General features: G+C 35.1%; 87 protein-coding genes (1 of these 87 running past the window's edge). 50 read left to right on the plus strand and 37 right to left on the minus strand.

All coding sequences use genetic code 11. The annotated features are described in order from the left end of the window. Positions 1 to 653 precede the first annotated feature (653 nt). A complete protein-coding gene (locus OH814_RS07130) occupies positions 654 to 947 on the minus strand; it encodes a helix-turn-helix domain-containing protein (protein WP_201135463.1) in 294 nt (97 codons plus the stop codon). 185 nt (positions 948 to 1,132) lie between these two features. On the opposite strand from OH814_RS07130, the gene ccoN reads away from it, so the two are divergent. The 5 genes from ccoN to OH814_RS07155 all read left to right on the plus strand — a co-directional run bounded on the left by ccoN (position 1,133) and on the right by OH814_RS07155 (position 13,369). Beyond that, positions 1,133 to 3,412, plus strand: coding sequence for a cytochrome-c oxidase, cbb3-type subunit I (gene ccoN / locus OH814_RS07135; RefSeq protein WP_308827698.1), 2,280 nt, complete (start codon positions 1,133 to 1,135; stop codon positions 3,410 to 3,412). 17 nt (positions 3,413 to 3,429) lie between these two features. Then, positions 3,430 to 4,308, plus strand: a complete 879-nt coding sequence (locus OH814_RS07140) for a cbb3-type cytochrome c oxidase N-terminal domain-containing protein (protein ID WP_308827699.1) — start codon at positions 3,430 to 3,432, stop codon at positions 4,306 to 4,308. 408 nt (positions 4,309 to 4,716) lie between these two features. Further along, positions 4,717 to 9,765 carry a translocation/assembly module TamB domain-containing protein gene (locus OH814_RS07145; protein ID WP_308827700.1) on the plus strand — a complete coding sequence of 1,683 codons (5,049 nt, stop codon included), beginning with the start codon at positions 4,717 to 4,719 and terminating at the stop codon, positions 9,763 to 9,765. Beyond that, positions 9,765 to 12,113 (plus strand): BamA/TamA family outer membrane protein, encoded by a 2,349-nt coding sequence (locus tag OH814_RS07150; RefSeq protein ID WP_308827701.1) that lies wholly within the window; start codon positions 9,765 to 9,767, stop codon positions 12,111 to 12,113. The genes OH814_RS07145 and OH814_RS07150 overlap by 1 nt, the downstream gene beginning before the upstream one ends. 323 nt (positions 12,114 to 12,436) lie before the next feature. Then, positions 12,437 to 13,369 (plus strand): YihY/virulence factor BrkB family protein, encoded by a 933-nt coding sequence (locus OH814_RS07155; protein WP_076558017.1) that lies wholly within the window; start codon positions 12,437 to 12,439, stop codon positions 13,367 to 13,369. Positions 13,370 to 13,407: 38 nt separating this feature from the next. On the opposite strand, the gene argS is transcribed toward OH814_RS07155, so the two are convergent. The 3 genes from argS to OH814_RS07170 form a co-directional block, all read right to left on the minus strand. Continuing rightward, positions 13,408 to 15,168 (minus strand): arginine--tRNA ligase, encoded by a 1,761-nt coding sequence (argS, locus tag OH814_RS07160; protein WP_308827702.1) that lies wholly within the window; start codon positions 15,166 to 15,168, stop codon positions 13,408 to 13,410. 356 nt (positions 15,169 to 15,524) lie between these two features. Then, positions 15,525 to 17,081 carry a SusD/RagB family nutrient-binding outer membrane lipoprotein gene (locus OH814_RS07165; protein ID WP_308827703.1) on the minus strand — a complete coding sequence of 519 codons (1,557 nt, stop codon included), beginning with the start codon at positions 17,079 to 17,081 and terminating at the stop codon, positions 15,525 to 15,527. Positions 17,082 to 17,086: 5 nt separating this feature from the next. Next, positions 17,087 to 20,014 carry a SusC/RagA family TonB-linked outer membrane protein gene (locus OH814_RS07170; protein ID WP_308827704.1) on the minus strand — a complete coding sequence of 976 codons (2,928 nt, stop codon included), beginning with the start codon at positions 20,012 to 20,014 and terminating at the stop codon, positions 17,087 to 17,089. Between the two features lie 134 nt (positions 20,015 to 20,148). On the opposite strand from OH814_RS07170, the gene OH814_RS07175 reads away from it, so the two are divergent. Next, entirely contained in the window at positions 20,149 to 20,733 is a 585-nt protein-coding gene (locus OH814_RS07175) for a ribonuclease HII (RefSeq protein WP_076558047.1), read from the plus strand. Between the two features lie 330 nt (positions 20,734 to 21,063). Here the strand turns inward: OH814_RS07175 and yidC are convergent, their stop codons facing one another. The 3 genes from yidC to OH814_RS07190 form a co-directional block, all read right to left on the minus strand. Continuing rightward, positions 21,064 to 22,887, minus strand: a complete 1,824-nt coding sequence (gene yidC, locus OH814_RS07180) for a membrane protein insertase YidC (RefSeq protein ID WP_308827705.1) — start codon at positions 22,885 to 22,887, stop codon at positions 21,064 to 21,066. A gap of 178 nt (positions 22,888 to 23,065) precedes the next feature. Next, complete coding sequence (locus tag OH814_RS07185) at positions 23,066 to 24,673, minus strand: CTP synthase (protein WP_308827706.1); 1,608 nt, start codon at positions 24,671 to 24,673, stop codon at positions 23,066 to 23,068. 206 nt (positions 24,674 to 24,879) lie between these two features. Continuing rightward, positions 24,880 to 25,446 (minus strand): YceI family protein, encoded by a 567-nt coding sequence (locus OH814_RS07190; protein WP_308827707.1) that lies wholly within the window; start codon positions 25,444 to 25,446, stop codon positions 24,880 to 24,882. A gap of 508 nt (positions 25,447 to 25,954) precedes the next feature. Here OH814_RS07190 and radA point away from each other — a divergent pair. Both radA and OH814_RS07200 read left to right on the plus strand, forming a co-directional pair. Continuing rightward, complete coding sequence (gene radA / locus OH814_RS07195; RefSeq protein ID WP_076557997.1) at positions 25,955 to 27,307, plus strand: DNA repair protein RadA; 1,353 nt, start codon at positions 25,955 to 25,957, stop codon at positions 27,305 to 27,307. A 33-nt stretch (positions 27,308 to 27,340) separates the two neighbouring features. After that, entirely contained in the window at positions 27,341 to 27,934 is a 594-nt protein-coding gene (locus tag OH814_RS07200; protein ID WP_308827708.1) for an ACP phosphodiesterase, read from the plus strand. Positions 27,935 to 27,940: 6 nt separating this feature from the next. Here OH814_RS07200 and OH814_RS07205 read toward each other — a convergent pair whose 3' ends face one another. Next, a complete protein-coding gene (locus OH814_RS07205) occupies positions 27,941 to 28,462 on the minus strand; it encodes a DUF6702 family protein (protein WP_308827709.1) in 522 nt (173 codons plus the stop codon). Between the two features lie 81 nt (positions 28,463 to 28,543). After that, positions 28,544 to 31,762: a S8 family peptidase gene (locus tag OH814_RS07210; RefSeq protein WP_308827710.1), complete on the minus strand. Its 3,219-nt coding sequence runs from the start codon at positions 31,760 to 31,762 to the stop codon at positions 28,544 to 28,546. 148 nt (positions 31,763 to 31,910) lie between these two features. Between OH814_RS07210 and OH814_RS07215 the strand changes: the two genes are divergently transcribed. After that, on the plus strand, positions 31,911 to 32,489 hold the full coding sequence (locus OH814_RS07215; RefSeq protein ID WP_308827711.1) for a HupE/UreJ family protein: 579 nt from the start codon (positions 31,911 to 31,913) through the stop codon (positions 32,487 to 32,489). Here OH814_RS07215 and OH814_RS07220 read toward each other — a convergent pair. Beyond that, entirely contained in the window at positions 32,469 to 33,854 is a 1,386-nt protein-coding gene (locus OH814_RS07220; protein WP_308827712.1) for an MFS transporter, read from the minus strand. The two genes, OH814_RS07215 and OH814_RS07220, sit on opposite strands and share 21 nt — an antisense overlap. Before the next feature lie 86 nt (positions 33,855 to 33,940). On the opposite strand from OH814_RS07220, the gene OH814_RS07225 reads away from it, so the two are divergent. Together OH814_RS07225 and OH814_RS07230 are read left to right on the plus strand one after the other, a co-directional pair. Further along, positions 33,941 to 34,312 carry a helix-turn-helix domain-containing protein gene (locus OH814_RS07225; RefSeq protein WP_308827713.1) on the plus strand — a complete coding sequence of 124 codons (372 nt, stop codon included), beginning with the start codon at positions 33,941 to 33,943 and terminating at the stop codon, positions 34,310 to 34,312. An 11-nt stretch (positions 34,313 to 34,323) separates the two neighbouring features. Next, positions 34,324 to 36,702 (plus strand): M1 family metallopeptidase, encoded by a 2,379-nt coding sequence (locus OH814_RS07230; RefSeq protein ID WP_308827714.1) that lies wholly within the window; start codon positions 34,324 to 34,326, stop codon positions 36,700 to 36,702. 57 nt (positions 36,703 to 36,759) lie between these two features. On the opposite strand, the gene OH814_RS07235 is transcribed toward OH814_RS07230, so the two are convergent. Continuing rightward, on the minus strand, positions 36,760 to 37,320 hold the full coding sequence (locus tag OH814_RS07235; RefSeq protein ID WP_279196951.1) for a hypothetical protein: 561 nt from the start codon (positions 37,318 to 37,320) through the stop codon (positions 36,760 to 36,762). A gap of 173 nt (positions 37,321 to 37,493) precedes the next feature. Between OH814_RS07235 and groES the strand changes: the two genes are divergently transcribed. The 9 genes from groES to OH814_RS07280 all read left to right on the plus strand — a co-directional run bounded on the left by groES (position 37,494) and on the right by OH814_RS07280 (position 45,251). Then, a complete protein-coding gene (gene groES / locus OH814_RS07240; RefSeq protein WP_076557986.1) occupies positions 37,494 to 37,772 on the plus strand; it encodes a co-chaperone GroES in 279 nt (92 codons plus the stop codon). 52 nt (positions 37,773 to 37,824) lie between these two features. Next, on the plus strand, positions 37,825 to 38,181 hold the full coding sequence (locus OH814_RS07245; RefSeq protein WP_308827715.1) for a four helix bundle protein: 357 nt from the start codon (positions 37,825 to 37,827) through the stop codon (positions 38,179 to 38,181). Positions 38,182 to 38,252: 71 nt separating this feature from the next. Continuing rightward, positions 38,253 to 39,878, plus strand: a complete 1,626-nt coding sequence (gene groL / locus OH814_RS07250; protein WP_115620220.1) for a chaperonin GroEL — start codon at positions 38,253 to 38,255, stop codon at positions 39,876 to 39,878. A gap of 193 nt (positions 39,879 to 40,071) precedes the next feature. Next, on the plus strand, positions 40,072 to 41,334 hold the full coding sequence (locus OH814_RS07255; RefSeq protein WP_308827716.1) for a toll/interleukin-1 receptor domain-containing protein: 1,263 nt from the start codon (positions 40,072 to 40,074) through the stop codon (positions 41,332 to 41,334). A 230-nt stretch (positions 41,335 to 41,564) separates the two neighbouring features. Further along, positions 41,565 to 42,155: a DUF6624 domain-containing protein gene (locus tag OH814_RS07260; RefSeq protein ID WP_308827717.1), complete on the plus strand. Its 591-nt coding sequence runs from the start codon at positions 41,565 to 41,567 to the stop codon at positions 42,153 to 42,155. A 525-nt stretch (positions 42,156 to 42,680) separates the two neighbouring features. Then, entirely contained in the window at positions 42,681 to 43,607 is a 927-nt protein-coding gene (locus OH814_RS07265) for a kelch repeat-containing protein (RefSeq protein ID WP_308827718.1), read from the plus strand. 149 nt (positions 43,608 to 43,756) lie between these two features. Then, positions 43,757 to 44,347, plus strand: a complete 591-nt coding sequence (locus OH814_RS07270) for a hypothetical protein (RefSeq protein WP_308827719.1) — start codon at positions 43,757 to 43,759, stop codon at positions 44,345 to 44,347. 91 nt (positions 44,348 to 44,438) lie between these two features. Beyond that, on the plus strand, positions 44,439 to 44,897 hold the full coding sequence (locus OH814_RS07275; RefSeq protein ID WP_308827720.1) for a hypothetical protein: 459 nt from the start codon (positions 44,439 to 44,441) through the stop codon (positions 44,895 to 44,897). Positions 44,898 to 45,083: 186 nt separating this feature from the next. After that, positions 45,084 to 45,251, plus strand: coding sequence for a hypothetical protein (locus OH814_RS07280; protein ID WP_308827721.1), 168 nt, complete (start codon positions 45,084 to 45,086; stop codon positions 45,249 to 45,251). Positions 45,252 to 45,349: 98 nt separating this feature from the next. Here the strand turns inward: OH814_RS07280 and OH814_RS07285 are convergent, their stop codons facing one another. After that, positions 45,350 to 46,246 (minus strand): winged helix-turn-helix domain-containing protein, encoded by an 897-nt coding sequence (locus OH814_RS07285; RefSeq protein WP_308827722.1) that lies wholly within the window; start codon positions 46,244 to 46,246, stop codon positions 45,350 to 45,352. A gap of 177 nt (positions 46,247 to 46,423) precedes the next feature. Here OH814_RS07285 and OH814_RS07290 point away from each other — a divergent pair, with 177 nt between their 5' ends. The 7 genes from OH814_RS07290 (at position 46,424) to OH814_RS07320 (ending at position 51,047) form a co-directional block, all read left to right on the plus strand. After that, positions 46,424 to 46,993 carry a hypothetical protein gene (locus OH814_RS07290; protein ID WP_308827723.1) on the plus strand — a complete coding sequence of 190 codons (570 nt, stop codon included), beginning with the start codon at positions 46,424 to 46,426 and terminating at the stop codon, positions 46,991 to 46,993. A gap of 222 nt (positions 46,994 to 47,215) precedes the next feature. Next, entirely contained in the window at positions 47,216 to 47,653 is a 438-nt protein-coding gene (locus tag OH814_RS07295; RefSeq protein WP_308827724.1) for a hypothetical protein, read from the plus strand. Between the two features lie 55 nt (positions 47,654 to 47,708). Next, a complete protein-coding gene (locus tag OH814_RS07300; protein WP_308827725.1) occupies positions 47,709 to 48,569 on the plus strand; it encodes a GLPGLI family protein in 861 nt (286 codons plus the stop codon). A 146-nt stretch (positions 48,570 to 48,715) separates the two neighbouring features. Next, positions 48,716 to 49,078: a DUF2200 domain-containing protein gene (locus tag OH814_RS07305; protein WP_308827726.1), complete on the plus strand. Its 363-nt coding sequence runs from the start codon at positions 48,716 to 48,718 to the stop codon at positions 49,076 to 49,078. A gap of 13 nt (positions 49,079 to 49,091) precedes the next feature. Next, complete coding sequence (locus OH814_RS07310; RefSeq protein WP_308827727.1) at positions 49,092 to 49,529, plus strand: DUF1801 domain-containing protein; 438 nt, start codon at positions 49,092 to 49,094, stop codon at positions 49,527 to 49,529. 85 nt (positions 49,530 to 49,614) lie between these two features. Continuing rightward, positions 49,615 to 50,010, plus strand: a complete 396-nt coding sequence (gene arr / locus OH814_RS07315) for an NAD(+)--rifampin ADP-ribosyltransferase (RefSeq protein WP_308827728.1) — start codon at positions 49,615 to 49,617, stop codon at positions 50,008 to 50,010. 272 nt (positions 50,011 to 50,282) lie between these two features. Then, positions 50,283 to 51,047: a DUF3575 domain-containing protein gene (locus tag OH814_RS07320; protein WP_123886028.1), complete on the plus strand. Its 765-nt coding sequence runs from the start codon at positions 50,283 to 50,285 to the stop codon at positions 51,045 to 51,047. A gap of 54 nt (positions 51,048 to 51,101) precedes the next feature. Here OH814_RS07320 and OH814_RS07325 read toward each other — a convergent pair whose 3' ends face one another. Continuing rightward, positions 51,102 to 51,314, minus strand: coding sequence for a hypothetical protein (locus OH814_RS07325; RefSeq protein ID WP_076557956.1), 213 nt, complete (start codon positions 51,312 to 51,314; stop codon positions 51,102 to 51,104). 377 nt (positions 51,315 to 51,691) lie between these two features. On the opposite strand from OH814_RS07325, the gene OH814_RS07330 reads away from it, so the two are divergent. Next, complete coding sequence (locus OH814_RS07330) at positions 51,692 to 52,042, plus strand: hypothetical protein (protein WP_308827729.1); 351 nt, start codon at positions 51,692 to 51,694, stop codon at positions 52,040 to 52,042. Here OH814_RS07330 and OH814_RS07335 read toward each other — a convergent pair. The 4 genes from OH814_RS07335 to truA all read right to left on the minus strand — a co-directional run bounded on the left by OH814_RS07335 (position 52,037) and on the right by truA (position 55,383). After that, positions 52,037 to 53,794, minus strand: coding sequence for an ABC transporter ATP-binding protein (locus OH814_RS07335; RefSeq protein ID WP_076557952.1), 1,758 nt, complete (start codon positions 53,792 to 53,794; stop codon positions 52,037 to 52,039). The genes OH814_RS07330 and OH814_RS07335 overlap by 6 nt on opposite strands. A 123-nt stretch (positions 53,795 to 53,917) precedes the next feature. Continuing rightward, a complete protein-coding gene (locus tag OH814_RS07340; protein ID WP_076557950.1) occupies positions 53,918 to 54,271 on the minus strand; it encodes a hypothetical protein in 354 nt (117 codons plus the stop codon). A 25-nt stretch (positions 54,272 to 54,296) separates the two neighbouring features. Beyond that, entirely contained in the window at positions 54,297 to 54,638 is a 342-nt protein-coding gene (locus OH814_RS07345; protein ID WP_308827730.1) for a hypothetical protein, read from the minus strand. 13 nt (positions 54,639 to 54,651) lie between these two features. Continuing rightward, the gene (truA, locus tag OH814_RS07350) at positions 54,652 to 55,383 is read right to left on the minus strand and encodes a tRNA pseudouridine(38-40) synthase TruA (RefSeq protein WP_308827731.1); all 732 of its coding nucleotides are present in this window, start codon (positions 55,381 to 55,383) and stop codon (positions 54,652 to 54,654) included. Positions 55,384 to 55,577: 194 nt separating this feature from the next. Here truA and lpxK point away from each other — a divergent pair, with 194 nt between their 5' ends. The 4 genes from lpxK (at position 55,578) to OH814_RS07370 (ending at position 59,943) form a co-directional block, all read left to right on the plus strand. Then, positions 55,578 to 56,603, plus strand: coding sequence for a tetraacyldisaccharide 4'-kinase (gene lpxK / locus OH814_RS07355; RefSeq protein WP_308827732.1), 1,026 nt, complete (start codon positions 55,578 to 55,580; stop codon positions 56,601 to 56,603). A 135-nt stretch (positions 56,604 to 56,738) separates the two neighbouring features. Further along, positions 56,739 to 57,251 carry a thioredoxin family protein gene (locus OH814_RS07360; protein WP_308827733.1) on the plus strand — a complete coding sequence of 171 codons (513 nt, stop codon included), beginning with the start codon at positions 56,739 to 56,741 and terminating at the stop codon, positions 57,249 to 57,251. An 82-nt stretch (positions 57,252 to 57,333) separates the two neighbouring features. Further along, complete coding sequence (gene dinB, locus OH814_RS07365) at positions 57,334 to 58,428, plus strand: DNA polymerase IV (RefSeq protein ID WP_076557940.1); 1,095 nt, start codon at positions 57,334 to 57,336, stop codon at positions 58,426 to 58,428. Positions 58,429 to 58,470: 42 nt separating this feature from the next. Further along, positions 58,471 to 59,943 (plus strand): alpha-amylase, encoded by a 1,473-nt coding sequence (locus OH814_RS07370; RefSeq protein ID WP_308827734.1) that lies wholly within the window; start codon positions 58,471 to 58,473, stop codon positions 59,941 to 59,943. 78 nt (positions 59,944 to 60,021) lie between these two features. Here the strand turns inward: OH814_RS07370 and OH814_RS07375 are convergent, their stop codons facing one another. Further along, on the minus strand, positions 60,022 to 62,163 hold the full coding sequence (locus OH814_RS07375; RefSeq protein WP_308827735.1) for a DPP IV N-terminal domain-containing protein: 2,142 nt from the start codon (positions 62,161 to 62,163) through the stop codon (positions 60,022 to 60,024). A gap of 195 nt (positions 62,164 to 62,358) precedes the next feature. On the opposite strand from OH814_RS07375, the gene deoD reads away from it, so the two are divergent. After that, on the plus strand, positions 62,359 to 63,069 hold the full coding sequence (gene deoD / locus OH814_RS07380) for a purine-nucleoside phosphorylase (RefSeq protein WP_308827736.1): 711 nt from the start codon (positions 62,359 to 62,361) through the stop codon (positions 63,067 to 63,069). A 65-nt stretch (positions 63,070 to 63,134) separates the two neighbouring features. Here the strand turns inward: deoD and OH814_RS07385 are convergent, their stop codons facing one another. Continuing rightward, entirely contained in the window at positions 63,135 to 64,184 is a 1,050-nt protein-coding gene (locus tag OH814_RS07385) for a hypothetical protein (RefSeq protein ID WP_308827737.1), read from the minus strand. 310 nt (positions 64,185 to 64,494) lie between these two features. Here OH814_RS07385 and OH814_RS07390 point away from each other — a divergent pair, with 310 nt between their 5' ends. From OH814_RS07390 to xylE, 3 genes are all read left to right on the plus strand, one after another. Continuing rightward, positions 64,495 to 65,985 carry an FGGY family carbohydrate kinase gene (locus OH814_RS07390; RefSeq protein WP_308827738.1) on the plus strand — a complete coding sequence of 497 codons (1,491 nt, stop codon included), beginning with the start codon at positions 64,495 to 64,497 and terminating at the stop codon, positions 65,983 to 65,985. A gap of 201 nt (positions 65,986 to 66,186) precedes the next feature. Continuing rightward, the gene (xylA, locus tag OH814_RS07395; RefSeq protein ID WP_308827739.1) at positions 66,187 to 67,515 is read left to right on the plus strand and encodes a xylose isomerase; all 1,329 of its coding nucleotides are present in this window, start codon (positions 66,187 to 66,189) and stop codon (positions 67,513 to 67,515) included. Between the two features lie 198 nt (positions 67,516 to 67,713). Further along, positions 67,714 to 69,135, plus strand: a complete 1,422-nt coding sequence (xylE, locus tag OH814_RS07400; protein ID WP_115620247.1) for a D-xylose transporter XylE — start codon at positions 67,714 to 67,716, stop codon at positions 69,133 to 69,135. A gap of 394 nt (positions 69,136 to 69,529) precedes the next feature. Here xylE and OH814_RS07405 read toward each other — a convergent pair whose 3' ends face one another. The 10 genes from OH814_RS07405 to tssD form a co-directional block, all read right to left on the minus strand. Then, on the minus strand, positions 69,530 to 71,113 hold the full coding sequence (locus OH814_RS07405; RefSeq protein ID WP_308827740.1) for a Na+/H+ antiporter: 1,584 nt from the start codon (positions 71,111 to 71,113) through the stop codon (positions 69,530 to 69,532). Positions 71,114 to 71,252: 139 nt separating this feature from the next. Next, the gene (locus OH814_RS07410) at positions 71,253 to 72,182 is read right to left on the minus strand and encodes a hypothetical protein (protein ID WP_308827741.1); all 930 of its coding nucleotides are present in this window, start codon (positions 72,180 to 72,182) and stop codon (positions 71,253 to 71,255) included. Between the two features lie 80 nt (positions 72,183 to 72,262). After that, complete coding sequence (locus tag OH814_RS07415; protein ID WP_308827742.1) at positions 72,263 to 75,349, minus strand: hypothetical protein; 3,087 nt, start codon at positions 75,347 to 75,349, stop codon at positions 72,263 to 72,265. Between the two features lie 10 nt (positions 75,350 to 75,359). Then, positions 75,360 to 75,827, minus strand: coding sequence for a DUF4280 domain-containing protein (locus tag OH814_RS07420; protein WP_123886045.1), 468 nt, complete (start codon positions 75,825 to 75,827; stop codon positions 75,360 to 75,362). A gap of 24 nt (positions 75,828 to 75,851) precedes the next feature. Further along, positions 75,852 to 76,832 carry a hypothetical protein gene (locus OH814_RS07425; RefSeq protein ID WP_308827743.1) on the minus strand — a complete coding sequence of 327 codons (981 nt, stop codon included), beginning with the start codon at positions 76,830 to 76,832 and terminating at the stop codon, positions 75,852 to 75,854. Between the two features lie 37 nt (positions 76,833 to 76,869). Next, complete coding sequence (locus OH814_RS07430) at positions 76,870 to 77,898, minus strand: DUF2931 family protein (protein WP_308827744.1); 1,029 nt, start codon at positions 77,896 to 77,898, stop codon at positions 76,870 to 76,872. Between the two features lie 148 nt (positions 77,899 to 78,046). Then, positions 78,047 to 79,054: a DUF2931 family protein gene (locus OH814_RS07435; protein ID WP_308827745.1), complete on the minus strand. Its 1,008-nt coding sequence runs from the start codon at positions 79,052 to 79,054 to the stop codon at positions 78,047 to 78,049. Positions 79,055 to 79,115: 61 nt separating this feature from the next. Next, complete coding sequence (locus tag OH814_RS07440) at positions 79,116 to 80,798, minus strand: DUF2235 domain-containing protein (RefSeq protein ID WP_308827746.1); 1,683 nt, start codon at positions 80,796 to 80,798, stop codon at positions 79,116 to 79,118. Between the two features lie 2 nt (positions 80,799 to 80,800). Continuing rightward, positions 80,801 to 82,759: a phage baseplate assembly protein V gene (locus OH814_RS07445; protein WP_308827747.1), complete on the minus strand. Its 1,959-nt coding sequence runs from the start codon at positions 82,757 to 82,759 to the stop codon at positions 80,801 to 80,803. Positions 82,760 to 82,968: 209 nt separating this feature from the next. Next, a complete protein-coding gene (tssD, locus tag OH814_RS07450; RefSeq protein ID WP_076557900.1) occupies positions 82,969 to 83,373 on the minus strand; it encodes a type VI secretion system tube protein TssD in 405 nt (134 codons plus the stop codon). A gap of 299 nt (positions 83,374 to 83,672) precedes the next feature. Between tssD and OH814_RS07455 the strand changes: the two genes are divergently transcribed. The 4 genes from OH814_RS07455 (at position 83,673) to OH814_RS07470 (ending at position 88,063) form a co-directional block, all read left to right on the plus strand. Next, positions 83,673 to 84,701, plus strand: coding sequence for a LacI family DNA-binding transcriptional regulator (locus OH814_RS07455; RefSeq protein ID WP_115620256.1), 1,029 nt, complete (start codon positions 83,673 to 83,675; stop codon positions 84,699 to 84,701). A 951-nt stretch (positions 84,702 to 85,652) separates the two neighbouring features. Beyond that, positions 85,653 to 86,138 carry a hypothetical protein gene (locus tag OH814_RS07460; RefSeq protein WP_076558037.1) on the plus strand — a complete coding sequence of 162 codons (486 nt, stop codon included), beginning with the start codon at positions 85,653 to 85,655 and terminating at the stop codon, positions 86,136 to 86,138. A gap of 657 nt (positions 86,139 to 86,795) precedes the next feature. Further along, positions 86,796 to 87,401 (plus strand): hypothetical protein, encoded by a 606-nt coding sequence (locus tag OH814_RS07465; RefSeq protein WP_123886051.1) that lies wholly within the window; start codon positions 86,796 to 86,798, stop codon positions 87,399 to 87,401. 107 nt (positions 87,402 to 87,508) lie between these two features. Beyond that, positions 87,509 to 88,063 carry a transposase gene (locus OH814_RS07470; RefSeq protein ID WP_123886052.1) on the plus strand — a complete coding sequence of 185 codons (555 nt, stop codon included), beginning with the start codon at positions 87,509 to 87,511 and terminating at the stop codon, positions 88,061 to 88,063. A 423-nt stretch (positions 88,064 to 88,486) separates the two neighbouring features. Here the strand turns inward: OH814_RS07470 and OH814_RS07475 are convergent, their stop codons facing one another. The 8 genes from OH814_RS07475 to kduI form a co-directional block, all read right to left on the minus strand. Continuing rightward, a complete protein-coding gene (locus OH814_RS07475; RefSeq protein ID WP_308827748.1) occupies positions 88,487 to 90,100 on the minus strand; it encodes an altronate dehydratase family protein in 1,614 nt (537 codons plus the stop codon). A 5-nt stretch (positions 90,101 to 90,105) separates the two neighbouring features. Next, positions 90,106 to 91,569, minus strand: coding sequence for a tagaturonate reductase (locus tag OH814_RS07480; RefSeq protein WP_308827749.1), 1,464 nt, complete (start codon positions 91,567 to 91,569; stop codon positions 90,106 to 90,108). Between the two features lie 286 nt (positions 91,570 to 91,855). Then, positions 91,856 to 93,385: an MFS transporter gene (locus OH814_RS07485; RefSeq protein WP_308827750.1), complete on the minus strand. Its 1,530-nt coding sequence runs from the start codon at positions 93,383 to 93,385 to the stop codon at positions 91,856 to 91,858. A gap of 11 nt (positions 93,386 to 93,396) precedes the next feature. Continuing rightward, a complete protein-coding gene (locus OH814_RS07490; protein ID WP_308827751.1) occupies positions 93,397 to 94,056 on the minus strand; it encodes a bifunctional 4-hydroxy-2-oxoglutarate aldolase/2-dehydro-3-deoxy-phosphogluconate aldolase in 660 nt (219 codons plus the stop codon). 377 nt (positions 94,057 to 94,433) lie between these two features. Next, positions 94,434 to 95,441, minus strand: coding sequence for a sugar kinase (locus tag OH814_RS07495; RefSeq protein ID WP_308827752.1), 1,008 nt, complete (start codon positions 95,439 to 95,441; stop codon positions 94,434 to 94,436). 318 nt (positions 95,442 to 95,759) lie between these two features. Next, complete coding sequence (gene uxaC / locus OH814_RS07500; RefSeq protein WP_201135350.1) at positions 95,760 to 97,157, minus strand: glucuronate isomerase; 1,398 nt, start codon at positions 97,155 to 97,157, stop codon at positions 95,760 to 95,762. A gap of 18 nt (positions 97,158 to 97,175) precedes the next feature. Continuing rightward, a complete protein-coding gene (locus tag OH814_RS07505; RefSeq protein WP_115620265.1) occupies positions 97,176 to 97,958 on the minus strand; it encodes a gluconate 5-dehydrogenase in 783 nt (260 codons plus the stop codon). Between the two features lie 10 nt (positions 97,959 to 97,968). Then, positions 97,969 to 98,805 carry a 5-dehydro-4-deoxy-D-glucuronate isomerase gene (gene kduI, locus OH814_RS07510; RefSeq protein ID WP_308827753.1) on the minus strand — a complete coding sequence of 279 codons (837 nt, stop codon included), beginning with the start codon at positions 98,803 to 98,805 and terminating at the stop codon, positions 97,969 to 97,971. Between the two features lie 874 nt (positions 98,806 to 99,679). Here kduI and OH814_RS07515 point away from each other — a divergent pair. From OH814_RS07515 to OH814_RS07560, 10 genes are all read left to right on the plus strand, one after another. Beyond that, on the plus strand, positions 99,680 to 102,676 hold the full coding sequence (locus OH814_RS07515; RefSeq protein WP_308827754.1) for a TonB-dependent receptor: 2,997 nt from the start codon (positions 99,680 to 99,682) through the stop codon (positions 102,674 to 102,676). 12 nt (positions 102,677 to 102,688) lie between these two features. Beyond that, the gene (locus OH814_RS07520; RefSeq protein WP_076557881.1) at positions 102,689 to 104,515 is read left to right on the plus strand and encodes a RagB/SusD family nutrient uptake outer membrane protein; all 1,827 of its coding nucleotides are present in this window, start codon (positions 102,689 to 102,691) and stop codon (positions 104,513 to 104,515) included. A gap of 95 nt (positions 104,516 to 104,610) precedes the next feature. Beyond that, complete coding sequence (locus OH814_RS07525; RefSeq protein ID WP_308827755.1) at positions 104,611 to 105,633, plus strand: pectinesterase family protein; 1,023 nt, start codon at positions 104,611 to 104,613, stop codon at positions 105,631 to 105,633. A 22-nt stretch (positions 105,634 to 105,655) separates the two neighbouring features. Next, on the plus strand, positions 105,656 to 107,101 hold the full coding sequence (locus tag OH814_RS07530) for a pectate lyase (RefSeq protein ID WP_308827756.1): 1,446 nt from the start codon (positions 105,656 to 105,658) through the stop codon (positions 107,099 to 107,101). A 48-nt stretch (positions 107,102 to 107,149) separates the two neighbouring features. Then, entirely contained in the window at positions 107,150 to 108,160 is a 1,011-nt protein-coding gene (locus tag OH814_RS07535) for a DUF4861 family protein (RefSeq protein WP_308827757.1), read from the plus strand. A 12-nt stretch (positions 108,161 to 108,172) separates the two neighbouring features. Beyond that, complete coding sequence (locus OH814_RS07540) at positions 108,173 to 109,432, plus strand: glycoside hydrolase family 105 protein (RefSeq protein WP_123886064.1); 1,260 nt, start codon at positions 108,173 to 108,175, stop codon at positions 109,430 to 109,432. A gap of 284 nt (positions 109,433 to 109,716) precedes the next feature. After that, complete coding sequence (locus tag OH814_RS07545) at positions 109,717 to 111,360, plus strand: glycoside hydrolase 43 family protein (protein WP_308827758.1); 1,644 nt, start codon at positions 109,717 to 109,719, stop codon at positions 111,358 to 111,360. A 161-nt stretch (positions 111,361 to 111,521) separates the two neighbouring features. Then, positions 111,522 to 113,183 carry a glycoside hydrolase family 28 protein gene (locus tag OH814_RS07550; protein ID WP_308827759.1) on the plus strand — a complete coding sequence of 554 codons (1,662 nt, stop codon included), beginning with the start codon at positions 111,522 to 111,524 and terminating at the stop codon, positions 113,181 to 113,183. A gap of 13 nt (positions 113,184 to 113,196) precedes the next feature. Next, the gene (locus OH814_RS07555; RefSeq protein WP_308827760.1) at positions 113,197 to 114,099 is read left to right on the plus strand and encodes an alpha/beta hydrolase; all 903 of its coding nucleotides are present in this window, start codon (positions 113,197 to 113,199) and stop codon (positions 114,097 to 114,099) included. 285 nt (positions 114,100 to 114,384) lie between these two features. After that, positions 114,385 to 115,343: the 5' portion of a pectinesterase family protein gene (locus OH814_RS07560; protein WP_308827761.1), read on the plus strand. The gene runs 19 nt beyond the window's last position; the window shows 959 of its 978 coding nt (coding positions 1–959); it begins with the start codon at positions 114,385 to 114,387; its stop codon lies beyond the right edge, outside the window.

Genomic DNA, 115,343 nt, shown 5'->3' on the forward strand with positions numbered 1-115,343 from the left:
TAACTCTCGTTTTTCAGTGGGGCAAAGATAATACGACTTTACTATACAAAGCAAACGAGCAGATGATGAAAAATTGAATTGTGGGGAAATACCTATAGTAAATTACTGTTTTACAATGCTTTTAAGACCATATTATAGTTATCCACATTGAACGAAATAAACTTCTGAACGAAATTTGAGGTGCTTTTTATAGGCTTGAGGTCGATTTCTTCAAAAAAAAAGTGACAATCTTCATAGGACGACATCCAAAATCATTTAGAATTCATTTGTAAATCATCTAAAGAAAATTTATTGTGATATGGTGTCGCTCCCATGGAGCTCATAATATAATAACATTTTTTTCTACAAAGTTTTCGCTCCTCCGAAGCTTGTACTTATTTAAGGATAACTTGTTTTTATGTAAAGTTTATTATATATTATATTTAAGAATAGTAAGTATTCTACTTTACAATCGAATTTTTAATCTTAATATAAAAACCAAAAGCTTTACTGTAGACCTTAAACCTAGCCCCGATCGCAGCATTGTCTGAGCTCATTTTCTTTGTAAAGAGAAAATAGCGAGTGCGGAGAGCGGGAAATAGCTCCTAAAAAATCATTAAAAGAAAAGTATAGAGGATTTAAAATACATCTATATATAATAGGATGACAAAATCTTATTGTAAGTCTAAAGGCAGAGCTATATTATTTTGTTTCATATACTCAACAAGCTCATTGTATTTGTCTTCATAATCGTTTGTACTGCATTTATGAGATATGCTGCAGATATCAGACGGTTTTATATCAAGGATGTCTGAAACTTTTGTAAGAATCTCGAGATTGATTTTCACTTTTGAATTTTCTATATCAGAATACGCTTTTTGTGAAATCCCCATTTCAAACGCCATGTATTCCTGGGTAAGGTCACGGTCACGTCTTATTTTTCTGATAGTTTGTCCACAAATTTTCATCACACAATAGCTTTAGTAGTTTTCGGTATATTTTAGAAGTATATCTAATAGCCTCAGACAAAGTTAGTAAATACCTTTGTCAAAACATTACACAAGCAGCATGATATTTATTTTCAGGCTCTCGAAAACCTTTATGTAAGGGAGATTCTGTAAAAAAATATTGTTCGCTGCGAGACACAAGACTTATGGAGACGCAAAAATTTAATTATGACAATAATATTGTCAGAGCATTCCTCTACGCTACTATCGTATTCGGAATTATCGGTTTTATTTTAGGTTTAACCGCTGCATTGATGCTTTTTTATCCTGAATTGCCTGAATTTTTATTTGGTACTGATGATACAACCATTCAGAGTTTAAGAAGTGGAAATATTCAGGGATTGATTAATTCGCAAGGAGCTTTAGGATTTGGAAGAATCAGAATGCTTCATACGAGTGCGGTGATTTTCGCTTTTGTCTGTAATTCATTCTTCTGCGGTGCTTATTACAGTATGCAGCGACTTCTGAAAACAAGAATGTATAGCGATACGCTTTCATGGATTCATTTCTGGACATGGCAAATTATGATTATTGCTGTTGTGATTACCTTTTTAATGGGAATTAACACTTCAAAAGAATATGCTGAACACGAATGGCCAATCGATATTTTGATTACTTTCTCTTGGGTAATTTTCGGGATCAATATGTTTGGAACGATTGCCAAAAGAAGAGTGCGTCATTTATATGTAGCGATTTGGTTTTATATTGCTACATGGATTGCGGTTGCAATGCTTCATATATTCAACAACTTAGAGGTTCCTTTATCATTTACAAGCTGGAAATCATATTCTGCTTATGCAGGCGTGAAAGACGCATTGGTACAATGGTGGTACGGTCATAATGCGGTTGCATTTGTTTTGACGACACCGGTTTTAGGGTTGATGTATTATTTTATGCCTAAAGCAGCAAACAGACCTGTATTTTCATATAAACTTTCAATTATTCACTTCTGGTCGTTGATTTTCGTTTACCTGTGGGCAGGACCTCACCATCTACAATATACTGCTTTACCAGCATGGGCTCAAGCGGTGGGAACAGGTTTCTCAATAATGCTGATTGCTCCATCTTGGGGTGGAATGCTGAACGGATTATTAACTTTAAGAGGAGCCTGGGATAAAGTAAGAGAAAATCCTATTCTAAAATTCTTTGTCGTTGCGGTTACCTGTTACGGAATGGCAACCTTCGAAGGACCGCTTTTAGCAACAAAATCATTAAATAAAATCGGGCATTATACCGACTGGGTAATTGGTCACGTTCACTTGGGTGCTTTAGGATGGAATGGTTTCATGGCATTTGGAGTTATCTATTATCTGATTCCGATTATGTGGAAAACTGAGCTTTGGTCTAAAAAATTAGCCAACTGGCATTTCTGGCTGGGAACTTTAGGAATTATTTTCTACGCTGTGCCAATGTATATAGCAGGATTTACTCAAGGTTTGATGTGGAAACAATTTAATCCGGACGGAACTTTATTGTGGAAAAACTGGTTAGATACAGTAACAGCAATCATTCCGTACTTTAAAATGAGATTCTTAGGCGGATTATTTTATCTGAGTGGAGCCATTTTAATGGTTGTCAATGTTTACAAAACAATCAGAGCAGGATCGTTCCAGAAAAATGTTCCTGCAGAAGCACCAGCTTTAGCAAATGTTGGTTCAGGCAGAAAAGAAGGCGAAGGTCTACATCTTTGGCTGGAAAGAACTCCTCACCTATTATCAATATTAGCTTTTGTAGCAATTGCAATCGGTGGATTGGTAGAAATTGTTCCTACACTAACTGTAAAAAGCAATTTACCAACAATATCTGCTGTGAAACCTTATTCACCGTTAGAACTGGAAGGTAGAGATCTCTATGTAAGAGAAGGTTGTAACTCGTGTCACTCACAAATGATAAGACCGTTTCGTGATGAAGTAACAAGATTTGACGGTAAAAACGGGCAGTATTCCAAAGCCGGGGAATTCGTTTATGACAGACCATTCCTTTGGGGATCAAAAAGAACAGGTCCCGATCTTCACAGAGAAGGTGCAAGAAATCCAGATTCATGGCACTTAAAACATATGTACAACCCAAGAATTACTTCTGCAGGTTCTATTATGCCACGTTTCCCTTGGTTAATTACCAATAAACTGGATCGTTCTCAAATGATCGATAAAATGAAACTGATGAAAAATACTTTTGATGTTCCGTACACCAAAGCACAGATAGACTCAGCCGATCGATGGGCAAATAATCAGTCACAAGCGATTGTAAAAAGAATTTATTCTGAAGCTACCGATGTAAAAGACCAAATGGATAAAGAGAAAATTGCCAAAGGAAACAATTTTGTACCAATGGAACAAAGAGAAATCATCGCAATGATTGCCTATCTGCAAAGATTGGGAACCGACATCAAAACGACAGACATTAAGACAGCAAGTGTAGATTAATTTTAAATACAATTAAAATGAAAACGAGAACCCCCATATCTATATATATAGCAATAACGATTGGTATTACTATAATGGCGTTCGAAATGTTCGCACAAGATGCCAATTATTTTTCTACCCCTCTATTTTGGGCATTGCTGATCATCATTACGATTTTATTGCTCATTATGAATTCTATCGGTGATTTGGTAGAAAACGAAAAATTCGCCAGACTCACCGATGAAGAAAAGCAGGAATATATCACCAACAACACAACTCCATATTTTCAGAAGCTTTGGAATTCGGCTTTCAAAAAACAATCTCAAACTGAAGAAAAAGATATTCTGATCGATCACGGTTTCGACGGAATTACCGAGCTCGACAATTCTTTACCCAAATGGTGGATCGGGCTTTTTTATTTCGGGATGATATTCTGTGCAGTTTATCTCATCGCTTTTGCTTTCACAGATTACGCTCATCCCGAGGCGGAATATGACAGAGAAGCCAAATTGCAGTTGGCATCTATTGCTGAATACGAAAAAAATGCTCCGCCTATCAATTTGGAAACTGCAAAATACAGCGCAGATTATATTGCTGAAGGAGAGCAACTTTTTAAAACCAATTGTGTAACATGTCATGCAGACGGAGGAAAAGGCGGCATCGGACCAAACCTTACCGATACACACTGGATCAACATCAAAGAGAAAAGTTTGTTTAAAAATGTCTTCTGGATGCTCGAAAACGGTTCTCCAAATAATCCTACAATGCGACCTTTCATTAAAGAAGGAACCATTACAGGAAGAGATGCAGAAAAAATCGCATCCTATATTTATCACATCAATCAGGAAAAATCTCCTGTCACAGAAAAACAGGGTGGCGCAGCCCCTCAAGGTGAATCTGTAAAATGGCAAGAATAATTAACTCATCTAAATATATATAAACTATGAATTGAATCTCCACCAGGTGTATGTCGCAGTTGTAACTCAACTAACATCTGAAAACCTATTCACTTTAAATATTCTATAATATTTAAATTTCAACGAGGCATACATCAACACAAAAACCTGTTCACTGAGCAGGTTTTTGTATATTAAATATACCACATATTTAGAAAATTTTAACAAATTTGCCGCGTTGGCAAACATATTGCTCATATTTCAAAATAAGCCCTTTCAACGGGCTTTTTTCAAAAAAAGTTAAATCATGGTACAGCTCATCAAATTTCAAATTTTTAAAATTTAAGTTAAAATTCGTATTTTTAAAACCGATGATCAAAAACACTCATCAATCAAAAAAAAGTATTTATTGGCTAAATCACAGAAATTTTGAAAATAAAATTCAATAAAAGAAAAATTCTCAGAGGTATTGTTATTACAATTATCTCTTTTATCGTTTTAATCATACTGCTCATTTTAAGTTTAAGACTTCCGGCGGTTCAAAACTTTGTAAAAGATAAACTGATCGTTTACCTTGAGAAAAAAATAAAAACCAAAGTAAGCCTCGACAAAGTATATATCGGTTTTCCTAACAGCCTGGTGATGGAAAACCTATACCTGAAAGGTCAAAATGTAGACACATTGCTTTCTGCAAGAAAAGTTGATGTAGGTTTAGATATGTGGAAATTGATTAATTCTAAAGCCGATCTTACATCAATTGATCTGGAAGGCGTTCGTGCAAACGTGGTTAGAAATCCTCAGGGAAAATTTAATTTCGACTATATTATAGATGCGTTTGCGACTTCAGATAAAGAACAGGAACAAAAACCTTCGAAGCCTTTTATTATCTCTTTAGATAAAATTAAATTAAAGGATATCGGGGTTACTTTTAATGATCAGCAGTCTAGAAATGATATTAAAGTATATTTTAAATCTTTTGATACCCGCGTAAAAACTTTTGACCTTCAAAACAATTCGTATGCAGTCAACGATATTAATCTTGACGGATTAAAATTAAAACTGAAACAAGATTTGGTGAAGGAAGTTGCTGCCAATGTTGAACAAAAAGTAGATTCTCTGAATCAGAAAAAGGCGATGAAATTAGGTTTAAACAAAATAAACCTGACCAATTTTGATATAGACTACGGCGACGACAATACCAAAACTTTTGCAAAAGTTCTTTTTAAAGAATTAAGCACGAAGGTTAACAGCATTGATCTTGAAAACAACGATTATAATGTTGGAAATGTTTATTTAACCGGAGCCAACATCAACGCTAATTTATTCCTTCCAACGGAAAACGCCAATTCTAAAAATGAAGAAAAGCCTGAAGTTTCAAAAAATTCTGCAAAAGAAAAAGCAATGAAAGTTCTTTTGGGGAAACTTCTTTTGGACGATGTGAAAGTTGTTTATAACAACACAGCAATTGCTCCCACAAAAAGCGGAATGGATTTTAATCATCTTAATTTTGGCAAATTAAATATAGACGTCCGAAATTTCAAAATGGAAAACAATGGTTTTGCGGGAAGTGTAAAATCAGCAGAAATACAGGAAGCAAGAGGTTTGAATGTACAGAAATTCAACACCGATTTTGTATATGCTGAAAAAGAAGCGTATCTGAAAAATCTTTACTTGCAGACTCCGAAAACTATTTTGCGAGACGAAGTTATTTTAAATTACAATTCGATTGACCAATTATCATCCAATCTTGGAGCGGTAAAAATTTCTGCCGACATCCGTGATTCTAAAATCGGGTTTGCTGACATTTTAAATATTGTTCCTACTTTAAAAAACACGGCGCCGTTCAACAAATATCCGAATGCTACATTGAATGTAAATGCTTTGGTCAACGGAACAGTGAATGATTTAACGATTCAAAATTTAAAAGTTTCTGGTTTAGATCAATTGAGAGTTTTGGCTTCAGGGAAAATCAAAAATGCGATGAATCCGGATCAGTTGTATTACGATTTGAAAGTAGCAGAGCTTGCGTCTTCATCCAAAACCATTTATAATTTAGTTCCGAAAAATACGATTCCTAATAATATTACTTTGCCTTCTTCATTTACAATCCGAGGAACGGCAAAAGGTACAACGAAAGTTGTAGATGCTAATGTACGTTTAACTTCCACTTTAGGAAATGCTGCCGTTATTGCTAAAGCCGATATGCGCAGAAAAAACAGAGAAACTTTTGATGTAAAAGCCAATCTGCAGAGTCTTCAAATCGGAAAACTGATTCAAAATAAAGATATTGGAAGTGTCACTGCAACCATCAATGCAAAAGGACAAGGTTTTGATCCGAAAACAATGTCTGCAAATCTTTCGGGTGATGTACAATCTGCAACCTACAACGGCTATACCTATCAGAATATGATTCTGAAAGGGAAAATAAACCGTGGTGCCTATGATATTGATTTAAACTCAAAAGACCCGAATGCCAATCTACATCTTGCCGCTTCCGGAGTTTATGATGAGAAAAATCCTACCGTAAAAGTTAATGGAAACATCAATAAATTAGATCTGAATAAACTAGGATTCTACAGCTCACCAATGATTATTGCCGGTGGAATTGACGGAGATTTTAAAAGTCTCGATCCTGATAATTTGAACGGCTATCTTAATTTAAAAGACTTTGCCATTTCAGACACCAAAGAAGTTTATCCTATTCAGGAAGTGAGGCTGAATGCAGTTTCTACGGCAGACTCAACTTTAATTAAATTCAATTCGCAGATTGCAGATGTTGAACTGAATGGTAAATATAAACTTACACAGATTTTCGGAGCTTTAAGCCAAACGATCAATCAATATTATCAGTTTCAAAAACCCGGCAAGGCTCAAAAAATAGATGCCGGACAATTTTTCACCATCAATGCAACGATTAAAAATGATGATCTGATCAGAAAATTTGTACCAGATCTGAAAAGTTTTGAAACCATCAATATTACAGGAAATTATAATGCAGATTCTCAGAAAATAGAATTGGATGCAAAAATTCCTCAGGTTTTGTATGGCACCAATTCTTTGGAAAATACAAGTTTAAAGATCTCCAACGAAAATCAGGCTTTACAATACAATCTTGATGTTGCTGCTTTGAAAAGTGAAAGTTTTGCTATAAATAAAGTGAATATCAATGGTGATGTTGCCAATAACATCATTAATTATAATATCACCACAAAAGATGATAAAGATGAAACGCAGTTCCTGATTGCAGGAAATGCCAAATCGATGAATGACATTACAGAAATATCGCTGAATCCTAATGGTTTAAAATTAAATTATATGGATTGGACGGTTGCTGAAAACAATAAAATTCAGATTTTCAGTCAGGGAATTGTTGCAGATAATTTCAAACTTTCCAATTCGGGAGCAGAAATTTCTTTGCAGTCTGAAAGCAGTTCACCAACCAGTCCGCTGAATGTTTCTTTGAAAGATTTTAAAATAGAAACGATTACAGAGATCATCAAAAAAGATTCACTGCTGGCCAAAGGAACCATCAACGGAACAGCACAACTGAGAGATTTAACCACAAACATGACCTTCACTTCAGACATCAATGTTTCTGATCTGATCGTTTATGGAAGTCCGGTTGGGAATTTAGCGATAAAAGTTAATAACCAATCAGCGAATCTTCTGAACGCTGACATTGCACTTTCCGGGAATAATAATGATGTAAAAATCTTAGGAAATTACAACACTTCTTCGAGCACGTTTGATTTAAATTTAGATATGAATCAGCTTCAGATGAAAACACTTCAAGGTTTTTCTATGAACGCAATTACCAACACAGAAGGTTATCTTTCGGGAGATCTTAAAATTACCGGAACGACGACTGCACCGAAAATTCTTGGAGATATTAAGCTTAATAATGTTGGCTTAATGATTTCACAAACGGGAAGTGATTTCAGAAACATCAATGATAAAATAGGATTTACCAACCGTGGAATTGAATTTGACGACTTTAAAATTAATGATAAAGACGGAAATTCTCTGAACATCGACGGGCAGATTTTAACACAGACTTACAGAGATTTTGCATTTAATTTAGATCTGAAAGCTAAAGACTTCAAGGTTGTAAATTCTGAAAAATCAAACGATGCCATGATGTACGGAATTTTAGCAATTGATGCTGCATTAAAAGTTGGCGGAAATCTAGACTTACCAAAAGTTGACGGAAGATTGTCTGTTTCAGAAACAACCGATTTTACTTTTGTTCTTCCGCAGTCTAGCCCTTCGTTGCAGGAAAGAGATGGTATTGTAGAATTTATCGATCAGGATCAGGTTGCTTTAAATAAAACCATCAAAGCCGATTCTATTGATGCACAAAGCCCAATTAAAGGATTGGATGTAAATGTAAATATAGAAGTAGATAAAGAAGCGAAAATGTCGATCATCATTGATAAAGCCAACGGAGATTTTGTAAAACTTCAGGGTGAAGCAGATTTGACAGGCGGAATTGACCCTTCAGGAAAGACGACTTTAGTCGGCGTTTATCAGGTAGAAAAAGGTAGCTATGAAATGTCTGTAAGTCTTCTGAAAAGAAAATTTGACATCCAAAAAGGAAGCACCATAACATGGACCGGTGAACCTACAACTGCGAAACTAGATATTACTGCTATATACAAAACGGAGGCAGCACCTATTGATCTTGTGGAACAACAGTTTGCAGGCAATCCTGCCGATCTTAATCAATTTAAACAAAGAATTCCGTTTAATACTTTATTGATTCTAAAAGGAGAACTGCTGAAACCTGAAATATCATTTGATATTACTACAGACGAAAAAAACAATGCCGTATCTTCTACCGTGACAGAAACAATAGACGGAAAACTTGCTCAATTGCGACAAGATGAAAATGAAATGAACAAACAGGTTTTTGCCTTGCTTTTACTGAATCGTTTTATCGGCGAAAATCCTTTCGAAAGCAATTCCGGAGTGTCTGCCGAAACCATGGCGAGACAGAGTGTGAGTAAAATTCTTTCGCAACAGCTTAATAATATTGCCTCAAACCTTATAAAAGGAGTAGACCTTAATTTTGATCTTGAATCAACAGAAGATTATTCTACCGGAACTCAGAATACAAGAACCGATCTGAATGTAGACATCAGTAAAAAACTACTGAATGATCGTCTGAAAGTTACTGTAGGAAGTAATTTCGGATTGGAAGGTGAAGCGAGACAAAACGAAAATACGACCAATATTGCCGGAGATGTTACCATAGACTACAGCCTTTCCAGAGACGGAAGGTATATGCTGAGAGCTTACCGAAAAAATGATTATCAGGTAGCTTTGCAAGGACAAATTGTAGAAACCGGAGTCGGATTTATCATCACTTTAGATTACGACAAATTCCGTGATATTTTCCGTAAATCTCGAAATAACAGAAATAGGGAAATTAAAGAAAACAAGAGAAAACAAGATAACCAAGTTGTAGAATTTAAATAATGAAGAATAAGTTTAACATATACTGCAAATATTTTTTGGCATCGGGAGTTACAGTGGCAGTTATCTCATGTAGCAATACGAAATTTCTGAAAGACGGACAGATGCTCTACACAGGAGCAGAAGTAAAAATAGAAAGTGATACTCTTTCCAAAAAAGAAAAAAGCGAATTGCAGTCTGCACTCGAAGAAAATCTTACTCCAAAACCCAATTCTAGTTTTCTTGGATTAAGACCAAAATTATATGCTTACAATGCTACTTCGGAACCCAAAAAAGAAAAAGGACTGAAATACTGGCTGAAATATAAATTTGGAGAAGAGCCTGTATTGCTGGGAGATGTTGACAGAGAATTCAACAAAGATATTATTGTCAACTATTCTGAAAACAAAGGCTATTTTAATGCAAAAGCAAAATACGACACCGTTTCAAAAAATAAAAAAGCACAGGTAATTTACACCTTAAATCCTGGAGCACGATATTTGATAAGCAATGTGAATTTCCCGCAAGATTCTACGCTCATTAACAGTGAAATTCAGAATTTAAAAGCGAAAACTTTACTTAAAACAGGAAATCCTTTTGATCTTGATGTCATCAAAAACGAGCGACAAAGAATTGACGATGGTTTAAAAGATAAAGGTTTTTATTACTTCAGTCCGGATAATATTATCGTACAGGCAGACAGTACGGTTACTAAAGAACCGAAAGTAGAGCTCATTGTAAAACTGAAAGACAATACTCCTAAACTGGCCACCGAGCAGTTTACAATTGACAAAGTAGTCGTTTTTCCCAATTATAATCTTCGCGATGCGAAAAAAGGAAAATACAATATCCCAATGAATCCTGATTCTTTAAAAGGATATGAGTACAATGATATTTACGTGGTTGATCCTGATAAAAAATTTAAACCCAGAATTTTTGACCGAGCTTTATATTTCAACAAAGGCGATATCTACAACAGAAAAGACCACAATTTATCGCTTAATAGATTGATCAGTCTTGGTGTTTTTAAATTTGTAAAAAATGACTTTGTAGTATCAGATTCATTAAATCATAAGTTTGATGCGTATTATGTTTTAACTCCAAGAGAACTTCAATCTTTACGTTTAGAAGCTTTAGGAAGAACGAATTCTGCCAATTACGCAGGAAGTGAACTAAATCTAAACTGGACGCAAAGAAACTTTTTCCGTGGCGCAGAACAGTTTAAAGCTTCTGTTTATGGAGCATTTGATGTACAAATCGGTGGGCCTGAAGATGCTGAAAATATTTTCAGAGCCGGAGCAAATGTGCAATTGTCGATTCCGAGAATCGTAGCACCTTTTCGTTTCAATTCTTCGAGTGCTTTTGTCCCGAGAACCAATATTAAACTAGGCTATGAGTTTCAGAACAGAACCACTTTATACTCTTTAAATACATTTAACGCTTCATTTGGATATCAATGGAAAGAAAATGTAAGAAAAGAACACGAACTTAATGTAATAGATGTTTCTTTAATTCGTCCGGCAGATATTACTGAAAAATTTGTAACTAAATCTCAAGGCAACCCTTATCTTCAAAGAATAACTGATAAGCAACTTATTTTCGGGCCAACCTATTCTTACACCTACTCCACAACAATGCTTCCGAGAAAAAACACATTCTATTATAAAGGAATGTTGGATTTGGCAGGAAATATTACAGGTCTTGTGACGGGTGCGAATAAAAAAGAAGGAAAGGAGAAAACAATTTTCGGAGTTCCTTTCAGTCAATATGCTAAGATTGAAAATGATGTAAGATTCTATCATAAGTTTAGCGAAAAAACATCATTCGCTTCACGCTTTATTGCTGGAGCTGCCATTCCGTACGGAAATTCAGAACATATTCCTTTTTCAAGACAGTTTTTTGTAGGGGGAAGTAACAGTATCAGAGCGTTCAGAGCAAGAACTTTAGGTCCTGGAAGTTACGATCCTAGAGGAGAAGATAATAGCAGAGCTGTTTTTGATCAGTCCGGAGATATAAAATTGGAACTGAATGCAGAATACAGAGCCAATCTTTATAAATTCTTAAATGTTGCCGCATTTATTGATGCCGGCAATATCTGGTTGATTAATGATGACATCGATGATAAAGGAGTTAATACAAGACCGGGAGGAAAGTTTTCTAAAGAGTTTCTAAGTGAAATTGCTGTAGGAGCAGGAGTTGGTTTACGACTTGACTTTTCAATTTTAGTTTTAAGACTTGATCTCGCAATGCCTTTGCGTGTGCCTTATTACGAAAAAGGTGACCGATGGGCTTTTGACAGAATCAATTTTGGAGATTCCAGCTGGAGGAGAGATAATCTGATTCTAAATATTGCAATTGGATATCCTTTCTAAGACCTGTTGCAGCTGAAAAATAGTTTTTGGTTTATTGCATACTATATATCAATAGGAACGGGCTTTAGCCCGTTTTTTAGTTTAACACAATTCATCAGGCTTTAGCCAAAACTTATATTACATTTTTTAATTTAAAAATCAACAGGTAATTCATTAAACTGCTATTTACACTTCACCGTGCAAATTTATTTTCCTTTGTTTACTAAAATTCACGTTAAGGAATAATCTTTGCGTTAAATTGTGAAACAATAATATTGTCATTTCTTGATTTCAAATTGAAGACAATATTAATATCATCAAATCACATCTATTAATATTCTACTATGCTAAAAGAACTAAAATTTTTCTGGGAAACCGTCAAAGAAACATTTACAGAATGGAATAATTCATCAGCGTCCAATGACTCAGCAAGTCTTGCTTATTATGCTATCTTCTCAATTCCCGGTTTATTGATTATCATTATCTGGATTGCCGGATATTTTTTCGGTGAAGAAGCAATTCGCGGACAGATCAGTACACAGATCAGCGGACTGATGGGACAGGATGTTGCGCAAAGTATTCAGGATATGATTGCAGGAGCGCTCATCGATAAAGAAAATATTTTCATGAAAATTGTAGGAATAGGATCATTGATCTACGGTTCTACGACCCTATTTTTTCAGTTGCAGAAGTCTTTGAATAATCTTTGGGATGTAGAAGCGGCACCCAAGAAAGCTTTAATAAAATTTCTCCTCGATCGAGCCAATTCTCTAGGTATGATTCTTATTTTAGGATTTTTACTGATGATTACAATGGTTTTATCATCATTAATTGGATTATTTAATAACTTCATCACAACCTATTTCGGTCTTGAAACTTACCTAATTGTTGAACTTATTAATTTTTCAGTAGGATTTTTAATCATTGTTGTTCTTTTTGCATTGATGTTTAAAGTACTTCCTGATGTAGAAATCAACTGGAAATCTGTTTGGAAAGGTGCTTTGCTTACAGCAGCTCTTTTTACTTTAGGTAAATTTTTACTGAGTCTTTATTTCGGGCAGTTTAAACCTACCTCAGCATTCGGAACTGCAGGAACAGTGATCTTAATTATGATGTGGATTAATTATTCGTGTATGCTGATTTTCTTCGGAGCCGAATTTACCAAAGTCTATACCTATAAAAGAGGCTATAAAATCGAGCCCTCAAAACATGCTAAATGGAGCAGTGCTAAACTTTATAGACAAAGCCAAAACCAAAATGAATCTACACCGGTTTAAAATAAAAATCCTCCCGAAATTTTCAGGAGGATTTGTTTTTACATTCTGTTTACAGTTCTTATTCCCAGTAGACTTAATGATTTTTGTATTGTTTTTGCAGTGAGATCTGATACATTTAAACGAAATTGTTTTAGATCTTCATCCTCACTTTTTAATATCGGATTGCTTTGATAAAATGAGTTATATGTTTTAACCAAATCATACAGATAATTGGCCACTAAAGCCGGACTTAATAACTCTGCTGCTTTTTCAACAGTTGCTTTATAATTAGATAAAAGCATAATCAGTTCCTTCTCATATTGATTAAACTCAATATTGCTGACTTCTTTATATTCATAATTTGCTTTAGCCAATAAAGACTGAGTTCTTGCATAAGTATAAAGAATAAACGGACCTGTATTTCCATTAAAATCAATACTATCAGCCGGGTTGAACAACATCTTCTTCTTTGGATCTACCTTCAGCATAAAGTATTTCAATGCAGCCTGCCCGATAATCTCATAAGAAACTACCTTTTCTTCATCTGCAAGCCCCTCAAGTTTTCCAAGTTCTTCTGTTTTTTCTTTTGCAGTTTCAAACATATCCTGCATCAAATCGTCTGCATCAACCACTGTTCCTTCACGGGATTTCATTTTACCTTCCGGAAGTTCAACCATTCCGTACGATAAATGGAACAACTGGTCTGCCCATTCGTAACCGAGTTTTTTTAGAATTTTAAATAAAACCTGGAAATGATAATCCTGCTCGTTTCCTACCGTATAAATTAATTTCTGAATATTATTTTCTTTAAAACGCTCTACCGCCGTTCCCAAATCCTGAGTCATATATACAGAAGTCCCGTCTGAACGAAGCAGAAGTTTCTCGTCTAAACCTTCATCCGTTAAATCACACCAAACCGACCCATCTTCTTTCTGGTACAAAACGCCTTTATCTAAACCCTCCTGAATAAGGTCTTTTCCTAAAATATAGGTATTGCTTTCGTACTGTACCTGATCGAAATCTACTCCCAATCTTTTATAAGTCTGATTGAAACCATTGTAAACCCAAGAATTCATTTCAGCCCAAAGATTTCTTACTTTTTCATCGCCATTTTCCCAGTCGAGAAGCATTTTCTGAGCTTCTTTCATTAAGGGAGCCTCTTTTTTAGCCTGATCTTCTGTGCTTCCATTCGCAATAAGTTCAGCTATTTCTCTTTTGTATTCCTGGTCAAATTTGACATAATAGTTTCCTACGAATTTATCTCCTTTCACCTGATCCGTTTCCGGAGTTTCCCCTTTTCCAAATTTTTCCCAAGCCAACATCGACTTACAGATGTGAATTCCTCTATCGTTAATGATTTGACTTTTTATAACATCATAACCCGCTTCTTTAAGAATCTGAGCTACAGAAAAACCTAACAAGTTGTTTCTAATATGTCCCAAATGCAGCGGTTTGTTGGTGTTTGGTGAAGAATATTCCACCATTACAGTTGCGTTTTTCTTTTCTATATTTGAAAACTGTTCAGCCACCGTCTTAAATTGATCAACAAAGAACTGATTTCTAACTTTTACATTTAAAAATCCTTTTATTACGTTAAAACTTTCGAGCAATTCTGTCTGAGTTGTTAAACCTTCTCCTAATTCTACCCCAATACTTTCAGGATTTTTCTTCAATTGTTTTACCAAAGGAAAGGTAACGATAGTAAAATCTCCTTCAAACTCAGTTTTATTTTCCTGGATTTCGAGTTTTATATCTTTCAACTGATATACATTAAGGATAACCTCTGCCAGTTTTTGTTCTAATATATCTTTAATATTCATGGGTTTATATTATTGTTGAGACCACATATAAGTAGTCTTAATATCATATCACAATTTTCAAGGGCAAATTTAGTGAAATAAAAAAGACTTCGTTACCGAAGCCTTTTAAAAATTGTTAAGGATTGAGACAATTAAAGTCCCAACTTCTACATTCTCTTAAAATGGGGTTCCAGCTTAAACAGCATGGAGGAGCTTGCCCACCTTGAATTTTTTTAAGATCTTTTTTAGAAAGTTTTTTTAAATTTTTCATAAATATTTTATTTTAAATGGTTAGCAAAATATATCACTAATTCAATATAAAACCGCACTCAGGCGGTTTTATATGAATGTTAAAATATTAAAATTTGCTTTAATAATTAATTAGTATCCCAAATTAGTTTTGTATTCATCTTATCGCCACCAATAGCAGCAGATGCAGCTTGATAGTTAGCTGTATTTAATGTCTGAACTGATGTTGGATAAAACAATCTTGTAGGAAGATCAGTAAGACCAGCAATCAGCGAAGTGAAAATATATGTCGTTTCACCTCCAGCAGCAACATTCAGCGTACCCGTTTGTCCAGGTAACAATAAAGTATTTGGATATCCTGTTCTTCTGTATTCTGCCCAAGCTTCATATGGTTGCATAAATAATGTAATATATTTTTGAGTCAATACATTTTCTTTTGAGGCTGCTGGTAGAGAAGCTATATAAGTATCAATATTTGCTGTTGCAACACCCCACCTTTGCATAGAGGCTCTTACACCATTTACATAGTTTGTTTGAGACCAACCGTTTGCTTCAGCCAAAAGGAACTGTACTTCTGAATATTCCATTAAGATTTCAGTATAATCAGGCTTAAGAATATTTTTGCTGAAGAAGTTTGAGGATGAAGCTTGACTTGGTGCCAATGAACTAGGAATTCCATATGGCATTCCACTAAAGTCGGCCGGATTAGTAGATTCTGGAGCACTTCCGTCTAAGATTGAAGCTTTCGCAGTTCCTCTAGGAGTCGCAAATTTAAATAATCTTGGGTCAAGATCAAAGTTACCGCTGTTACCTTTCAACAAATCAACGAATGTTTTAGAAATTGCAAAGTCTGATCTTGTTCTGAAATCATTGAATAATGGTGACGGATTAACAAGATTATTTTCATAAGATAAACCTACATTATCATCATTAGATTGCATCACTCCTGAACTAATAGCATCCTGAATATGTGCTTCAGCACCTTGAACAGAGCCTTTAACTCTAGTAGCAACTCTTAATCTAAGTGAATTTGCAAATCTTTTAAGTTTTTCACCTGAACCAAATAGCACATCACCTTGAGTAAAGACAACTTCATTTTCATCAATCATTTCAGAAGCCTCCTTGAGTTCCTTTAATATATCAGCATAAACTTTTTGTTGACTCGCAAACTTTGGTTGTAATTGAGCATCTACGTTTAAAGCTTGAAAATCTGCATCTTTATTACCATAAGAATAATATGGTATGTCACCAAAAGAATCTGCTAGCGTAAGAAAAACATAAGAAAGCATTACTCTTGAAGCAGCAATCTGATTTTCTGTAGGCCCATAGACTGCCATCTTTGTACTGGTTGCAGGATCTGTATTAAGATCGATAATATTTTTATAATCTTGGGCTACTCTATAAGAGAAACTCCATAAAGAAACACCTGTAGATAATCTGTATTGATATCTATCTTCCTCAGTGTAAGCTCTTTGAGCAGAATACTGCACCCACGGTAAAGTAATTCTGGCAGATTGCCATTGATCTCTTGTATTATCCATTAACTCTTTATTGGCACTATTAAATAAGCCATAAGTTAATGCCTGTTCTGTAGAATTTGGATTTATATCTATCTCATCGAATTTATCAGAACAACTATTAAAAGTAACTCCTACAATCGATAATATTAAAACTATTTTTTTCATTTTCATTAAAATTTAAAATTAACATTTACCCCATATGTTCTTGTGGATGGTAAAGAACCACCTTCAAGCCCTTGGATGTTTCCTGACCCATATGATGTATTTTCTGGATCAATTCCTTTATTGGAAAGATTCCATGCAAATAAATTTCTTGCAAAAGCTGAAATTCTAACACCTTGAAAAACATTTCCAATCATAGATTTAGGTAAATCATAACCAAGAGTAATATCTCTTAACTTAATATAACTTGCATCAAAAACATTTTGAGCATCAACAGTATTGTAGTAAGTACCACCCCAAGTTGGTGCATCTAAAAGTATATCATTAGGAGTGCCATCTTCTTTTACACCAGCTAGAATTACTCCTGCCTCTCTATTTCCTCCTAAAGCAGATTCTTCTAACATTCCCGAGTACATACCCCACATGTTTGTAGTAGAAAAGTATTTACCTCCTTCTTGAATATCGATTAAGAATGATAAACTCAATGTTTTGTATCTAACAGTGTTTCTGAAACCCATGTTATACTTTGGTAGTATAGAACCTAAAGATTGAATTTCAGATGCTTTGTAAAATCCATTTTCGTCAACAACCTTATTACCTTGGGCATCATAAACATAGTCAGTACCAAGAATACTACCATATGATTGACCCACTTGAGCTACTAACTGTGCTCTAAATGGTGCATTTGTAAGAACATAATTTTGTAGATTTTGATATAAATTGACAAGCTTATTTCTATTTTTTGCAAAATTCCAAGTAATATCCCATGAGAAGTTATCATTTCTGATTGGCGTCACATTTACCATTGCTTCAAGACCTTTGTTAGTCATTTCACCTGCATTAATGCTTTTAGACAAATACCCTGTAGAAGGATCGACTGGAACTGGGATAATTAAATCTCTAGATTTAGTATCATAATAAGTTACATCAAAACCTAACCTGTTTTTAAAGAATCTAGCTTCAATCCCAATTTCTTTAGTCACCTTGAGTTCTGGTGTTAAATCAGGATTTCCCGCTGTATTAGGATTAGAATATTGAGGAGCTCCATTAAAAGGTGATCCGAACGTAATAAATGTTCCTGTAACATAAGGCGTACCTCCTTGTGCAATACTAGACCATCCAGCTCTAATTTTACCAAAAGATAACCAATTAGTTTTTAAAACATTAGAAAACACAAAACTTCCAGTAACTGATGGATAAAACCCACTGTCTTTTAACATTGAGTACCAATCGTTTCTTCCTGTGGCCTCAACAAACAATAAATCTCGAAATCCTATGGAAGCTGATGCAAATAAACTCTTTACAGATCCATGAGCTTCAGCATTTGAAGCTAAAGAATTTTCTACACCATTGTCAAGGTTATATAAACCTGGAATTACTAAACCACCTATAGTTGTACCATCTAAAATACTTGTTTTATTATCTCTAATATTAAATCCTGCAAAAGTATTAAGACTAAAACCACCAAAATTATTATTATAATGAGCTCTACCTTCGTAGTTGAATTCTGAAACATTTCTTTTTTGGATAGAATAATTAGAAATAGCTTGCGAACCCACAGCTACTCTTGAACTGATATTTTGTGAATATACATCTCCATACACTTTACCAACTACATAAAAATGTTTATCAAAATTGTAAGTTAAACCAGCATTTCCAAAGAATCTTTGTCTTGAATCTGCTGAAGTATTCTCATTAACTGTCCAGTAAGGGTTGTCAGAATATAATGGAGTCGGATCGTCATATGCTGATCTATTCCATGTTCTCTGGCTGCCATCGAGTAATTTATAATCCTTTAATTTTTCATAATCAAGGTTTCTTTGACCAAAATGATAAAATTTCTGTGCAACAGAATTATCGCCATATCCAATTTCGGGTCTATTAAACCCTTCTGTATGTACATAATTTACAATTGCATCTGCAGTTAATTTATCAGAAAGCTTTGAATTAAGATTGATACTAAAATTATCTTTCTTTATTTTAGAATTAGGAACTATACCTGTAATGTTTGTATTTGTATAAGATAATCTAACATTTGTATCTCCAAATGATTTTGCAACAGAAATATTATTAGTGTAAGTTACACCTGTATTAAAGAATGAATCTACATCATTTTTAGGAGCCACCCAAGGAACCGGTTTTAAATAATCGTTAGAAAATTCAGGATCAAAGGCATACCAAGGAAGATACATCAAATTAGGATCATACTTTGGCCCCCAAGAAGCATCTGTTTCATATTCTTGGATATTATAAGTTTGTCCGTTAATCGTTGCTGTTGGTAATGTGTCAGAATAACCTCCACCATATTGATTTTGTAATTTTGGACGAATGTAAATACTTTCAAATGATAAACCAGAATTTAATTGGATATCTGTTCGTCCTTTTTTTGCAGATTTGGTTGTATAGATAATTGCTCCATTACCAGCTCTAGATCCGTAAAGTGCAGCTGCAGGACCACCTTTTAAAACAGTCACACTTTCAATATCGTCAGGATTAATATCAAAAGATGCATCACCATAATCTCTTCCTCCAGCTCCTCTTTGTGTATCACTATTGTTTACATTGGAGTTATCTAGTGGAACACCATCAACAACTATCAGAGGTCTATTTTCTCCAGTGATTGAACTAATTCCTCTCATAGTAATTCTCGCAGACCCACCCATCGTACTTGGTGCGGTTACTTGGACTCCTGCTACATTTCCTGATAAAGCACTCACTGCATTGGTCTGTCCCGCATCTGAAATAGTTTCTCCTTTTACTTCTTGCGCTGCGTACCCTAGGGCTTTTTTCTCTCTTTTAATGCCTAAAGCAGTAACTACTACTTCTTCTATCTGTTGTGTTTTTAGGGTATCTCCCGACTTTGTTTGCTGCGCCTGCGCAACCATCAAAGACGAGGAAAGTACTAAAATTAGTACCCCTGCGGTTAATTTCTTCATATTAATATTAATTTTGCGTTAACAAAGTTGTAAAAACTTCTCGTATAAAACTGTTAAAATTTGAAAAAATTATTATTTTTAACATAACATTTGAGGTTTTGCGGCATTTTTACTACTCTTAAATGTTAAAATTTATGGATTTACTAAAGAAATGGTCAAATAATTATATCGAAGCTGGGTGTGATGAAGTGGGAAGAGGTTGCTTATGTGGACCGGTAGTTGCGGCAGCTGTAATTTTAGATGACAGTTTTGAGCAGAATCTTGTTAATGATTCAAAAAAATTGAATTTTAAAACAAGGATGGATTTGGATAGTTACATTAAAGATAATGTGAAAAATTTTGCGATTGCTGAGCTTCCGCCCTCTTTTATAGACCAACATAATATACTGAATGCCAGCATTCATGCAATGCACAATGCATTAGATAAGCTAACTCTAAGACCAGAATTTATACTGGTAGACGGAAATAAATTTCACCCTTATAATTTCATTCCGCATCAATGTGTGATTAAAGGTGATTCTAAATTTTTATCGATTGCTGCCGCTTCTATTTTAGCAAAAAATTATAGAGATAAATTAATGATTGAGCTCCATGAAGAGCATCCTGAATATGGATGGAATACCAACTTCGGCTACGCCACAAAAAAACACCAAGACGCCCTGATAAAGCATGGTATAACTAAATATCACAGAAGATCTTTCCGTTTAAAATATGATTAAGAATAATTCAACTGAAATTATCATTCTGAAAACCGCCCACGCTATAATTTAAAATATTTCTAAACAAAATTCTTAAATTACTAATAAAATTACATATTTTAAATATTTAAGATTTTTCTTTTGTTAATAAAGCATCAATGATTAAATATATTTATCATAATGATTTATCAGTGATTAGAATTTAAAGATTAATTTTCACTATTCAAATAACTTTATGATAACTATTTGAATCAATTTGATTTTATCGATCTTTTTAAGTTCAGATTATTCTAAAAAATAACAAATAAAAAAGGGAAGCAATATTTTGCTTCCCTTTTTATCTATTGTAAATTATTTCCTTTTACCTTTTTGTTGCTCTTGGGATTTTTGTGCATCCTGAGCTTTCTCCATCATTTCTCTCATTTTCTTTTGGAACTTGCCTTCTGATTTTGGCTTTTCTTTGTTGGCCTGAATCTGAGCATGGATTTTCTTTTCATCCAGAATCACATATTTAATGACAAGGATAATCAAAATATTAATTGCATTCGATACAAAATAATACCAAGATAAACCAGATGCAGAAGTATTAAGGAAGAATAAGAATGTGATCGGGAAAATATACATAATCACTTTCATATTCGGCATTCCCTCCTGTTGTGGCTGCTGCATATTTCCTGAAGTCATCACAGTATATATTAAGATTACAATTGTACATGCAATTGCGAAAACACTTAAATGATCTCCCAAGAAAGGAATTTTGAATGGTAATTGAATCAAATCATCATAAGCCGTAAGATCTTTTGCAAACCAGAAACCTTGGCCTCTCAAGTCGATAAAGTTCGGGAAGAATCTGAATAATGCGTAGAAAATCGGAATCTGTACCAACGCCGGAAGACATCCCGCCATTTGATTCACTCCTGCTTTTCTGTAGATTTCCATTGTTGCCTGTTGCTTTTTCATAGGATCAGCATCCTTGAATTTAGCATTAGCTTCGTCGATTTCCGGACGAATTACTTTCATCATCGCACTCAATTTATGCTGCTTATACATAATTGGCGATAAAATAAGCTTCACAATAATGGTCATTAAGAAAATTACCCAACCTGCGGAAATTCCCCATCCAGCTATAATGCTGTAAAGCCACATGAAGAAATAACGGTTCATTGCACCGATGAATGACCAACCTAATGGTAAAATTTCATCAAAATTTTTGTCGTAAGATTTTAATAAAGGTAAATCTAATGGCATAAAATACCACGTGAAATCCTGATTAAATTCTCCTCCGTTCATGGCAACAAAGCCTTCGAAGTTTAATTTTTTTAAATATTCTCCTTCTTCTATAGACTCTTGGTTTCCTTTGCTGTTTGTGAAACCTGTTTTAGATTCGATTACAGAAGAGAAAAACTGCTGTTTTACACCAATCCAGTTCAGCGTTTCTTTTTCCTCATTCATATCTGTTCTGCCATCATAATCATAATCTTTATAATTATTAAAAGCATAAGCAAATTCTGAATGAGTCTGTTCTTGAGCTCTACCTTTTTCCAGGTTTCTCACTTGGTAATCCCAAACAAAATCTGCTTTGTTATCAGACGTTACTTTTGCTAGACCTCGAGTTCTTACTTTAAAATCTAAAGTATATTGATCTTTAAGCTCAGCTTTAGGATTATTATTTAAAGTATAAACAAACTGAATTACCGCACCGCTGTAGTTTGCCGTTAAAGTAACAGAATTACCATTAACAACCGGTGAGAATACCAAATCTTTGGTATTGATAGTTTTTCCTGATTTATCTTTGAACTGAAAACCGTAGCTCGAATTATTTTTAGTAATCAGATTAAGCGGAAGATCGGCTTTGTCGGTTTTTTGATCGTAAGCTTTGTATTTTAAAAGCTCAACTTTTGAAACCTGACCTCCCAAACTTGAAAACTCAAGCTTCAGCTCGTTGTTTGCCAAATTGGAAACCTGAATCGCATTCGGGGTTACATTGGGATTGATATCAGCTGCCGGAGTTTGTTTTACGGGAGTTTTTGCCTGTTCTGTTTTCTGTTGCTCAGCTTTTAGTTTTTCTTCTTCAGCACTATTCCTCTGGAAATAAAACATGAATCCGAAAAGGACCAAACATAAAACTGCAAAACTAATGATCTGACTTTTATCGAGTCCGTTGTTCTGTTGCATTTTATTTTTATTAAAATTTTTAAATTTAATCAAGTAATCAATTTATTACTTTTTAGAGTCGACAAAAATACTGTTTTTTTATCAAAACTCTATACTATAATGTGTTACTATATAATAAACTCAGGCTGAGAATAATCAGTCTGAGTTTATATATGACGTTTGTAATTTTAGAATTACTTTATTTAGCTGAACATGCTTTAATGAACGCTTTAAATAAAGGATGCGGTGTTGCAACAGTACTCTTGTATTCCGGGTGATACTGTACTCCAACGTAGAACGGGTGATCTGTCATTTCAAGCGCTTCTACCAAGCCAGTTTCAGGGTTTGTACCTGTAGCTAAAAAGCCGTTTTTCTCGAATTCCTGAAGATAGTCACTGTTGAATTCATAACGGTGACGGTGTCTTTCAGAAATATTTTTTGTTCCGTAGATATCATATAACTTAGAAGCGTTTTTCAATGAACATTTCCAAGCACCAAGACGCATTGTACCTCCTTTATCCACAACATTTTTCTGCTCTTCCATAATTGAAATTACAGGATCCGGGGTAGATGTATCAAATTCCATTGAGTTAGCTTTTGAATGTCCTAAAACATTTCTCGCAAATTCAATCGTCATAATCTGCATTCCTAAACAAATCCCCAACATTGGAACTTTATTTTCTCTTGCATATTGAGCAGTAAGAACCTTACCTTCAATTCCTCTGTCACCAAAACCTGGAGCAACAAGAATTCCGTCAACACCTTGTAAAGTTTCTTTAATATTTTCAGCAGTAATATCTCCACTGTAAACCCATCTTACTTTTACTTCAGTTTCAAGGCTTGCCCCTGCATGCTTGAAAGCTTCAGCAATAGAAATATAAGAATCCTGTAAAGAAACATATTTACCTACTAAAGCGATTTCTATTGTTTTTTTAGGGTTTTTGAATTTTTTAAGGAACGTTTTCCAGTCTTTAAGATCTGCTTCTTTATCATTTTTAAGATCTAATTCTTTAAGAACTACATCATCGAAATTTTGTTTTTGAAGATACATTGGAACTTCATAGATTGTTTCCAAATCTTTACATTCGATCACATTATCTAAAGAAACATTACAAAATTGAGCCAGTTTTGCTCTCTGATCTTTCGGAATATTGTGCTCTGTTCTGCACACTAAAACATCTGCCATAATTCCGCTTTCCATCAATTGACGAACAGAATGCTGAGATGGTTTTGTTTTTAATTCTCCACTTGAAGCCAAATATGGCAACAAAGTAAGGTGAATGACCATAGAATTTTTCTCACCCAATTCCCACTTTAGCTGACGTACAGTTTCAATGTAAGGCAAAGATTCTATATCTCCCACAGTTCCACCGATTTCAGTAATAATGATATCGTAATTCTGTTTAGAAAGAATTTTAATTCTACGTTTGATTTCGTTCGTGATATGAGGAATTACCTGCACTGTTTTTCCAAGGAAATCTCCTTTTCTTTCTTTTTCAATTACAGTTTGGTAGATTTTTCCCGTGGTAACGTTGTTGTTTTGAGAAGTAGGAGCATCAAGATAACGCTCATAGTGTCCTAAATCCAGATCCGTCTCTGCGCCATCTTCGGTTACATAGCATTCTCCGTGTTCATAAGGGTTCAATGTTCCTGGGTCTATGTTAATATAAGGATCAAGTTTTTGGATGGTTACATTAAAGCCGCGTGATTTTAGCAGAAGTCCCAGAGAAGCAGAAACGATTCCCTTTCCCAAAGATGAAGTTACACCTCCTGTCACAAAGATGTACTTTGTATTCTTTTTACTCATTAGATTAGGTTTGTGCAAAGTTAGGGGAAAAAGAAAAGCAAAGCAATTTTGTTGACGTTTTAAATTTTGAAATATTCATTTTTTAGATGAAAAAATAAGTAAAACCGTAAAAGTCATTTGCTAAAATCCTCTCTAACAAACAACAAAAGGTTTCTCAAAACAACTTGAGAAACCTTTCACCTAAACCAAATTATATATGAAAATTATTATTTCGCTACTTCCAAAAATAAAACAACCTCAACATCTTTTGCAATACCTGCTCCCGCTGGATCATATTTAATATTATAATCTAAACGATTTATAGTAAATTTTGCCTGCAAACCTGCAACTTCTTTCCCTTGCTGGTTTTTTGTGACACCTCCAAAAGTTAGTGGGATACTTATTTCTTTCGAAACACCCTTAATCGTCAATTTACCTTTTAACATGTAATTTTTATCTTTTCCTTGTGACACAGCTGCACCTTGAAATTTCATTTCAGGAAACTTTTCTGCATCAAAAAAATCTGCACTCTTTAAGTGCTTATCTCTGGCTTCCACGCCTGTATTGATTGTTTCCGGATAAACAGTAAAATCAAACTTAGCATTATCTAAATTAGCACCCGGAGTTTCTACCTCACCCTGAAACTTATCAAACCTTCCCTGCACAAAGCTTATTCCCATATGTTTAATATTGAAATTAATTGATGAGTGTGCAGGATCTACTCTCCACGTAGATTGTGCAAAAGTGAATGCGCTTACCAAAGCAAAAACAAAGCTTAATAGTATTTTTTTCATTTTTTTAAATTTATAAAACAAATATAATCACAGTTTCATTATAAATAATTGATCTATGATAACTTCTTGTTTTTTGAAGAGATTATTTTTGAATAAAGAAAAATTATTAGAAGAATAATAATCGAATTTACATATAACAATAAACTGAAAATATTATCCACACAATCAACCTTAAAAGGATTAAAGCCACTCAAAATAAGACTAATTACATAAATTATTTGAAATAAAATTGCTATTTTCAAAATGGAATTATATCTCTTTTTGAATATTAAAACAGTTAAAAAAGCTACAATTGAAACGACCAAACACTCTATCAGTATAAGAAAAGGATACATTCCAAAGTTTCCTCCAGGTAAATTTGTAATATTTAGAGTCAAGACACTTAACAAAAAATTCATCACAGACATAAAAACAATAACCTCAGCACTTTTTAATAAAATATTTTTCATACCCGAAAATTAATTAAAATTAGAAAGAAAAATTCAAAAAAAAATTTGAACTTCGCAGTATGGCAAAACTCAAAACTGCATACTTCTGTCAAAACTGCGGATCGCAATACCCACAATGGACCGGGCAATGTAAAAATTGTCTCGAATGGAACACATTAGTAGAAGAAATTGTTGAAAAAACGTCTTCAAAAACACCGCCTTTTTCAAAATCAAAGCAAAACGTAATCAACATCATTGAAGTTGAAGCCGTTGAAGAGCCGAGAATAAAAACACCTTCCGATGAACTGAACCGTGTCTTGGGAGGCGGAATTGTCTTAGGATCTGTTACCTTAATCGGTGGGGAACCCGGAATTGGTAAATCTACTCTACTTTTGCAGCTTGCGTTGAAAATGAAAAAGAAAATCTTCTATGTTTCAGGAGAAGAAAGTGCTTCGCAGATCAAAATGAGAGCCGATCGTTTGGCAGATGTAAAAAACCCGAACTGTTTTCTGTATACCGAAACGTCTTTAGAAAAAATACTTCATGAAGCTAAAAAACTGGAACCGGATTTCGTTATTATCGATTCTATTCAAACATTACAATCACAGTTGATCGAAAGTTCGCCCGGAACTGTTTCCCAAATCAGAGAATGTTCAAATGAAATTATTAAATATGCCAAAGAAAACAACGTTCCCGTATTTTTGGTAGGGCACATCACAAAAGATGGACAAATTGCAGGACCGAAAGTTTTGGAACACATGGTCGATGTTGTTCTGAATTTCGATGGTGATAGAAACCATCTTTTCAGACTTTTGAGAGCCAATAAAAACCGTTTCGGATCAACTGCAGAGATCGGAATTTACGAAATGGTTTCGCAAGGATTAAAAGAAATTAAAAACCCTTCTGAAATTTTAATTACTAAAAAATTTGAAGAGCTTTCGGGCAATTCTGTAGCAGTAACTTTAGAAGGAAACCGACCGATGCTGTTGGAAATTCAGGCTTTGGTAAGTACCGCTGTCTACGGAACGCCGCAGAGAAGTTGTACCGGTTTTGATTCTAAAAGACTTAATATGTTGTTAGCTGTTCTTGAAAAAAGAGCAGGTTTTCAATTGGGTGCAAAAGATGTCTTTTTAAATATTACAGGCGGAATAAAAACCGACGATCCGGCTTTAGATTTAGCGGTTGTCGCATCTATTCTGTCATCAAATGAAGATATTGCTATTTCTGAACATTTCTGTTTTGCTGGTGAAATTGGTTTGAGTGGAGAAATTCGTCCGATTGCGCAGGTCGAACAAAGAATTACGGAAGCTGAAAAATTGGGTTATGAGAAAATTTTTGTTTCTAATTTAAATAAAATTCCAAAGAGAAAATTCGGAATTAAGATTGAAGAAGTAAGTAAAGTTGAGGATTTTCATGAGCGATTATTTTCATGAAACAAGTTTGCTTAAAAATTTCTATATTCGTCTATGAACTTTCTCGCCCACTCTTTTCTTACTTTCAATGACGGACAAATTGTCGGGCAGTTTCTCGAAGATTTTATCCGAAACAAAGACCGCTATTCTTTTCCAAAGGATATTCAGGATGGGATTACTTTGCATCGTGCGATTGATACATTTACAGATTCGCACCCCGCAATTCATGAAGCAAAAAAAGTTTTTAGTCCGCTTGTAAGGCTTTACGCGGGAGCTTTTGTCGATGTTTCGATGGATTATTTTCTGGCGACAGATCTCAGTTTACATTCTTTAAAAGGCTGGAAAGAACATTCGTTGAGAGTTTATAGAGTGTTGAATGAAAATGAGCAATTTCTTTCTGAAAATTTCAAAAAAATGCTTGCAAAAATGGAACATGACGATTGGTTATACAATTACCGGGAAGATTGGGGTATTAAATTCAGCATTCAGAACGTTTTGAATAAAGCGAAATATTTAGATAAAGACATTCCGGTTTTTCAGGCTTTTTTAGATAATAAAGATGCTTTGCAGAAATGTTATGATGATTTTTTTCCTGATCTTTTAGCCCATGCAAAAGCTGAAAACGCACTTTTACAACTTCAAAAATAATTTTAATTAAAACTGCTGAAATAAATATCTATTCGGATACGTCAGCTTTTCACTTTTACGGTTTCCATTAACGATGATATGAACTAAGTTGATTTGATCATCAAATAAATTATACAGAAAACTCACCGCAGCTTCCACTTTTTTAGGATTTTCTACTTTTTCAGATTCAAGATAAATATTCACAGATTCGCTGTCTTCTTCATAACCAACGTAATTGATTTTCAAAAACTGATTGTCTGTTTTCAGCTTGAAATATTCAGCGCTGTAATTTTTTAAAGCCTCATTGATTTGGGCTTTATATTTTGCATCATTAAAATGAAATGGCTTTCCGTATTTTTTAGCAAGTCCATTTTCTAAATCGTCTAAGAAAAATCTTCCGGTAATTTCAAAAGTTTTTGATTTTGAATTGTAATTGATTTCTACCGAACCTACATGATAAGGGTGAAATTCTTTTGCAAAAACAAAGGAAGTAAGCCCTAAAAATAAGATTAGAAAACTGATAAAGATTTTTTTAAGAGCTACAAACATTGTAATTATATTTAAAAACAAATATAAAAAAAAGCGGCAATGAAAAACCATTGCCACTTTGTATATTCTATATTTTATTTATTATTCTTTAATAATTTTCTTTACAATTTTCTTATCATTATCCAAAGTAATATCAAATAAATAAGTTCCTTTCACTAATCCAGATACATTAACCTTATCCTTAGAATTGATATCTAATGTTTTAACTAATCTTCCAGATGCATCTATGATAGTTATTTTGGCTTTATAATTTTTGCCCAAATCTACCGTTACAAATGTTTTAGCAGGATTTGGATAAATATTAACTCCAGAGTCAGGCTTAATTTCATTAGTTCCTAAGAAGGCAGAAGATGTTCTTATAAAATATCCCCCTAGACCTGTTGCCTGAAAAGTAACTTCCCAATATTGATAGGTATCATTCCATACAATATCAGTAACATTAGGCATAATTATAACGGGTGTACTGCCATAAGATGATGTGATACCCGTATTGCTCGTCCCGGAATATTTTTCAATTAACAGGTTGGCTTTATTTGACATATCAGCACCGGAAGTCGGTAACTTTACTGTATTCGTCGAATTATAAGCATCAAATTCAGCCTGTTTAAAATATAAAGTCACTTTCCCTGTTGCATTAGCTGTATTTGCGTCAGAGTTGATTTCATATCTTCTAGATACATAATTTGGTTGTAAGTTATCTACCCAAACTTTTGAAGTAACATTTCCTGCAACTGTACTTGCTGTTTCTTTTTCCACTCTTGAAATAAGCTGGCAATTGTTTGCAAAATAATTATATCCGTTTGCAGCTGCAGACATTTTAGTCTGGTTTGTTGTAGCTAAATTTTTAACTTCAGCAACATCTTCATAAATAGTTGCTCTCATTTTTAGATCAAATGTTCTAGAAGTCCAAGTTGTGCCATCGGTAGAAGTTTTTGATCTGCCATCAACGACTACTGACTCATTTCTCACAGATATTTTCCCAGCAAGACCATTTATGATAATATAAAAATCTTTACCTGTTGTTGCCTGAATATTTAAATCAGACAAATCGATGTAATTCCATGTATATCTCTGAACATTATTTATCCAAGAAGACACGGTTTTAGTGGCAATTATGTCGCCTGGATCACCATTCGCATTAACTTTTCTCACCTGAATATCAGCTGCTATATCAGTCGTGGTTGCCGTTGAGCCTGTATGAAATGAAAAGCCTCCTAATTTCCCAGTTAATGAGGGAGTAAAACGAACGGCAAATAAGGTATTATCAAATATATTACTTTCTTGACTGGGATTAATAAAAGGCTCATCATAAGTAACTATTTCCATATTAGATTCAACACAATTAAGCACATCTGTAACAGCCTTATAAATATCTAATTTTCCCGCACCCCATCGTGCATTGGGAACACTTCCTGTTGCCCCGTCTTGTCTTGCATTAAGAGTAAGACGACTTTTTACCTCAGCTGCTGTTAAAGAAGGATTTGCCTGAAGCAATAATGCTACAGCTCCTGCAACACCCGGCGCAGACATACTTGTTCCTTGATTTTTTAAATAATACGTCGTTCCACCGATAACACTTGTTGATGATGGTGCAGAATTACTCGATTTTGCAGAAATAACATTTTCACCAGAAGCCGTTATTTCAGGTTTTTGAAAACCATCCACCCTTGGCCCCTGAGAACTGAACGATGAAATCGATTCCTGTGGAGCAGGTGTACGATAATTACCGGTAGAATAATATGCTGCTCTTCCCAAATAAGAGGCAACTGTAATTGCACTTGTCGCATTTCCCGGAGACCCTACAATATATTCATTGTTACCACCTACCAAAGTCGTTGCAACTCCTTCACTGTAGAGCCATCCGTGAGCTGAAATAGGCTGCGTTCCATTATTAGTGACTGCCAGCGTGTATGTACCCTGACAATTGCTAGTAGATCCTGTTACTCTACTAATAATCATCTGTACATATCTTTTATTGTTATTATTACTCCAATAATTATACATTGTTGCTGTGAAGCCTCCTCCCAATATATTATGGATAGTATTAGAGGATATATTTTGTGTATATTGCTGTCCATCTGGCGTTGTAAGTATTGCTGTTACCGATGAATCATCATTTGCATACATTAAAAATGAAAATATGGATGATGCAGTAGTATTACTAGACACAGTAAAAGTATAAGTTCCTGTAGCACTTGAAGCAATATCTATTTTTTTATGAATGTTACCGCCATAATCATTACCCGCAGAAATCACCACAACTCTACCCGGACCTGAAGATGTAAAATTATCTACGGCAACTTCATGAGAACCACTACCGTCATGAGCCGATCCTTGCCCCCCTATACTCATGTTAACAACGATCGGTTTATTTAATGCAGTTGCAACATTTTGAAAATAGGTTAATGCATTGATGGTATTTGTAGTTGGGAATGATCCGTTTCCTCCTTTTACAAAAACAATATCAGCATTCGGAGCAAAACCTTTATGTCTTTTATCACCAAATGCAGCCCCATTTCCTGCTGCAGTCCCCGCAACGTGTGTTCCGTGCCCATTTGTGTCATTTTCACGAACAAAGTTAGCAGGAGATCCGTCTAATTCATCTTCGATCTGAGCTTTAGTATATTCCACTCCTGTGGAAAATCCTGTTGGTGATGTTTCTGTCCCTTGAGGTGTTAAAGTCTGATCCCAAATAGAATAGATTCTACTTTTCGTTTGATCGGTGACTCCTCTAAAATCTGGATGTTTCCAATCGATACCGGTATCATAAATTCCGACCAAAACTCCGTTTCCTACATATGCTGTATTATTAAAAACGCCATCCTGCAAAAGGCTTGCGCCCGATTGGGCTCTGCTTACATCATTATGAAGCTCATCAAAAGTAGGAGCCATAATAGACTCCACATAAGGAAGTTGAAGAAGTTTCTCAATATCTTCAATGGTAACTAATGCTGTAGCAAAATTCGGTAATTGACTTTGTACTAGAATACCTTCAGCTTTTAATTTTTCGGGTGCTTTCGTATAGATAATACATGAATACATCGTTTGCGCTCCTGCTGCTGTCACAACCAGATGTTTGTCCAGTTTCATTTCGGGTTGCTCTAGTTCCTTAATAAGTCCTTGTTTTGACAACGTTTCTCTGTTTTGTAGCAAAATATCAAATCGATAATCCAACTTTTGTACTTGTCCAAAAAAGGTACAAGAAAAAAATACCAGTAAAGCAACAGTAACATTCCTAAGAACTGTGTTTTCTTTTTTTGGAATATGTACTTTTGTAGAAAATAATTTTTTTAGTTTCATATATTGTAGTTTTAAAAAACAATTATACAATTTTTATCTAAAACTTTAAATAATTATTTAATTTTTAACATTTTAACCTTTTTATTGTATTAAAAATAATTAAACCATTATTTATAACAATAATTAAAAATATTAACTCATAATTAAAATGCACGACTTTTTATTCTATTTAAAACTCGGATGGGAACATATAATTTCATTGGATGCACTTGATCATCAGCTTTTTGTATTAGCTTTAATTGCTGTTTACACCTTCAAAGAATGGAAAAAAATTCTAATTCTGGTAACTGCATTTACAATCGGGCATTCTGTAACATTAGCTTTAAGCATTCTCGATGTGATAAGACTTCCTTCAGATTGGGTTGAATTTTTGATTCCGTTGACGATTGTTTTGACGGCTGCCGGAAATATTCTAATGAAAAATAAAAAACAGTCTCAGGATAAAACCAATTATTATTTAGCCTTATTTTTTGGGTTAATTCACGGATTGGGATTTGCCAATACCGCAAGAGTTATGATTGCCAAAAGCCAAAGCATTGCTGTTCCGCTTTTAGGTTTTAATATTGGTTTGGAAGCGGGGCAAATCGTGATTGTTTTTGCTATTTTAGTATTGCTTTTTATTTTATTAAATCTTTTCAAAGTCAACAAAAAAGACTGGATTCTTTTTGTATCATCGGGAGTTTTCGCATTAGCTTTAAAAATGACTTTAGAGAGAATTCCTTTTTAATCTAACACCTGAAATTAAAAATATACTTATCGTAATCAATAATAAAAAAATCATTACGCAGGTTGCCATTAGATATCCATTATCAAGGTTAAAATAAATCCCACCCACCAAACTTACCCCAAATCCTATAGAAATTTGCTGTATTGTCAAATAAACTCCGGTTGCAAGCGAAGTAATTGAAACAGGTAATTTTCTCATTGCGTTGGTAAACATAGATGGCAAAACGATTCCGCATCCTATTCCGTAAAAGAATAAAACAACAGAAATAATTGATAAATTTATGGTTGGCGTATTAACTGCATAAATATGTCCTACAAGTCCTAAAACCATGATGACTAAACCGAAAACAATAAATTTCTCCTGATATTTATTTAAAAATCTAACGGATAATAAAGATGCTAAAACATAACCGATTCCTTGGCAGGCAAACAATAACCCTGTTTTTGTAGAGCTCAAATGATGATGTTCTTCAAAAAAATTGGCATTGATGAAAAAATAAGAATCCTGAACCAGATAATAAGTTACAGCTGCTAAAAGCGCAATTTTAAAACTTGGATATAGAAAAGGTTTCATATTGATCAAAACCTCTTTTCCCTTTTTAAATTTCCTTTTTTGATTTAAAACAAAAAGAATCAAACCGGTTAAAGATGAAAGCAGTAAAAGAATATTATTTGTCCTCCAACCTTCTTCACCACTGATGACAATTGCATACATCAAAACAATCAGGAGAATAATCAATATCATTTGTGGAAAGATTTGTATAGATTCTTTTCCTTTAATTTCAACTTCTTTCAGATATTTATTAGCCAAAATAATGACCAAAAGCGCAATTGGAATATTAATAAAGAAAACAAGTCGCCACGCATCAAAACTAAAATGAAGATCAGGAATTACACCTCCTAAAACCTGTCCTATAACCGAGGCGATTCCTGCAATTGCACCGTAAATACCTAAAGCTTTCACTCTTTCTTCTTCAATTGTAAAAACATTCGATATTAAGGCAACGCCTTGCGGAACCATAAAAGCAGCCGAAATCCCCTGAAAAAGCCGACTTACATTCAATGCTGTTGCAGAAGTAGCATTTCCACAAAAAAATGAAAACACCATAAAGCTGAACATGGAAACGATAAAGGTTTTCTTGTGCCCATATTTGTTCCCTATTTTACTTCCCGTAATCAGAAAAGCACCGTAGCCGATAATATAAAAGACGATTATAAACTGCGTTTCGGCGGTACTTGCGTTGATAGAATTTTTGATGGATGGTATTGCAATATTAACAATGAAAAGATCCAGAACACATAAAAAAATCGACATCGAAATGACAATTAAACTCAGCCATTTGTTAAACTCTTGAAAATTTCTCATTTTTATTGATAATATTTTAACTTTACGACTTCAAAAGTAAGAACCTCAAATCCTGCTGTCAAGTAGGTAAAAAAAACATACTCAGTATGAATTTTAATACTAATTCTGATAATGAAACCGTTAGCTGTACAGAAAATTTTCTTTTTCTGGCAAATAATTGCTACGGAGAGCACGCTTTGAAGATGATCAATGGAAAATGGAAGATTTCTCTGATAAAAATTATCGCTAATGAATGCCCAAAAAGATTCGGAGTTCTGAAGCGGGAATTAGATAATTTAGCACAGGGAACATTAACCACGATTTTAAAAGAATTGGAAAATGACGGTCTTATTTTGAGAATTGCGTATGCTGAAATTCCTCCGAGAGTAGAATATAAATTAACAGAAAAAGGGATTGCCTTTTTGCCTATTATAAAATCAATGGAAGACTGGTGGTTAGCTTTTCCTGAAAACAATTAAAAATATTAGCTATGAAATTTAAAGTTGCTGCACTTTCAGTTCTATTTTATATCGGTGCTTTTGCTCAAAATATTCAAAACAATCCGGGTAGCAACCACGGAAACAGATTTGAGCAACTGGGAACCATTCTTCCCACACCTAATGTTTACAGAACAGCTTCCGGAGCTCCGGGACAGGCATATTGGCAAAACAGGGCAGATTACGACATCACCGCATATTTAGATGAAGATAAAAGAAATCTTAAAGGCTCTGAAACGGTTACCTACCACAATAATTCACCCGATGATTTAGATTACATTTGGTTACAGTTGGATGAGAACCAACAATCGACAGTCAAAAAAGCAGATTACCAATTTTCTGCTACTCTTCCGAAATCTTTAAATGATCAGCAGTTAAAGACTACAGATATCCCTACAAAAGATAATGGATACGGCGTTAATTTGGAAAAAGTAACCGATGCTTCAGGAAATCCTTTGAAATATACCGTCAACAAAACCATGATGCGTATTGATTTGCCTAAAGTTCTTAAAAAAGGTGAAAAATTTATCTTTAAGGTTGACTGGAATTACAATATTCCGAATCGTATACAAATGGGCGGTCGTGGCGGCTATGAAAATTTCGCAGAAGATGGAAACGATCTTTATACGATTACGCAATGGTTCCCGAGAATGTGTGTATACAGTGATTTTCAGGGATGGCAAAATCATCAGTTTACAGGAAGAGGCGAATTTGCTTTAGTTTTTGGAAATTATAAAGTTTCGATGAACGTTCCGGCTGATCACATTATTGGCGGAACCGGAGAATGTAAAAATTACGATCAGGTTTTATCATCAGAGCAATTATCAAGATATAAAAAGTCTCAGACTTCGAACGAACCTGTAGAAATTGTGACTTTGGATGAAGCTAAAAAAGCAGAAAAAAATCACTCAAAACAGAGAAAAACTTGGGTTTTTGAAGCGAAAGACGTGAGAGATTTTGCATGGACTTCTTCAAGAAAATTTGTTTGGGATGCAATGGGCGTTACGATTCCTGAAAACAATAATAAAGTAATGGCGATGAGTTTCTATCCAAAAGAAGCTTATGGTTTATATAGAAAATATTCTACAAAAGCTATTGCACATACAATTAAAACGTATTCAGAATTCACTATTCCTTATCCTTATCCGGTAGCTCAATCGGTGGAAGCTTCCAACGGAATGGAATATCCGATGATCTGTTTCAACTTTGGAAGAACAGAAAAAGACGGAACCTATTCTGAAGGTACCAAAAACGGAATGATCGGTGTGATTATTCATGAAGTTGGACACAACTTTTTCCCAATGATCATCAATTCAGACGAAAGACAATGGAGCTGGATGGATGAAGGTTTAAATACGTTCACAGAATATTTAACGGAAGAAAAATGGGATAATAAATTCCCTTCAAAACGTGGCCCGGCCTGGACGATTGTTGATTATATGAAACTTCCGAAAGATCAGCTGGAACCCATCATGAGTAATTCTGAAAACATAATTCAGTTTGGTCCGAATGCTTATTCAAAACCTGCAACAGGATTGAATATTCTTCGGGAAACGATTATGGGAAGAGAACTTTTCGACAAAGCTTTTAAAACATATTCTAAAAGATGGGCTTTTAAACATCCTGAACCTGCAGATTTTTTCAGAACAATGGAAGATGCAAGCGGTGAAGATCTAGACTGGTTCTGGAGAGGATGGTTTTACGGAACAGATCCGGTAGATATTGCCATCGATAAAGTGACCATTGCAAATCCTGATTTCAATACTGTAAAAGAAGCTAACGAAACGAAATATAATGTTGAAAAACCTTTGCAGAATGAGTTTGAGGATATTTCAAAAATCAGAAATAAAGAAGATAAAACAATTGCATTTGAAGTAGAAAAAGATAAAGATCTGCAAGATTTCTACTACCGTTATGACCGCGATCAGGAAAAAGTAGATACAAAAAAAGAATACAGCTTCAAAACTGAAGCTAGTGTAGCTTTGGATAAAAAAAAACAGGATAAATTAAAAAATATCACAGCCTATCAAATTGATTTTGTAAACAAAGGAGGTTTGGTAATGCCTGTTATTTTGGAATTTACCTTTGAAGACGGTTCAAAATTAAAAGATAAATCGTCAGCTCAAATCTGGAGACATAATGAAAAGAAAATTTCGAAGACGTTTTATTTTGACAAAAAATTAAAATCAATTCAGCTAGATCCGATGAGAGAAACGGCAGATATTGATACTTCAAACAATTTCTGGAGCAATGACGGAACAAGTTCTGAAACTTCAAAATTCCAGGTTTTCAAAGAAAAACAAAACGGAACAGTAAGAGGAGGCGCCAATGGAAAGGTTAATCCGATGCAGGCTGCAGGAAAGAAAAAGTAAAAAAAAAATAGACTGTCTCTTAAAGACAGTCTATTTTTTTAATAGCATTGAAATTAACTACAAAATTGAAAAAGTGGATACAATTGTACTTTTTTCATCAAGTGAATTGGGATTTGTGATTGTAATTCCATACTCACCTGCAGGTTTATCTATTAATGTAATCAAATAAGAACTATTTCCATACTTTTTTGCTGTAAAATTCAAATAGTGTAATTTATTTGTTTTAGTAGTTCCCCAATTATTGGTAGAGGCTACTTCCGCTCTTCTATACTTTTTATTAGAATCAAATTCAAAAATTTTCACAATTGCCATCGGATCTGTATTGTTATCCACAGCTCTCACAATAAACTGAATATTATCAGGCTTTAATTTTGTTTTCGAACAACAGCCTTCAATCTGTAATTTAGCTTTTACACTTCCGAAACCTGTAATTACCATTCCGGCATTCATGGCAGATCGCGTTTGTGTTACATGCTTTTCTAAAAGTTCTGCATCACCACCAGATTTTAAAACCATACATTCTCCAATAAATTCAGGTTCCTGAACACTTTGTGCATAAGAATTTGCACCTAAAAAAGTCATCGCTGCAACTGCAGCAGTAATTAATAATTTTTTCATTCTAAAAGTATTTGTATTTTTTTTTAAAAATAAGCTTTTTTCCAATATCTTAAACATTTTTTTCTGCCAAAATTTCACATCTTAAAAAAAAAACCTGCCAAAAATCTACTTACAGTTGGTTGGCACGCATTTAGAGAATTACAACACAGAAATAATTAAAAAATAAAAATATTATGTCAGTAAACTTTAAACCCTTAGCAGACAGAGTTTTGATCGAGCCGATCGCTGCAGAAACTAAAACAGCTTCAGGTATTATTATCCCAGACACTGCAAAAGAAAAACCTCAAGAAGGTACAGTAGTAGCAGTAGGTCCTGGTAAAAAAGATGAGCCTACAACTGTACAGGTAGGTGACAAAGTTCTTTATGGAAAATATTCAGGTTCTGAACTAAAATTAGACGGAAAAGATTTCTTAATTGTAAAAGAGGCAGATTTACTTGGTGTAATCGGATAACTGCTTTTTGCTATTGGCTTCTAGCTGATGGCTTAATGCATGAAAAATTAGTATGAGAGATTTTAAAAAATTTGAAGTTTGGCAACTAAGTCATCAAATAACTTTAAAAATTTATACTTCAACTAAAACTTTTCCAAAGGAAGAAATTTTTGGATTGACCTCTCAGATCAGAAGATCATTTGCTTCAATAGGATATAATATTTCGGAAGGAAGTGGTAGAAATTCAGATAAAGAATTTGCTAATTTCATCAATATTGCTTTAGGATCATCTAATGAAGCTGAAAACCAATTAATTCTAGCTAAAGATTTAGAATATATCAACGAAAGTGATTATCGAGATCTTTTAGAAGAACTAACAGTATTAAAAAAGAAGCTTGTTTCCTTATGGAATAAGCTAAGACAAAATTAAAAACATTAACAATAAACTTGCGAATTGCTAAAGCCAAAAGCCAAAAGCAAATCGCCAAAAGCTAAAATAATATGGCAAAAGAAATAAAATTCGATATCGAGTCAAGAGACGCTTTAAAAAGAGGTGTTGATGCATTGGCTAATGCAGTAAAAGTAACTTTAGGACCAAAAGGTAGAAACGTTGTCATCGAAAAATCTTTCGGTGCACCTCACGTTACTAAAGATGGTGTTTCTGTAGCAAAAGAAATCGAACTTGAAGACAGAGTAGAAAACATGGGAGCGCAAATGGTAAAAGAAGTTGCTTCTAAAACCAATGATATCGCAGGAGATGGTACTACTACCGCTACTGTTTTGGCACAGGCTATCGTAAGAGAAGGTCTTAAAAACGTAGCTGCTGGTGCAAACCCAATGGACTTGAAAAGAGGAATCGACAAAGCAGTAACTGCTGTTGTTGCTAACCTTAAAGAACAGTCTAAAGAAGTTGGTGATTCTACAGAAATGGTGAAGCAAGTTGCTTCAGTTTCTGCAAACAACGACGAAACGATCGGATCTTTGATCGCTGAAGCTTTCGGAAAAGTGGGTAAAGAAGGAGTTATTACTGTAGAAGAAGCTAAAGGTATCGATACAACTGTAGATGTTGTAGAAGGTATGCAGTTCGACAGAGGATACCAGTCGCCTTACTTCGTGACGAATCCTGAGAAAATGTTAACTGAACTTGAAAACCCATACATTCTTTTGGTTGAGAAAAAAATCTCTTCAATGAAAGAATTACTTCCTGTTCTTGAGCCCATCGCACAAAGCGGAAAATCTTTATTGATCATCTCTGAAGAAGTTGAAGGTGAAGCTTTGGCAACTTTGGTAGTAAACAAATTAAGAGGTTCTCTAAAAATTGCTGCTGTAAAAGCTCCGGGATTTGGTGACAGAAGAAAAGCAATGTTGGAAGATATCGCGATCTTAACTGGCGGACAGGTAATTTCTGAAGAGCAAGGTTTCACAATGGAAAATATCTCTCTGGATATGTTGGGAACTGCTGAGAAAGTGTCAATCGACAAAGACAACACAACTGTTGTAAACGGTGGTGGTGAAGAAAGCAAGATCAAAGGCAGAGTAAACCAGATCAAAGCTCAGATGGAAACTACTACTTCTGACTACGACAAAGAAAAACTACAGGAGAGATTGGCTAAATTAGCCGGTGGTGTTGCCGTACTTTATGTAGGTGCAGCTTCTGAAGTTGAAATGAAAGAGAAAAAAGACAGAGTTGACGATGCATTAAACGCTACAAGAGCAGCTGTTGAAGAAGGTATCGTTGCTGGTGGTGGTGTAGCTTTGGTAAGAGCTATTGATGCATTGCAAAACCTTGAAGGAATCAATGCTGACGAAACTACTGGTATTAAAATCGTAAAAAGAGCGATCGAAGAGCCATTGAGACAAATCGTTGCTAACGCAGGAGGTGAAGGTTCTGTAATCGTAGCTAAAGTTGCAGAAGGAACTGCAGATTACGGTTACAATGCTAAAACTGACGAGTATGTAAACATGCTTGAAGCAGGAATCATCGACCCTACGAAAGTAACAAGAGTTGCCCTTGAAAATGCAGCTTCAGTTTCTGGAATGCTATTAACAACAGAGTGTGTAATCACTGAAATTAAGAGCGCAGAACCTGCTATGCCAATGGGAGGTGGAATGCCGGGAATGATGTAGTAGCGTGTCGCTGAGACAATATAATTTAAAACCGTTCTGGAAACAGAGCGGTTTTTTTATTTGGTTTAACATAAGGAAATAGTATATTTAGACATCAATTTAATGATCAACAAATAAATAGCAAAACCAAAGCAACATTAGCTCAATTCGTGAATTTGTATGTTAACTGCAACCTTATAAAAACTCTTTATTAATGATAAACCAAGAAGATTTGTATCAACATTTGTATAATGAAAACTGGAAAGAAATTTTAAATATTTTATATGAAGAAAAAGAAAATATAAAAGACGATACACTTTTGACTTATGCATCAAATATTTTTGTTACAGAATTTCTTAGTAAAGTGGAAAATTATGATAAGGAAGATAAGGAAGTTTTGGAAAATTTGGGAACTTTAAACATTCTTCATCACGGGAAATTTTATATACTTTCAAATGAACAACATAAAAAATTAACAATTGAAATAATAAAAAGAAAACCATTGGAGGATGCGTATCATTACGCAAAGAATTATCCTGAAGATAATTTTTGTAAAAAAGTTATATCTGGCTATAATCTACTAAAAGCAAAAAAAGAAGGATTACAACAAAAACATAAAGAACCTAAAATGCAATTATCCACAGAATTATATAACAGAATATTTGAACTTATTAATAACCAAGATGATACTGCTACTTATTTTTCAGGACCAAGGTTTATTGATACTGTACGAAAATTTTCCCAATATCATCCAACGTATTCTCAATACATAGAACAAAGAAATGACGAAGGTAAAAGTACGAGTCGGAAAATTTTTTATTATGATATTCTTAAAGAATTAAACGAAAATATTCGAGAGCAAGTTATTAAACGAATTTTAGAGATAGCAAAACCATTTGAAGTCGATAAAGTTCAACAAATTGAAAATATTATAAATGGAAAACCTACTGAAGCAATAAAAAATACAAATACTGTAAAAGAAAAAATTTCAGATGGACCCATTGTATTTATTTCCTATTCTTGGGATGATGATGAACACAAGGAATGGGTGTTAAAATTAGCAAATCGTCTTGCAGGTGATGGCGTAGAAGTTATTTTGGATAGATTTTATCTAAAACCTGGAGCAAACCTGCAACACTTTGTAGAAAATAATTTGGGAAGAGCTAATAGAGTAATCATTATTTATACGCCCAATTACAAACTAAAAGCAGATAAAAGAACAGGAGGAGTTGGATTTGAATATTCAATTATGAATGTTGAACTATACAATAATATCACCAAAAACGAAAAGTTCATTCCACTATTAAGACGTGGAAATATGACTGAAAGTATCCCAACTTTTATGCAACAATTTATACATATTGATGTTACTAATGATGAAAATATAGAAAACAGTTATAATGATTTAATTAGAGAGATATACAATGAGCCTGAAATAAAAACACCTGAAATTGGTTCAAAGCCAAACTTTACATAAAAGCTTGTCCCCGCTTCCGCACGAATCCCTTCGTGTGGCTTTTGTATAACAAACAACCTTTATTCAACAAAATATAAATTCTGAATTAGTAAATTTAAGATCCGATGTTTTAGATTTCGATTTCCATCACTTTTCCCTATATTTAAAACAATTTTCCTTCACAGAAATCAATTAAACCGCCCATCACAAATCTGCAAAACCGTTATGTGTAATATAAACCAAAAATAGAAATGAAAATAAAAAAAATATTATTCAGCATATTTGCCGCTCTTGTTGTAATAATATCAATATTCCTTTATATGAATAGAGATAAATTTGTCTATGTAGGTTCAGTAGATATTATTGAAGTCGATTGCAGCAAAAAAGTTCAAATCTTGAGCGAAGTTTTAGAAAGTGACCAAAGGATTAGAAAAGCAAATGACCCCATCAAATACGCTAAAGAAGATCATAGGAATCAGGAATTAGTGATTAGCATTATTGAAAAGTGTGGTATGCCAACATTAAAGGAGGTGGGTCAAAGACAAATGGATGCAATCTGGTTGGGACTACAACATAGTAATGAAGAAATCAGAAAAAAGTATTTTCCACAAATAGAGAGAGCGGTAAAAAATGGAGACTTATCTAAAGGACAATACGCATTGATGAAAGATAGGATGTTGATGGACGAAGGAAAACCCCAAATCTATGGTTCACAAATAGAAAATGGTAAATTGTATAAATTAGAAAATCCTGAAACTGTGAACGAAAGAAGAAAAGAAATGGGAATGGAACCAATAGAGGATTATCTAAAGTATTTTAATATTCAGTTCAATCCGAATTAAAATACTACACCACAAACATAAAAACCACTCCCATCCGAGCGGTTTTCCCCTCGCTGGTGCGAGCGTCTCGCTCGTACCCACAATCATAAAAACCGCTCCCATCCGAGCGGTTTTCAAATTTCAATATAATCTATAAATAGAAAACAACCCTTTATGCTTGGAATCCCAGCCTAATTGCTTGATCGTCGAACCTTTTAGGCTAGAAAACCACCCTTTTAGATTCAAATTCCATCCTTTTTGCCTGCAATTCCACCCTAATTGCTTGGCTATTGAACCTTTTAGGTTGGAATTTCAGCTTATTTGGTTCAATTACCAACCTTTTTGCATGGATTTCCAATCTTGTTGATTCCTCGCCGAATCATTTTGGCAGGTTAATAAGATTACAATACAGAAAACATATTTTTATGGACGGCTTTTTCATTCCAGAACAAATTCAACGTGCTATATTCCCAATCCACCACTTTTTCCTATATTTAAAATATATTTTTCTACACAGAAAATCAATTCAACCAAACCTCAACGTCCTTGAAAACAAAATTATTACTCCTTTCACTTTTCGGTTTATTCTTTGCGAATGCACAAACCTTGAATTTTAAACATCTTTCGGATATGTCTATGCGCAGAGGAGGTATAACCAGTGCCATTGCAGGTGACAATATTTATGTGAGCAATGGGTATAAAGATTCGGATGGCAATGCTACTATTATTGAGAAATACAACATTAAAGATAACCGTTGGAGTATCATCAACTCTAGTTTGGTTCCTAAAAGATTTGCCAATTCGGAGACTTACGATAATAAAGTTTATATTTTTAACGGTTGGGGCAACAGCAATCTTGAAATTATAGACCTTGAAACGCATCAAAAAACGAAGGGAGCTGTTAATCATGCCTATACAGGAAATGCAGGCTCTGCTATTCATAACGGGAAAATATATACGTTCGGTGGAAGTGGGCTAAACAATGCTGCAACCACTGTATTTTCTAACAGATTCCAATACTATGATATTGCTTCCAATACCTGGCATCCGTTACCCGATATGCCAACCGCCAGGGAAGCAAGGGGCAAAATAGTGAATGACAAGCTCTATGTAATCGGTGGTTTTAACGGTACGTCATCCCGCCTGGTCAATGTGTATGATCTCAACAAAAATCTTTGGACCGAGCAATATACGATGCCTGCTGCGATATCGGGACATTCACTAGCGGTATCCGGTAATAAGATTTTTATCGCAGGCGGATATAATAATCAAAATTTTCTGGCCTATTTTGATACAGAAACCAACAAGTTACATCGGTTATCATCCAATATGATTCCCAGAAGACATGCTGCAGCAGAAATATATAACAATAAATTATACATCATGGGCGGAAGTACAGCATCCTCAACCAAAACATCTATTAAAAGCATTCAGGTTGCAGATATTAGCGAAGAAGCACTTTCCGCTAAATAAACGAATGAAGATATATTACCCGCTGTCGCACATTTGCAATCCGTGACTTTTAAATAAAGCTCAAATTATAGATCTACGCTATCCAAAATATTATAAACCGTTCCAATTTCCAGAGCGGTTTTTATTAATTTTACAGTCAACAATAAATTATGAGTTATATAGAAACGAAAATTGATGAAGCATTTATTACGACTTTCCTGCTTCCGAGAGAAAAGGTAGTGACAGATTTTTTAATGAATGTTTTGAGTTCGCAATATCAATTCAGAGAAGATGATAAAAAGATAGAGGTAATCAGTTTATATTATTACGCTGCCAATCCTTTGGCTTTTTTGTTTGCTTTGCCCAATTATGAATATTACGCTCCGGATAAAACCACGCAGATTGCAGAATTGCATTTGAAAGATCATTCTTTGGAAGACTATTCCTATTTTGATGTTCAACAGCTGTGCAAAAAGGTTTTGGATGAAAATAATATCGATTACTCAGCCTATCTCAATCATGACAATCATTTGGATTTTGCAAATTATTGGGAAAATCAAAAAGGTTTGGAAATTGATTTCATCAAAAACTGCTGGAAAAACGCTAAAGAAAACACCCGCTCAAAAATGATCGGATTTTTAGAATCATCAGACAATTCAGCCGGAATATTCGATTTAGATCATGGTTTTGAACTTCCATTTGAAATAGAAATTGATGAATATTTAAAATCCAGAGGTTTTCTAATTAATAAAGAAATTTAAATTTGATAATGTGAACACAATTATGAAAGAAGTTCTTACCCGCTCCGCAAAGCCTCCCGACTTTGAGGCACAGTAAAACAAAATTCAACGCATGACCAATCTACAAATTATAACAACCTTAGTCCTATTTCTCTTCCTCACCAACTGCAAAAATCCAGAAACCACAAAATACAAAGTCGGTCAGGAGTGGAATTACAAAACCCGCAAAGGAGAAGAAAACTCTACCCTGAAAATTTTAAAAATTGAAGAATACGCAACACACGGAAAGGTGATTCATATTTCGATTGGCAGATTGAAAGTAGGAAACCCTGATATAGAGAAAGGTTTTGCAAATGAATTCACGCACATTCCAATTTCTGAGAAAGCATTAGATAAAAGTATTACCGAATTAAAAAACGAAAAAGTCAAACTTCCTGACTACATTGATGGCTACGATTACTGGAAAAAAGAATTTGACCAAGGAATTGCCGGAGTATTTTCAATCTCAGTCTCTGAAATTGTGAATGACATGGAAGAAGGAATTGTTACGGGAAATGGTGTTGTGGAATAAATACCTCAAATCGAATTCGTTTGCTAAACCCGATGTCGCAGATTTCTAATCCGTGAATTTCAATTCAGCAAAAATGTTTTCCTTACTATCGTAAAGGCAAAAAACCACGAAAAACTTTTCGATAAAACCTACAATCATTTCAACATAAGTTTAAACTTATTCGTTAAAGTGGTAAACTTCTTCGTGATGGCAATCAAGCATTACGTTGGGGCGTTCAACCACTTCGAAGAAGCGTTCAACCACTTCGAAGAGCCAATAAACCAGTTCGAAGAGGTAATCAAGTACTCCGAAGACGCAATCAACCATTCCGAAGAGCCAATCAACCACTCCGAAGAGGCAATCAAGTACAATTAACTATATTTCAGCACTTTACAGACCTTTTTCAAAATCGATGAATCTCCAGAATATTATTGATAGTAACTTCTAAAAACAATTAAAGCTAAATGCTTTTCTTAAGCGCTAATTTCGAGCCTGTACCCTTTTCCACGAATCACAACAATTTTGATATTAGGATCTATTTCCAGTTTTTTTCTGAGTTTTGAGATAAACATATCAAGACTTCGCCCAACAATCACCCCGTCATCTTCCCAGATTTCCTTTTGCAGTCGGCTTCTTTCAACGATTTCGTTAGGAGACGATGCGAAAATAAGCAATACACGACTTTCGGTTGCCGTAAGCTCTATTGTTGTATCATTGATGATGAGCTTTCTGTTTTTAGCATCAAATTGCACAGAGCCCAAAGTGAACAGATGAGTTTGCTGATCTTCGAGCATAACTTTAGGTGATTTTACAGATTTAGACCTAAAAAAAATAAAACCGATCAATGCTAAAAATGAGAGACCGCCCAGAAGATATCCACTTTTTGTTATGCTTATTCCTGTTGGTCTGAATTTGATGTTGATCATGTAACATGATTTTGGTTGCCTCCTGCCGATACACGCTACAATATCATCTTTTTTGCTTTTAGATATCGAAAATCCGTAAGCAACACGAGAGCTGCCACAATTCAGTACATTAACAATATAATCATTGGCATGCGGATCTTTGGCTAATACACGCCTTGTAAGATTCACCAGAGAGTCGGGTTGAAACGTCAGTTCATTCTCAAAGCTGATCTGATATTCATGATCTGCAATCTTTTTTACCGGAAGCACTCTTGATGTACTGTCGCCCGACTGTAAAAGCAGTTCATGACCAATTTTACGAAGCAGCACCTCCCTTTTAGCAAAATTAAAGTCATCATTATCGTCCGTACTGAAGGCTGCACTTAGTAGTACCACAAATAAGAGCAATAGTACTCCGAGAAGGTATTTGTGTTTTACTGAGAGGAGATTTTGACTAAGATGCATAATGTCAAGTTATTATTTACAAAGTTTACAATTTTATTTACAATATAAATCCCAAAAGCAGAAAAATAGTAAAGTATTTTCGCTAAATCAAATTTGATAGTCTATGAAAATTAAGAAAGCATTGTCAGATATGATTGATCCGGAGAATTTATATTTAATTTAAAAAATCAAAAAATTATGAAAAAAGTAATGTATGTGCTTACGTTGTCATTGGTTGTACTGGGCGGACTGGTACTTAGCTTCGCTCCATTCAATGAAGGCTCGGGTGCCAATCCTGAAGTTAAAAACGAAACTGCTAAGAAGCCGATTCAAAAGCGACTTTCAGCTGCTGAAATAGACATCGAAATGAAAAAATGGGAAGCTACCCCCGCCGGTATACAGTACAAAAAATGGGAAGCTTCACCTGCAGGTAAAAAAGTGGATGCCGCTGAAATTAAAATATGGAAGCATATTAAAAATTACACCAATATGGAAGGAGTTGTAACTTCTCTTTCTCTTCCGCCAAGATCAAAATTAGGCCTCGGAGTGATGGTAAAAATTAAAGACGAAAACTATATTCTAACATTTGATGCACAAAAGTCTCAACTTGAACCTCTGCATAGTCTGAAAGTAAACGACAAAATAATTATAAAAAGCCATAACGTATCGCATGCGCCAAAATATACTTATCCAATAATATCGTGTGGCTACTTAGAACGAGACGGTAAAGTTATTTTTAAACGAATTCCCCGCAAAGGCGGGTGTTAGGAGATGCTCTACACCTTGGTAAACTTAATTTCATTAGTGTCAATCAAATAAATATTTTTTGACCTTACATCTGTATTTATTAAAACAGTGATGCAAACTTAAATATCAATATTTTAGTTTAAATAAATTATTTTTAAAACTACTTTAACAAAATAATGTTGATACAATCAATACAATGCTTAATTTTAAGTCAGCAGAAATTAAAAAAGTATTGTCAAAAAAATGAAAAAAATTGTATTTCGGTTTTGGGGAATTAATTTACTGATAAGTATTCTATTATTTTTTGTTTATAGAATTTCGATTTCTCAAACAGCGACAAGTGACGGTAATTCATTTGAACAGTGGATGCAGATTGTAGAAATCCTGTTAAATCTAGGATTTTCATTGATATATCTTATTGGTATGACGATCTCTTCTCTTGCAGTTCTTCTCAATTTGGTAGAGAAAATCAGAAATAATATCTATTTATCACTTTTAACTTTTTTGGGATTACCATCGATTTGTGTTGTTATTATCATTATTAAATTAGTGATTGATATGAGCTTCAACGATTTTGCACTTTTGAGAACATTTACAATTTTTTCAATACTGTATCTATTCCTTACAACAATAGAATTTTTGCTATTCAGGAAAAGAATTAATAAAGAGCTGAATAAATAATAGACATATTCAGAATCTTCGAATAAAAAATGTCCCTCTCTAATATTATTCAACAATGAGAAAACTCAACATTATTTTAATTTTCATTCTCACAGCATCTTTATTCTTTGCTCAAAATCAAAGATTCACGTATGAATATTCTTATAAAATGGATTCTTTAAATAAGGAAAACGTTGAAAAGGAAATGATGAATCTTGATATTACAAAAGAAGGTTCCAACTTTTATAGCGCCTTGCTATTAACCAAAGATTCTCTTTTTACTGCAGAAGTTGAGAAAGGAAAAGCTTCGCAATCTGTAGTCATTGATATGAGAAAAATTAAACAGGCAAAAGTTAATTTTCGTGTTTCTAAAGCTTATCCTGGTTTAGAAACTGTTTATCACAGTTCTATAAACGCCACCAACATTGCTGTAAAAGAACAGAATAAAATAAATTGGACTATTTTCCCCGATACAAAAAGTATTGAAGGCTTTAAAGTTCAAAAAGCAACCACTACTTTTGGCGGAAGAAATTGGATAGCCTGGTTCACCAATGATATCCAGATACAAGACGGGCCTTATAAATTTTGTGGTTTGCCGGGATTAATTTTAACTATTGAAGATGAAAAAGGGGATCACATGTTCAACTTAAAGGGAAGTCAGAAACTCAATTACAAACCCTTACTGCTCAATTCAAAAATGAAAGATGTTTTTCTGACGAACGAAAAATTCAATAAACTCTGGAACGAGTACAAAAAAGATCCTGCAAAGAATATAAAACTCATTCATAGCTCTTCAGAAATGTCGGATACGCTATTTTTTGATTCAAATACGGGTAGTCCACTTACAAAACAAGATTTAATAAAAGGAAAGGAACAGCGAGCAAGAGAAAATTTTAAAAAGTATAATAATTACATAGAAATAGAACTTTATAAATGAGAGAACTGCGGCTAAAAAAGAACCTTTAAAACGGGTTTTACAGAAACATTATTAGAGAAGAAAGTACACCCGATATCACACCTTAAGTTGAAGAAAACAGGAAATAATTCTGCATCAAAACGGAACACTAATAAGAAAATAAAAACATGAAAATCACTCCCGAACATAATGAACGAATTGCAAAGATGACATTTTCATCAGTATATCCGCATTACATCACAAAGGTAGAAAGCAAAGGCAGAACAATTGAAGAATTACATCAAGTGATAGAATGGTTAACAGGTTTTGATGCTCAGAAACTACAGGAACTTATTGATGAGAAAGTAACATTTGAAACATTTTTTAAGAGAGCAAAACTAAATCCCAACGCACATCTTATAAAAGGAGTGATCTGTGGATATAGAATTGAAGAAATTGAAAATCCCCTTACAAAACAAACAAGATATCTTGATAAGTTGGTAGACGAATTGGCAAAAGGAAGAAAAATGGAAAAGATCTTAAGACAATAACCTGATTAAAGTTATGGCAAAAACAAAAACCACTCACACCGGAGTAAACGTAGCAGATTTTGTAAACTCGTATGTCGACAATGAGCAGAAAAAAACCGATAGCTTTCGCCTGATAGAACTGATGCAAAAATGGACTGATTCCGAACCCAAAATGTGGGGGTCTTCCATTATCGGATTTGGAAATTATCACTATAAATATGCAAGCGGACACGAAGGCGATGCACCTGTTATTGGGTTTTCACCAAGAAAAGCGGCGTTTTCACTGTACGTTTATTCTGACACAGAAAAAAGCAAAGTACTGCTACCCAATCTCGGTAAATTTAAAATGAGTAAAGCCTGCATTTACGTAAAAAAACTTTCCGACATTGAAATTGCCATTTTGCAGGAGCTCTGTATGGAATCTATCAAGTACATCAGCGAACATCATGAATGTTCTTGCAGAGCAAAATAACCGATAAACATTCATAAAAATGAGTAAAGAAAATACTATGACAACAAAATGATGAATTACTGTCAAAATTTAAGTAAAACTAGAAATGAAAACCATCTACTACCACGGCACAAAAGCAGATCTTAACATTGGAGATCTTATCGAAGTAGGATTTACATCAAACTACGGCACAAAAAGAAAATCAAAATACATTTATCTTACAGAAACTTTAGATGCAGCAACCTGGGGTGCAGAATTAGCTTTCGGAGACGAAAAAGAAAGAATCTATATTGTAGAACCCACCGCTCACATTGAAGACGATCCCAATGTTACAGACAAAAAATTTCCGGGAAACCCTACGAAATCATATCGATCAAAACATCCCTTCAAAGTGGTAGGTGAAGTTACAAATTGGCAAAGCCACTCTCCCGAACAGCTCGAAACTATGAGAAATCATTTGAAAAAATTAAAGGAAATGGGTATTGAAGCAATAGAAGATTAATCAGACTCAATCTGTTCCTCTTAATAATGTAGCCAAAAAAGAAAATCTTCTAAAAAATATATAATTCATAGTAACATATTTTGAGTTTATCCTCGAGCATAAGATTATTTTTTTATCAATAAAACAATGATTTTAATTTATTTTAATAAAATTTGCATCTATTAAGAATTGTAGAACAGTTTTTGATTTAACATTTTTCGTAATCAATTGTTCTTTTTATTTTTCAATGTAACAAATGCCTTTATATTATTTTTAATTAAAATCTTAAAGCCATGAAAAAACTACTCTTTATTATCCCCTACTTCATCCTTTCTGAAGCGACGGCACAGGAAATAGTAAATGATAAACCCTCAATGGTTCCGGAAGATAAAATGAATATTATTAAAACCAATATTACAGGATATGCCTTCAGGAATATTAATTTATCATACGAAAGATCTATTAATCGCTGGTTTGCCGTAAATGTAGGATTCGGAACCGTCGCAGAAGGTAAAGTTCCGTTTATGAATGCTTTTCTGAGTGATGAAGATGAGAAAAACTTTCAAAATCTTAAGATAAAAGCAACCAACTTCACCATTGAGCCTAGATTTTATATTGGTGAAGGCTATGGCAAAGGCTTTTACTTTGCTCCATACTATCGATATTCAAAAGTCTCTACCAATACTTTCGATTTTACGTATGACTACAATGCTTTTGGAACAACGATCCCTATTCCGCTTAAAGGTTTGGGAGATGCAAACGGCAATAGTGGCGGATTGATGGTTGGTGCACAGTTTTTTTTAAATGAACAGCACAGCTTTGTTTTAGATTTTTGGATCGCCGGTGCGCATTACGGATCAGGAAAAGGTGACTTCAGCCTTACAAGTAATGTAGTTCTTACCCCTGAAATGCAGGCACAGCTAAAAAATGAAATTGAAAATCTTGACGTGCCTTTTGTAGATTACACCGTAGAAACGAATGCCAACGGAGCCCGCGTGAAAGTAGACGGACCCTGGGCAGGGTTTAGAAGCGGTTTTTCGCTGGGTTATAGATTTTAGTTTTTCAAACATAAAAAATGCGCCTCAGATAATTTCTGAGGCGCATTCATTATATTAAGCGTAACACTCCTTAAATCTGGAAATCAGATTATCCATCGTGTGTCTCTGTACATAAACAGTCTTTACATCTTCATATCTTGGTGATTTGTAAAACACCTCATGGAAATCCATACTTCCGTTACCAACTTTTACAATTTTTTGAACATCGATGTTCAATTTTTTCAATTCATCTTTAAAGACCTGAAATTCGTCGTGGATATTATTCATCTTTATATTTTGTTTTTAAGTTAAAAAATCAGCAATTATTTCATCATTGCCCCCTATTAAAATCAACTTTATGTTAAATTTTTAATAAATTTAGCAAATATATTTAAATTAACAATGGGGTTTGGATGATTTTTAATGATTAATCTTAATTGCAAAAACTATACCTAACTGTATAGTTATTAATGAAAAGTGAATTTAATATGAACCAAATGTTAACAAACCTAGATTTGGCCGTAGTTTCTTTAATTGATTCTTCTTGAATCATTTAGCTAAAATTTATTAAAAGTTTTAATCGATTTAAAGACAAGAAATTTCTTTTATAAATTAAAATTTAACTTTTAGTAATTTTAACAATCAAAAAAAGAAATAAAAACACGATGAATCTCTTCAAAACATTATCTCTACTCGTCTTTATCACTTCTTCACTGCCAATTTTCGCACAAGAATATAATCCCGTGACTTTAGAATCTAAAAAAGGAAATAAAAAGCAAAATGCCGCAGCTAAAAAAGAAGAAATGAAGTATTTTCTCCAGTTCGGAATTATGTCACGAAACCACGACAGTTTTAAACAAAAATACGGAGTAAATATACTTTACGAAAATTGTGTAATCACTCCTTATATGTCGGAAAAAGCAAGAAAGAACAATCAGGAAGTTGCCCAATATTTAACCACAAAATACGGTGAAAACTGGAAAAAAGATCTGGAAATAATTCCTTACGGATTATAGGCTTTCTTTTTCTTCTACTTCAATTTCGTGTCTCAGCTGTGCTTTATATAATGTGGAATAATATCCGTTTTTATCTAAAAGTTCCAGATGTTTACCTTCTTCAACAATTTTACCATGCTCCATGACGATGATTTTGTCGGCTTTCTCAATGGTTGAAAGTCTGTGTGCAATGATAATTGATGTTCTGTTTTTCGTAATTTTCTCTGTCGCTCTCTGGATTAATTTTTCACTTTCATGGTCAATGGATGAAGTCGCCTCATCCAAAATCAAGATCTTTGGATCTGACAAATATGCTCTTAAGAAAGACAAAAGCTGTCTTTGTCCTAAAGAAATAGACGACCCTCTTTCGCTTACCACAAACTCGTAACCGCCGGGAAGGCTCTCAATAAAGTCATCAACTTCAATTTCTCTTGCACCGGCTTTTATTTTTTCTAAAGTCACCTCATCATCACCAAATGCAAGGTTTTCATAAATACTTCCGTGGAACAGGAAAACATCCTGCAAAACGACTCCAATGTGACTTCTCAGGTTATACAGTTCATAATCTTTGAGTTCAACATCATCAATGTAAATTTCCCCCGAATTGATATCATACAATCTGGTAATTAAGCTGATAATTGTAGATTTTCCGGCTCCGGTTGCACCAACAATAGCCACAGTTTCTCCGGGATTTACTTTAAAATCAATTCCTTTTAAAACTTCCTGTTTCTCATCATACGCAAAACGAACATCTTTGAATTCTATCTTTCCGTCAAAGTGATCTTTTTTAACGGTTCCTGTATTTGGCATTGCATAATCTTCATCCATCACGCCTAAAACTCTTTCTGCACCAACAATTCCACGCTGAATATTGTTGAAACGGTCTGCAATCTGTCGTAAAGGACGAATCAACATTGAAATAAACTGAATAAACGCAATCACAACACCCGCACTGATGGTAATATAACCTCCATAAAACAGGACAAAACCAATGAAAAGGGATGAAATCAATTCAACTACAGGAAAAAATAATGAGAAGATAAAAACTGTTCTCAATAAAGCACTTTTTAAAGTGATATTAATATCATCAAACTTTTTGAACTCTGCCTTTTGCCTGTTGAATACCTGAATAATCGGCATTCCCGCCAATCTTTCCTGCACAAAAGAGTTTTGATTGGAAGTCCAGGTTCTTTCGTCACCAAATGCCTTCTTCAGTCTTTTCTGGAAAAATCTCGTAATCACAACCATTAAAGGTAAAATAGCGAGAGAAATATAACTCAAATGCACATCAACCTGAAACATCATAAATAAAACAAAGACAATTCTCAAAACGTCTCCAAAAACCATCAGAAAACCGTCTGTATAAACCGTTGCAATAGTTTCTACATCACCAACTGCTCTTGTCACTAACTGACCAATCGGAGTTTTATCAAAAAAAGCGGTTCTGAAATAAATCAGCTTGTTATAAAGTCTCTCACGAATATCTCTGATAACATTCTGCGAAATGTAGTTTGAAAAATAAACTAAAAAGAAATTTAAAATTGTTTCGGCAAACACCAACCCAACCAAAACATAAATATGCTTCATCATGAGCGCTTTATCTTTCAGCTTCGTGATATCATTATCTACAATCTGCATTGTAAGATAAGGCCTGTACGTAGAAACAACCGATAATATGATGGAAATAATCAGGGTAAAAATAAACCAAGAACGAAACTTCATACCGATGAAGAAAAGCCTTTTTACAATTGCCCAGGTATCTTGTTTTTTCATTATAGAAATTGACGTAAAGAATTAATTTGAAAAAATTCTCTGCAAAAATACGGCTTTAAAATTTTACAGCTCGAAGAACTTGGATAGAAAATTAAAGATATCTGTTATTTATCTGATGTATATTTAATGAAGATCTTTTGTATGCTCGGTTCCTATTTCTTCAATTTCCAAAATTGGATTCTTTGCATTTTCCTTTTTAAATCGATTTTCAAGAATCCTGTAAACTCCATAAACACAGCCAATCGCAAATATCCAACTGATAATATTGATTCCTGAAAAACCTGAATAATTATTATCATTCAGAGCATTTGGATTTGATATTGCATCATAAAATCTGTAAGAAAGTAAAAATAAGATCTGAAAGCCCAGATAAATACCTATCGCCAAAAGCCCGAATTGCCACTTTGTTTTACCAAATCGCTCAGCTAAACCTGCATAATATCTATACGCACCTACAAGAATAATAATTGACATCATAGTTTTTAGTTTTATTGAATCAAATTTAATTATTTTTTCCGATTCCGTCTATTTCAGATTTATTAACAGCAATAGCTTCTTTTCTCCATGATTTCTCAAGCTGCCGATGCACAAACCAAACGACAAAAATAGAAGTAACCCAACCTAAAACAGTAGCAATAGACGCCGAAAACAAATCTACTTCCTGAGAAAATGTATTCGGATTTAACAGTAATCCGATAAATCCGTAAGCCAGCCAAACCAGAAACTGTACGCCCAAACAAATTCCCATTCCCAGCAAGCCAGATTTCCAGTGAACCTTCCCATTTCTAACCGCTAATTTTTGATAATACCTAAAAACCCCAATGGCAATTATAATTGAAATCATTTTTCTTTAATATTTAAAATTCATATCCAACATCGACCAAAAACAATGCATGAGCCGGTGCAGAAGTTCCCGCAGAATTCCGGTTTTTATTTTCTATTACTTTTCTAATATCTTCAGGCTGTATTTTTCCGGAACCTACTTCCACCATCGTTCCTACAATTGCTCTTACCATATTTCTCAGAAAACGGTTAGCCGAAACAGTAAATTTCAATTCGGTTCCGTTTTGCTCCCATTCTGCTTTATACATTTTGCAGAGATTGGTTTTGTTGTCGGTATGCAGTTTCGCAAAACTTGTAAAATCTTCATATTCAAATAAAATCTTACAGGCTTCATTCATTTTATTGATATCTAAAGGCTTTCGCCAATGTTGCCAAGCCGAATCCTGCGTAAACGGATTTTTTGCCAAAGAAATATAATATTCATACGTTCGGAAAGTGGCATCAAAACGAGCATGAAAATCATCTTTCACTTTAAAAATTTTTTTCACCGAAATATCAGCAGGCAAAAAACTATTCAGCTTATGAGAAAGCTGATCGCTCAAAATCTGATCAGTCTCAAAATGGGCAAACATTTTCTTGGCGTGAACACCAGTATCTGTTCTTCCCGCTCCTGTTGTTTTAATTTCTTGTCTTAAAATCGTAGAAAGAGCTCGCTCCAGTTCTTCCTGTACAGATATATCTTTCGGCTGAATCTGATAGCCAAAATAATTTTTACCGTTGTATGAAAATTCAATAAAATATCTCAAAGTCGATCAATATTAGATTTAGAAATAAATGGTAAATAAATACTATTGAATGATTAAATATTACCACTCATTTTACTTCTTAAACATTCCTGCAAAAATACTTTAATTTGATGGAAAAAAAATTGTTAATTTTATTTCGAAAACTGATTAAAAACATCATTTAACGGTTTTAAAATTCTTATTTTTGCCAACGTATGAAAAGATGGTACCTTTACCCTTTTTCCTTAGGTTATCACATGGTTACGGGCATCCGAAACACAATGTATGATCTTGGAATTTTTAAGTCCACGAAGTTTAAGACACCGATTATCAATGTCGGCAATCTTTCTGTGGGCGGAAGCGGAAAATCACCAATGGTGATGTATTTGGCAAAATCTTTATCTAAACATTACAGAACAGGCGTACTTTCCAGAGGCTACGGAAGACTGACGAAAGGATACGACGTTACCAACTACGACAGTAATTATAAAACTGTGGGTGATGAAGCAATGCAGCTTTTTGAGCGTTTTAAAAACCGTTTTGTAATTGCAGTTTCCGAAGACCGTGTTCCCGGAGCAAAAAAAGTGATCGATGATATGGATCTTGATGTGCTGATTCTTGATGATGCAATGCAACACCGAGCCATCAAAGCAGGATTCAATATTTTAATGACCGATTTCAATGATCCTTATTTTAAAGATCATCTACTTCCGGCAGGAGATTTAAGAGAATCCAGAGCAGGATCAAAAAGAGCAGATATCATTATGGTGAGTAAATGCCCTGATGAACTGACTGAGGAAACTAAGCAATATTATATCTCAAGAATAAAACCCGAGCGTGGTCAAAAAGTATTTTTCTCATCGATCGGGTATGACGAAAATGTCTATTCAAGAGAAAAAATGCTTCCTGACAACAACTTGAATTATTACGATATTCTTCTCATCACAGGAATTGCCAACCCAAAACCTTTGTTGAATCATTTGGCTAAATTTTCTCAACGTGTAAAACATCTGAAATTCAGAGATCATCATAATTTTTCTGATGCAGATATTAAAAACATTATCGAAGAGTACAAAAAATTGGGCGAATACAAATTAATTCTTACCACCGAAAAAGATTACGTTCGTCTGAAAACTTTTGACTATCTGCGTGATCTGGTGTATTACTGGCCGATCAATGTGGTGATCGATAAAAAGGAAGAATTCAATCAGGTGATTATGCATTACGTGAATAAAAGATAATAGAAGTCTGCGGCGAAAGTTGCAGATTTTTCATTTAATATAGATTGTTTCAATTCTTAAATTTAAGCCAATTCATGCAATTTCATTTTAACTTAACGAATCAATGTTTAGATTTGTATAAATAAATATCTGCATATGAAACAGCTGTTGACTTTTATGATGTTGAGTATTTTTACTTTGGGATGTTCTCAAAAAACACCTGAAGTTTCAAAAACTCAGTTTTCTAAAGAAGCATTACGTCAGAAATTGGAAGATGAGAATGGAAAAAACATTAGCGTTCAGGAAATATTAAATCAGCATAAAGGAAAAGTTTTGGTTATCGATTTCTGGGCCGGCTGGTGTAGAGATTGCCTTCAGGCGCTTCCTAAAGCTGAAGAATTGGAGAAAAATAATCGGAATATCGATTTTGTGTTCTTTTCACTAGAAAGATCAAAAGAGAAATTTGACAGCAGTCTGGAAAGATTTAATATGAAAGAAAAGGAAAACTACTGGTTTGCTACGGGCTGGAAAAATGATTTCAATAATTATATTGATCTCAACTGGATTCCTAGATATATGGTGATTGATCAAAAATCTGATATTGCAAAATATTACGCTATTTCTCCCGACGATCCGGAAATTCAAGCGACAATCGACAAACTGAAATAAGTTTAAAGTTTTTGGATCAGCATCGAATCTTAAACTTCGAATATTGAATTAAAAAAAATCTTAGAATCCATATCTTTGTGATATGGATTCTTCTTTTCCACTCCGCAAAATAATTCATGTTGATATGGATGCATTTTATGCTTCCGTAGAGCAACATGACAATCCTGAATTGCGAGGAAAAGCCATTGCTGTCGGCGGTGGTCATCGTGGCGTTGTTTCTGCGGCGAGCTATGAAGCAAGGAAATTTGGAGTTCGTTCTGCAATGCCGAGTAAAACAGCAAAAGAAAAATGTCCGCATCTGATCTTTGTTCCGCCCAGATTTGCGCGATACAAGGAAATATCGAGAAAAATCCGTGAAATTTTCTACGAATATACCGATTTGGTAGAACCACTTTCTTTAGATGAAGCCTATCTTGACGTTACCGAAAATAAAAAAGGAATTGAGTCGGCCAATCAGATTGCCAAAGAGATTCGCCAGAAAATATTTGAACACACTGGTTTAACTGCTTCTGCTGGAATTTCGATTAATAAATTTTTGGCTAAAGTTGCTTCAGACATTAATAAACCCAACGGACAGAAAACTATTCATCCCGAAAAAATAGAAAAGTTTTTGGAAGAACTGCCTGTTGAAAAATTTTATGGTGTAGGAAAAGTAACGGCCAATAAAATGTTTAGCCTGGCAATTTATAAAGGAAAAGATCTAAAAAACAGGTCGCTTGAAGATTTAATAAGACTTTTCGGAAAATCAGGAAGGTATTATTATGACGTCGTTCGTGGAATTCACCACTCCGAAGTAAAGCCTAACCGAATACAGAAAAGTGTTGCTGTAGAGCGTACGTTTTTCGAAGATCTTTTTGATGAACAACAAATCAACGAAAAATTAGAAAATTTAAGTCAGGAGCTTCATCAGCGTTTACAGAAACACCAGATTCTTGGAAGATCTTTAACATTGAAAATCAAATACAAAGACTTTTCGCTGTTTACACGAAGTTTTACAAAGGAAGAATATTTCACATCCCCGGAACAATATTTTGCAACCTCAAAAAAACTGTGGGAACTTCGGCCTTTTGATAAAGCGGTACGATTATTGGGACTATCACTGTCTCACCTCAACACTGAAGAAAAAAAGCAGATTTCAGTTCAGCTTAAAATTCCGTTTGAGGATTTTGAAAATTGAAAATTGATTTTCATTGAATAATCTCATCAAAATATATTAACTATGAACCAAACCATGATTCAGTTTTTCCACTGGTACTCAGAAGGAGACGGAAAGCTATGGAAGCACGCAGAAGAACAAGCAAATTATTTATCTCAACTCGGCATCACCTCAGCCTGGTTTCCACCGGCTTACAAAGGCACAAATGGTGGATATTCTGTAGGATATGATGCTTATGATCTTTTTGACCTTGGTGAATTTGACCAAAAAAACTCAATAGCCACAAAATACGGAACCAAGGATGATTATATAAAAGCGATTAAAAGTTTAAAAGAAAATAATATTCAGGTTATTGTAGATGTTGTTTTAGGACACAAAGGAGGTGGTGATGAATTAGAAAAATTTAAAGTTGTAAAAGTTGATGAAAATAACCGTGAAAAAGTCATTTCATCAGAAATTGAAATAGAATCTTACACAAAATTTACTTTCCCGGGACGTGGAAAAAAGTATTCAGATTTTGAATGGAATTTCACTTGTTTCAGCGGTGTAGATTATGCTGAAGGAAGAGATTCACACATCTATAAAATAAAGTCTGAATATGGTGACGACTGGGAAGAGATGATTGATGACGAGAAAGGAAATTATGATTATTTGATGTTTAATGACATCGAACATCGCAATCCTCATGTGCGTGAAGAATTGAATAAATGGGCAAAATGGTATTTTGACGAAACTGGTTTTGACGGTGTAAGGCTGGATGCTCTAAAGCATATTTCTTTTGAATTTTATAAAGAATGGTTAACGATGCTACGTTCCAACTCCGGAAAAAATATTTTTGCCGTTGGTGAATACTGGGCTCCCGGGCAATTGAATTTGCTACAAAAATATATTGAAGCTACAGAAGGCTGCATGAGTCTTTTTGACAGTTCGTTACAAAACAATTTTCACAATGCATCCAAAGAAGGAGATTCTTATGATTTGAGAAATATTCTTGCTTATACTTTAACGGAAGCCGATCCTTTGCATTCTGTAAGTCTGGTTGACAATCACGATACACAGCCATTACAAGATCTTGAAGCGCCAGTGGAAGCATGGTTTAAGCCTCTCGCATATGCACTTATTTTACTGAGAGAAAACGGTTATCCTTGTATTTTTTATCCTGATTTGTATGGAGCTCATTATAAAGATACCGACCGTGAAGGTAACGAACAGGAAATATTTTTAGAAAAAGTAGACGGTATTGAAGAGCTTTTAAAAGCAAGAAAAGAAAATGCATACGGATTACAAAGAGACTATTTTGAAGATGCCAATTGTCTAGGCTGGATTCGGGAAGGTGATGACGAGCATGAAGGATGTGCCGTTGTTCTTAGTAATAAAGATGCATACGATAAACCTATGGAAATGGGTGAAAGATATATTGGAAGAACTTTTTATGACGCATTGGGAAGATCTGAAGAAAAAGTACAAATAAGAGAAGATGGCTGGGGAGATTTTCCGGTTCCTGCAGGAAATGTGAGTGTCTGGATCCCTGAATAATTTCATTAAATCACACTAAATTCATTTAGATAAAAACAAAGAAATCCAGCCTTTTTTACAAGACTGGATTTCTTTTTATTATTTTTTTAAATATAAATTAAAATAATCGGTGACTTTTTGCATCAAATGCACTCTGTCTTTCCCAACCACATTATGCGGATGTCCCGGATAAACAAAATAATCAAGCTGAATACCGTTATCAACAGCAGATTTAAGGAATTTCACAGAATGTTGCCATACCACAACATCATCCTGAGCGCCGTGAATCATCAATAATTTACCCTGAAGATTCTGAACTTTATCTAAAAGATTTGCTGTTTTGTAACCTTCAGGATTTTCCTGAGGCGTATCCATATATCTTTCAGTGTACATCGTTTCGTACATATTCCAGTCGATTACCGGACCTCCCGCAACACCTACTTTGAAAACATTGGGCTCCTTAAGCATAAAACTTGTTGTCATAAATCCACCAAAACTCCAGCCGTGAATTCCCATTCTTTCCTCATCTACATAAGGAAGAGACATCAGATATTTCACACCTTGCATTTGATCTTTCATTTCTACTGTTCCCAGATTTCTGAAAACAGCCTGTTCGAATTTCAATCCTCTGTTTGATGAACCTCTTCCGTCCATTGTAAAAATAACATATCCGTTTTGAGCCATATATTCATACCAGAGATTTCCTGAAGCCGGGAAAGTATTGGTCACCAATTGCAAATGCGGGCCATTGTATAAATAAACAATAGCTGGATATTTTTTATTAGGATCGAAATTGGTTGGAAGAATGATTTTTCCGTACAATAAAGTTCCGTCGTCAGCTTTTAAGTTGATATTTTTAATTTGTGGACGAAGATAATTTTTCAGCGGATCTTCAGACTTTAAAATATTTGTTGCTTTCAAAGTTGAAGTATTGAGAATATCGGCAACTCTCGGAGAGGTTGCATTGCTATACGTATCATATAAATAATTACCGTCGCTGCTTAATACTGCAGCGTGCGTTCCTTCCGCATTGTCTAATTTCTGAGTTTTGAAAGTATTCCAGTTGATTCTGTAGATATGTCTTTCCATCGGGCTTTCCTGTGTAGAAACATAATAGATCTCTTTTTTCTTTTCATTAAACCCTAAAATATCGGTTACCAGCCAATCTCCTTTTGTGATTTGAGCAATTAAACCTTTTTCTAAACTGTAATGGAATAAATGATTGTAACCCGTTCTTTGACTTTGCCAGATAAAATCGGTATTTGAATTCGGGAAAAACAATAACGGATGTTGAGGTTCAACATATTTATCACTGGTTTCTTCAAATAAAGTTTTCACAAAGTTTCCGGTAACAGCGTCATACTGATTCATCTTTAAATGATTCTGACCTCTGTTTAAAACCCCTACAAAAATGAATTTAGAATCCGGACTCCAGGTAACTGCCGTAAGATATTGATCTTTTTCACCTTCCACTTTTAGGAAAGTGGTCGTTTGATTTTTAATATTATAAACTCCTAATGTCACTTCATGAGAAGTTTTTCCTGCCATTGGATATTTAATATTGGTATTCACAGCAGGAGTTACAGACCAGTCAATTACAGGATAATCTGCAACCATGCTTTGATCCATTCTATAAAACGCAACATTTTCAGAATTGGGTGAAGGGAAGATTCCGGTATCAATACCAAACTCGTTTCTGTGAACATTAGAAGCTCCGTTCAGAATATTTTCGTTAGAATCATTCGTTATTGCAATTTCTTTCCCATTTTTATTGATGAAAAGATTATTGTTTTTAGTATAAACCAAAGTCTGATTATCTGCAAGCGTTTTTACATTTGCGGGATTATCTCCTAATGTTGCCGAACGTTTTACCTTCCAGTCGTTACCCGATTTCTCAAGCCAATACATTTGATTATTAGCCGTAAGATAAGCTTCAGAATTGGTGATAAATTTTACAGGAGGAAGACCTTTTAGCTTTTTATCAGCAAAATTTTTGTTCAACTGGTAAAGAGAGATCAATGTATCTTGCTTATTTGTCTTAAGATCTGTCTTTAAATATCCGCCTTTTACAGCCTGAATATAAGATTTGCTGTCGCTTGACCAAGAAAACTGTGAAATATTTTTCACCGCAAGATTACTTCTCATGCCGTTTACAGCTTCTGCCATAGTAAATTTTTGGTTTTGAGCCAACGCTGTTCCACCCAAAACAACCATTAATAAAGAAAATTTATATAATTTCATTGCATAAAATTGAATCCGTCAAAAATAAGAAATAAAAGTCACACGTTAAGAAATGTTAAAATAAAAAGATAATGAAAGTGTATTTTAAACTTTAAAAAGGATTATATATTATTATTTGAAAAGTTCCTGAATAATATCATTTCACGGTTGCCAATTCACAAATTGTTATCTTTGTAAAAAATTTAAAACAAAAATATGAGCGTACACATCAGTGCCAAAAAGGGAGAGATTGCCAAAGTTGTTTTGCAACCGGGAGATCCGCTTCGTGCAAAATATATCGCTGAAAACTTCCTTGAAAACGCAAAATTAGTAAGTCAAACGAGAGGTATTTTTTATTACACCGGAACTTACAAAGGAAAAGAAATCTCTGTGGGAGCAAGCGGAATGGGCTTTCCAAGTATCGGAATTTATTCTTTTGAGCTGTACACAGAATATGAAGTAGATACGATCATCAGAATCGGAACTTGTGGCGGATATTCGAGTGACGTAAAATTATTCGATATTCTTAATGTAGAAAATGCAGCCAGCGAAAGTACCTACGCAAAATATGCTTGGGGATTTGAAGAAGAGATTTTTTCTCATCAGGGAAATATTTTTGATATCATCAACGAAACTGCCGAAGAATTATCTTTAAAAACTAAAGCAACCAACATTCACAGCAGTGATATTTTTTACAGAAAAGATCCTGCAACTCCTGCAATTGCTACGAAATACAATTGCCCAGCAGTAGAAATGGAAGCTTTCGGATTGTTTGCCAACGCAAAACATTTAGGTAAAAATGCAGCGACTATTCTTACGGTTTCTGATATTATTCCAACCAAAGAATTTATTTCGGCTGACGAAAGAGAAACAGCTTTGAAACCAATGATCGAATTGGCTTTGGAAGCAGCTTTGAAAGTGATTTAAGAATCAATTGATACAAATAAAAAGAGCTTTACCTGATGAGTACAGCTCTTTTTAGTTACAGAATTCTACTTTTTTCGTGTAGTAATTTCCCAATTTTCAGCTTGATTTTGATTGTTATCTTTATTCAAAACCAAACGAAAATTTATTTTACCTTTTTCTTTATTCGTGAAAATATTAAATGAAAGTTTTCCTTTTGTAACGAGCTCTTCCGACACAGGATTACTTAGATAATAACTTTGCACAATTTTAAAATCCTCGGCGAGACTCGTATTTTGAAAAAGAAAATTCAAAAATTGTTTCCTTTTGCTATCAATATTTTTCTGGCTCAGATCTGACGTTATAAAATTTCCTTCTACTATTAAATCTAAATTGTCACAACCCGAAAGTTCCACTGTACATTCAAAATCCTCAGCATTAAATTTCTCATTCAAAACTTCAGTATAATTATGCATATCAATCGTTCTGAATGATTCTGATGCATTTTTTAATACTTTCTTATTTTTCCATTTTGCCAGCTCACAGTTAGATAAATAAGTTTCTTCGTATACATTTCCATCTTTATAAATAAAAGATAAATCCGCAGATTCCAGTTCTTCTTCGGGTATAGAATAAGTGCGGTAATTTTGTGTGGCAGTTGCCTTTAAAACTCCGTTTTTGTACGCTATATTATCTAAAATATTATATGAGAAAGGTGCATAAGTAAGAATTCTATGCTTATCCTGAATATGGTCATCTTTTCCCATAATGATGTATGAAATTTCAGAGTTTGTATTTGCATTTCCACCAAGCATCCCTTCTGAATTTCTTTCTATTATATAGTCTTCAATTCCATCTTTATTAAGATCTTCTGAAGCAATTTTCAGAAAAGAAACACTGTAAGAATCACCATTATTTCTAAAAGAAACTGAATAGTTTTCGTAATCTACTTTCTCAGGTTTCTCGTTACCTATTTCTTCATCTAATAAAATTTTAAGAATATCAATTTTCTGTTTAGTTTCTCTTATCGGCATGTCATCTTTTGATATAGAAACCGACTGATTCAGAGTTTTCTTTTCAGTTTGTTTTTTTCCACAATTAAAGAGTAAAAATAAGAGAACTATCAAAACAGATTTCATAGACAATGCATTTATCTAAAATTAATGAAATTTCAGATATAAAAGGATGAACATTAAATTAAAAACAAACCATTTATGCAATCGATTACTCCAATAAGCTTGTTCAGCTAACTTTTCGGGGAATATGTGAAGGTTATTTTTTGAATTCCTCTTGAACTTTCAACAATTTTATATTGCGAAAAAGTTTTCTAACTCCCTATGAATAAACGATTAACAAACTTATAAAAAATCTATTTCTCATATTCCTAAAAATTCATTCAGTATTAGATAAAATTATTACATTTAAAGGTTAACAATTATTAATTTATTAATGAAGTTTATAGGATATGATGTTGGAAGCTCATCAATAAAGGCTTCTATCGTGGATGAACAGGGCAAAGTGATTGCTCATGCAAAATATCCGGAAAGCGAGATGTCCATCGATTCTCCAAAGATTGGCTGGGCAGAACAGGATCCGGAACAATGGTGGCAAAACCTTAGAATTTTAACTCAAAAAGTGATTGCAGAAAGCCACATCGACAAAAACGAAATCCAAGGGATTGGTATCTCTTATCAGATGCACGGTTTGGTTTTAGTGGGCAAAGATAAACAAGTTCTCCGTCCATCAATTATCTGGTGTGACAGTCGTGCTGTGGAAACCGGGGATCAGGCGTTCGATGATTTGGGTGACGAAGTTTGCATGAGTAAATTATTGAATTCACCGGGAAATTTCACCGCGTCAAAACTGAAATGGGTGAAAGAAAATGAGCCCGAGGTGTATGAAAAGATCTGGAAATTTATGCTTCCCGGAGATTTTATTGCATTGAAATTAAGCGGTGAAGCAACAACAACCGTAACCGGACTTTCAGAAGGCGTGCTTTGGGATTTCCAAAAACATCAGCCGTCAAAAACTTTACTGAATTATTGGGGAATAGATGAATCATTGGTTTCAAAAGTTGTAGAAAATTTTACGGACCAATGTGTAGTTTCAAAACAAGGTGCTGAAGAAAGCGGTTTACCGGAAGGAATTCCTATTTTGTACAGAGCGGGAGATCAGCCTAATAATGCTTTGTCTTTAAACGTAATGAATCCCGGAGAGATCGCTGCAACAGGCGGAACTTCAGGAGTTGTTTATGGAGTGACTAATAATATTCATTCTAAAGAATCTGTGCGAGTAAACAATTTTGCACACATTAATCATACAAAAGAGCAACCCAGAATTGGAAAAATGCTTTGTTTAAATGGTGCCGGAATTCAGTATAGTTGGTTGAGACATCAGGTAGACCAGAAAAGACATTCTTATCAGGAACTGAATGATTTAGCTTCACAAATACCAATCGGATCAGATGGAGTTATCGTTTTACCATTCGGAAACGGTGCTGAAAGAGTTTTAAAAAATAAAGACATCGGTTCATCAACTTATAATGTCAATTTTAATCGTCACAAAAGTGTTCATTTATTCAGAGCCGGACTGGAAGGTATCGCCTACTCTTTCGTTTATGGAACAGAAATTCTAATGAACGACGGCCTTCAAAAAGGAATTATCAAAGCTGGAGGAGACAATTTATTTCGTTCTTCCTTATTTGCGCAATCGATTGCATCTTTATTGGATACTGAAATCAGAATTTTTGATACAACAGGTTCTACCGGAGCAGCAAGAGCAGCAGCAATTGGAGCAGGAGCATTTGATACACTCAACGATATTTTAACAGAAAAAGATATTACTACAACTTATATTCCTGATTTTAAAAATATGGATCAGTATAGAGAAAGTTATGGTAAATGGAAAGCAAAATTAGAGCAAGTAATTACTAGCTATTAGCTAATGGCAATTGGCTTTTAGCTTTACATTCAATTGTTAGCGATTCATTTGAAAGAATGACAAACTCGCAGCCCGACTTGAACGGAAATCCTTTTGCAAGGAGGAACGACGAACAAAAGATTGGGAGTGGAAGGCGGAATAGCTGCCCAAATAAAAACATAAGACAAATTTAAAAATCAATAAAAATATAAAATCAATATAATGGCAATTACAACAGGAAACAAAGAGTATTTTAAAGGAATAGATAAAATTCAGTTTGAAGGAAGAGAGTCTGACAATCCGTTGGCATTCAAATTTTACGATGAGAATTTGGTGGTTCGTGGAAAAACGATGAAAGAATATTTCAAATTTGCCTCAGCTTATTGGCACACATTCTGCGCAACCGGTGGAGACCCGTTCGGTGCTGGAACTCAACAATTTGACTGGTTGACGGCTTCTGATGCAAAACAAAGAGCAACAGAAAAAATGGATGCTGCGTTCGAATTTTTCACAAAATTAGGCGTTCCTTATTACTGTTTCCACGATTATGATTTGATTGATGAAGCAGATAATTTCACAGAGTCAACCAGAAGATTAGAGTTCATTACCGATTATGCTAAAGAAAAGCAGGCAGCATCAGGTGTGAAATTACTTTGGGGAACTTCAAACTGTTTCTCAAACCCAAGATTTATGAACGGTGCAGCAACCAATCCGTCATTTGATGTTTTGGCTTACGCTGGCGGACAGGTAAAAAATGCATTGGACGCAACCATCAAATTAGGTGGAGAAAACTATGTTTTCTGGGGCGGTCGTGAAGGTTATATGTCTCTACTAAACACCAATATGAAGCGTGAGCAGGAACATATGGCGAAGTTTTTACATTTGGCTAAAGACTACGCAAGAGCTCAGGGCTTTAAAGGGACTTTCTTCATCGAGCCAAAACCAATGGAGCCTACAAAACATCAATATGATTTTGATGCAGCAACTTGTTTGAACTTCCTGCGTCAGTACGACTTATTGAATGATTTTAAATTAAATCTTGAAGTAAATCACGCTACTTTAGCTCAACATACATTCGAGCACGAACTTCAGGTGGCTGCTGACAACAATGTTTTGGGAAGCATCGATGCGAACAGAGGAGATTATCAAAACGGTTGGGATACAGACCAGTTTCCGGTTGACTTGTATGAAATGACTCAGGCCATGTTGGTGATTATTCAGGCAGGAGGTTTCCAAGGTGGAGGTGTTAATTTTGATGCCAAAATAAGAAGAAACTCAACAGATTTAGAAGACATTTTCATCGCACACATCAGCGGAATGGACAATTTTGCAAGATCTTTCTTAGCTGCTGATAAAATTTTAGAAAAATCAAAATATTCTGAGATCAGAACCAACAGATATTCTTCTTTCGACAGTGGAAAAGGGAAGGATTTTGAAGAAGGAAATCTTTCTTTAACTGATCTTGCAACTTATGCTCAAGGCTTGGGAGAAGTTGGTAGAGAAAGTGGAAAGCAGGAATATCTTGAGAGTATTATTAATCAGTATTTATAATATTGGTTAATCGCAAAGGCGCAAGTTTTTTTACTTTGAAAATATTTTAAGGCGCAAGAAAATCATAGATTTTCGGTAAGGAAATATCTTAAATTTTATCTTCGATAAAATCTTTGCGCCTTAAAACATAAAGCTTGTCAAAGCCTTTGCGCCTTTGCGTACAACCAAAATAATTAACACTTAAAACTAAATCAAACTATGCAAATAATAGATTCTGGTCCTAAATATTCTTCAGGAACAAAGGCGCAGATCAATATGCTGTACGTTACCGTACTTACATTGGTCGCCACTTTGGGAGGACTTTTGTTTGGATACGACACGGCAGTAATTTCCGGAGCTGAAAAATCGATTCAGGAATATCTGATTATTCCTTTGGGATTGAGCTCATTAGCGCACGGAGCAACCATTTCGAGCGCGTTGATCGGATGTATTATCGGTGGCGCCATTTCCGGAATGATTTCCACAAAGCTGGGAAGAAAAAAATCATTGATGCTTTCTGCATTTTTGTTCTTCATCAGTGCTTTGGGAGCAGCGTATCCTGAATTTTTATTCTTCAAACACGGCGAACATTCAATGGGTGTTTTGCTGGCATTTAATTTTTATAGAATCATTGGTGGAATTGGTGTAGGGCTCGCTTCAGCAGTCTGTCCGATGTACATTGGTGAAATTGCACCTGCGGAAATCCGTGGAAAATTGGTTTCTTTAAATCAGTTTGCGATAATTTTCGGAATGTTGGTCGTTTACTTTGTAAATTGGGGAATCGCAAGCGGACAAACTGTAGAATGGATCAATGAAATCGGATGGCGATATATGTTTTTATCATTGACAATTCCTTCTGCCCTATTCGGAATTCTATTGTTTTTCGTTCCTGAAACTCCGCGTTATCTGACGTTTATCAATAAAGATGCAGAAGCGCTTAAAATATTAACCAAAATAAATGGAGAAGCTCGTGGAAAAGAAATTTTCTCCGAAATTAAAAGCACGGTCGTCGAGCATAAAAGTGAAATTTTTGCCTTCGGGAAAACCGTAATTGTGATTGGAATTTTACTATCCGTTTTCCAGCAATTTGTAGGAATTAACGTGGCTTTATATTATGCTCCGAGAATTTTCGAAAGTATGGGCGTTCACAAAGATTCTTCGATGTTACAAACCGTTGTAATGGGATTGGTGAATGTAATTTTTACCGTTATCGCTATTTTTACAGTGGATAAATGGGGAAGAAAACCATTATTGATTGTTGGTTCTGTAGGCATGGCGATTGGAATGTTTGCGATTGCGATTTTGTCTTATTATCAAATCATTGGGATTGCCACGTTGGTATTTATCATTGTTTACACGGCTTCATTTATGATGTCTTGGGGACCGATTTGCTGGGTTTTGATCTCAGAGATTTTCCCTAATAAAATAAGAGGAAGTGCGATTGCGATTGCTGTTGCTGCACAATGGGCAGCTAATTATTTAATATCATCAACCTATCCTTTTATGATGGAATTCAGTGGCGCATTTACTTACGGATTTTACGGTGTAATGAGCGTTCTATCCTTATTTTTCGTATGGAAATGGGTTCCTGAAACCAAAGGTAAATCTCTTGAGGAGATTGAAAAGGTTTGGGAAAAATAGATTTATCAGCTATATTTTACATTATTTATTTACAATAAAAGGATTCCGAATGTGGGATCCTTTTTGTTTTTCTTTTCGACATATGCAACTTCTCTTCGGATACGCTCAGGGACCGGGGATTTGAATTGTGTCTTGTTTTAATTAAATTGTGCCTTGTTGTGTTATGATTGTGCCTTGCTGTAATTAAATGCCTCTTGTTGCAGTTTATAGTACCCTTGTTGCAGTTCGGGGTAGGCTTGTTGCAGTTTGGAGTACCCTTGTTTTAGTTTGGAGTATGCTTGTTTTAATTTGGAGTATGCTTGTTGCATTTTGGAGTAGCCTTGTTTTAATTTGAAGGTGGCTTGTTGTGTTTTGGAGGTGACTTATTGATTTAATTATGATCTTTACTCGAAAATTAAATCATCTTCAAACGTTCTTCTTCAAGATCGATTTGGAATAATTGCTGACGGATTATTTCTTCATTAATTTTCGGATCTTTATTAAGTTCTGAAAGATATTCACGCTGAGTTTCAAGCATTTCTATAAAAATAAGTTTTGTTTTCTCATTCATCCAACTGTCGTCGGCGGCTTTTGCGCGTTCTTCCCAATGTCTAAGGAAAATCTCTAAACCTGCATGGTCTTTTAAGTCATTTTCGTATTTAGTTTTAAGAAATTGATAAACATGTTGTTTCAGATCTTTCTTTAATTTCTCTTTCGTTAATTCTTCAGATTCTTCTTTAAAAACATCATCAAAAAACCGGGTACGCTTTATAAAATAAGGAAGCGTAAGACCTTGAACTAAAAGGGTAAGCAAAATCACGACAAACGTAATAAAGAGAATTAAATTTCTATGTGGAAAAGCTTCGCCATTATCTAAAGTTACCGGAATTGCCAATGCTGCAGCGAGCGAAACTACACCTCGCATTCCTGTCCAGCCCAATAAAAGCGGCATCATCCAGCGGCGTGTTCTCGAAGAGGCATGAGGCTGTACACTTGGGCGAAAAATCATCGTAGAAATTAAAGCAGCGTAAGAACTTATCATCCTTGCAGCGATGAGAATTCCTGTTACCAAAACCCCGTAACCGATAGCTGTTTCCAGTGGAATTTGATCTTCCTTCAGTCCATCTACAATTTCCGGAAGTTCCAATCCAATAATTAGAAAAACAACTCCATTTAGAATAAAAATAAGACTTTCCCAAACACTGTATGCGTGAATCCGGCTTGTGCTGTTCAAAAACTTTAAGCGCCTTGCCGACATAAAAAGTCCACCGGCAACGACCGCTAAAACTCCCGAACTGTGAAACTGCTCTGCAATCCAGTACATCAAATACGGTTCAATGATCGTTAATGCAATATCTGAAGGTGCATCGGTTGGAAGAAGTTTGTGAGCCTTTACAAAAAGCCATCCCAAAAGCAAACCAATACCAACGCCGCCAATGACCATCCAAAAGAAACTCATCGCTGCATCCATCCAAATAAACTGACCCGTGCCAACCGCAACCAAAGCGAATCGAAAAATAATCAATGATGAGGCATCATTAAGCAAACTTTCACCTTCAAGAATGGTGGAGGTAGATTTTGGAATTTTGACAAATTTAGTAATCGCTCCTGTACTGACTGCATCTGGTGGAGAAACGATTCCGCCAAGTAAAAAGCCTAAAGCAATAGTAAATCCCGGGATAAAATAGTTGGTAATTAAAGCCACAGATAAAGCGGTAAAAAATACGACCAGAAAAGCAAAGCTACCGATAATACGCCACCATTTCTTCATTTCTTTAAAAGAAATATTCCAGGCTGCATCACATAATAACGGAGGAAGAAATATGAAAAAGATAAGATCCGGATCTATTCTTATGACAGGTAATCCTGGAATGAAACTGATAATCAAACCTCCAACAACCAATAAAATAGGATAAGCAATTTTGAGTTTGGCAGCAAACATGTTTAAAACAACGATCACTGCAACCATTGCTAACAGAAAAGGTAAAAGACTGTGCATGATATTATTTGTGTTTTAAGATACAAAAATAGGGATTGCAATGACATATAAATGAAATTTTCATAACCAAATTTGATATTGATTATGAAAATTGTATTAGTCTAAAATGTTTATTTAAAGAAAGTTGATAGAAAGTGAATTATCTTATGACTTCTAATTCTGTTTTACCTTTTGGAATGTGAAAATAAAGCATATAGGTATTATTTTTAAACTGATTTTCACCCACTTCGTAATTTCCCCAAAGCGGAGAACTTCCATCTATATTATCAATTAATGTAACAATTTTTCCGTCTCCATAGATGGCAACTTTATAATTTTCTAACGGCTGCATTTTGAGCCCCTTCTGTCCCCATCTTTGTAAAAAAGTCGATAAAAAATTGTCATTGGTTTTTTTATCGTAAAAGAAGGCTTGCGCAACCTCTTTTTCTGCCGTTAGTTTTGCATTAGCCATTTCATCTAGTTTTCCATTTTGAAGCCATCCGTGAAATTTCTGATATTCTTTTAACAGTTGCTTTTCCAGAACTGTACTATTCATTTTAGAAAGATCCGTACTGTTTTCCCATCCACTCAAAGTATAAGGAACATCTGCCTGAAAAGTTCCACTATATTCTATGTATGGTTTTCCGGCATCATTTAACATATTCTGGCCACTTTTATCATCTTTTTTCAAAGGAGCCTCAAACTTTACGACTTTACCAAATCTTTTCTCAATATCACCATTTTCACTGAATCTTACGCCTTCGATTTCCATCTCAACTCTTGCACCAGGCTGGATAATATTTTGCGGAACTAATGTCACTTCGCCATTGACCTCTTTTCTATCTCTAACAGGATAAACTTTTATTTTCCATTTTTGAATCCCAGGTTTAAGAATGGCAATATTGATCGGTGTGCTTCCACTTGAGGAACCGTCTCCAGGCCCGAAATATCGATCAACCGGATAATCGTTTATCAATACTTCATAGTTACAACCCCCGATAAATATCATCGCCTGGTAATTGATACGCTGGTCATTATGTTTAACATTTTTATATAAATTTCCAAGAATTTCTGTTGCTTTTACGTCCATATTTTTTTTGTTTTGTCCACAACTTTGCAGGCTTATTAAACTGATTATTAAAATGAAGTATTTGTACATATTTTTTAAATTTATTCTTTTTTGGAAGGAAAATAAAATTTCCCCCACTTCTTTGGTTCTTTCCAGGCATCAATCGCCTGCCAGGTAAACTCGTTGGTACTTTCTACAGAACCATATTTTGATTTACCATCACGACTGCTTACCTGACCGGAAAAGCTAGCTTCACCTTTTATTTCTAATCCTTCGAAAGTCATTTCAGGAGCCAGATACCAACCATAATCATCGGTATCAATAGGAGCCTTCGCCGTCCATTTAGCTGTTGCTTCGGCACCTAATTTACCTGTTACTATAACTTTGACAAAGAATTTCTTCTTTTCGATATTTAATTCTATCGCAATTTTTAATTTAAATTCTAAATCACATTTTAATTCTGCAACTTGCTTGTCATTTGCATTTCGGTCATCTTTATTGAAACTATTTTCGCCCGTTTTGGTATTGAGAAAGCCTTGTAATTTACCTCCAAAAGTACCCGTCGCGCTCAACTCACAAGTAATTTTACTACCGTCACCTATAATTGCCAACGTAATATCTGCCGCTGCAATTACCGCTAATGCGACAGGATGCGCTCTCTGGGCTAAAGCAAGGAAATCTAATGTTGCAGTAATCCCGATAAGCGGTGTCAATTCTAGTACTCCTTGTAAAACAACTCCGGTTTGATTGTAAAACGGACCTCGCTGACTAATATTTTCTAAGCTCCATTCAAATTGTGCTTCTAATTGTGGCCACTGTATACTGATAGAACCTATTGATCTGGTTAATTTCAGATCATATTCTTTTGACTGGCGATCCATTCTACGCTGAAGACTGTCTATATCTTTCTGAGCTCTGGCTCTATCTCTGTCAGTAACCGAAGCTCTATGTCGGGTTTTTGCAGCATTTAATTGATCTTTGGTCTGCTCCAATTCACGCTTTTCCTTTTGGTCTTTTTTATCAGCGACGCTTTCTAAAGCTTCTTTATGTTCTGCATCGGGTTCTTTATACTTTCCCTCTTTCTTATTTTCATCTCCTAAAAAAACAGAGTTTACAAATTTTCCGATTGCTCCTAAGCTTTCAGTTAATGCTTTTACCTGTTTTGTAATATCTGCAGTGGCATCATATTCATTTTCATCATCCCATTTTGCGCCTAATGAAATGCCAATACTTTTTCCCTCACCTGCGGGAATCCATTTTTGTGGTTCTCTTTTAAATTTTGCTTTTTTGGTATTAGCATACCGTTGATTTCCCCAAAGTTCTCTTTCTACCGTAGAATTTGTATAAGACAGTTTTAAGCTCCATCCAACATCGGGATATGTTTTTATAGAAACAGCTTGTTGATATCTGCACGTATTGCTTTTTACCATATACGTGTTTGTAGGAACACCATTTCCCAACCAAAAATATCGAAATATGGGATGTACAGGAATTCCTGCAAGATTAATCGGTGTATAATTATAAATATATCTGGCTTTAAATTTCAATTGCTTATCATCACCATCTGCAGTATACTTTTCTAACTTGCCTTTAAAAGCGATTAATTGCTCATGACTTACGTTGGCTTTGTCGCCACCTATCTGCACTTTTAATTTACTGTCAAAAGAGGTGCTGCTTTTCTCCTCTTCTTCTTTAGCATCTTTTTCTATCTTTTTTTCAGGATAATCTATTAAACTCAAAACATGTTTTTCATGATCATTCAGAGTGCCATCAAAAGAACATTCTGTTGTATCTGTATCAAGATCAATTGTAATATCGTGCGTATTATTCAACGGTCCTGCTACCAATTCGAAAAGATTGAGTGGAGGGATAGATTTGTCTTCTAGCAAATCAATAGTGCGCGTTCCGTCACCCACCTCAAACTTATTATATCCACAAGGATGAAATGCCTGAAAATTTGTTTCTATCTTATCTACGAACACCGGTACATTTCCTGTTTCGGGCATTTGTACTTTTACAGATTCCCGACAATTGACCGTTAAAACCGAGTCTAAATCTTTCTTTTGATCACCAAAATGAATGGTTGGTTTGATAACAATCTGCACTTCACCGATACACCATGCCGGATCTATGAATACATCGACGACTGCCTTTTGAACATTCGGTACTATAGAAATATTTCCATCAGACAAATCCTGTTTTGGATCTACCAGATGTCCCGTTATCGTTCCCGCAGGAGGCTGTATACTTTTGGGATCTGAATAATCATAAATCTCGACTTCCGCTAAAAAAAGATCTTTAGAATCTACTACTTCATAAGTAGAATCGGGCTGCTCAGGCTTTTTATTGGCATATACCTGAATTACACTTCCATAAGTATTCGCCTTTAGCGTTTTACCATTTGCTTTTAACTCAACTCTGATATTATGCCCATACATACTTCGTGTATAGATATGCAGTTGCACTTTTGAGCCGGGGATAATCGGTTTATCAATTTTCAAAGGGTTGTTATCTTTATCATAACCATACCATTCTGCTGTTAAAACCTGTGCATTTTGGCTCGCTGTATGAACATATAAACCAGACTTTATATTTCCTGTAGGTTTAGAATTTTCAAAGAAAGGTTCAAGCCAGGCAAATCCTCCTCCATAGAGGTGTTGTTTAAGAGCTAAATTTACTTCTTTGGTACCTAGGGCAATTGTTTCATTCTGTCCGTTTGGTAAACTGCTACGTTGGTAAGCCAAATTCCAGGCCCATACAACGGACTCAAATTTCTTTTCAAAAGTTTCTAATTCCTGGTTTAAGTTCTTTAGCAGATTATCTTTTGCTTTCTTTAAATTCTCAGCCTTGTTTTTGGCGGCTTTTATATTTTCATCCATGCTTACCTGAGCATGAGTTACTTGTACACCGTTATGATTTTCCATCTCCGTCCATTTACCTCCTTCACTATATCTTTGATTAGCCTGATCAAATAATCTGTTTTGCTCGATTGCTAAATCAATGTCTATATTTTTTTTTTCGTTTTCTAAAGCTGTTATACGTTCCTGGATGTTTTTTTTCCCTTCTATATATTCTTTAATTCCAACAGAAAACACTTGCCCTTCCTGAGTTGTCAAAGTTCTGTACTGTTCATTAAAATCAGCATTATCTGGTTTCAAGACAATAGCGGTTAGTGTATTATTAGCCATTACTAATGTATTAAGATTCTATGTAATCTGTTTTTCTGATATATTCACCAAGATCTGTAAAAGGAAATAATTCCATCAAGACTTCTTTCTCTGCATTCTCTACATTTTGTGCAGATGCTTCCATGATTTGACCGTGATTAATAATGCTTATACAATCCGGAGCTCCAATAGGACAAGTTGCTTTACTATCTTCTAATAATGCTTTGCCGCTGTTATCCTGCAGAGTGATTTTTTCGTAGAAGCCGCTCCATTTCGTCACTACAACCTGACAAGGACTATTATTGAGTTTTGCACAGCTTCCAAATAAATTTTTCTCAAACGTTTTACCAATATCCATATGGGTAGCCATCAATTTCTGGCTCCCATCTTTGTCGTTAATATAGCGCTTGCTTTGCGTCAATACCTTTAGCTTATCGGGTGCAGACCCAAACTTACAGCTACAAATAGCGCCTTGGCAAACAAGATGTTTTTCACTCATAATCTGCGATTTTTGATTGACTCATCAGTTGAGTTTTTCTAATTCATAAAGTTGAAAATCAACATTATGTTTTTTGTCATTTTCAAAATAAGAAATAAAACCAACTATAGAATATATTGCTTTTGTTTCTTTATCTAATTTGTAAAGCAATTCTAATTTTCCTTTTTCACGGTTTTGATTAAATAAATTTTCGTCTTCAACTCCGGTTATCTTTAATGCAATCTTGTTGCCTCTCGTCAATTTTTTCTGCAGCCAATATTGTATTTTATAATTGATCTGTTTTGCAATATCTGCATGATAAATCTGAACTACACTTTCTTTCTTAAAGTCTCCATACGTCTGATAAACAGGCAGAAAAAAAAGTTTATAAAACATATTTCTTTCCAAAAACTGTCGCTTTTTATTGAGATTACAAAAAGTATCATCAAACTGCTGAAGAATTTTATCGGTCGTTTCAGACTGATAGTAATCTTTTAGCTTAAGAAACGTTTCTTTTTTCCATCTTTCAGCAACCTCATCTGCATTCACAATCTTACTTAATGCGCCATTTCTTTCATTTAAAATCTGTAAAGGATATAAAGTATTATTGGCTTTTTCAAATAATTGCTCGATAGTCTGCTCAATTTTATGGTTGTTTACATATGTTTTATCTTTTGTCAGGGTTAAAATATCCAGTGTTCGTTTTACCTTTATTTTGTAATGTATCTGAAGATCTTTGGGTGAAAATTTAATCACAACTCCATACTCTTTTTCCTCATTTTTGGTCGGTAATTCGAGCGTTGTACTTTTTAAGACCTTAATATCCTCCTCTTCATAATTTTTTGACGGCAGATAAACATGCTGTACATATTTTGATAAATTTAAACTCAATAATTCCTGTAATCCGCAGTGTTGATTATGAAATTGAATAACTTCCTGGGGAGTCATTTTATATTCTTTTGAAAACTCTTCCAGATTGAAGATGCCTTCGATTTTTACTTTAGCAAAATTTGTTTCACTGCTCATTGGTTATTGTTACTGAAATTTTGAATTTAAATTTTAATTACTTATATGACTCTTTAAATTTTTTTTCGCTTTTATAAATCCTTACACTATCTGCTTTAAAGGGCTGAGTATTTAGAAAAACTTCCAAACTGTTGTTATCGGGAGCGATTTTAATATTCATCTTAAAGTTTTTTTCATCATTTTCAAATTCTTCATTTGCTTTTTCCCAATTGATGAAAATGCGTCCTTCAAAAGCTTCATCTTTACCCGTTTCCCAAAAGAAATTGATTTCTCTTGGAATTGCTTTTTCTTTTACAGAAGGGTTTATCACAGTCGGTCGCAAGAGAATATCTCTTTCACCGTTATAATAATCTGTATTTATTGAAAACAATTTAAAGTTCTTGTTTTCTGAACTTATCTGAGGTGCCCAGTTGTATTTTTTTCTATACTTTATCCATTTTTCAGGTGACTCATCAGGAAGATAATTTTCCTTCGCCAACTGTTCAAATAAATTGGCATCAACTCTGTACGTTTTCTGATATTTTTCTTTTAATCTCTTAATCTCAGACTCATTGCTGATTTTTTCTGCCTGATATTCACCTAATTCAATTTGCGTCGGTCCAAATCCTAGCCAGACTACAACCATCCCTTTTGGTGCAAAACCAAAAATAAGATCAGACATCCCATAATAAGATTTGGAAAACGCATTATATTTTTTGCGGTAGTCAGGTTCATTATGAATATTAATAAACTCTTTCATCGGCTCATTAGATGACTCCGATTCATCTACAGCGTACGCTCTCTGAACAAACTCTTTTACCTTATCTCTAGGAAAACTTGCTTTTAAATGATAAAATACCCCTTCACTTTCAGCATAATACTTTATATCTGCTCCAATTGGAGTTCCACTCTGTTCGGTAAATCCCTTTCCTGAGTTCCCCCAACTTCCTGAAGAGCTTCCATAAGGCAAATGCGCAGCAACACCTTCTAATGTTATTAAAGAATCTTCTACCGGTGTAATCAAATGTTTATTATCCGTATGCGAAATTTGTACGTTGTATGATGGAACTGTAGATTCTTTTTCCATTTTTTGGCAACTGATATTTTGCAACAGCAAAAAAACACAAACAATAAAATATGCTTTTTTCAAACTTAATTACTTATAAAATTCTTTATAAATTCTTTTATTTCGCAAAGGTTGAGAATTTGGCATTTTTAGTGAGATAAGGATGTTTCTAATTATAATCATTATAAGAATCTTTATATTCACTTTCTGTCTTGAATACTCTTGTACTGTCAGCTTTCAAAGGTTGACCGTTCAAAAACATTTCAAAACTACTATTATCGGGAGCTATCTTAAATTCTAATTTTGCATTATTTCCTGCTTTTTTAAATGCCTCATTCGTTTTTTCCCAACTGAAATAAGCTCTCCCAACAAATTGCTGATCTTTTCCCGTTTCCCAAACGAAGCTAATTTCTTTCGGAATGGCTCTTTCTTTTATCGGAATATTATTAATCCAAGGGCGAAGCATAATTTCTAACTCGGCATTATAATAGTGAAAATTCATTTCAAATAATCTAAGAGCTTTATTTTCGCCGGTAATTACAGGCTTGTAAGCATATCTTATCCGATAATTGTCCCATTCATTTGGAGAAATATCTAAAAACCTATTCTTTCTCATTTCTTCACGTGAAATAGATAGTTTTGAAAATAATTTTTTCTCCAATTCTTTATCGTCTTTAATAACTTCGGATTGATAACGACCCAATTCTATCCGAACACCCGCACCATAACGCAACCATACGACAACCATCCCTTTGGGTGCAAAACCAAAAACCAGGTTAGAAAAACTATTATAAGAATTATAATTTGCACTAAAACGTTCATTTCTACCCAATCGCTTGTATTCTTCTAAAGGGGCTTTATCCTCAGTTGTTCCTCCACTTTGGGCATAGGCTCTTTCCATGTAATCTTTGATCTTCTCTTCGGGAAAGTCAACTTTCAAACGATAAAAAGTATCTTCATATCTTGAAAAGTAGATGATATCTGCTCCGATGGGAGTACCGTATTGCTCAGTCCAACCAGATCCAGAATATCCCCATTCGCCAGAACTGCTACCGTAAGGCAATGCTGCACCATTACCTTCTAAAGTAAAAATTTTATCCTGTATAGGGGTTACATCTAACTTATTATAAGGATGTGATATTTCCACTTGAAATTCAGGCAGTTTTTTTTGTTTCATATCTTGGCAACTTAGGTTTTGGGTTATGAATAAAAAATAGATTATTATTTTGATTAGGGATTTATCCATCTTGTATATTTCTTTTTCTGTATTTGGCTTCCAGTGCACCTTCTTTTTTAGGTGCATTGTTATTAGGATTTGGACTTAATCCAATTTGATTTGCTTTTACCGACCAATGAAGGTATTTATTTCTTAAAGTTTTTAAATCATCTACATTTCCTACTTTGCTTATATATGATAATGATTTTATGTCTTTTATATATTTAGTTGCGGATGGTTTTTTTCCATCATTATACTCTTTTACATATTGGTTTCTGATTTCGTTACACTGGTTTGTATAACCTAATAATTGATTATATATTGGGTTCAGAAAAGGATCATTAATTTTATGATCTTCAGTAATTCTATCTTCAATATACTCTAATCCAAATTGTTTTGAATAATGAAACATCAGGTTTAAAGGTATTTTGTCATAAGAATTAGAGAGTGTTCTGGTACCTACCAATCCATAATATTGACTTCCTTTATTCCACCAGCGATCATACTTTACATCTTTTTGATAAAAATATTTAATTTTTAGTTGGTCTTCAGTATACCATCCTTCTTCAATTACGATCTTTTTAAATTCCTCACATTCTTTATGGGTTGTTTGGTCATACGGATCAAAGCGATTGCAATATAACACAGAAATTTCTTCTCCGTTTCCGTAAGATCCCCCAATATCGGAATGAACACCCGGGAGCGTAAACTCCAGCCCATTAATTCCTGTGCTGTTAATATTGGTTAAATCAAAATTATCTCGATATTCGTCGTCAGCAGCGATCTGAAGAACAAAATCTACTTTGTTGTTTCCAATTGTATTTAAACCTAATTGCTTGGTGTCATTGTCAATTCCCATACCTCCGCGATGATTAAGACCGTAAGAGGCAACAGTATCATACAAACCCGCAAATCTGAATTTAATTTTATTGATTTTTAATTCCTTTCCCACAAGACAGGCACCGAAATACCCGTACTGATTAATAAATTTAAGCTTAGAACCATCTTTATCTTTGATGATAAATGTTCCTTCTGCACCAATATACTCGGGAGGGAAGATCTGCAAAATTGTTTTTCCACCAGAATAACTCATTAAAGGTGGCTTGGTAACTAAATGAACAAAATGCCTTGCGGCGGCAGCTCCTCTGCTAAAACCAAAAACAGTAACAGTAAGAGTGTCAATAATTTTACTTTTATCTGTAATTTTAGTGGCAACTGCTTCGGCTCCTTTTATACAGCCTTTCGTTACTTTACCTTTAATACCAGTTTCGCCTGTTCCTTGTATTACACCTTTTACAATACTATCACTTTCTTTATCTTCTGTCCCAATACCTTCAATATACCAACGAACTTGATTTACAGCGCTTGGATTTAAGGCATCGAAACCTCTTGCGACATTGGTATATTCATTATTATAACTATCATCTTTGTCACTGCTTGCTTCATCGAAATCTCCACCTAATTCTGTATTGGTTTTATTGTTCTGAGTTCCATCAAAAAACAAATTCAGACTTACATCAATTGTATTAATGGGTTTATCATTGGGATTTACTTGGCTGGGATTATTATAACTAACTCCTGTATCGGTCCCATTTTGTAAAACATTTTTTATCCCATTGTGAGTGATATTGCCTTTCGAGAAAGCCAATTGATCGCCTTCTGTTTGAGAACTTACTTTACCTTCAACAAAATATTCAATACTCATGACTAATAGTTTTTAGACTTTTCGCCACTGTTATTTTTAACCTCCTTTTCTGCATGATGCTCAACGTTTCCTTTACTGCTTACTTCAATTCCTTGCAAGCTGATAAGCTTATGTTCTTTCTCTCCGAAAGTTTCCATATCACCCTTTACATAATGAGTTAGTTTACCTGTAACGTTGGTGAAAAAGCTTCCTAAAACTCCTACGTTTTTCATGGCTCCAACAGACTCGGAAAAATTCATTGTCACATTTTCAGTTTTATTCATTCCTACTGTATTCGATTGATTGGCTCCAACAGTAGTTGTCATATTTTGTCCCACAGAAATATTCATATTGCCACCGGCATTAAAATTCATATCATTAGGTGCAGTTACCGTAATATTTCCTTTTCCATCCATAAAATAAGTATTACCACTTGGATCTAAAATAGTTACGCTTTTCTCATCATCATTCATCAAAACTTTAATCCCACTTTTGGTTTGGATGGATCGCATATGATTATTAATTCCACCGCCTAATCCAATTCCCCCGTGAAACATTCCGCCCATTACAAAAGGTCTGTCGGGATGATTGTGTACAAAATTCACCATCACTTGATCTCCCACTTCCGGTATGGCAACATATCCCCGGTTTTGTGTGATTTGGTCGGTTCCTCCTGCATCGGGACTCATCATTCTTATAAAATGAGTGGTGTCATTTGTTTGCCAGTCAAATCTTACCTGAACTCTTCCCTGTCCTTCCGGATCGGTATTTGAAATTACAGTAGCAATTTGGGGTTGGGCAATTGGTATTGTGAATTCAGGCTTAGGTAAAAATCCTGTATCAGATGCAATTCCCTGAAAACTTCCGGTGTAATGACCAATCGTATCTATTTCATGCGTTGCTTCTGTAACCATGATTTTTGTGAAATAGGAGGTTTCATTCGTATCCGGTTTCCGCATTTCGATATCGACACTGCATCCCGGATGTAAAAAAGGAACTGTTGTAGAGCCTGAAACACTAAAGACATTTACGCCTTCACTTCCTGATGTGCTTTTTTGTGAATATTCAACATCCAAATGGGTGGTTGCTTTTATCGGAGCAACTCGTAAAGAAGGTGTTTTGTAAATAGCATCATTGTGCTGATACGCTGTTTTTGCCAAATCTCCAACATGTTGAATAGGAGTTGAACCTGATATCAGTTTTTCATTTTTATTGCTGTTGTAACCGTAAAATTGTGGTTTCGTATGAACAGCCTTCAATTCTACTTTTATATCATTGGCACTGCTTCCGTAGGTTAACTTGATCGGTTGATTTTGTGGAGGAAGTTTTCCAAAATGAAGAACTTCACCATCATAATAAAACTGCTCGCCATACGCTTCTGCCATTCTTGCCAGATAATTGTAATGCGTCTCGTCATATTGGCTGCTGTAAATGATTTGAGAATAATCATTTGTATCGATTCTGATATCAAAACGGCTTTTATCTAAACCCTGCCTAATCACTTCTTCAGCAATAATTCCCATATTGACAGCCTGATTTCCGCCAAAACTCTGAATATGCGGTGCCCCATCCAATAAAATAGTAGGACTATAACCTGATAAGATAATATTTCCCAAACTCATTTTTTCCTGACTGAAACCTACGCCGGTAATTACACCGACAAAAGTACGTTCCGGACTGTTTTCAATGTCTTTATAAGAAATAACGGCCGTTAATCTTTTGCCCAAAAACTTATTGGCTTCTTCTAAAGTATGCGTTTGGCGGTCGCCTAAAGTATCGTGAGCTAATGTCAGTGTAAATTCGTGATGTTTCTGAGAACTTTGGGTAAGCTTGAAATGCTTATAATATTTGATCACCTTACCTTCAATGACCAAAGATAATTTTACCAAGCGATTGATCCCGGTATGATGGTTTTCTGAAATTCCTGCCGCATTCTGAGAGGGACGAAAAGTAGTATTTCCAGATGTGTCAAAGTTTTTCATATCTGCGTAATTTTGGTGTATAGAGCATAAATTTATAAAATATTATTCATCTCAGGATGATAAATTTTTATAAATTTTTCTTAACTGATTAATGACATTTCAAATTAGACCTTCTCATATCTCGGCTGAACTATTCTTTTGAAAAGAGGAAGGACAAAAAAGACCGTCTTGCGACAGTCTTTTTATATATTGTAATAACTCTGTAGATTTTAGCTTGTTGGCCAAATTCCTTCGTACGCAGAGTTTCCGTAGTTGATTTTTTCAGCACTTACAACAAAACTGATCAACATTGAGTTTTCGTCTACCGCGTCGAAGTCTACCTCATGCTGAATTACATAACCATTTTCCCAGTTTAAAGTAATTAGAGTTCCTTCTTCGTGAGATTTGTTGAATGTAATTTCACCAGTTGTCGGCTTATATTTTCCGTTTAACAATGACTCAAGGATGTCAGATTTTTCTGTTGCCTCGATCGTTAGTTTGATAAGCGCATTTGATGGGTCTGATGCTACTCTACCTGAAACGTCTGTTGATCTTGAAACGCTGTAGTTCAGCTTTAATAATTTTTGACCTTCGCTGCCGTTGAATTTTAAGATTCCTCTTGAATTTGCTGCCATGATAAGTAAATTTTAATCGTTAGTATTTTTTGTGATTTCTATAACCCAAAGATAGATACACCAACAATATCTTTAAAACATTTGACCATCTTTTTGAAAATTTGTAGTAATTCTACGATTTCATGTCGTAAAACTACGATACCCGTAAAAAAGTTTTGGTAAAACAGATTGTCTATGCAATATTTAATCAAAAATGAAAAATTATAGCTTGCACGCTATTGGTATGCATAATTTGATTAAATTTACCACCATTCCATAAAGGAATATGATGGAAGATTTAACGTTAGTCCAGAATACCTATGACAAAGAAAAATGCCACTATTTATGATATTTCAAAGAAGCTAAACGTAAGTGTGGCAACGGTTTCCAGAGCATTGAACGATAATCCGAGAATCAGTCAGGCAACGAAAGATCTGGTGATTAAAACGGCAAAGGAAATGAACTATAAGCAGAATAACCTTGCCAAAGCCTTAAAAAGCGGGGAAACCAAAAACGTAGGAATCATCGTTCCATACATCAATACCAACTTTTTCTCGTCTGTCATCCGTGGAATTGAGGAAGAACTTTCTCTTCACGGATATCATGTAATTATCTGCCAAAGTCATGAAGATGTTTTAACGGAAAAAAAGCACCTCAACACTTTATTGAATGCTCAGGTTGACGGAATTTTCATGTCGGTTTCCCGTACTACAATTGATACGGAACATATTCAGCATATTTTAAATACAACCAATACGCCCATCATATTTTTCGACAGAAAAAAAGACATTCCCGGAATCAGTACCGTTACGATTGATGACTACAAAGGTGGCTACATGGCCACTGAACATCTTATTGAGGAGGGCTACAAAAACATCTGTCATTTTGCCGGAGATCTCAATCTTGAGATTTATCAGAACCGTCTGAATGGCTATAAACAAGCTTTGATTGATCACAAATTTCAGGTAAAAGAAGAAAATATCATCTCTACCGGAAGTTCGATTGATGCCGGAATTGAAGCCATCAAAACCTTATGGGACAGTAAATCTATTCCCGATGCTATATTTTCTGCCAGTGATTTTGCGGCGTTAGGCGCTTGCCAGGAATTAAAAAAACGCAAAATTAAAATCCCTCAGGAAGTTGCTGTTATCGGCTTTTCGAATGAACCTTTTACCCAGTTTATGGAGCTTCCGATGAGCTCAATGGATCAGACGCCTTTAATTATGGGAAATATGGCGGGGCAGGTATTTATAGATCACATTAAAGATAATTCTTCGGGAGTTTCTATTGAGAAGAAGGTTGTTTTAGCACCGCAGATTTGTGTAAGGAAGTCTTCAAAAAGGAAGTAAATTTTCTTTTGTCTTAAAACAAAAGAAACAAAAGTTCAAGACCTGGAACTGAAAGGCTAAAAATATATTCTGTTCTCTAAAAATTCTAAAACTTGCGCGAATTTATAATTGTTTCTTCGATCCTTAATTTGTCTCGCGCTTCGAACAGAAGAATTTTCTTAACGTTCACAGAAATCATTTTCTTAACGCTTTCATTTCCTATGTCGTTTTTACAGTTAATTAAACAACATCTTCGTCATCTCTCTATTTTGTATAATTGCAATGAATTCTTAGGGTATAATAAGATTGGATAGTAGTTTATTTTTTAAATTTCTTTTGTCTTAAAACAACAGAAACAAAAGTTCAAGACCTGGAACTGAAAGGCTAAAAATGAATTCTGTTCTCTAAAAATTCTAAAACTTGCGCGAATTCATAATTGTTTCTTCGGTTCTTAATTCGTCTCGCGCTTCGAACAGAAGAATTTTCTTAACGTTCACAGAAATCATTTCTTAACGCTTTCATTTCCTATGTCGTTTTTTTAAACGCATAAAATATTTGTCAGCATTCCCTTTACAGACACTTTGTCATTCTGACGAAGGAAGAATCTCAGCTTTAATTTTATTTTGCTATTAAATCAAAAGTTCTACAAATTCAAACAATAGAGATAAACGAAAGATTAAAAATTCCCCTCCTCTGGAGGGGTGGCGAAAATTCGAAAGAATTCTTGACGGGGTGGTTTGTTTTCACCAGTAGATGGAAAATTCTATTGTAAGTATTTTAACCACCCATCTCTTACCTTTCGGAAAAATCCACCTCTCTGAGGGAAGGGAATTTCCCGGTGAATAAAATTGGTGTTATTTCAGGCATTCAAAATTTTTCTTTTCGTTTTAATTTTTTTCCTACCTTAGTTATTCCTCAAAATAAAAACACACGATTTTATATACATAGTATTAACCTTTAAAATCAAAAATGATGGGATTAACAAATTTGAACTCCACGCATTTGAGCAGTGCAAAGATCACTGCCGCACAGGATGCCATCGCGGCATTGGAAACAGCTCTTGCTGAAATAACAGTCAATCTTTCACCTGAAGACCGCAGGCGTTACGGAAGCATCAATGAACAAAACAAACTGTTTGTAAACAAAGTCTACGACTACAATCAGAGCCAGTCTAACCTGAGTTCACCCGAAGTAGATTGGGACGAATTCAACAAAGATCACAGCTCCCGAAATAATATGGAGGGAATGATCAGCAGACTTGAAAGCCTTATTACGAGACTGAATAATGCAAAAACACTATATGATTACGACAATTATCAGTCGGCATTGGTTGATTATTCATACACTACCTACAAAGCAGGTACAGCATCATCGGGATTTGAAGACAAATACAAAGACCTGAAACAGTTCTTTGTGAAAAATTCAGTCTCTACAGCTCCAACCGAGGAGAAAAAGTAAAACAACGATAATTAATCACCCCTTCAATTATACGAAGGGGTATTTTTATGCTTTCAAACCGTCTTTTAATATATTCGATACGTTGTTGAATACTCGGGAGACGTTCTATATTTCTTCCGAGATGTTTCGGATAGCTTCGGAGACGTATTTTAGCTATATGGAGACGTTATTTGATGGTCGGAAGAGGTTGTTGACTCCTCGGGATACGTTGTAGATAAGTCGGGAAGGGTCTTTTACCTATACCGGCCTATCTTTTACCTGTCGGGATAGGTTGTGTAACGTGTCCGGATGTATTGAGAATCCCATCGGAGGCGTCGATAACCTCGTGAGACTTCTGATAAACTTATCGGGATAGGTTGTACAACGTATCGGAACCTTTATAGAACGTATCGAAACCTCTTCGGAACGTGGCGGAATAGGTTCTGGACGTGTCGGTTGGGGTTCGGAACGTGGAAATATCTGTTTTTGTTTTGCTGGCGCGAGCGTCTCGCTCGTATCTTTTTGAATGGGCACGAGCAGGATGCTTGCGCCAGCGTGGTTTTTTTATTATATATTTAAAATTTGCTGTTCTTTTATTTCATTATTTTTAATGAATTATAGTTTCGACTGACGTTTGAGTGAATCTAAATGTCGTCAGTAATTTAACAAAGAATTCTTATGTCAGAATTAAAACTTTTCCCATTTTTTAAAGAGTACATAGACTCCGAAAACACTGGAAGTATTTTGGAAATTCGCAATAAAATTAAAAATGATGAACTAAAAAGTGAATTGGAAAAATTTATTTCATTATCTACAAAACAATTGAATATTGATGGTTTAAATTTTAGCACTTTAATTTTAACTGCTTATGAATTTAATTTTGAAAATTCAGATAAACATTTTGACTTTCTACTTGAATCTTTAAATAAAATAATTGAAATTGGGAAAATAAACCACTATAAATTTGATAATAAAAGCTCTTTTTTTATAGCACAATTTTTTGATATTATTTTATATCAAATCTCCCCAAAGTTTGATATTACTTTAAAATGTGTCTATAGAGAAATTCCTAAAATAGTTAACGAATTAAGTGAAGTACAGTACAAAATTGGAAGTCATATTGAAATAGCATTATTGAAATCAATTGAACTTTTAGATTACGAATTAATAGATTTTAAAGAATCAAAAATAGTATTGAAGAAAATTATAAAAAATCATTTTGACGATAACATTATTGAACAAGCAAAAGAAAAACTAATTGAAATTGAAAAAAACTACTCCTAATAAAGTATAAGCACGGATTGCAAATCCGCGCTATCGTCGCGATGTCGCGGATTTGCAATCCGTGACTTTTCAATTATTAAATTTTGTACTTTTAAATAAAAACACAGATGTCTACAAAATACAAAGCTTTAGATATCGATCAAGCGTACTTTATTACAATCACAACGGTAGGCTGGGTTGATGTATTTACAAGATTATCGCAAAAAATGGTCATTATAGATTCTTTAAAATACTGTCAAAATCAAAAAGGACTTTCCATTTTTGCATACTGCTTGATGTCAAACCATCTTCATCTCTTCTGTCGTGCAGACAGTAAATACACTTTATCTGAAATCATGAGAGATTTTAAAAAGTTTACTTCGAAAAAAATAATCGAAACCATACAGTCTGAACCTGAAAGCAGAAAAGAGTGGATGTTGGATTATTTTCAAAAATCCTGTGAGCATTTATCAAGAGAGCAAAAGTTTAAAGTCTGGCAAGATGGCTATCATGCTGAAGAAGTTTTTTCAAATAAATGGATTAAGGAAAAGATAAATTATATTCATCAAAATCCCGTAAAACAGAAAATAGTGGCAGAACCTGAGCATTATTATTTCAGCAGTGCACGAAATTATGCAGAGTTAGATAATGCTTTGGATGTTTTTGTGGTTTTTATGGGGTGACTTGTTGTGTGTTACACGGATTGCAAATCCGCGACATCGAGAAAATTACCTGGCGGTGGTTCTACATTTCTATTTAAAGGTGATAAGAAAAACTTTGCAAAAAGTATAAATTCACTAGATAAAAGTAATTTTGAAAATTTTCGAGAAATATTCAATAAAATATTGGAATTAATCAAATAAAACTGGCTATAACTTTGGTCTTGCAAAATGCGAGCTTAAGTGCAAAATTGAGCTTCTCGTCTTTTTATCCGCCAAAGCTGTTTGCTTTGCCCCCAGATAGCGAGGATTTATAATCCGTGACTTTCTTCAAACATAATAAATTGTAAGCACGGATTACAAATCCGCACTATCCACAAAAAAGAAAATGCTCCCTACACGATGTAGAAAGCATTTTCAACCCTAATATTTAATATAATTAACCCATTACAGAGAGACACCTCGTCTCCATGGAATGAAATCATTCTGATTAAGAACGTCCGCTTTGGTTTTTACTTCGCCGCTGGCAACGTTGACGATAAGTTCCAGAAGTTCGTCTGCCGCTTCGGGAATTGTTTTTTCTCCGCTGATCACGGTACCTGCATTAAAATCAATAATGTCTGACATTTTTTCTGCCAAAACCGTGTTGGAAGAAATCTTCACAACCGGCGTAATAGGATTTCCCATCGGAGTTCCAAGACCTGTAGTGAAAAGCACCACTGTTGCTCCTGAACCGACTAAAGCAGTTGTACATTCGGCATCATTTCCGGGAGTACACAGAAGATTCAGACCTGGTTTTGTGGCATATTCTGTAAAATCAAGAACTTCAACAATTGGGGCAGCTCCGCCTTTTTTGGATGCTCCTGCAGATTTCATGGCATCGGTAATTAAGCCGTCTTTGATGTTTCCGGGAGACGGATTCATATCAAATCCTGAACCTGCCGCAACCACGGATGCTTCAAAATCTTTCATCAGTTTCAGGAACTTTACACCGTCTTCATCGTTGATGCAACGGTTGACTAGCTCCTGCTCTACTCCACACAATTCAGGAAACTCGGCCAACATGGTTGTTCCACCTACTGCCGCCATAATATCTGAAACTTCACCCAAAACTGGATTCGCAGAAATTCCTGAGAAACCGTCCGAACCACCACATTCCAGACCAATGTTCAGTTTGGTGATGGATGCAGGTTTTCTTTCTATTTCGTTGGCTTTTTTAATGCCTTCATAAGAATCTTTGATAACACCAGTCAGCATTTCATCGATGGTTCCCGATTTTTGCTGTTCGTAAACGACAATCGGTTTTTTGTTATTTGGAGCCAATGCATGCAGTGAATCCATGAAAATCTGTACCTGAAGATTCTGACACCCTAAGCTGAGAACCGTAGCTCCCGCCACATTCGGGTTGTTGACATATCCTGCAAACAGTCTTCCCAACGCTTCAGCGTCCTGACGGATTCCGCCACAACCACCTTGATGCGTGATGAATCTTACATCTATATTTTTAAAAACTCGTGTATCTGGTTCTTCTTCTTCAGCTTCAACAGTTGCACCGCCGTTTAATAACGAACGCAATAATAACTGATGTTTGCTGGCTTTGTCGTGAAGTAATTCTTTTTCAAAAATATCTTTCAGCGTTTCGATATTCTTGTTTTCGCAGAATACCAACGGGAAAAACAGCCAAACATTTTCTGTACCTACCTGTCCGTCTTCACGGTGAAAACCATTGAAAGTACGGTCTTTCCATTTGTCTACATTGGGTGGAGTCCAGCCCAAAGTTTCGGTTTTCCCGACTACTTTTGCACTTTGGTGTTTTACATTTTCGGTAGTAATGACTTCGCCTTGTTTGATGGATTGATTGGCTTTTCCAACGATAACGCCATACATTAAAATATGGTCGCCATCCTCAAAATCCACGGCAGCGAATTTATGTTTTGCTTTAATATCTTTAAGAATCGTATAATCTGTACCGTCTAAGTGCACCGATTCTCCGGCAGGTAAATCCAACAGCGCTACAATAACGTTGTCTTTGGGATTTACTTTCAGTACTTTCTTTTGCATGATTTCTAAGAATAAAATTGAATAAAATTTTTGTAAGCAGTTTCCATTTCATTGTGGTCGATTTCGTACAATGCTTTTGCAACTGCGGCTTTCAGGCCTTCAACCTTCGTAAGGTCTGTATCCCAGAACAGTTTTTCGCTTAACGAAAGTTCTGAAACTACTTCATAATCTTCGTTTTTCCAGATTTCTCTGAATCTGTTCACGATTGCTTCTTCGTCATTCAGAGGAAGAGATTTTTCACCAAAACTTCCCTGGTAGAATCTGATTAAACTTGCCAGAGAGAACGTTAAGTTCAACGGAAGTTTGTTATTTCTTTCAACATACGTCAACAAACTCGGAACGACTCTTACTTTAAATTTAGAAACAAAATATAAAGCAATGCTCGCCAAATGGTGCTTGATGAAAGGATTTCTGAATCTGTCGAACACTTCTTCAGCAAATTCTTTCAGTTCAGTTTCATCTAAACCTAAAGTCTGATTCACTTCATTAAATATCGATTCGCTTAAAAATGTTCCGATAAACTGGTCATCGATTGCTTCTTTTACGATTTCTTTTCCTGCTAAAATTGCTGGAGCCAACATCAATGTATGTCCGCCATTCAGAATTCTTACTTTTCTCAAACGGTACGGCTGAATATCATCCACCACCAAAATCTGTTCGTTGATCTGATCGAAAGGAATTCTCTGTTTTAAGTCTTCACCTCCCTGAATCACCCATAAAAGGAATGTTTCAGAAACCACCATCATCGGGTCTTCATAATCCAACTGGTCTTCATACGTCGCAGCATCATCTTTCGGGTAACCCGGAACAATTCTGTCGACCAAAGTATTATGGAAGTGATTGCTGTTTTCAATCCATTGCGCAAAACCATCTTCTAAATTCCAAAGTTGGGCATATTTTAAAATAATACCTTTTAAAACAATCGCATTTTCTTCGATCAGTTCGCAAGGAATAATTCTCAACCCTTTATCTGCTGCTCCATTGAAATGCTTGTATCTTTCATGAAGTAACACCGCTACTTTCGCAGGGAAATTTTTGTGCGGACCGTCGTAGGTATTTTCAGTTTCGTCGTAGGCAATTCCGGTTTCGGTTGTATTTGAAAAAACAAATTCAAGTTCTTCTTCTTTTGCTAATTCTAAAAAATCGCTGTAATCTACATAAGGATTAATCGATTTTTGAATCGCTGAAATCACGCATTTTTCATCGATGATTTCTCCTTTTTTTATTCCTCTGGAAAATAAAGTGTACAGATTCCCCTGTTCTTCAAGTTTGTGAACAGAACCGTTTGGAGTCGGCTGAATGTTGACAATTCCTGCGTTGAAATCTGCTTCTTTGTTTAATTTATCAATCACATAATCTGTAAATCCGCGCATGAAGTTTCCTCCACCGAACTGTACAATTTTGATTGGTAATTTTGTATCTATACCGCTGTTTTGACGGTTTAATTTTTGTTTTGTCTGATTTTCCATTTTTCTAAATTGAATTAAATTGTGTTTTTAATTCTGCTAAATCTTAATGCTTTTTTAAACGCAAAGTCCGCAAAGATTTTTTTAAAGCTTGATGTATATTTTTAAGTTCGCAAAGGCGTTCTACTTAGCTAAGAACTCAAAGTTTTATATTTGGACTATTAAGAGTCTGCTTAAAATTTCATCAAAATTATTTACCCCGACCCTAAAGGGAGTTAATTTTGATGAAATTTTCAAGGCATTTTTCCACCCTTTAGGGTTTGGGGTAAAGAAAAATGCTTTGAAAATTTTATTTACTGATCACCTTATATTTCGGAACCAATGTTTTCATAACTGTCCATGCGATCAGGTAAGCGACAGCACAAACTGAGAAAATGATCATGTATCCTTTATCAATTCCGTCAGATACTACTGCGCCTGACTTTTCCAACTGCTCAAAGAATCCATCCGGCAAACGGTCGTTCACATATTGCGGATATTTTTCCAACAAAGGAACTCCGTCTACGGTTGACCAAGCTTTGTGGGCGTGATCGAATAATAATCCTGAAGATTTATTTATTAAAAAAGATCCGATTCCGCCTGCCATTCCGCCTATTCCTGTGATGGTTGCAATGGCTTTTTTAGGGAACATATCGCCAACTGTTGAGAAGATATTTGCTGACCAAGCCTGATGTGCTGCTCCTGCGATACCGATAATTAAAACCGGAATCCAATAGGTTGCAGTTCCTAAAGGTTGTGCTAACAGTGCTAACAGCGGGAAAAATGCAAAAATTAACATTGCTTTCATTCTTCCTGAATAGGCATTCATTCCTTTCTTTTCAACAAAATATTTTGGAAGCCATCCTCCGATGATTGATAACAAAGTAATCATGTATAATACAAATAATGGAAGTGCACTTTCTGTGGAATCCATTCCGTATACCGAACTTAAATACGCCGGAGTCCAGAATAAAAAGAACCACCAAACACCGTCTGTCATGAACTTTCCGAATGCGAAAGCCCAAGTTTGTCTGTAGCTGAAACATTCTTTGAACGTAAATACTTTTTCCGGAACTGAAGTGTCTTCATTAGGAAGATCGTCCTGATCCTGATTGATATACGTTAATTCATGTTCGTTAACTCTCTTGTGTAAATGAGGCTTTTTATAAACAAATACCCAAAGTCCCATCCAAACAAATCCTAGCGCACCGATGATGATAAATGCCCATTCCCAACCCATTGATTTTGCAATAAATGGAATTGTTAGCGGTGCTGCCAAAGCTCCAACTGTTGCCCCAGCGTTCCAGATGCTTGTAGAAAATGCTCTGTCTTTTTTAGGGAAATATTCTGCTGTGGTTTTGATCGCTGCAGGGAAATTTCCTGCTTCACCAATCGCCAAAACGAAACGTGCAAAAATGAATAAGGTTACACTTGTACTGATAATTGCCCCAGTATTAGAAACTGTTCCAATCAATTCTTTAGAACCATGAAAACCGGCCGTCCAAGTTCCGGTAAGAATTCCTGAAGTGGCGATTCCGCAGAATGCATGTAAAACTGCACCGATCGACCAAACTCCGATCGCCCAAAGGAAACCTTTTTTGGTATCCATCCAGTCGACGAACTTTCCTGCGAAAAGCATTCCCACTGCATAAAATATGGAGAATAATGCGGTGATGTTTCCGTAATCGTTGTTATTCCAGTGAAACTCCGGTGCTATAAAATCTTTCCACGTCAATGATAAAACCTGACGATCCAGATAGTTGATCGTGGTCGCGAGAAATAACAGCAGACAAATCGTCCATCTGTATTGCGTCGGCTTAAGAGATTTAACTGAACTCATAGTCAATTTATTTATTTTAAAGTCTGAATGATATCCAGCACTTTTTTGGTTTCATTTTCTATCGTCGTATAGTCTTTCGCAAGCATCAATTCTTTGCTTACCAGCTTGCTTCCCATTCCTACTGCAGAAACTCCTGCTTTGAACCAGCTGTCAATGCTTTCTTTCGTAGTATCAACACCTCCGGTTGGCATAAATTTCAGATTCGGGAAAACATCTTTGATGGCACTCATAAATCCAGGTCCTAAAGCGTTTCCTGGGAATAATTTAATGAAAGTTACGCCTGCAGCTTCAGCCGCGATGATTTCTGTCGGAGTCATACAACCCGGGCTGTACAACAAATCTTTCGGGATTAAAAATGCTGCAACTTCCGCCACAAAACCAGGGCTGATAAAGAAATCTGCCCTCGCTTTGTAATATTCTTCAGCTTGTTTTACATTTTTGATCGTTCCGATTCCGAGAAGCATTTCAGGCATTTCTGCGTTACGTACTTCTACCATTTTTGTGAAATTACTCAACGCAGCTTCTCCACGGCTGGTGTATTCTACCGCACGGATCCCTGCTTTGTAAAGTGATCTCAATATTTCTAAAGTTACCGTTTCATCAGCATTGTAATACAGAGGCAAAGCTCCCTGATTGATGATGGTGTTTGTAACCAATTGAATTTTTGTCATTTTGTTTTAATTATTTTGTTAAAATAATCTTTGATGGCGTTTTATCCATCCTTTGGTATGCTGTCCTGCTAGGGACTTACTAAAATTCCATTCTCTTCCTCCCTTTAGGGTCGGGGTTAAAGAAGAAAATTGAATTTTTCTTTGTTTGATTTTTTTTGATAGGATTTTATCCTATCCTTTGTTAAATCGTCCCGTTGGGACTTTCTATGCTATTTTTTGGAACATGGAGTTCACAAAGATTTTTATTGCTGACTGTTTTTTTAGTTTCACAAAGCCGCTCCGCCTATAAAAGACCATTAAATTTCAAATATGATGACTGCTTATATTTTAAAAGCCTCTTGAGCCAATTGCCAAAAGCTAACAGTTAAAAGCAAAAACTACCTCTTGATTCGTCCCCCTGAATTTCCGGCCATTACTTCGAGGATATCTTCTGCGCTGCAGTAATTGATGTCGCCTAAAATGGTGTGTTTGATGGCACAGGATGCGTTGGCAAAATTTAAAGCTTTCTCGTCATCGAAATTTAATAAACCATAAATCAGACCTGCTGCAAAAGCATCTCCCGTTCCGATTCTGTCAACAACTTGGTCTATTTCTAAAAATTTTGTTTCAAAATAATTTCCGTTAATTAAAGCTCTTCCCTGCGTTTGCTGAGAACTTGCCGTAACCCCGATTCTTATTTTGTCGAAAATTTTATGAATTGATGGACACTGTTTTTTTAATTCTTCACAAGCTTCCATGAAACCTTGCTGATCTGACGAAAACTGAGTTCCCAGAATTTCATTGATCTCATTCACCCCACCGATGAAAACCGTTGAGTAAGAAACCAATTCTTTTAAAACTTCGTTTCCGTTTTTACCATATTTCCACAGGTTGGAACGATACGCAGGATCAGTAGTCACTTCAATTCCCATTTCACGGGCGGTTAACAAACCTTCTTTCAAAGTTTCGTAAGCACCTTCAGAGATTCCTGGGCTGATGCCAGTCCAGTGAAAAAATTCGCAGCCTTCCAAAGCTTTTTTCCAGTCTACCTGTTCGGGTTTAATGTTGGCAAAAGAACCGTTTAGTCTGTTGTAAGCAATTCTGCTCGCACGAACCGATGCACCCACTTCAAGGAAATATAAACCTAAAGGATGTTCATTTTTATTAATGAAAGTCGTATTAATCCCGAAACTTTTAATGAAAGACAATGCTGATTCTCCCACAAAATCATCTGAAACATTGCTGATATGCGTCACGTCGCAACCCATTGTTGCCAATGAAGAAGCTACGTTGAGCTCAGTTCCGCCGAAGAAAAATTCCATTTCGTGGCTCTGTTTCATTGTTTTGTTTCCGGGAGGCGAAAGTCTCATGATTACTTCACCGAAAGTAAGTATTTTGCTAGCCATATTTTAAATACTCTTTTTAATATCTGCTGTTATTTAAACGCAAAGTGCGCTAAGATTTCTTTTAAAACTTGATGTATATTTTTAAGTTCGCAAAGGTGTTCTACTCACGCATGCTCACAAGGATTTTTCAAGTTGAGAAAAATTGCAGATATGTAAATTATTGTTTTTTTAAACCATTAAGATTTATAAGTTTTAAAGATTTTTTAAGTTGAGCTTCGCTTTAAGCAGCCTGTTTAATAAAATCTTAGATTTTAACTTAATAAAACTTAACCTTTTAATTTCCTTAATGGTTTAAAATTGAATTTATTTAATTCGAATTTAAAAATCGAAATAATTTTTAGCGTTGTGATAACAGATATCGGAAATGGTTTTTCCAATCAGTTCCATATCATCCGGCAATTCGCCGTTTTTCATTTCTTCTCCAAAAAGATTACACAATACTCTTCTGAAGTATTCGTGTCTTGGGTAAGATAAGAAACTTCTTGAATCTGTCAACATCCCAACGAAACAGCTGATTAATCCCATGTTTGAAAGGGCATTCATCTGCTTGATCATTCCGTCTTTCTGATCCAAAAACCACCATCCTGAACCGAACTGTACCTTTCCTTTGATACTGCCGTCATTGAAATTCCCGATCATTGTTGCGAAAATTTCGTTGTCGGCAGGATTTAAGTTATATAGAATTGTTTTGGTCAGTTTATCTTTTCCGTCTAGAGCGTTTAATAATTTAGACAAAGTTTCAGCCTGTACGAAGTCACCGATAGAATCCCATCCTGTATCCGGACCCAAAATTCTGTGCATTCTTTCGTTGTTGTTTCTCAAAGCTCCCAAGTGGAACTGCTGAACCCATCCAAATTGATGATACGTTTCGCCTAAGAATAATAAAATGGCAGTTTTGAACTGATTGACCTGCTTTTCAGCAATTACTTTTCCTGAAATTTTATCATTGAAAATTGAACTCACTTCAGCTTCTGAAGCTTCCTCGAAAGAAATATTGTTCAGTCCATGGTCGCATAATCTGCATCCGTTTTCGTGGAAATATTCTACTCTTTTTAATAAAGCATCGCACAAAGTCTGGTAAGAGTTGATTTCAATTCCAGCTGACTCGCCCAATTTAGAAATATAATCTGCGAAGTTGTGGTTTTCAATCAAAATCGCTTTATCCGGACGGAAAGCGGTACTTACTTTAATGCTGAAATCACTTTTCGCTAAATCCTGATGATAGTTTAATACATCAATCGGATCTTCAGTCGTGCACAAAGATTCTACATTCATCATTTTCAGCAAACCTCTTGTCGACTTTTCAGGAGTCTGAAGCTGTGCCGTGATGTTGTCATAAATATCTGATGCGTTTTTTTCGTTTAATAATTCATCAATTCCGAAATAACGCTTTAATTCTAAATGTGTCCAGTGGTACAAAGGATTTCTTAACGTGTAAGGAACCGTTTTTGCCCAGGCCTCGAATTTTTCTTTGTCTGAAGCGTCGCCTGTGATGAATTTTTCGTTCACACCCATCGTACGCATTGCACGCCATTTGTAATGATCGCCCGCAATCCACACTTTAGAAATATTTTCGAAAACGGTATCTTCAGCGATATCTTTTGGAATCAAATGATTATGATAATCGATGATGGGCTGTTTTTCTGCGAAGTTGAAGTATAATTCTTCCGCGTATTTATTTTGTAATAAAAAATTATCTGTAATAAAAGATTTCATTCTAGTAAAATTCTTGTGTTATTCATTAGCAGGTTTTCCGATGGTCGCCAAAATACCTCCATCCACATAAATAATGTGTCCGTTGATAAATTTGCTTGCGTCTGAAGCTAAGAAAATAGCCGTTCCTGCAAGATCTTCCGGGTTCCCCCATCTTCCTTCGGGAGTTCTGCTGATGATAAAATCGTTAAACGGATGACCGTCTACTCTGATTGGTTCTGTTTGAGTCGTTGCAAAATATCCGGGACCGATACCGTTCACCTGAATATTGTGTTTTGCCCATTCTGTTGCTAAATTTTTGGTAAGCATTTTCAATCCGCCCTTTGCAGAAGCATATGCTACTACGTTGTCACGGCCAAGCTCACTCATCATCGAGCAAATATTGATGATTTTACCGGATTGTCTTTTGATCATGTGTTTCCCAACCAGTTGAGACATGATGAAAGGACCGGTAAGATCTACATCGATTACTTTTCTAAAGTCTGCCACATCCATCTCTAAAGCCGGAACACGTTTAATGATTCCTGCATTATTGACCAGGATGTCTATTTTCCCATGTGTAGCAAGCATTAATGCTACTTTCTGAGCGGCTTCCAATTCGTCGGTCACATCAAAAAGGTAACCGGTTGCACTATATCCTTTAGAGTGATAATAGTTTAAAGCTTCCTCTAATTTTGATGGCGTTGTACTTGTGATTGCCAATTCAGCACCTGCAGAGGCAAGACCTTCAGCCATTGCCATTCCTAATCCGTGAGTACCGCCGGTTACAACGGCTACTTTTCCGGATAAATCGAATAAATTCATGTAGAAAAAATTACTTTAGTTCGTTAGTTTTAACAGCGTCCATATCGCCATAATCCATATTTTCTCCTGCCATTCCCCAGATAAATGTGTAGTTGGAAGTACCAACTCCTGAGTGAATAGACCATTCCGGAGACAAAACCGCCTGATTATTTTGCATGAAAACATGACGGGTTTCGTGAGGTTGTCCCAAAAAATGACTTACAGTCTGCCCTTCTTCCAAATCAAAATAAAAATAAGCTTCCATTCTTCTGGTATGCGTGTGAGAAGGCATCGTGTTCCAAACACTTCCTTCGTGCAACTCGGTCATTCCCATTTGTAGCTGACAAGTTTCTAAAACGCTGTTGACTATCAGTTTATTGATCGTACGTCTGTTTGCGTATTTTGCTTCGCCTAATTCTACAATTTCAGCTTCGTTTTTAGTGATTTTTTTCGTTGGAAAAGTGTGATGAGCAGGAGCCGAATTGAAATAAAATAAAGTCTGACCTTCATTTCCGTTTTCAAAAACAACATCTTTTGCTCCTTTTCCAATGTATAAAGCTTCTTTAGTTCCAAGCTCGAAAACTTCTCCGTCAACGGTTACCTTTCCAGCAGCGCCAACGTTGATGATTCCCAATTCTCTTCTGTCTAAGAAGTTCTCTGCCTTCAGATCATCAGTAGGCTCCAGTTTCAACGCACTTTTTACGGGCATTGCACCACCTACGATCATTCTGTCGTACATAGAATACACTACATTGATTTGATCTTCATTAAATAAATCATTCATCAAAAACTCCCTTCTCAGGTCTTCAGTTGTATATTTTTTTACATCTTCAGGATGATGGGCGTAACGAAATTCTGATTTTGTCATACTCTAGATTTTAAACTTAAATTATGGTTTTTAAAAACCTGTTAAACATTGCGTAATCGATTGCATTAAATTACACTAAAATTCCACAGAAATACTTGTTGTTAAATATATAGAATATATGTATTCGGTTAACAAAAAATTAATTTAAATTTCAAATTAATTGATTTACAAGTAATTAAAATTAATAATCTGAAAAAATTTAGAGAATTTTAAGATAACAGAAGTTGAATTTTTTAACGAAATAAGGTAACAAACACTTAAGAAAATAAAAATCATGCCAATTAATATGTGAATAAATTTGACATTGCTATATAAATAAGGATATGATAAAATTAATATATCCAGAATCACAATTTAACACAATTTCTATCATTTATAAAATACACAAGTTTTTCAGAACGAAAAAGATGATAAAAATCAGACTAAGTAATCAAAAATAGTTTTTGCCGCTACTTTTTGGGAGTTTTAAATAGATTAAAAAGCTATGATTTGGCTTAATTTTATACAATTACAATCATTAAACATCAGATTATTTTCACTTTTTTAAGCATTTAAAAGAAAAAAGAAATACAAACATAAATTATTGAATAACAATTAATTAAAACATAATATAAATTCTAAATTTTATATTTATTAACAAATTAAACAGTCAAATTAATGAAAAAATAACATTTTTTTCTTTGCGTAATGAAAAATAATATTAGTTTAGAAGCCAAGATATTTTATTAAGATTAATTACGCAATCGATTGCACTCAAAAAAGCGTATATAATAAAAATATTCCTACAAACAGAATACTTAAAAATCCACAAAGAAAAACTAGAGAAGTTATTGGCTTCTCAAACCACACATTAAACTATATAAGGATACAATAAATGGATAAAAAGGTACAATCAATAAAGTGGTTATATTTAACTGTTTTCCTTCTTCCCATACTTGGTATGGCCCAGGAAAAAGAAACCAAGATCGACGAGGTTGTCTTGGTAGGATATAATAAGGTTTCTAAAAAAGATGTTACCAATGCCGTATCATCTGTAAAAGGAGAAGCATTAAAAGACATGCCGGTAAACTCTGCTGCCGAGGCTATCCAGGGAAGACTTGCGGGTGTACAAGTGCAGGCAAGTGAAGGTAAGCCGGGAGGTGATGTAGATATCAAGGTAAGAGGTGGTACTTCTATTACAGGAAGTAATGCTCCGCTCTACATCGTAGACGGTGTACAAATGGATAATGCAATGAGCATTCTTTCGCCTAAAGAAATTGAATCTATCGAAGTCTTGAAAGATGCATCTTCCACTTCTATCTATGGATCTCGAGGTGCAAACGGTGTTGTTTTGATCACAACAAAAAGCGGCCGCAAGAAAGCTATAACTACAATTAACTACAACGGTTTTACAGGCGTAAGAAAAATCATGAATACGCTTCCTGTATTAGACCCTTATGAATTTGTATTGTATCAGTACGAGCTCTACAACAAAAACGGAATTGCAGAAGATATTACTTCTTTCGCTACACGCTATGGGACGTACAGTGAGCTTGCAGATAAATATAAGAATATTCAGAAAAGAGACTGGCAGGACGAGCTATTTGGTAAAGAAGCATTTAACTTTACACATAACTTAACCATCAACGGAGGCTCTGAAAAATCAGCTTTTGCACTTACCCTAAATCATGTAGATGAGGACGGAATTATGCTAAGCTCTGGCTTCAAAAGAAGCATGGCCAACTTTAAGTATGATTACGACATCAGTAAAAAGCTTAAATTTGGAATTAATGCGAGATACAGCAGATCTTTAACGACAGGGGTAGGTACTTCCAGTACAGGATCACAAAGTAACAACAGATTGAGAAACTCTGTAAGATACCAGCCTTTTGAAGGTGGATCAAACGTTCCGATCGATGATTTCGATCCTTCATACTCAACGATGACCAACCTTGTAAATCCTCTTATTCTAAATGATAATGAAGTAAGAGACAACAGAATCAACGATTTGTTGTTAAATACTTATTTGAACTATAATATTACCAAAGACTTAACTTTTAGAACGGTCATCGCTTACGTACAAAGAGATATTGCGACCAACCAGTTTTGGGGAAGCGTAACGTCTCAGGCAAGAGCCAATGCTGATATGCCAATCGTACAGCTTGACAGATCTCAAACCAGAAGAATCACCAATACCAATACATTAAACTATACCAAAAAATTTGGACAACATAAGATTGATATCTTGCTTGGTCAGGAGACCGTGCAGACTGATGGAGAATCTAGCTACAATTATGTAAAATGGTTCCCAAAATCTATTTTACCTAATGAAGCATTTGCCAACATCGGAGCCGCTACCCCACCTGCCGGATTAATCCAAGACGCAGCAAGAACAGCTATGTTACCACCAGATCGATTAGCATCATTCTTCGGGCGTGTAAACTATATATTTGCCAATAAATATATTCTTACCGCATCAGTAAGAGCTGATGGATCTAATGTATTCATGAAAGGAAACCAATGGGGATATTTTCCGGCAGCTTCAGTAGCCTGGAAACTTAAAGAAGAAAAATTCCTTAAAGATGTTAACTGGTTAGACGAGTTGAAACTTCGTGTAGGCTACGGTCTTTCAGGAAACAACAGAATTACGTCTTATTTGTGGGCAAATTTCTATAACGTCAATGCCAATAATGGATACGTATTCGGTACTTCTGTTACACCGGGATCAGGTGTTTCTACAACACAGGCTAACCCGAATGTAAAATGGGAGGCTACTGTTTCTAAAAATGCAGGGATCGATTTTGAACTTTTCAATGGTAGATTATATGGTAGTGTAGACGGATACATTACAGATACTAAAGATTTGTTGGTTTTAGCTAAAGTACCATTTCCAGGTTATGCTAATCAGTTTCAAAACTCAGGTAAAACAAGAAATAAAGGTCTTGAATTTACGATGGGAGGGGTAATTGTAAATAATGAAAACTTCAACTGGAAAATAGACGCCAACCTTTCGGCAAACAGAAACACTATTTTAAGCCTTGGAAGCGGTGTTGCACCAGGACAAGATTCTTATCTGGTACAGTCTGGAGGAATCGGAGGTTTCGACTTTATCGCTAAGGTAGGTAGCGCTGTAGGAACTTATTACGGATATGTAACTGAAGGAAGATATGAAGTATCAGATTTTGATTATAATGCAGCTACACAAGTTTATACTTTAAAAGCAGGACTTCCCAACAGCAGCCAGATTGCTTTAGGAGCAAAAGCAGTACAACCGGGAGATTTAAAACTGAAAGACATAAACGGTGACGGTCAGATTACCGACGCAGACAGACAGGAATTGGGAAGCGCACAGCCAAAATTTTATGGTGGCTTTAATCAAACATTCAGATATAAGAATTTTGATATGAGCTTATTATTTAATTTCTCTGTCGGAAATAAAGTATATAATGCAAATAAGATAGAAAATACAACACAGTATCTATATAGGGACAACAACATGGCTGCAGACGTTGCCAACCGTTGGAGATGGTTTGATGATAATGGTGTAAAGGTAAACGATCCTACACAATTAGCTGCTTTAAATGCAAATACAACCATGTGGACTCCTCCGACAGGACAGTACATTCTTCATTCTTATGGTATTGAAGATGGATCTTTCTTAAGATTAAACAACGTAACGCTAGGTTATACTTTACCAAAAGGTTCTTTGGAAATGATCGGTGTGAAAAATTTCAGATTATATGCAACGGTTAACAACCTGTTTGTAATTACCGGATATTCTGGATACGATCCTGAAGCTAGTACACGAAGAAATCCTTTAACTCCCGGAGTAGACTATGCAGCATACCCAAGAAGCCGCTTTTATGTAACTGGAGTAGATATCACTTTCTAAAAATTAAAAAAAATGAAAAAGAGCAAATCAATATTAATTTTAACTTGTCTTGCAGGAGCACTATTTTTAAACTCTTGTAGTGACTTTCTTAATCCCGAAAACCTTTCAAGCGTTTCTGAAGAACAACAGTTTGATAGTACAGCAGATACATTTTCAGCTTTGGTAGGAGTTTATTCTCAACTTGGTGGTGACGATGGTTACGGGCAAAGATTATCTTTAATCATCCCTCAGTCTGGAGACGACTTCAGAACTTCAGGAAGCTACAATTGTAATGATAGAAGAGGGGTAGCTACGTTTGGCGCTTGCCCTACAAATACTGAGCTGAATAATCCTTTCGGAAAGCTGTACACCGGAATTGAGCGTGCTAATCTTGTCATTAAAAATATTCCTTTATCTCCGGTAATGAAAAACGGTTCAGAGGATGATAAAAAATTAATGAACAGATATCTTGGTGAAGCATTAACATTAAGAGCGCAATATTATTATGAACTGATCAAAAACTGGGGAGATGTGCCTTTCTATCTTGTTCCGGCTTCTGATATTGCAGACCAAAACCAGCCAAAAACAGATCGTGACGTTATCTATGAGCAAATTATTGATGATCTTGCAAAAGCATCTGCTGTAGTGCCGTGGAGATCTGAAGGAGGAACTACCAGCAACAGAATCTCTAAAGGTTTTGTGAAAGGTCTGAGAGCAAGAATTGCATTGGCAAGAGCAGGTTGGTCTTTAAGAAGAAGCCCGCAGGTAATGGCACAGGGATCAAATCCTCAGAAGTATTATCAGATTGCTTATGATGAGACCAAAGATATTATGAATCATAGCGGTGAGCATTCACTTAACCCTAGCTACGAAAGTGTTTTCAGAGCTCTTCATACGAATACCCAAGATGCAACTAACGAGATTATTTTTGCCGTTGGAGCTTTTGGAGGTGGTACAAGAACAGACTCTAAAATAGGATATTACAACGGTCTTAAACATCATGATAATTCTAACTGGAAAGGTGGTGGAGGTATCAATGCGTTGCCTACATACTTCTATGAGTTTACAAAATATGACCTCAGAAGAGATATGAATGTTGGGATCTTTACAGTAAATGCATCAAATCTGGCTGAGCTTGTAGCTGCAAACTCATTTACTGATTCAAAATACAGAAAATCTTGGACGAGTATTACAGGTCCTTCTCAAACATTAGCTGTTGACTGGCCATTATTGAGAATATCTGATGTAATGTTGATGTTTGCCGAAGCAGATAACGAACTGCATGGTGCACCTTCTCCAGAAGCTATCAATGCAGTGAGAGCAGTAAGAAGCAGAGCGTACACAGGTAATTTAGCACAAATAGGAACAATTCCTACTGATAAAACAGGTTTCTTTAATTATATCGTTAAAGAAAGAATGCTAGAATTAGGTTCGGAAGGAATTAGAAAATACGACTTAATCAGATGGAATTTACTTGCTACCAAAATTGCAGAAACAAAACAGAAACTTTCAGATTTCATCAACGGTGTAGGTGCTTATGCTAATGTTCCGTTAGATATTTATTATAAAGCTTCCGCATTTGATCCTACAAAAACAGCTCAGCAAAATATTACTGCCATTGATGTATTTACAACGACTGGAGTAAATAAAGCTGATGTTTTTTATGTTCCTAGCCAATCGACTACACTTCCGGCAGGTTACAAAAAAATCGCATGGAGATCTGGTGTTTTACCAACTTATGTAAACGATCCTTCGGCGGGATATGCACAATATTTCCAGGTCAATAAGCGAGAGCTTTTACCAATCTATTTTGAGTACATTCAAAATAACCCTGCTCTTACCCAAGACTATGGTTATTAGTAAAAATATACATTCATATTAATTAATTTTCAGTACAGACTTCCTCCTTTTGGGGAGAAGGTCTGTACTTTTCTTCAAGAAAAAAATTCAGGAATATGCAGGTTTCAGATTTAAAAAATACTAAGTTCTTCTTTATTTTTTCACTCGCTTTGATCACCCTTCTTTCTTTCAAGGCTAATGATGATAAAACCATCACAGTTTCGAAAGACGGAAAAGGAAATTACACGACCATTCAACAGGCAATTGACGCTGTTGAAGAAGGAACATCGGTAAGAACAAAAATTATTATAAAACCCGGAACTTATAGAGAAAAAATTACAATTTCTGCTACAAAAAGCGCGATAACTTTAATTGGAGAAAATGCAGAAAACACCATTTTGGTTTACGGCGATTTTGCTTCAAAACCAAATGCGGAAGGCAAAAATATTGGAACAACAGGTTCATCAACTATTTTTATTTTTTCAGATAATTTTTCAGCTAAAAATATCACTTTTCAGAATGATGCAGGACCAGTCGGGCAAGCTGTGGCAGTTTTAACAACGGGTGATAAAATTGCTTTTGAAAATTGCAGATTTTTAGGATTTCAAGATACTTTATATCTAAAAGGAGCTCAGGATTTGGAAGACAAAACAAAACCTTCAAGAAATTATTTTAAAAACTGCTACATTGAAGGAACTACCGATTATATCTTCGGAGCCGGAACAGCCGTTTTTGAAAACTGTACCATCTATTCTAAAAACAATGCTTCATATGTTACTGCAGCTTCTACTCCACAGGAAAATCAGTTTGGTTTTGTGTTTATTAACTGTAACTTAACAGGAAATGCTGCAACAAATTCTGTATATTTGGGACGACCTTGGAGGCCATTTGCAAAAACTGTTTACATCAATTGTGCAATCGATTCCACAATAAAAAAAGAAGGTTGGCATAATTGGTCTAAACCTGATGCCGAAAAAACAACTTTCTACGGAGAATACAATTCCAAAGGAGCCGGAGCCTATATTTTAAAAAGAGTTTCCTGGTCACATCAGCTTACGAAAGATCAGGCAAAAAAATATACTGCAAAAAATATTCTTTCGGGAAAAGACAATTGGAACTATAAAAAAGCTTTAAAATAAGTTGACATCAAAACAATCGATTATGAAAAACACTTTTTTTGCAGCTTCAATACTGGGAATTTTCACCTTACAAAACTGCACGACTCAGTCTAAAGTTTTAAATGAAAACCCGACTGTAATTTCAGGAAAAACAATCAGTTTTCCCGGAGCAGAAGGTTTTGGAAGATTCACTACCGGAGGAAGAGGTGGAAAAGTTTTATTTGTAACTAAAACTTCGGATGATGGTTCAGAAGGAACTTTAAGACACGCTTTAGAACAAAAAGGACCAAGATATATTGTTTTTAAAACTGCCGGAACAATTTATCTGGAATCGCCTTTAAGAATCAAAGAAGGCGATGTTACCATTGCCGGACAAACTGCTCCCGGAGACGGAATTACTGTTGCCAATTACGAAACTTTCGTAGCGGCAGACAATGTGATTATTCGCTTTTTGCGTTTCAGAATGGGAGATCAAAAGAAATATGAAGGCGACGCTTTGGGTGCAAGATTTATAAAAAATTTAATTGTAGATCATTGTTCGATGAGCTGGTCGACTGATGAAACGGTTTCAATTTATGTCAATGAGAATACCACACTTCAATGGTGTGTAATTTCAGAAAGCTTAAGAAATTCTGCCCACCAAAAAGGCGCACACGGATACGGAGGAATTGCCGGTGGAAAATTCGCTTCTTTTCATCATAACATCTACGCAAATCATGACAGCAGAAATCCAAGATTGGGTGAATATGCGGGAAGTAAATTTGCTTTGACTGATCTGACTGATTTTAGAAATAATGTCATTTACAATTGGGGTCACAATAATATCTACGGTGGCGAAGGAATGAATGTAAATATGGTTAACAATTACTACAAACCCGGACCTGCATCGATGAACAAAAAAAGAATTGCCGCCATCGACAAAAATGAAAGACCGGAAACCGAAGTATACAACATTTGGGGGAAATATTACATCAACGGAAATTTTTCAGAGGGTAATCCCGATGTTACGGCAGACAACTGGAATTTAGGTGTTTTTAATCAAATGAAACCTGCTTACAATTTGACTGATGCTGATAAAAATTCAATTAAAATCAGTCAACCTCACGATATTCAGAATAATGTGAAAACTGATTCTCCAAAAGAGGCGTATGAAAAAATATTAAAAATCGGAGGGGCAAGTTTGGTGAGAGATGCGGTAGATTTACGAGTTTTGGCACATGTAAAAAACGGAACATTTTCTCATAAAGGTTCGCTTGGCAGCGACAACGGAATCATCGATTCACAAAATGATGTCGGAGGATTTCCTCAATTGAAAACAGGAAAAATCCCTGTTGATTCAGACAACGACGGAATGCCCGACGACTGGGAAATCAAAAATAATCTTGACCCGAAAACAGCCAATGCCAACGGAAAAGATTTAGATAAAAACTATGACAATATCGAGGTTTACATGAATGACCTTGTGAAAAAAATAACCGAAAAACAGTAAAAAGTCACTGAACTTTTTCTTTAAATGGTTATCTAAAACGAAAGTATTATGTCAGAAAAATTAAAATCAAACGTATTCAAACTTATTTTAGCGGGAGCTGTTTTCGCAGCCGGTTCGTCATTCGCACAGAAGAACGTCATCGAAAATATTCGCCAAAATCCTAAAACTCCTTTTTCCTACGCGGAATTATCCATAAAAGACGGTGGAAAATGGCAGGGAAATGAATACATCGGCGGAACTTTCAAAAACGTCAATCAATTACAACTTCCAGCTGAACATACCGACCATTCTTACTACATCAGATACGAAGGAATTGGCCTGGAAAACAATCAAATCGCCTATCGATTATATCTGGACTGGAGAAATGCCACAGATATTTTCGGCAAGAAAGTGAATACCTTGGTGTTGCCGGAAGTCGGACAAGACGGCTTTGAATCTTATCATCACGACGCCACTTGGGGTCAGGATATTTTGAAATCGGGGCGCACCATCGGAGTCGGTTCTTACGGAAGATATGATGAACAGAACGATTTTGTTGAAACTTTTAAAACCGTAAAAAATACAACCGCAAAAGTGGTGAATGAAAGCGATAAATCTTTTGCAACCATCGATTACAAAGGTTGGAAAACGTGGGGAAAAGCAGTGGATCTTCAATCGAAGCTGACGATTTTCAACAAAGACCGTTTTGTAAAGGTTGATTTAAATTTAAATGAAACACTTTCAGGATTATGTACCGGAATTGTTGCGTTTAAAGACATTCCCATGAAAGAGGCGGTCAGTAAAAATAAAAAATGGGGTTATATTGCCACGTACGGAACGCAGACTTTGGCAAAAAAAGAAGACAATCTTGGGATGGTAATTTTCTATCCTATCGAAAGTTTTGATAAATATGTGAAAACAAAATCTACACATACAGTAGTTTTCAAAAAAACTAAAAATGTTTCGTATTACTTTATGGGAGCTTGGTCTCAGGAACCAAACGGAATTAAAACTGAAGAAGAATTCTATAAAGATTTAGATAAAAAATTAGAAATTTTAGATAATAACAATCAACTTTAAAATTTAATGACAATGAGTTTTATTAATCAAAAATTAAAAATATACGCTGTTGCAGTTTTAGGTTCAGGAATGTTTCTGGCTTGTGCACAGACAAAAACGGCAACCGCTGCAAAAGCTACAACACAAACTTCAAAATCCGGAAAAGTAGTTCCTACTAACCTGAAATGGTCTGAAAGAATGATGCTTTCAGAAATGCAGAGATTTCCGGAAGCCTGGATGCTCGATTTCAGCAAAAGCCCGAAATGGACGTATCCATCAGCGATTGTTTTAGACGGCGCCGAGCAACTTTATATTAAAACAGGTAAGAAAGAATACTACGATTACATCAGCGGCTTCGGAGAAACTTTGATCAAAGAAGACGGTACAATTCTTACCTACGACATCGAAAAATACAATATCGACCTTCTGAATAGCGGAAACGTATTGCTTTATCTTTACGAAAAAGAGAAAAAAGAGAAATACTTGAAAGCTCTGCAGACCCTTCGTAAGCAAATTGACGGACAACCGAGAACCAACGAAGGCTCTTTCTGGCACAAAAAAATATATCCAAACCAGGTTTGGCTAGATGGTCTGTATATGGGAATGCCTTTCTATACGCATTATACAAAAGATTTCTCTAAAGGTGCAGATGCAACGAAAGCGTATGATGATATTGTTTTTCAGTTTGATTCGGTTCAGAAAAATCTTTTAGACAAAAAAACAGGATTGCTGTATCACGCTTGGGATGAAAGCAAAAAAGAAGCCTGGGCAGATAAAGAAACCGGACTCTCTCCAAATTTCTGGGGAAGAGCAATGGGTTGGTACGGAATGGCCATGGTTGACGTTCTTGATTATTTACCAGAAAATCATCCTGGAAGAGCAAGAATTATTTCTTACTTAAAATCTTATGCTGATGCTGTAATCAAAGTTCAGGACAAAAAATCTGGTCTTTGGTATCAGGTTTTAGATAAGCCACTGGCGAATGGTAATTACGAGGAAGCAACCGCTTCCGCAATGTTTGTTTACACGATGATTAAATCTGTCAACAAAGGATATCTTCCAAAATCATACAAATCAGCAGCTAAAAAAGGCTACGACGGAATCATCAAAAATTTGATTACTGTTGACGAAAACGGTGTTGTGAATTTAAATAAATGTTGTGCTGTTGCCGGTTTGGGAGGAAAACCTTACAGAGATGGTTCTTATGAATATTATGTAAATGAGGAAATCCGTTCAAATGACGGAAAAGGAACAGGACCATTTATTTTGGCAAGTTTAGAATTTGAGAAGTAGCTTTTGAAAAAAAGTATAAATCTAATGTGTAAAATTGAACAAAATTATTTTCCCCGACCCTAAAGGGAGTAATTTAGTTCAATTTTAAAAGAATTTTTTCACCCTTTAGGGCTGGGGAGAAAAGAAATTCTTTTAAAATTTCATTAATGATTTCATTCTACACATATTCATATAATTTCAAAATTAAAAACCTTTGCTGAGCAGAGCGCCTTTGCGAACGAAAAATCTGCAGAGAATATTAAAAGAATCTTTGCGCTCATTGCGTTAAAACAGAATCTGATTTTATGACAACAAACAAATTTTTAAATATACTTTCAATCACCGCATTTTCCATCGCATCAACGTATTTGAACGCACAGGAAAAACCTTACGTTTCAGAAGTCTGGACTGCAGATCAGGGAAAAAATTACAGAAACCCTATTTTATACGCAGATTATTCAGATCCGGATGTTACAAGAGTTGGTGATGATTATTATATGACCGCTTCAAGTTTCAACGAAGCTCCGGGATTGCCCATCTTACATTCTAAAGATATGGTCAACTGGAAATTGGTAAACTATGCTTTGCCGGACGTTTTACCTGCAGAAAATTTCAGTATTCCAAAAAGAGGCGATGGAGTTTGGGCACCAAGTATTCGTTTTAATAAAGGTGAATTTTACATTTATTGGGGCGATCCTGATTACGGAATTTACATGGTTAAAACCAAAGATCCGCTTGGTAAATGGGATGAACCCGTTTTGGTGATGGAAGGAAAAGGCTTAATTGATTCATGCCCTTTCTGGGATGAAGATGGGCAAGCATATTTAGTTCACGGTTGGGCAGGAAGCCGTGCCGGAGTTAAAAGCTTACTTTCCATAAATAAAATGAATCCTGAAGGAACAAAAGTTTTAGATAAAGGAGTTCATATTTTCGATGGCCACGATGCGCATCCGACAGTTGAAGGTCCAAAAATGTACAAAAGAAACGGCTATTACTACATTTTCGCTCCGGCGGGAGGTGTTGCGACAGGTTGGCAATTGGTTTTAAGATCAAAAAATATTTATGGTCCTTACGAGGAGAAAATAGTTCTTGAACAGGGAAAAACAAAGATCAACGGTCCACATCAGGGAGCTTGGGTTGATACGCCTTCAGGTGAAGATTGGTTCTATCATTTTCAGGATGTTGATGCAGGAGGAAGAATCGTGCATCTTCAACCCATGAAGTGGGAAAAAGACTGGCCTGTAATGGGAATCGACAACGATAAAAACGGAATTGGTGAACCGGTTCTTACTTATAAAAAACCAAACGTCGGTAAAACATATCCGATCGTAACTCCTCCTGAAACTGATGAGTTTGATGGTGAAAAATTAGGTTTACAATGGCAATGGAGCGCCAACGAAAATATCGTGTGGTCATCTAAACTTCCCGGGCAGAAATTTTTGAGATTATTTTCAATGAAAGTTCCTGAAGGAGAATTAAACCTTTGGAATGTTCCAAATTTATTGACTCAAAAATTCCCGGCTCCGAATTTTGTGGCTTCCACTAAAGTTAAATTAACTCCGGAAGATGCTAAAGAAGGAAAAACTGCCGGGCTTCTGGTAATGGGCATGGATCACGCATCGATTGTTATTACGAATAAAACAGACGGATATTATGTTCAGTTGAGAAAAGCTGAAAAAGCAGACAAAGGCGGTGTTGAAAAAGTTTTATTTGAAACTAAATTAAAATCAAACGAAGCTTATTTCAAAGTTAACGTCAGCGAACCCAACGGAATTTGCACATTCAGTTACAGCGAAAACGGAAAAAATTTCATCAAAGTCGGTGAGCCGTTTCAAGCAAAACCAGGAAAATGGATTGGCGCTAAAGTGGGATTATATTCTGTAAGCACACAGAAAGCAAACCGTGGTGGCTATGCAGATTTTGAATATTTCAGAATAACTAAAAATTAATTTAGCCTCTCGCAAATTTTGCTGATTTCGCAGATAATTTTAAAATAGTTAAATTCTGCAAAATCTGTTTAATCCGCGGGAACTTAAAATAAGAAACTTAACGTTTTTTGAAATCCGTTAGGTTTGATACAATCATCAACAGAAATTAAAGAATAAATATAATGAAGAAGTCGTTTAATATCGTCAGTCTTGCTGCAGTTATGCTATTTTCAGGACAGATGTATGCTCAAAATAAAGATATTTACACAGGAATAGAGTTTAAAATGCCGCAGGTGGCGGAAACTTCTTTTCCAGCCAATACAGTTTCCATCAAAGATTTTGGAGGTATTGCAGGTGGAAATGTAAAAAATACAGAAGCTTTCAAAAAAGCAATCGACGCTTTGGTAAAAAAAGGCGGCGGTAAACTGGTTGTTCCAAGAGGAATGTGGTTGACGGGACCAATTGTTTTGCAGAGTAACATTAATCTTCATATCGAGGAAGGTGCATTTGTGGTTTTCAGTAAAGATAAAAGCGATTATCCTTTGGTAGACGTAAGTTTTGAAGGTTTAAATACCATTCGTTGCCAGTCTCCGATTTCAGCTAAAAATGCTAAAAACATTGCCATCACAGGAAAAGGAGTAATTGACGGAAGCGGTGATGCGTGGAGAGCCGTCAAAAAAAGTAAAATGGCAGAATCTCAATGGAAAGAAATCGTTGCTTCAGGCGGAATTCTTTCTAAAGACGGTAAAACCTGGTATCCTTCAGAAAGCTATAAAAAAGGATTTGAAAGCAGCTCAAGCTTCAATGTTCCCGATAAAATTTCAAAATCTGAACTTGAATCTGTAAAAGACTTCCTTCGTCCGGTAATGGTAAGTATCGTGGGTTGCGATAAAGTTCTTCTTGACGGACCGACTTTCCAAAATTCTCCAGCCTGGAATCTTCATCCATTAATGACTTCTAATTTAATTTTAAGAAATCTTACCGTAAGAAATCCCTGGTATTCTCAAAATGGTGATGGTGTAGATTTAGAATCTTGTAAAAATGTTTTGATTTATGATAATACTTTTGATGTAGGTGACGATGCAATCTGCATCAAATCTGGGAAAAATGAAGACGGAAGAAAAAGAGGAATGCCAACTGAAAACGTAATCATTAAAAATAATGTGGTTTATCATGGTCACGGAGGTTTTGTGATCGGAAGCGAAATGTCTGGTGGTGCGAGAAATATTCATGTTTCAGATTGTACTTTCATCGGTACTGATATTGGTCTTCGTTTTAAAACTACTCGTGGAAGAGGTGGCGTGGTTGAAAATATTTATGTGAAAAACATCGATATGATCAATATTCCAACTCAGACGATCGGGTTTAATATGTTCTACGAAGGAGCTTCTCCGGTTTTGGAAGACGGGCAAAAAGAGGAAAGAAATAAAGCTCCTGAAAAAACATTCCCGGTAACTGAGGAAACACCTATTTTCAGAAATATTTATTTTAAAAACATCAATGCGGTTAATTCTTATGAAGCGATTACCATCAATGGTTTAGCTGAAATGAATATCAAAAATATCGTCATTGAAGATTCTCAGTTTGATACTAAAAAAGCATTAACCATCGTAGATGCAGACGGAATTACATTGAAAAATGTAAAGCTTAAATACAGTGAAGGAACCGGAGCCGTAGTTTACAACAGTAAAAATGTGGATCTGTCTACCCTTCAGTTAGAATCTTCTCAAAAACCAACGATTAAGGTTTTAGGAAGCAAAACATCAGCGGTAAAATTGCCGAAAGATGTAAAAGGCGAGCAATTGCAGATTTCGAAAGAGATTGCAAAAAATGCAGTTAAATAATTTTCATTTTAATATGAGTTTTCACAAACTATATTTTCTTTTTGTTTTTTTTGTAGGAGCAAAAGCATTCGGTCAGACAAAGCCGAATGCTACTCCTTACACAAACGAGGCAACTTATGAAAAACTGAAAAAGAAACATCCGTTTATCACTCCGTTGAACAGACCAATTCCGGCAAACATCGGGATCAATAAAGATGTGGAGTATGCCAACATCAACGGATTATCTTTAAAAGCAGATATTTATTATCCTCTCGATAAATCTAAAAAATATCCGGGAATCGCATTGGTTCACGGCGGAGGATGGATTTCGGGAAGTAAGGAAAACGAAAAATATATGGCTCAGGAATTGGCTGCTAAAGGATATGTTGCTATTGCAGTCGGTTACCGTTTAAGTGAAGTGGCAAAGTATCCCGCAGCAATTGATGATGTAGAAAATGCCATTAAATATGTAAAGAAAAATAAAAAGAAGTATTCTTTAGACACAAAAAAAATCGCAGTTTTAGGAGAATCTGCCGGCGCGCAAATCGCAACTTTAGTGGGGGTAAAAACTAAAAATAAAATTCAGGCAATCGTTAATGTAGACGGAATTGTATCGTTTATTCATCCGGAAGCCGAAGAAAGTACTTACGCAGCTTATTGGTTAGGTGGTGACAGAAATGTGAATTTAAAGAACTGGACAGAAGCTTCACCGTTAGAATTTGTTGGTAAAAATACACCTCCTACTCTATTCATCAATTCTTCACAACCTCGATTTCATGCAGGAAGAGACGATATGATGAAGATTTTAAAAAGTCATAATATCTATACCGAATATCACGAAATAAAAGACACCCCGCATTCCTTTTGGTCTGCAGAACCTTGGTTCACTGAAACTTTGAATTTGACGGTAGATTTTTTAGATAAAACGTTGAAGTAAGGTTTAGGTTTAGGTTTAGGTTTAGGTTTAGGCAAATTTAAAACGCAAAGATTTATTATTTTTTGAAAATATTTTAGGAGCAAAGAATAATCAATAAATTGATTTTAAGCGAATATTTTTTCAAGCTTCAGCGACTTGTCGCAATCTTTGCTCCTTAAATTTGATCTATTTAAATTAAATCTTTGCGTTAAAAAAAAAGACGGATCATTAAAAAAACAAATGTCTCTATTTTTTAAATAAAAACATCTGCATAAAAAAATTCAGAATCAATCATAAAAATATTTTATGAAAAAACTACTTTTAATTCTCTTCATTTCTATCACCAATTTTTTATTGGCAGGAAATGAACCTTACATCACAGTCACCGTTGCGCAAGATGGAAGCGGGCAATTCACTTCTATTCAGAAAGCGATAACTTCTATCAGAGATTTAGGTCCGAGTGAAGCTTTGGTTAAAATAAAGGCAGGAACGTATCACGAAAAAATAGTCATTCCCTCTTCAAAACATAAAATCACTTTACAAGGCGAAAACAAGGAAAATACAATCATCACCAACGATGATTATTCCGGAAAACTTGATGCTTTGAATGAAAAGATGACAACCTTCAATTCATATACGCTTTTAGTGATGTCGGATGATATCAAAATCTCAGACCTTACGATTCAAAATTCGTCTTGTAATCAGGGACAGGCCGTTGCTCTTCATGTGGAAGGCGATCGTTTTATTATTAAAAACTCCAAGATTTTGGGTTGTCAAGATACCGTTTATACAGGTGGAAATCATAGCAGACAACTTTACGAAAACTGTTATATAGAAGGAACAACCGATTTTCTTTTTGGTTCGGCCACGGTTGTTTTTAAAAACTGTACGATTAAAAGTTTAGCCAATTCTTACATTACGGCTGCTTCAACAGACCAAAGTAAAGAGTTTGGGTATGTATTTTTCGACTGTAAATTAATTGCGAAAGAAGGCATTACAAAAGTATTTTTGGGAAGACCTTGGCGACCGTATGCAAAAACAGTTTTCATCAACACAGAAATGGGCAATCACATTCTTCCCGAAGGCTGGAATCCCTGGAAAGGCGACAAAATGTTTCCCGATAAAGACAAAACAGCTTATTACGCAGAATTTGCTAGCAAAGGCGAAGGTGGAAAAACTGAAAGTCGTGTTGCATGGTCGCATCAACTGACAAAAAAAGAAATGAAAAAATATACAATCAAAAATATTTTCGGAGACTGGAACCC

The organism is Chryseobacterium sp. CFS15, from assembly GCF_031118795.1.
GTDB classification, from domain to species: Bacteria; Bacteroidota; Bacteroidia; order Flavobacteriales; family Weeksellaceae; genus Chryseobacterium; species Chryseobacterium indoltheticum.

Bases quoted from the DNA above. Each gene is read 5' to 3' on its own strand.
- OH814_RS07485 (WP_308827750.1), bottom strand. From the start codon at position 93,385: ATGAGTTCAGTTAAATCTCTTAAGCCGACGCAATACAGATGGACGATT.
- radA (WP_076557997.1), top strand. From the start codon at position 25,955: ATGGCAAAACTCAAAACTGCATACTTCTGTCAAAACTGCGGATCGCAA.
- OH814_RS07405 (WP_308827740.1), bottom strand. From the start codon at position 71,113: ATGCACAGTCTTTTACCTTTTCTGTTAGCAATGGTTGCAGTGATCGTT.
- OH814_RS07300 (WP_308827725.1), top strand. From the start codon at position 47,709: ATGAGAAAACTCAACATTATTTTAATTTTCATTCTCACAGCATCTTTA.
- OH814_RS07305 (WP_308827726.1), top strand. From the start codon at position 48,716: ATGAAAATCACTCCCGAACATAATGAACGAATTGCAAAGATGACATTT.
- OH814_RS07480 (WP_308827749.1), bottom strand. From the start codon at position 91,569: ATGGAAAATCAGACAAAACAAAAATTAAACCGTCAAAACAGCGGTATA.
- OH814_RS07185 (WP_308827706.1), bottom strand. From the start codon at position 24,673: ATGAGTAAAAAGAATACAAAGTACATCTTTGTGACAGGAGGTGTAACT.
- OH814_RS07295 (WP_308827724.1), top strand. From the start codon at position 47,216: ATGAAAAAAATTGTATTTCGGTTTTGGGGAATTAATTTACTGATAAGT.
- OH814_RS07430 (WP_308827744.1), bottom strand. From the start codon at position 77,898: ATGGAAAAAGAATCTACAGTTCCATCATACAACGTACAAATTTCGCAT.
- OH814_RS07460 (WP_076558037.1), top strand. From the start codon at position 85,653: ATGGGATTAACAAATTTGAACTCCACGCATTTGAGCAGTGCAAAGATC.
- groES (WP_076557986.1), top strand. From the start codon at position 37,494: ATGTCAGTAAACTTTAAACCCTTAGCAGACAGAGTTTTGATCGAGCCG.
- OH814_RS07175 (WP_076558047.1), top strand. From the start codon at position 20,149: ATGGATTTACTAAAGAAATGGTCAAATAATTATATCGAAGCTGGGTGT.
- argS (WP_308827702.1), bottom strand. From the start codon at position 15,168: ATGAATATTAAAGATATATTAGAACAAAAACTGGCAGAGGTTATCCTT.
- OH814_RS07520 (WP_076557881.1), top strand. From the start codon at position 102,689: ATGAAAAAGAGCAAATCAATATTAATTTTAACTTGTCTTGCAGGAGCA.
- xylA (WP_308827739.1), top strand. From the start codon at position 66,187: ATGGCAATTACAACAGGAAACAAAGAGTATTTTAAAGGAATAGATAAA.
- OH814_RS07445 (WP_308827747.1), bottom strand. From the start codon at position 82,759: ATGAAAAACTTTGACACATCTGGAAATACTACTTTTCGTCCCTCTCAG.
- OH814_RS07515 (WP_308827754.1), top strand. From the start codon at position 99,680: ATGGATAAAAAGGTACAATCAATAAAGTGGTTATATTTAACTGTTTTC.
- OH814_RS07455 (WP_115620256.1), top strand. From the start codon at position 83,673: ATGACAAAGAAAAATGCCACTATTTATGATATTTCAAAGAAGCTAAAC.
- OH814_RS07205 (WP_308827709.1), bottom strand. From the start codon at position 28,462: ATGTTTGTAGCTCTTAAAAAAATCTTTATCAGTTTTCTAATCTTATTT.
- OH814_RS07440 (WP_308827746.1), bottom strand. From the start codon at position 80,798: ATGAGTATTGAATATTTTGTTGAAGGTAAAGTAAGTTCTCAAACAGAA.
- OH814_RS07275 (WP_308827720.1), top strand. From the start codon at position 44,439: ATGACCAATCTACAAATTATAACAACCTTAGTCCTATTTCTCTTCCTC.
- OH814_RS07285 (WP_308827722.1), bottom strand. From the start codon at position 46,246: ATGCATCTTAGTCAAAATCTCCTCTCAGTAAAACACAAATACCTTCTC.
- OH814_RS07310 (WP_308827727.1), top strand. From the start codon at position 49,092: ATGGCAAAAACAAAAACCACTCACACCGGAGTAAACGTAGCAGATTTT.
- OH814_RS07200 (WP_308827708.1), top strand. From the start codon at position 27,341: ATGAACTTTCTCGCCCACTCTTTTCTTACTTTCAATGACGGACAAATT.
- kduI (WP_308827753.1), bottom strand. From the start codon at position 98,805: ATGACAAAATCAGAATTTCGTTACGCCCATCATCCTGAAGATGTAAAA.
- OH814_RS07270 (WP_308827719.1), top strand. From the start codon at position 43,757: ATGAGTTATATAGAAACGAAAATTGATGAAGCATTTATTACGACTTTC.
- xylE (WP_115620247.1), top strand. From the start codon at position 67,714: ATGCAAATAATAGATTCTGGTCCTAAATATTCTTCAGGAACAAAGGCG.
- OH814_RS07415 (WP_308827742.1), bottom strand. From the start codon at position 75,349: ATGGCTAATAATACACTAACCGCTATTGTCTTGAAACCAGATAATGCT.
- OH814_RS07165 (WP_308827703.1), bottom strand. From the start codon at position 17,081: ATGAAAAAAATAGTTTTAATATTATCGATTGTAGGAGTTACTTTTAAT.
- OH814_RS07280 (WP_308827721.1), top strand. From the start codon at position 45,084: ATGGCAATCAAGCATTACGTTGGGGCGTTCAACCACTTCGAAGAAGCG.
- OH814_RS07420 (WP_123886045.1), bottom strand. From the start codon at position 75,827: ATGAGTGAAAAACATCTTGTTTGCCAAGGCGCTATTTGTAGCTGTAAG.
- OH814_RS07230 (WP_308827714.1), top strand. From the start codon at position 34,324: ATGAAATTTAAAGTTGCTGCACTTTCAGTTCTATTTTATATCGGTGCT.
- OH814_RS07375 (WP_308827735.1), bottom strand. From the start codon at position 62,163: ATGAAATTATATAAATTTTCTTTATTAATGGTTGTTTTGGGTGGAACA.
- tssD (WP_076557900.1), bottom strand. From the start codon at position 83,373: ATGGCAGCAAATTCAAGAGGAATCTTAAAATTCAACGGCAGCGAAGGT.
- OH814_RS07210 (WP_308827710.1), bottom strand. From the start codon at position 31,762: ATGAAACTAAAAAAATTATTTTCTACAAAAGTACATATTCCAAAAAAA.
- OH814_RS07390 (WP_308827738.1), top strand. From the start codon at position 64,495: ATGAAGTTTATAGGATATGATGTTGGAAGCTCATCAATAAAGGCTTCT.
- OH814_RS07495 (WP_308827752.1), bottom strand. From the start codon at position 95,441: ATGGCTAGCAAAATACTTACTTTCGGTGAAGTAATCATGAGACTTTCG.
- OH814_RS07385 (WP_308827737.1), bottom strand. From the start codon at position 64,184: ATGAAATCTGTTTTGATAGTTCTCTTATTTTTACTCTTTAATTGTGGA.
- OH814_RS07155 (WP_076558017.1), top strand. From the start codon at position 12,437: ATGCTAAAAGAACTAAAATTTTTCTGGGAAACCGTCAAAGAAACATTT.
- OH814_RS07130 (WP_201135463.1), bottom strand. From the start codon at position 947: ATGAAAATTTGTGGACAAACTATCAGAAAAATAAGACGTGACCGTGAC.
- OH814_RS07260 (WP_308827717.1), top strand. From the start codon at position 41,565: ATGAAAATAAAAAAAATATTATTCAGCATATTTGCCGCTCTTGTTGTA.
- OH814_RS07360 (WP_308827733.1), top strand. From the start codon at position 56,739: ATGAAACAGCTGTTGACTTTTATGATGTTGAGTATTTTTACTTTGGGA.
- OH814_RS07435 (WP_308827745.1), bottom strand. From the start codon at position 79,054: ATGAAACAAAAAAAACTGCCTGAATTTCAAGTGGAAATATCACATCCT.
- groL (WP_115620220.1), top strand. From the start codon at position 38,253: ATGGCAAAAGAAATAAAATTCGATATCGAGTCAAGAGACGCTTTAAAA.
- OH814_RS07325 (WP_076557956.1), bottom strand. From the start codon at position 51,314: ATGAATAATATCCACGACGAATTTCAGGTCTTTAAAGATGAATTGAAA.
- OH814_RS07170 (WP_308827704.1), bottom strand. From the start codon at position 20,014: ATGAAGAAATTAACCGCAGGGGTACTAATTTTAGTACTTTCCTCGTCT.
- OH814_RS07540 (WP_123886064.1), top strand. From the start codon at position 108,173: ATGAGTTTTATTAATCAAAAATTAAAAATATACGCTGTTGCAGTTTTA.
- uxaC (WP_201135350.1), bottom strand. From the start codon at position 97,157: ATGAAATCTTTTATTACAGATAATTTTTTATTACAAAATAAATACGCG.
- OH814_RS07330 (WP_308827729.1), top strand. From the start codon at position 51,692: ATGAATCTCTTCAAAACATTATCTCTACTCGTCTTTATCACTTCTTCA.
- OH814_RS07475 (WP_308827748.1), bottom strand. From the start codon at position 90,100: ATGCAAAAGAAAGTACTGAAAGTAAATCCCAAAGACAACGTTATTGTA.
- OH814_RS07465 (WP_123886051.1), top strand. From the start codon at position 86,796: ATGTCAGAATTAAAACTTTTCCCATTTTTTAAAGAGTACATAGACTCC.
- OH814_RS07290 (WP_308827723.1), top strand. From the start codon at position 46,424: ATGAAAAAAGTAATGTATGTGCTTACGTTGTCATTGGTTGTACTGGGC.
- ccoN (WP_308827698.1), top strand. From the start codon at position 1,133: ATGGAGACGCAAAAATTTAATTATGACAATAATATTGTCAGAGCATTC.
- dinB (WP_076557940.1), top strand. From the start codon at position 57,334: ATGGATTCTTCTTTTCCACTCCGCAAAATAATTCATGTTGATATGGAT.
- OH814_RS07215 (WP_308827711.1), top strand. From the start codon at position 31,911: ATGCACGACTTTTTATTCTATTTAAAACTCGGATGGGAACATATAATT.
- lpxK (WP_308827732.1), top strand. From the start codon at position 55,578: ATGAAAAGATGGTACCTTTACCCTTTTTCCTTAGGTTATCACATGGTT.
- OH814_RS07470 (WP_123886052.1), top strand. From the start codon at position 87,509: ATGTCTACAAAATACAAAGCTTTAGATATCGATCAAGCGTACTTTATT.
- OH814_RS07335 (WP_076557952.1), bottom strand. From the start codon at position 53,794: ATGAAAAAACAAGATACCTGGGCAATTGTAAAAAGGCTTTTCTTCATC.
- OH814_RS07410 (WP_308827741.1), bottom strand. From the start codon at position 72,182: ATGGACGTAAAAGCAACAGAAATTCTTGGAAATTTATATAAAAATGTT.
- OH814_RS07425 (WP_308827743.1), bottom strand. From the start codon at position 76,832: ATGAGCAGTGAAACAAATTTTGCTAAAGTAAAAATCGAAGGCATCTTC.
- OH814_RS07255 (WP_308827716.1), top strand. From the start codon at position 40,072: ATGATAAACCAAGAAGATTTGTATCAACATTTGTATAATGAAAACTGG.
- arr (WP_308827728.1), top strand. From the start codon at position 49,615: ATGAAAACCATCTACTACCACGGCACAAAAGCAGATCTTAACATTGGA.
- OH814_RS07340 (WP_076557950.1), bottom strand. From the start codon at position 54,271: ATGATGTCAATTATTATTCTTGTAGGTGCGTATAGATATTATGCAGGT.
- OH814_RS07225 (WP_308827713.1), top strand. From the start codon at position 33,941: ATGAATTTTAATACTAATTCTGATAATGAAACCGTTAGCTGTACAGAA.
- OH814_RS07245 (WP_308827715.1), top strand. From the start codon at position 37,825: ATGAGAGATTTTAAAAAATTTGAAGTTTGGCAACTAAGTCATCAAATA.
- OH814_RS07505 (WP_115620265.1), bottom strand. From the start codon at position 97,958: ATGAATTTATTCGATTTATCCGGAAAAGTAGCCGTTGTAACCGGCGGT.
- OH814_RS07525 (WP_308827755.1), top strand. From the start codon at position 104,611: ATGCAGGTTTCAGATTTAAAAAATACTAAGTTCTTCTTTATTTTTTCA.
- OH814_RS07320 (WP_123886028.1), top strand. From the start codon at position 50,283: ATGAAAAAACTACTCTTTATTATCCCCTACTTCATCCTTTCTGAAGCG.
- OH814_RS07190 (WP_308827707.1), bottom strand. From the start codon at position 25,446: ATGAAAAAAATACTATTAAGCTTTGTTTTTGCTTTGGTAAGCGCATTC.
- OH814_RS07150 (WP_308827701.1), top strand. From the start codon at position 9,765: ATGAAGAATAAGTTTAACATATACTGCAAATATTTTTTGGCATCGGGA.
- OH814_RS07555 (WP_308827760.1), top strand. From the start codon at position 113,197: ATGAGTTTTCACAAACTATATTTTCTTTTTGTTTTTTTTGTAGGAGCA.
- OH814_RS07545 (WP_308827758.1), top strand. From the start codon at position 109,717: ATGACAACAAACAAATTTTTAAATATACTTTCAATCACCGCATTTTCC.
- OH814_RS07370 (WP_308827734.1), top strand. From the start codon at position 58,471: ATGAACCAAACCATGATTCAGTTTTTCCACTGGTACTCAGAAGGAGAC.
- OH814_RS07345 (WP_308827730.1), bottom strand. From the start codon at position 54,638: ATGATTTCAATTATAATTGCCATTGGGGTTTTTAGGTATTATCAAAAA.
- OH814_RS07535 (WP_308827757.1), top strand. From the start codon at position 107,150: ATGTCAGAAAAATTAAAATCAAACGTATTCAAACTTATTTTAGCGGGA.
- yidC (WP_308827705.1), bottom strand. From the start codon at position 22,887: ATGCAACAGAACAACGGACTCGATAAAAGTCAGATCATTAGTTTTGCA.
- OH814_RS07550 (WP_308827759.1), top strand. From the start codon at position 111,522: ATGAAGAAGTCGTTTAATATCGTCAGTCTTGCTGCAGTTATGCTATTT.
- OH814_RS07490 (WP_308827751.1), bottom strand. From the start codon at position 94,056: ATGACAAAAATTCAATTGGTTACAAACACCATCATCAATCAGGGAGCT.
- OH814_RS07220 (WP_308827712.1), bottom strand. From the start codon at position 33,854: ATGAGAAATTTTCAAGAGTTTAACAAATGGCTGAGTTTAATTGTCATT.
- OH814_RS07140 (WP_308827699.1), top strand. From the start codon at position 3,430: ATGAAAACGAGAACCCCCATATCTATATATATAGCAATAACGATTGGT.
- OH814_RS07530 (WP_308827756.1), top strand. From the start codon at position 105,656: ATGAAAAACACTTTTTTTGCAGCTTCAATACTGGGAATTTTCACCTTA.
- deoD (WP_308827736.1), top strand. From the start codon at position 62,359: ATGAGCGTACACATCAGTGCCAAAAAGGGAGAGATTGCCAAAGTTGTT.
- OH814_RS07235 (WP_279196951.1), bottom strand. From the start codon at position 37,320: ATGAAAAAATTATTAATTACTGCTGCAGTTGCAGCGATGACTTTTTTA.